The organism is Catellatospora tritici (genome assembly GCF_019083965.1).
GTDB classification, from domain to species: domain Bacteria; phylum Actinomycetota; class Actinomycetes; order Mycobacteriales; family Micromonosporaceae; genus Catellatospora; species Catellatospora tritici.
The window spans coordinates 230,228-342,937 of the sequence record NZ_JAHRCY010000006.1 but is presented as its reverse complement, the minus strand read 5'-3'; the positions used below and the strand labels follow the sequence as shown (position 1 = coordinate 342,937).

The following is a 112,710-nucleotide window of genomic DNA, read 5'->3' as shown; positions in this document are numbered from 1 at the left end:
GAAGTCGCCGACGATCGCGTGCACCTCGATGTCGGAGTAGTCGGCGGCTATCGCCTCGGTCGCGGCGGCCAGCGCGGGCTGCGACACGTCCAGCGGGACGAACCGGCCCAGGGTGCCGTGGGCGTGCAGCGCGTCCAGCAGCAGCCGGGTCTTGTCCGAGGAGCCCGAACCGAGCTCCACCAGCGTCTTCACGCCGGTCTCGCGGGCGATGTCGGCCGCGTGCGCGGTCAGGATCTCCCGCTCGGCCCGGGTCGGGTAGTACTCGGGCAGGGCGGTGATGCGTTCGAACAGGTCGCTGCCGTACGCGTCGTAGAAGTACTTGGGCGGCAGCCACTTCGGTGTCGCGGTGAGCCCGGCTCGGGCGTCGGCGCGCAGCTGCTCGGTCAGGTCTTCCGGGGTCAGGTGTACGTCGATCCTCATAGCTCCTCCACCGTGTACGAGGCCGGGTGCGCGACCACCAGTCGGCGGTCGGGTACCCCTACCCAGCCGGAGTCGTCGTCGAACGGTTCCGAGGCCACGATCACCCGTCCGGGGTCGTGACGCACCGACAGCGCGTGCCCGTACGTCGTCGCGTACGCCCACTCGCCGTCGGTCAGCAGTAGGTTCAGTCGTGACCCGGCGGCGCTGGCACCGACCTCCGCCACGGTCGCCGTCACCGCCTCCGCCGGGGTGTAGCCCGCGCGCAGCCGCTGCCGCAGCAGCACCCACAGGAACGCGGCGTCGGTCGGGGCGTCCATCGTCATCAGGTCGGTCACGGGCAGGCGCTCGGCCAGCTTGGCCACGCTGTCGGGCCAGCCCGCGACGAAGCCGTTGAGGCTGAACCACCAGCCTTCGCCACCGAACGGCGCGCACGCCTGGTCGTTGACGACCATGCCGGGGGTGGCCGAGCGCACCGCCGCCAGCGCCGCGCTGACCATGGTCTGCCGCGCGATCGCGCCGAAGTTCTGGTCGCCCCAGATCGGCACCCCGCGCCGGTAGCGGACCGGGCCGGACGGGGTGAACCAGCCCACCCCGAAGCCGTCCACGTTGATCGTCCCGCCGCCGCGCATGTCGCGTGGCGCCCAGGACTGGTGCACCAGGCCGTACGGAGGTTCGACCAGCAGCGCCGCGAGCGGCGTCGGCGGGCCGAGATAGACCAGGTGGCGGCACATCAGGCGAGCTCCTCCTCGGGTCGGGCGTCCCGGGCGGTCCGGAAGCCGCTGAAGATCTGCCGCCGGATCGGGTAGTCCCAGTTGCGGAACGTGCCCCGGCACGCGGCCGGGTCCGTGCCGAACGACCCACCGCGCAGCACCCGGTAGTTGTCTCCGAAGAAGACCTCCGAGTACTCCCGGTACGGGAACGCGGTGAAGCCCGGGTAGCCCCGGAACGTGGACGACGTCCACTCCCACACGTCGCCGATGAGCTGGTGCACCCCCAACGGCGAGGCCCCCGCCGGGTACGCCCCCACCGGCGCCGGGGCCAGGTGCCGCTGCCCCAGGTTGGCGTGCTGTTCATCGGGGTCGTCGTCGCCCCACGGGAAGCGGCGCGAGCGCCCGGTGGCCGGGTCGAACCGGGCCGCCTTCTCCCACTCCGCCTCGGTCGGCAGCCGCCGCCCGACCCAGGCCGCGTAGGCCTGCGCCTCGTACCAGCACACGTGCACCACCGGCTCGTCGGCCACGATCGGCTCCCGGCGCCCGAACCGCGTGTACGTGCCGTCCACGTGCCAGTGCATCGGCCGGGCCAGCCCCGCCGCGCGCCGGTGCTCCCAGCCCGCCGGGCTCCACCAGCGCGGGTTGTCATACCCACCCGCGTCGATGAACGCCTGGTACTGCCCGTTGGTAACCGGCGCCCGGTCGATCCAGAACGCGGGCACGTCGACGGTGTGCGCGGGGCGCTCGTTGTCCAGCGCCCACGCCTCCAGCGAGGTGCCCATGGTGAACGGACCGCCCGGGACCGCCACCTCGCCCGCGACCGGCCGCGCCGCCGCCGGCGGCGGCGCCGCCACCAGCACCGGATCGCCCTCACGCAGCTGGTGCGTGGCGAGCATGGTCTCGTCGTGCTGCTGCTCGTGCTGGATGATCATGCCGAAGGCGAAGCCCTGCTCCACCAGCGGACGCCCTTCCAGGTCGACCGTGTCCAGCAGGTCCAGCACCTGGCCGCGGACCGAGCGCACGTAGGCGCGGGCCTCGGCCGGGCCGAGCAGCGGCAGCGCGGGGCGGTCGCCGCGGGGGTGCTTGAACGCGTCGTACAGGTTGTCGATGTCGGCGCGGATCGGCTCGCGGCCGCCAACGTCGCGCACCAGCCACAGCTCCTCCTGGTTGCCCACGTGGGCCAGGTCCCAGACCAGCGGTGACATCAGTGGCGAGTGCTGGCGCACCAGGTCGTCGTCGTCGACGGCGTCGGTGAGCGCGATGCTGCGGTCCCGCGCCCGGTCCAGTCCGGCCGCGGCGTGCTCGCGCAGTCGGTCGGGGCGTACCCCTGCCTGCGTCATCGGATGCCTCCCTGCTGGAGCCGGCGGTGCACCGCGGCGCGCACCGCCCGTACGGTGTCCGGCGGCAGATCGGTGTCGTCGAGAGCGGCGCAGGCCAGGTCCAGCAACCTCGGCGCCACCGCCGCGATCGTCGGGTCGGTCAGCCCGTGCCGGGCCGCCTGCACCCAGCGGCCCGCCGCCGGCGCGGCCAGCGCGGCCGCGGTGTCGACGGTCTCCTCCCGGGCGAACAGCGCCGCCACCACCGCCACCGGCACCGTCCACGCGGTGTCGGCCCCGCTGCCGTCGCCGTCGGACTGCATGTCCAGGTAACGCACCTCGTAGTAGCCCCGCGCCCGCACCGGCGGGAACAGGGTGCTGAGGTGATAGTCCAGGTCGTCGAGGGTCGGGGCCGGCGTCAGCCCGCCCGCGATCCAGTCGGCGAAGGTGAGCCCCGGCGGGACGGCCCACGAACCGCCGCGACGCCGTACACACAGCACGGGCGTGTCCAGCACCCGCCTGGCCCAGGCGGCGATCAGATCGGGCTCGTCGCCGACGTGTCCGTCCAGATCGGATGGGGGTCCGTTGCGCACCGGATCGGCGGCCAGACACGCCCGCAGCCGGGCGGAGGCCCAGCCGGTGTCCACGCCCGCCTGCCGGGACGAGTTCGCGAACGACGCCACCAGCGCCGGTCCGATCGCGTGCAGCGCGTGCCAGCGCGGACCCACTCGGCCGGGAAGCCCGGCGTCCAGACACACCTGCACACTCGCGGTGCCGCACATCCACATCCGCCCGTACGGGCCGAAACGGTCGAAGACCGCTTCCATCGCCGCATACCTGGGCGTGTCAAGAATCCGCTGCCCGGCCCGGTGCTCGTCGCATCCGCGCCCGGCCAGCACCAGTCCGGCCCGGCCCAGCAGGGCCGCCAGTTGCCGCTGGTCGGTCGCCGTGTCGTCCAGTACCGCGGCCAGCGAGTCCGACGGCGGCGACGAGATCTCCACCTGGCCGCCCGGCTCCAGCGTCACCGCCCCGCCGCGCCCCAGCGGCGTCTGCGGGCTGTCGGCCACCAGCGTCCTCGGCGCGTGCTCCCCCAGCGCCAGCGCCAGGGTCTGTGCGTCCACCGCCCGCGCCGGTTCCTCGCGGTGGTGCACCGTCCATTCGAGTTCGACTCCGGTCCCCCGTGGCGGACCGGTTTTGAAGCACACCTTGGCGACATACCCTTCGGCCTGCGCCCGATCGGTGACCACGGGCGCCCCAGCCCCCGTCGCCAGCATCTCCTGCCGCACTTGCATCCACCCCCCTCAACACATCGAGGTTCCCCGTGGACCCGCAAAACTACCCCTCCCCATACCCCCACACCCCGTTTTCACCCCTTCTCCTCCCTCACTCACCCCACCCCCGTACCCTCCCGCACGCCGATCATGAACTTGTGGCACGGTTCGACGGCGTGTCGGCGGCACAACCTCATGATCACCGGACCCGCCGCAGAGGCGGGCAGAACAGGACGGATGAGTCACGTGAGGTGAAATGGCGAATGGGGGCGATCAGGTGACGCCGCGCCGAAGCGCCCGGCGGCGGCGCGGACGCACGGACAATGGCCGTATGCAGCCGCAACCACGACCAGAGGCCTTCGGGGCGGGGACCGACGACGAGCCCGACTTCGCCAGTGAACACGAGCGGACCAGCACCTCGGACGTGGTCTGCGCGGGCGCCGACGCCCACTCCGATCCCGACATCCCACTCGGCCTGGGCGGCATGGACCTCAAACGCACCCGCCTACTCGACTGACTCGACCGACTCGGCTGGCGCCTCCCGCGCCGCCACACCACCGACCCGCGCACCGCGCACCGCGCACCGCGCCGCCGTGCCGCCGTGCACCGCCGCGCGGCGCGCAGGAGGTGGCTGCAGTTTCGGGGAAACTGCACGAAAGCAAGCCAAGATTCCCGCACTTTCCCCGAAAATGCAGCCAAATCCCGGCCCACACGGCCGGGATGCGGACGAGCGCGCGGGGCACAGGCGGACGGGTGCGGGCGTGGTGATCAGGAAGCTGTGCCGTCGACACACCGTCGAGCCGTGCCATAAGTTCATGATCAACGGGAGGAGACGGGGTGGCCGCGCCGCCCGGGGGTGGGCGGCGCGGCCGGTGGGGTGGGACGGGATCAGGGGAGGGCGTTGAGGAAGGGCTCGTGGTTGTTCTGGAACTCCCAGCCGTAGTACTTGTCCCAGTTGATGGACCAGGTCATCAGGCCGCGGAAGTCCGGCATGGTGCCGCCGCGCAGGGTGTAGCCGCCGCAGTTCTGGTTCTTCACCAGGCAGTTGACGGCCTGCTGGACGACGGCGGGGCCGACGTACCCGTTGCCCGCGCTGACGGCGGCCGGGGTGCCGAAGGCGATCTGGTCGTCACGCAGCGCCGGGAACATGTTGGCGGTGTTGCCCGCCACCGGGAATCCGGCTGACAGCATGTCGGTCATCGCGATGTGGAAGTCCGCCGCGCCCATGTTGTGGTACTGGTTGTCCAGGCCCATGATCGGACCCGAGTTGTAGTCCTGTACGTGCAGCACGGTGATGTCGTTGCGCATCGCGTAGATCACCGGCAGATAGGACCCGGCCCGGGTGTCACAACCCGCGCAGGTGCCGCCGTAGAACTGGTAGCCCAGCTGCACGAAGAACGTCTCCGGCGCCATGGTCAGCACGAACCCGGACCCGTACCGCGCCTTGAGGCTCTTCAGCGCCGAGATCAGGTTGACGATGACGGGCGTGGTCGGGTTCTTGAAGTCGCTGTCACCGGCGTTGAAGTACAGCGAGTGGCCCTCGAAGTCGATGTCGAGACCGTTCAGGCCGTACTTGTCGATGATGGCGCTGACCGAGTTGACGAACGCGTCCCGCGCGCCGGTGGTGGTGAGCTGCACCTGGCCGTTGGCGCCGCCGATCGAGATCAGCACCTTCTTGCCCTGGGCCTGCTTGGCCCGGATCGCGGCGATGAAGTCCGCTTCGGACTCCACGCCGGGGCACTCGGCCACCGGGCACTGCTTGAACCGCACGTCACCGGAGGTGACCGAGGTCGGCTCGGCGAAGGCCAGGTTGATGATGTCCCAGGCGGCGGGGACGTCGGCCATGCGCAGGTAGCCCGAGCCGTTGGCGAAGCTGGCGTGCAGGTAGCCGACGAGCGCGTGCTTGGGCAGGCCGGGGTTGGTGCAGCCGGTGGTGGTCGCGGTGACCGCGCCGCTCTTTGCCGACTCGCCGTTGGCGTTGTACGCCGCCACCGTGTACGGGTACGACGTGCACGCGGTCAGCCCGCTGATCGTGGCGGTGGTGCCGGTGACCGTCGCCTTGACCGTGGTGCCCTGGTAGACCCGGTAGCCGGTGGCGCCCGAGGCGGCGTTCCAGGACAGTGACGCCGAGGTGTTGGTGGTGCCGGTGACGGTCAGGCCGGACGGGGTCGGCGGGACGGTGGTGCAGCCCGTCGTGGTGGCGCTCGCGGTGCCGCTCTTGGCCGACTCGCCGCTGCTGTTGTACGCCGCGACGCTGTACGTGTGCGCCGAGCAGGTCGCCAGGCTGGAGATGGTCGCCGAGGTGCCGGTGACCGTGGCCACCACGGTGCTGCCCTCGTACACGCGGTAGCCGGTGACGGTGCCGGTGGCGGCGGCCCAGCTCAGCGCGATCGAGCTGTTGGTGACGGTGCCGACGGTCGGGTTGCCGGGGACGCTTGGCGGGCCGGTGCCGCCGGGACCGTCGAGGCTGACGTCGTCGGCGTAGTAGGTGCCCTGGCCGTACCAGCCGTGCAGGAAGACCTGCACGCTGGTCTGCGAGGCGCCGGTGGTGAAGTTGACGGTGAGCTGCGTGTACGCCGTGGCCGACGGGGTCCAGGTGGACGCGCCGCCGGTGACGCCGAGGTAGACGTACGCCCCGCGCACCCAGGCGCTCAGCACGTAGGCGGTGTTCGGCTGCACCGCGACGGTCTGGGTGCACTGCGCGTTGTCCGAGCTGGACGCCGCGCCCTGCAGTGCCTTGGTGCCGCTGTGGACGGGCGTGGAAACGACGCTGCCGAGGCTGCACGACCACGGGGACAGGCTGCCGGACTCGAGTCCGGGGTTGCCGAGCAGATTGGCCGCGGACGCCGGGCTGGCGACCGCGAGCACGCCGGTCGCGACGAGCAGCGCGGCCGCGACGGCGAGCAGACGGGATTTGATGTGCACGGACCCTCCTCCCGGCCCGGTGACCGCGGTCACGGGCGTCGATGGTGGGCCTAATTATTAATAGACTTAACTGTTAATGTCCATACCAGTTTCATGCCGACCGTGCAGAGAGGATTCGCGCAGCTCAGAGGGCCAGTGCCCGGGTCGCGACACCGAGTCCGATCACGACGACCGTCGCGGAGGTGAACAGGGGCACCAGCCGCCAGGCCCGGTGGCGCAGCCAGCTTCGCCCCCGGCCGTACGCGGAAACCCGCTCCAACCAGGCCCGCATCCGGGTCAGCAGCAGCCCCAACCCGACCAGCGTCACCGCCATGCCCACTCCGTACCCCGCCACCAGCAGCACGCCGAACCAGGCCCGCCCCAGTCCCACCGCGCCGAGCAGCACCACCACCGCCGACGGACTCGGGGCCAGACCACCGGCCAGTCCCATCGCGACCACGCCGCGCCCGCGCATCAGCCCGTGCTCGTGCTCGTGCTCGTGGTCCGCGCGCGGGCCGTGCCGCAGGGTTCGGTACGCCCGCCGCAGCAGCGACACGCCGACTCCGGCGACCAGCAGTCCACTCACGGCGGTGAGCAGTGCGTACACCCCGTGTGAGGCGAAGTGCAGGCCGCCCGCGAGCACGATCCCGAGCAGCAGCGTGCCCGCGGTGTGCGTCAACGCCACCGTCGCGGCCAGCGTCGCCGCCTGCCGCACCGCCCCCCGCCCGGCCACCAGGTACGTCGCCATCATGACCTTGCCGTGACCCGGCGCCAGCGCGTGCGCCGCACCCAGCACGACCGCCACCAGCAGCGCGAGCAGCGCGAACCCCGGGGTGAGCCGGTGCGCGCCGACCATCGCGGTGAACGCCGTGGTGAGCCGGTCGAGCAGTGCGCCGTGGTCGTGTCCCTGCGTACCCATCGCGCCCCCCGACCTCGTACTCCGCGATGTCAACGCGGGTACGTCGGCCGGGACACGCGACGCGCAAGAACCGGGACAATTGTCAAATAACCGTCACTCAACGTGCATCGGCGCGTTGGCCAGGTGAGTCGGGGAGTTATGTCCTGTTCATACCGTTATACCCGCCATGGTCCCGTATCCCGGCCAGCGCCGTCGCGTTGACGAAAGTGGTGTCACCACCTGGCCACGACTCGAGACGAAGGACCACTTGATGGGTATCACGGGAACGCCGGTCCGCCGCGCCACTCTCGCCGCAGTGGCCACCCCGGCCGCCGTGCTGCTCGCGACGGGCGTGCTCGGACTGCTCGCCCCCGGTGACGGCCACGCCGCCGAGCGCGGCAAGCACCACGGCTACGGCACCCACTCGCCCTCGCCCCGACCGCACTCCCCGTCGCCCTCGCCCCGACCGCATTCCTCATCGCCCTCGCCAGACCACGGCTCGCCGAGCCCGTCGCGGTCGCATCGGCACTCGCCGTCCCCGTCGTCCTCGCTGTCCACGCACAGCGAGTCGCCCTGGCCGTCGGAGACGCCCCGGGATCACGACGACGACCACCACGACGAGGACGGTCAGCGCCACGACGACGGTGACGACGAACTCCCGCGCACCGGCGGGTCAGGCCCGTCGACCGGGACGCTGACCGCGATCGGCTCGACGATCGTGCTCGGCGGTGCGGGCGCGCTCTGGCTGGCCGCTCTGCTCTCCCGCCGCAACGAGCGCCCGCTCACCGCTGGTCCCGCCAAGCGCCGCCGCCGCGCCTAGCCGCCGGCAGGCAGGCGTCAAGACCATCGAAGTTGCCGGGCAATCGGGGTTCTCGGCGCTCACATACCCCCGATTGCCCGGCAACATGAACGATCAACCGACCGGCGACCCGCCTGCGTGGGCGTGCGTGGGAGTGCGTGGGCGGTCGGGTCTGGTCACCAGCGTTGGTGCACCTGCGGCCGGATCAGCTCGTCGTAGACCTCGGTCACCGTACGCAGCGCCGACTCCGGCAGCGGCGCCAGCGCGGCGGCGGCCGCGTTCGCTTCGGCCTGGGCGGCGTTGCGCGCCCCCGGGATCACCACGCTCACGCCCGGCTGGTCCACGATCCAGCGCAGTGCGAACTGCGCCATCGTCGCGCCGTCGGGCACCAGCGGGGCCAGTCGGCGCACTGCGGCCAGGCCGGTGGCGAAGTCGACGCCCGAGAACGTCTCGCCGACGTCGAACGCCTCCCCGTGCCGGTTGTAGTTGCGGTGGTCGTCGGCCCCGAACACGGTGTTCTCGTCGTAGCGCCCCGACAGCAGACCGCTGGCCAGCGGCACCCGGGCGATGATGCCGACCCCGGCGGCCGCGGCGGCGGGCAGCACCCGCTCCAGCGGCTTGAGCCGCAGCGCGTTGAGGATGATCTGCACCGAGGCCATGTGCGGCCGGGCGATGGCGGCCAACGCCTCGTCGCAGGTCTCGACGCTGACGCCGTACGCGGCGATCCGCTTCTCCTCGACCATCGTGTCCAACGCGTCGAACACCGCGTCGACGCCGTAGACGGCGGTCGGCGGGCAGTGCAGCTGCACCAGGTCGAGCGTGTCCACGCCCAGGTTCTCCCGGGACCGGTCGTTCCAGGCCCGGAACGCGTCCAGGTGGTACGCCTGCGGCGTCTGCGGCACCCGGCGCCCCATCTTGGTCGCCACGGTCAGCTCGCGCCCCGCGCCGCCCGCACCCGGGCCGAACTGCTTCAGGAACGTCCCGATCAGCCGCTCGCTGCGGCCGTCGCCGTACACGTCGGCGGTGTCGATGAAGGTGACGCCCGCGTCCACGGCGGCGCCGAGCACCGCCAGGGCGTCGTCCTCGGCGACGTCACCCCAGTCGGCGCCGAGCTGCCACGCACCGAGTCCGATCACACCCACGCTGCGGCCGGTACGGCCGAGAATCCGCTGCTCCACATCGGCAGCCTAGTCCCGGCCTCCGCTGCCCCGGCAGCGGAGCGGGCGGCGTCGGTGGAAGTTACAGCGGCCGGTGCATCACGATGCAGGGGCGACCGAACTGCAGGTCGGGGCGCCGGTCGACCTCGGTGTAGCCGAGCGAGGTCCAGAACCCGAAGGCCGCCGGGTTGTTCTCCAGCACCGCCAGCCGCACCGCGGCGCAGCCGCGGCCGCGCAGCAGCTCGTGCACCTCGCGCGCGGCCGCGGTGCCCAGCCCGGTGCCCTGCCGACCGGCGTCGACCATGACCAGCCCGATCCAGGGCAGGCCGTCCTTCGGGTGCGCGGCCAGCACGTTCACGATGCCGACGAACGCGCCCCGGTCGTCGCGGACCGCGAACACCTGGGCACCGGCGACGGCCAGGTCCTCGGTGACCGAGGCCAGCACCTGCGCCTCGGTGAGGTCGGGGCCGAACTCGCCGCTGAGGCGGTGGTACGCGGCGTTGCCCGCGTACAGCGCGTGCAGGTCGGCGGCCAGCGGCGTGCCGGGCACGAGGTCGGTCGGGTTCAGGGCGGTCAGCACGATGGGGAAGATACGCGGTCGGCGCGGCGGGACTGGCTGGGCTCCCTGCCGCAGCGGCCAGGAACCGCCGCGGCTCACCGGGGCTCGCGCCGGTTGCGCCGCGACGAGGCGCCGGCGTTCTCGATCGCGCGGACCAGCTCCGCCTTGGTCATCTGCCAGCGCCCGCTGATGTTGAGGCGCTTGGCGACGCCCAGCAGCTGGTCCTTGGTCTCCATCGAGGTGTACCGCAGTTTGCTGCGCATCTCCCGCTGGATGGGCATGGCTCCCGCTCCCTGCTCAAGGCTGGTCAAGGTCACATCATGTCGAGGGTGCCGTCGCGCGGACGCTGCGGGCCGTCGACCTCGGCGTCGAAGTCGTGCCGCCGCTCGCGCCGGGCGGTGTCGTCCCACTCCGAGGTCAGCTCGTTGACGACGTCGACCACGCCGGGCACCGTACGCACCAGGTGCTCGGCGATCTGCGCGGTGCTGCGACGGCCGGTGGCGCCGGTCAGCCGGACCACGCCGTCGACCACCTCCGCGTCGATCTGCGGCGGCTGGACGAACAGCATTCCCTCGATCACGTCATGCACCACGTCGTGCCGGATCGCCTCGTCGGAGCGCCGGTACGTGCGCAGCAGGTCGCGCCGCGACACCATCCCGACGAGCCGGTTCCCCGAGACCACCGGCAACCGTTTGAGCTGCTCGTTCTCCATGATCCGGGCGGCCTCGACCACCGAGGCGCCCGGTCGGACCACGACCGCGGGGCTCGTCATCAGATCCTCGGCGGTGTCCCCGGCGGCCTTGGCCCGCGCCACCGCGCGACGGCGCCGCTCGAACAGCCGCCGCTGCGGCTCCTCGCCGGTCAGCGCGAGCTTGTGCAGCAGATCGGCCTCGGAGACCACGCCGAGCACGGCCCCGTCCGGGCCGACCACCGGCATCGCGCTGATGCCGTGCTCGGCCAACAGATCGACGATCTCCCGGTACGACGTCTGCGGCGTCACGCTGACCACGGGCGCCGTCATCACGTCCGCCACGGTGCGCGTCGCCATCCGGCGCACCCCCTCCCCGTCGGGGCCCCCGTCACACACCGGCAGGCATGTTCGGCCGCGCCGGTGGGTACATGACACTTGTGATCGTACCGAGTCCGGCATAACCAGCTATGACGGATCAAAATACCCGGGGTATGACATGACGACGATGCGTACGGCCGACCACAACGGCATCCCCGCGGGCGAGTTGAGCGACCACGAACTCGCCCGTGAACTGGCCTCGCTGCACCGCACCCGACATGAGACCTTCGTGCACGGATCGGACAGCGCCCTGGCCAACCATGACGAGCGCAGCCGGGAGCTGGAGCTCGAATACCTGCGCCGCTTCCCGGGTCGCGACCCCGACCCGCGGCGGCTCCGTCCGGGAGGCGCTATTTCAGCTCGTTCATGAGGATCGAGGCCATGTCGATCCAGCCGTAGAAGGTGGCGATCGCGCACAGCGCGCCGCGGTTGGGGGCGCCCACCCGGTCCATCAGGGCCCGCAGGTGGCGCTGCATGGTGCGTACGGCGACGTTGAGCTGGGAGGCGATCTGTTCGTCCCCGTGATCGGTGATGATCATCTCGACCATCAGCCGCTCCTCCGCCGAGATTGCCGCTGCGTCCACCACACCCCTCCCCGTCCACACCAGGGTCGTCGCCGTCCCGCCAGGCGACACGAGTCGGCTTGAATCTTCCGACCGTCTACTTCCGACGTCAAGTGGGGCCGTCGTCGGACCGGTATTTCCCAGCCGATTGCCAGGTTGACCGCCTCCAGGCCGACCTGCGCGGATGTGACTGGAAGCGGTCGACGGCGATGGGCGCGAGTCGGCTTCTGACGGCCTCACGACAGGCTGCGGCGGATCGATTCTCGACCCTCTCGCGCGCTTTCGACGGCGGGCGGCGTCAGCCGAGGCGCCCGACGTCCGCTGCTTGCCAATCATCGGTTCAGGCACCCTGGCTGGGCCATCCGGCCAACTCGGACCAACCATGTGGGCAAGGATAGTGGTCCAGCCCCGGTCAGGTGAACCTCGTCGATGCGACCTTGACAGTGTTGTGACCAATCGGTAGGCCGCCCGTCCGCACCAGCGCGGCGATGGGCGGATCACCCAGCTGTGTTGGCGTTTTGGCGTCAACTTCCGTTCCGCCACTTCCAGAGGCGCGGCGCACGGTCCTAGCCTTTGCTCGTCTGACCCCGCGACGATTCGGGCGGCCCAGGTCAGGGCCATACCGTCATCGTTTTATGCGGATTTTTCGATGCCGATTTGTGATACTTCGTGGAGATAAGAGCCATGGGCGCGCCAACATCCATAACCTTCGATGGAACGCCGACCGTGCCGCTCGGCCCGCTCTTCTCCGCGCGCGTGCGCAGCGACCCGTTCGCGTACTACCGGTCCCTGCACGAACTCGGCGCACCGGTGCTGGCCATCGAACAGCCCGCGCGATACCGGTTCATCCTCTGCGGCTTCGAGGCGGCCAGCCAGGCGCTGCGCGACCCGGCGTTCCAGGTGCTCGACGGCACCATGATGGCGCTGCCGCCGTCCTGGGAGGAACGCCGCACGCACGCGGTCTTCTGCCATTCGATGATGTTCACCAACCCGCCGCGGCAGACCCTGATGCGCCGCCTGTTCGCGCACACCTTCACCCCGCGCCGGATCATGGATCTCGAACCGCAGATCGACGAGATCTGCGCGGACCTGCTCGACGCGATGGCCCGCCGCGCCGCCGCGGGCGAGCCGGTGGACTTCATGCGCGACTTCGCGTTCCCGATGCCCGCCGCGGTGCTGGGCAGGCTGCTGGGCGTGCCCGACTCGGATCTGCCCTGGTACCGGCCGCGCGCGGCGGAGTTGGCCAAGGTGATCGAGCTCGGCGGCAGCACCGAGGAGAACATGCGCCGGGCCGACCGGGCGTCGGAGGAGCTGACCGACTACTTCGCCGAGGTGGTGGCGCAGCGACGCGCCCGCCCGGCCGACGATCTGATCACGGCGCTGGTCCAGGCGCAGGCGGCGGAGGAGGACCAGCTCACCGACCGGGAGCTGCTGTCGAACCTGGTCGTGGTCTTCAACGCGGGGTTCGTCACCACCGTGCACCTGCTGGGCAACGGGCTCACCCTGCTGCTGGAGCAGCCCGAGCTGTGGGAGCGGGCGCTGACCGACCGGTCCGTGCTGCCCGGGTACGTGGACGAGATCCTGCGCTGCCAGGGCCCGACCCACTTCGTGGTGCGCAAGGCCGTCACCGACGTCGAGGTCTGCGGCACGCCGATCCCGGCGGGCAGCGAGGTGCTGGTGCTGCTGGCCGCGGCCAACCGCGACCCGTCCCGGTACGCCGACCCGGACCGGTTCGACCCGCACCGGCCGCAGCGGCCGCACCTGGCCTTCAGCAGTGGCGCGCACTACTGCCTGGGCGCCGCGCTGGCCAAGATGGAGGGTGAGCGCGGCTTGAGCGCGCTGCTCGACCGGTTCCCCGGCATCGGCCTGGCCGTCGAGCCGCCGGTGCCGCACCAGCTCATGCTGCGCGGCCACGAGGAGCTGTGGGTACGGCTGAGCGCAGGCTTCCCCGCCGCGCAGCCGGCGGGGTCGCTCGCGCAGTGAACCGACCGGGACTCAGTGCCCAGTGAAGAGGACTTTGACCCGCTTGCGCCCGTTTTGGACTGACGCGTCGCTCCGCAGCTGACCCGCCACGTCGTCTGCGGCCGAACGGGAGTCCAGGTTGTGCACGGCGTCTCGCTGCTCCGGCCAACGCAGCTCGTCCCGACCGCCGCCATTGGGATCCAACGGACGAATCCGGCTGACGACCACAACCCACTGGCCTGCCGGCTTTCGCCTCCTCCAGAACATGTCTCCTCCGTCTCCCGCGTTCGCCAGTTGCCCACCGTACCTTGGCGCCGTTACACCGGCAGCCCTCGGTCGCCGGGGGTACGGTTGAGGCCGGCCGGCCTCACCGGGGAGGGCATGGTGACGACTCGATTCCCGTCGATCGGCGTCGACGTGCGGAGCCCGGACCAGCTGCGCGATCTCATAGCGACGATCCTCGCCGCCGCCGAGCCCGTGCAGGTCGACCGGGAACGCTGCGATCACGTGTGGACCGACCCCTCCGCCGCCCGGGTCGTGGTGCAGGCCAGGGGCGGACTCATCGAGGGCGTACGCACCGGACTCGCCGGCAGCGCACCCGCCGTGGCCTGCACCGACGTACGGCTGATGGACGACCGGGTGGCCACCCTGAACCTGCTCGACGAGACCGAGGGCAACCTGCTCTGCTCCGTCGCCGTCGAGCTGGAGGACCACTCGCTGCTGCGGTTGGCGGGCGGACGGCTGGCGCGCGGACAACTGGTGCTGTCCGTACTGGCCGACCGGATCACCGTCTACCCCGATCTCGGGTCGTATCAGGAGAAAACCGGCGCGGAGGGTGACCACGGCCACCTGCTCAGCCAGGAACTACGACCCCCACCCGCCGCCCCCGGCGACTGGGCGCCCACTGCCGAGGTCGACTTCACCGCCACCGTCCAGCGCGCCGAGGCCCGCGTCAACTCGCTGACCGGCACCGAATTCCACTGGCTGCGCCTCAGCGCCCGACCCGCGCTCGACCTCGACCTCGCCGCGGGCACCGCCCAGCTCGCCGAACCACCCGCACCCGGCAGTGTCGTCACCGGCCGTGGCCTGCTCACCGGCCGCCTCAACCTGCACCCGGGCGACCTGCCCCGGCAGCCCGGACCAGCCCGGACCCTGATCCGGCGGATGCGCCACCGGATCACGCTGCGGCTGCCGCGACGCCCCACCGGCTGAACCCACAGCGAAGGACCTGCCTCACCATGCAGAAGCAGGTCCCACCTGTCACCCACAAGGTCGTGCCCCGAACGGGTGCGTCGCCGCCAGGACTTCGTGAGCCTCCGGCGCGGAAACAGCCTCTCGGACAACGCCAGTGACGTCCGATGGCGACATCATCACAGCCGGTCGGCCACCGCGCCTCACCCGACCGTGCAAGCCTGACTGTGCGGCAGTCGCGCCTTCACCGGCGACCGGTGTGCAACCGCATCGTCGGGTGGCCGCTGACCTCGAAGCCGAACTCCTGATACAACGGCGCGCCGTCCTCGCTCGCCTGCAGTTTGATGCTGGCCACCCCGCGCTCGACGAACCACGCCAGCAAGGCTCGCAGGCAGGCCCGAGCCAGCCCCCGGCGTCGGTGGTCAGGGTCGGTGACCACGTTGAAGACGTACCCCGTGCGGCCGCTCGGGTTCAGGGGGCCGCCCAGCCGCACATCGATCGCACCGACCGCGCACGCGACCAGGCCCACGCCGTCCGGTCCCGGCACCACGTACGCGGCGAAGTCTCCGTCCGGGTCGGCCAGCAGTCGACGAACATCGGTGCCCACCTGCTCCTGCCATTCGCCGTCCGGCACCCGCTCGCCCGCCATCGCGCTGAGCATCACCGTACGCAGCCGCACGATCTCGGCCGCATCGGCGGCCACCGCTCGCCTCACCTCGATCACGCGCCGACGCTACCCGAGTCACCCGGCCGTCACCGCCCCTCGGAATCCGGGTGCGGGGCGGCGTGGCACCGCGCGGTATCGTCACCGCGTGCGCGCACCCCGGCATCGACGTACATTGGCCCCGCGTGGGCTCGACGAGCCGCATCCGACCAGGTTGCACGCCGACCACCCGCAGCGCGAGGAGATCCTGCGGCGGCACGACGAGGCGCTGACCGGCGGGCAGCCCGGCTACCTCGACCCGAGCAACGGCCTGTTCGTGCTGAGCGCCGCGTTCCTGGCCAAGCGCGGCTTCTGCTGCGACCGCGGCTGCCGCCACTGCCCATACGTGGACTGACCCGCGAGTGAGCGGGCGGGGACCTGGCGCACGTCCGCCTGGTCGCCTTCGACCGCGCGACCTACGACCTGCTCGCGGCCGAGCTCGGCTGATCCGCCGAAAACGTCGGTATCCGCCCCTACGCTGGCGGCATGTCGCGCGGCGGGACACGGGGCGGGGCGCGCAACAGCCGGAAGGTGCCGGTCGAGCTGCTGGCGCACCTGCGGCGCTCGCGTGACCACATCGACCGGCACTACGCCGAGCCGCTGGTGCTGGACGCGCTGGCCCGCGTGGCTCGGGTGTCGAAGTTCCACTTCGTGCGCAGCTTCGAGGCCGTGTACGGCGAGACGCCGATCCGCTACCTGACCCGCCGTCGGATCGAGCGCGCCCAGGACCTGCTGCGCGGCGCGAACCTGACCGTGACCGAGATCTGCATGGCGGTCGGCTTCGCCAGCCTCGGCTCGTTCTCGTCCCGGTTCGCGCAGCTCACCGGCGAGACACCGACGGCGTACCGAGACCGCTGGGCGGTGCGGGGCGGGCCGCACGTGCCCGGCTGCTACCTGTTCATGCGGGGCGTGGTGGATCTGGCGGGCACCACCGGTCACCCGGGCGCGCCCGGCGCAATCTCGGAGAAGCAAGGGCCCTGAGCTGCGGTTTAGGGTCGTACACATGATCACAAACATTTCGCTGGTCACGGTGTACTGCCTCGACCAGGACCAGGCCCGTGACTTCTACGTGGACGTGCTCGGGTTCGCCCCGCGCACCGACATCACCATGGGCGAGGGGTTCCGCTGGGTGACCATCTGCCACCCGAGCCAGCCGGAGCTGGAGGTCACGCTGATGACGCCGGGGCCGCCGCTGGACGCCGACGCCGCCGACTTCGTCCGCCGCCAGTTGGAGCAGGGCAAGATGGGCGGGCTGGGGCTGCGCGTCGACGACTGCCGCCGCACGTACACCGAGCTGGTCGCCAAGGGTGTGACATTCCTGCAGGAGCCCGCCGACCGGCCGTACGGCGTCGAGGCGGTCATGCGCGACAACTCCGGCAACTGGCTCGTCCTGGTCGAACCCCGCGACTTCAAGCCCGACGATTTCGCCTGAGCGACTCCCTCACCCGCCCACCCCCCGGCCCGCGCGGGCGGGCGGGCGGGCGTCGGATAGCTGCAGTTTCGGGGAAACTGCAGCTATCCGGGCTCGGATTCCAACACTTTCCCCGAAACTGCACCCTGCCCGGCCCCACCCTGCCCGGCCCGGCCCTGCCCTGCCCTGCCCGGCCCTGCCGCGCGCGGGCGCGTCCGACCCCGCGCGGGTCCGGCCTGCCCCGGGCGGGTGCGGCCCGTCAGGGGGCGGGGGTGGGTGGGACGTGGCGTAGGGCGCGGACGATGACCACGGCCACGATGGCCAGCACGGTCGCGCTGACCAGGGCCGCGGCGTGCATGCCGGTGGTGAAGGCGGTCCGGGCCGCGCCGAGCACCTGGTCCGCCACCGGTTCGGGCAGCCGCGCCGCTTGGGCGACCGCACCGGCGAGGCTGTCGCGCACCCCGGCCGCCGCCTCGGCGGGCAGTCCCGTGGGCAGGTCGGCGCCGAGCAGACCCCGGTAGATCGCCGTACCGAGGCTGCCGAGCAGGGCGACGCCGAGCGCGAACCCGAACTCGCCGCTGGTCTCGTTCAGCGCCGCCGCCGCTCCGGCCCGCTCCGGCGGTGCCGCCCCGATCACCAGCCCGGTCCCGAGCGTGATGAACGGTCCGGCGCCGAGGTTGGTCAGCGCGAACCCGGTCGCGATCAGCCACGGCGCCGAGCCGGTGCCGACCCGGGTGAGCAGTAGCAGCCCGCAGACCGAGACCGCGATGCCGCCGCCGATCAGGTACGCCGGGCGCAGCCGCCGGGCCAGCAGCGGCGCGACCAGCACGCTGACCAGGCCGCCGAGCACGGCGGGCAGCAGCCAAAGACCGGCCCGCCCGGCGGGCAGCCCCTGCACGAGCTGCAGGTGGGTCGTGATGAACATCATCAGTGCGCCCATCAGCATGGTGCCGAAGAACATGCTGCTCAGCGCGGTGCTGAAGGCGCGGCCCCGGAACAGGGCCAGGTGGAGCAGCGGGTGCTCCAGACGCTGCTGGCGGCGGACGAACAGGACCCCGAACGCGAGCCCGGCCGCGACGGCGAGGGCGGGGCCGGGGCGGGCGCCGCCCCGGGCGAGTTCCTTCAGGCCGTACACGATGGGCAGGATCGCGGCCAGGGACAGGGCGACACTGGCCGGGTCGAGTCGGCCCGCCCCCGGGTCGCGGTACTCCGGCAGCAGGAACGGGCCGACGGCCAACAGCACCAGCATGATCGGCACGCCGAGCAGGAACACCGAGCCCCACCAGAAGTGCTCCAGCATGAGGCCGCCGACGACGGGGCCGATCGCGGTGCCGCCCATGAAGCAGGCGAACCAGATCCCGATGGCCAGGCCGCGCTGGCGGGCGTCGCGGAACATGTTGCTGATCAGGGCGAGCATCGACGGGGCGAGGGTGGCTCCGGCGATGCCGAGCAGCATCCGGGCGGCGATGAGGCTGATCGTGTTCGGCGCGTACGCCGCGAGCACACTGGCGACGCCGAACCCGGCCGCGCCCAGCAGCAGCAACCGGCGCCGCCCGATCCGGTCCCCGAGCGTGCCCATGGTGATCAGGAAGCCGCTGAGCAGGAAACCGTACCCATCCATGATCCACAACTGCTGGCTGCTGCTCGCCCCCAGCGCCCGGCTCAGGTGCGGCAGGGCCAGCAACATCACGAACACGTCGATCGAGACCAGCAGGTTGGGCAGGGCCAGCACGGCCAGCCCGATCCACTCCCGCCGCCCGGCCCGTGGCGCTTCCAGCACCGTCTCCATCGCACTTCCTCCACCTCGTCGCGCACCCGGAGCGGTTCCGGGCGGTTACGCGGGTGGGTCGGCGCCGCGTCCCGGGTCTCGACATCCGGCGCGGGTAGATTCCGGAGAAAATCTTGTCGGGGGTATGTCGAGACGCCGTGCCCCGCTCCGACCCACCCATGACAGCGGCCGCCCGGCCGCGACCACGAAGGAGTGCGGAGATGAAGTACCTGCTGATCATCCACATGAACCCGGCCAACTGGGAGGCGCTGCCCGCCGACGTGCGTGAGGCCGTCATGGCGGGTCACGACGAGTTCCAGCAGGAGCTGAACGGCACCGGCGAGCTGCTCGGGTTCGCGGCGCTGGCCGACCCGTCGCAGACGCGGGTGGCCCGGGTGCGCGACGGCGAGCTGACCGTCACCGACGGGCCCTACCTGGAGGCCAAGGAGTGGCTGGCGGGTTACTACGCGATCGAGACCGACACCCCGGAGCGGGCGTACGAGATCGCCGGGAAGATCCCCGACGCGAAGTACTTCGCGATCGAGGTACGCCCGATCATGGCCTCCTCCGGGCTGGAGATGTGACCCGTACCCCGGTCGAGGACCTGCTGCGCGAACTCGCGCCGCAGGTCCTCGGCATACTCGTGCGCCGCCACGGCGGCTTCGCCGAGTGCGAGGACGCGGTGCAGGAGGCGCTGCTGGCCGCCGCCACCCAGTGGCCCGCGCGGGGTCTGCCCGACCATCCGAAGTCGTGGCTGGTCACCGTCGCCGGTCGGCGCCTGACCGACCAGATCCGCAGCGACGTCGCCCGGCGCCGCCGCGAGGAGTCGGCGTTCGCGGCCACCCCCGCCGACGAGCTGGTCGCGGCCGCGCCCGGCGAGCAGGCCGTGCCCGACTCCGACGACACGCTGACCCTGCTGCTGCTGTGCTGCCACCCGGCGCTGACCGCCGCGTCGCAGGTGGCGCTCACCCTGCGCGCGGTCGGCGGCCTGTCCACCGCCGAGATCGCGCACGCGTTCCTGGTGCCGGAGGCGACGATGGCCCAGCGCATCAGCCGGGCCAAGCAGCGGGTCAAGGCCGCCGGCGCGGTGTTCGCCCCGCCGCCGCCGGACGAGCTGCCCGAACGCATGCGCTCGGTACTGCACGTGCTGTACCTGATCTTCAACGAGGGCTACACCGCCACCTCCGGTGCCAGCCTGCAGCGCACCGAGCTGACCACCGAGGCGATCCGGCTCGCCCGCGTGCTGCGACGGCTGCTGCCCGACGACGGTGAGGTGGCCGGGCTGCTGGCGTTGATGCTGCTCACCGACGCGCGACGGGGCGCCCGCACCGGGCCCGACGGCGAGCTGATCCCGCTGGCCGAGCAGGACCGCAGCCGCTGGCAGACGATGGCCATCGCCGAGGGCGTCGAGCTGACCACCGAGACGCTGCGGTCGGCCCGGCTCGGGCCGTACCAGCTGCAGGCCGCGATCGCGGCCGTGCACGCCGAGGCGCCGACAGCCGCCGACACCGACTGGCGCCAGATCCTGTCGCTGTACCAGCTGCTGTCGCGGCTGTTCCCCAACCCGATGGTGACGCTGAACCAGGCGGTGGCCGAGGCGATGGTGCACGGGCCGCGGGCGGGGCTGGCGCTGCTGTCGACCCTGGACGGCGACGACCGGGTCGCCCGCCACCACCGGCTGTACGCCGTACGCGCGCACCTGCTGGAACTGGCCGGGGAGCCGGCCGCGGCCCGCGCGGAGTACCGCCGCGCCGCCCGCGCCACCACCAGCCTGCCCGAGCAGCGCTACCTGGAGTCCCGCGCCGCCCGCCGCTGACCTGGCACGCGGGACGGCGCCCGCCCCGACGCGACGCGTCGACACCAACGCCCTTCCCACCAGCCCCCACGGCCGTCTTCTGCCAGCCGACGGGGCGTGCAACCTTCCGAGCCGGGCAGCGTCGGACCCGGCGCCTAGGGTCGGGGCATGGTGATCGAAGCGGACCTGAACCTGCCCGGCGGCACGCTGCACATCTACGACACCGGCACCGGCGGCCTGCCCGTCATCTGGCACCACGGCACCCCGAACATCGGCACCCCGCCCGCCCCGCTGTACCCGCGGGCCCGAGACCTCGGCATCCGCTGGATCGGCTACGACCGCCCCGGCTATGGCGGCTCCACCCCGGTCCCCGACCGTGACATCGCCTCGGCCGCGACATACTCGGCCGCCGTCGCCGACGCGCTCGGCCTCGACCGGTTCGCGGTGATGGGCCACTCCGGCGGCGCCCCGCACGCCCTGGCCTGCGCCGCCGTGCTGCCCGACCGGGTGCTCGCCGTCGTGGGCGCGGCGGGCCTGGCCCCCTACGCCGCACCCGGCCTCGACTGGTACGCCGACATGGCCGCCGCCGGCGTCGCCTCGCTGACCGCCGCCGCCCGGGGCCGCGCCGCCAAGGAGGCCCACGAAGCCTCCGGCGCCGAGTACGACCCCGAGTTCACCGAGGCCGACCTGGCCATGTTGGAGGGCGAGTGGCGCTGGCTGCTCGACGTCGTCAACCCGGCCGTGGCAGCCGGTCCGGGCGGCCTGATCAGCGACGATCTGGCGTACACGCATCCGTGGGGCGCCGACCCCGCCCGGATCACCGCCCCGGTGCTGCTGCTGCACGGCGGCCAGGACCGGGTCGTGCCCAGCGCGCACAGCCGCTGGCTCGCCGACCACTGCCCGCACGCCGAGCTGCGCCTGAACCCGGGCGCCGGGCACATCTCGATCCTGTCCGACGCCCCGGCCGCCCTGGACTGGCTGGCCACCCGCGCCGCGGGGTGACCCACACCGGTGCTACGGCAGGTCGAATCGGCCCGCCTTCACCTGCGCCACGAAGGCGGCCCAGGCTTCGGCCCCGAACACCAGCACCGGCCCGGTCGCGTCCTTGGAATCGCGCACGCCCACCGCCGCCGGGGTCAGCGCGACCTCCACGCAGTTGTTCTGATGATCGCTGCGGCTGCTCTTACGCCACCGAGCATGGGACGGATCCAGCATGTCCCGACCTCCAACCCATTCACATTTCCTTGACCATGTCGGCGATGAATACCCGGGAACCGACGTCGCTCAACGCGGCCGAGCGCAGATGGTTGAAGGCGGTGCGGCAGCGGTCGACCTCGGACTGCTCCTCCCAGAAGACCGCGCCGACGAGGTTCTCCGTATGCGCGACCGGCGCGTCCAGCGGATCGGGGAACGCGAACACCACGAACCCGGAGCCCATGCCGAAGTGCACCCCGGCCGCGAACGGAACCACCTGGACCGTGACGTTGGGCAGCTGGCCGATCTCCAGCAGGTGCTCCAGCTGCGCCCGCATGACGCCCGGACCGCCGACCCGGTGCCGCAGCACCGCCTCGTCGAGGATGAACCACGCGTCGGGCGGGTCGGCCCGCCGCAGCACCTGCTGGCGCGCCATCCTCAGCTCGAGCCTGCGCTGCACCGTCTCGGCGTCCAGGGTCGGTCGTACGCCCGCGAACAGTTCCCGGGCGTACGCCTCGGCCTGCAGCAGTCCGGGCACGAAGTGCGCCTCGTAGTTCTGGATCGAGCTCGCCTCGGCCTCCAGCCCGACGAAGATCTTCATCGTCTCCGAGACCACGTCGTTGTAGGCGTACCACCAGCCGCGCTGTCGGGCTTCGCGGGCCAACTGCACCAGCCGGTCGGCCTCCGGGCCGGTCACCCGGTACACCTCGAGCAGCTCGCGCACGTCGCCGGGGCGGATGCCGAGCCGACCGCTCTCGATCCGGCTGATCCGGCTGCCGGTGCAGCCCAGTGCCCGGCCCACCTCGTCGCAGGTCATCCGCGCCGCCTCACGCAGGCGGCGCAGCTCGCCGCACAGTCGCCGACGACGAACGGTGGGACTCTTGGCGCTGACCACAGGTACTCCTCCCGCACTCCAGTCTCGTACCGCGACCGTCCAAACCCAAGTCAATCGATCGGCCAACTTCGAATTGGAATATTGCCAAACCGCACGACGCCAATCAACAATGTGGATGTTCCAGCCGTTCCGCGGTTCGGGGCGGCCAGGACGAACCCCTGCGGCGACTGCTGGCGGCGCAGCCGCAGGCGACGCGGGGTTGCGTCGGGATACGGCTCCCGTCGCGCGGCCGGTCGGCGCGGTGCGGGCAAGGGGCACGCATCAGCCCGACCGGCCTTCCAGCGCGCGAGCTGTCAGCCCCCACGCCTACGCTGCCGCGCATGCCAACCGGATCGCCCCTGCCCGAAGACCTCCACCAGCTGCTGCGCGACGATCCGGAGCGGGACCGCCGCACCCTGTCCGTGCCGCTGCCGCCCGGCCGCCTGGTGACCTCGCAGCAGGGCGGCGACCCGGCCTACTGGCTGAGCGACGAGCCGCCCACGCCCGGCCTCTGGGCCCGGCGGCGGGCCGAGCACCCACGCTCCGGGCTCTGGCCGCTGCTGTTGGAAGGCATGCGGCACCATCCGGAACGCCCCTGGACCACCGGCGAGATACAGGTACTCCCTCGCCAGGCCACCGACCACGACCCGGCCGAACTGCTGCGGGGCTGGTGGCGCGGCGAGACCGGCGACCCCGCCGGTCTGGACTGGATGCATCCGTTCGGCGAGGACTGGCCCGGCCTCGCCCCGTCCCCGGCGCCACGGGCCGACCCCGACGAGCTGGCCGACACGATGGCCGACAGCCTGCCGGCCGACCGGCTCCGCCTGGGCCTGGTCGCCGCGCCCAGCGGCGCGCAGGCCCTGGTGACGGCCGGGTGGCTCGGCCCGTGCAACTACTACGGCACGGCGGAGATCGCCGCAGTGGTACGCGACTGGGAGCAGCGGTTCGGCGCCCGGGTGGTCACCGTCGGGTTCTCCACCCTCGGCCTGAGCGTCGCCGCCCCGCCCATGACCGGACCGGAGGCGCTGGCCGTGGCCGCCGAGCACTTCGCGTGCTGCGCCGACCTGGTCCACCAGGGCGCGGGCACGATCGAGGCGTACGCCGAGGAGCTACTCGGCAGCACGTCGTGGTCGTTCTGGTGGGACTGACCGGCCTCAGCCGAGCAGGTCCGCCAGCGGCACCTCCGGGTCGGTCAGCCGGTCCGGGTCGACGGACCTGCCCGCCCAGCCCGCACGGACCAGGGCTTTCAGGTCGTCCTGCACGTCCCACACGTTGATGTTCATCGCGGCCACCACACACTCGCCGCGCAGCCAGAACGCGATCACCTCGGGCGCCTTGCCGTCCACCACGGCCGGGTCACCGCGGAACACGACCCGGTCGTAGTCGCCCGGCCCGGCCCAGCCGCAGTACTCCATGCCCAGGTCGTACTGGTCGGTGAAGAAGTAGGGCACCGGGTCGTAGCTGACCTCCTGCCCCAGCATCGCCTTGGCCGCGGCCTGGCCGCCGTCGATGGCGTTGGACCAGTGCTCCACCCGCAACCGCCGGTCCAGCATCGGATGAAACGAGTTGGCCACGTCGCCGCAGGCGAACACGTCCGGGTCGCTGGTGCGCAGCGAGGCGTCGACGAGCACACCGTCGTCGACCTCGAGCCCCCCGTGCTCGGCCAGTTCGGTGCGCGGACGGATGCCCACTCCCACCGCGACCAGGTCGACGCCGAGTTCGGTGCCGTCGTCCAGGACGGCGCTGCGGACCCGGCCGTCAAGGGTGCCGAACTCGCGTACGCCGGTGCCGAAGTGGAACTCGACGCCGTTGGCGGCGTGCAGATCGCGGAAGAGGGCGGCCAGCTCGTCGCCGAGCACCCGGTGCAGGGGCGCCTTGCCGGTCTCGACCACGGTCACCGGGCAGCCGTGGCTGCGCGCGGCGGCGGCGACCTCCAACCCGATCCAGCCCGCGCCGACGACCAGCACCTGCGGGGACGGGTCGGCCGTCAGGGCAGCCCGCAGGGTGTCGGAATCGCCGAAGCTGCGCAGGTAGAGCACGCCCTCCTCGTCCGCGCCGGGGGTGTCCAGGATGCGCACGGCCGAGCCGGTGGCCAGCAGGAGGCGGTCGTAGCGGTACTGGTCACCGCCGTCGAGGGTGACCGTGTGCGCCTGCGGGTGCAGGGCCGCCACGCGACGGCCGGTCATCAACTCGACGCGCTGCTGCTCGTACCACGCCGGCTCGTGGACGTACGCCTGCTCACGCGGGTCGTTGCCGAGCAGGTAACCCTTGGACAGCGGCGGCCGTTCGTACGGCACCTCATGCTCCTGTCCGATCAGCAGCACGCGACCGGTGAAACCCTCGGCCCGCAGCGCCTCCGCCGCCTTCGCCCCGGCCAGCGAGGCGCCGACGATGATGAATACCCGCTCGTCCGCACTCATGCCTTCCAGCCTGACGCACGCGGGGCCGCCGGGCCACCCGAAACCGTGCTCTCCACGCTAACCTGCTGGCCCGCCGCCCGGGGAACACGGGGAACGGCTGCGGGCAAGAAGGAGCATGAGTGTGCTGACCGAGTCCGGGCCACCCGAGGTGGCCGAGCCCCCGCCCGACCCAGCCGACGTCGGGGCGGTCTTCGACCGGTACGCCCGCGAGCTGCTGCGCTACGCCACCCAGCGAGTGGGTGAGCAGGCGGCCGAGGATGTGGTCGCGCAGACGTTCCTGGTGGCGTACGAGCAGCGGCAGCGCTTCGACCCCGCCCGGGGCGACCTGCTGCCCTGGCTGTACGGCATCTGCACCAACCTGCTGCGTCGCCAGCGCCGCACCGAGGTGCGCAACCTGCGCCTGCTGGCCGCCGCGAGCTCGCGCGCCGAGCACGTGGAGGCACCCGACACCCGCGGCTCCGAGCGGGTCGACGCGCAGCGGTCGGTGGCCCGGGTGGCGCGGGCGCTGGCCGGGCTGCCCCGGCGCCAGCGCGACGTGCTGCTGCTGTTCGCCGTCGCCGAACTGGAGTACGCCGAGATCGCCACCGCGCTCGGCATCCCGCTCGGCTCGGTGCAGTCCGCGCTGCACCGCGCCCGTACGAAGATCAAATCTGCGCTCACCGACGGAGGCCCCCGATGACCCGCACCGACCCCGACCTGCACGCCGTCCGCGACCTACCGCCGGGCCTGGCCGAGCCCACCGACGCCTCGGTCTCGCGCACCTGGTACCTGCTGTCGGCCCGGCAGACCGCGGCCCAGCGCGGCAGCCGCCACCCGCTGCTGCGGCTGTTCATCCCGGTAGCCGCGGCCGCGCTCGTCGGCGTGGTGACCCTCACCGCGATCAACCTCACCAGCGGCGGCGGGATGGACTTCGCCGCGCCCCAGATCAGCACCATCCACGCCTCCCACCAGCCACTGCCCACCGAGCACGCCGACCACGACCCGAGCCTGACCCGGACCACCCCGGAGGCGGTCGCGGCCCTGGAGGCGCTGGCCCACACCGCCGAGCAGGGCACCGCCACCGTCACGCTCGCCCCGGGCCAGCTCATCCACGTCCAGACCACGGGTTGGGCCGCACACCTCAACGCGGCCGGACCCGGCACGGGTCAGGTCGAGTACCAGCCGCGCAGCATCTGGCTCGACCCCGAGGGCATGGTCGCGCTCAAACTGCTGGCGGGCGACCGGGACATGTTCGCCGGGCCGCGCAGCGACCCGGAGGGCGAGCAGGCCCACGCCCGGCAGTTCCTGGCCGAGCACGGCCCGAGCCTGCTCATGCCGACCCCGCAGTGGCTGGCCTCACTGCCGACCGACCCCGCCCAGCTGCTCGCCGAGTTGCGCGGCGAGATGACCGGCAATGACAAGTGGGCCGTCGACCACCAGGTGTGGGACCAGATGGCACAGGTCTACGCGGACTGCGACATCCTGCTCAGCCCGCAGGTACGGGCGGCGCTGCTGCGGGCGTACACGGGGATGGACGGGCTGACCGTCGGCGAGGTCATGATCGACGACACCCGGTTGATCGCCATCCGGCACACCGACCAGGGTTACGCCGTGGAGATCCTGTTCGACCCGGTCACCGCGTGGGCCGTCGGCCGCCGCTCCGTCGACGCCACCGGCAACCTGCACCTGACCTCCACCGGCTCCAGCCCGGTCTTCGACCCGCTGGTCGCCTACCACGCCACCTGGACCCAGACCATCGTCTCCTCCACCGACGAAAGCTGACCCACCCCGCACCTCCGCCGTCGAGGTGGCACTCCGCCGAGAGCTGGTTCTCGGGGGAGACTCGAAGGCGGAGGTGCGAGATGACGGGGTTCGAGGGATACCTGCGCGACGAGGTCGTGACGGACTACGCCGATGGGCTGATCGATCGGCGCGAGGCGCTGCGACGGCTGGGCCTGCTCGGCATCGGCGCGGCAGTGGCCGCGCCGATGCTGGCGGCCTGCGACGCCCAGCGCGGCGCGGCGGGCGACCCCACCCTCACCCCCACGGCCGACGCGGGCGCGACCCCGGTGGCCGCGCCGAGCAACCAGCCCGCCGGACCCACCCCGCTGCCCACGCAGGAGATCACCTTCGCCGGGCCGGACGGGCGGCAGCTCAAGGGCGCCTGGGCGGCCGCCGGGCAGCCGCACGGCACGGTGCTGGTGATCCACGAGAACAAGGGGCTGACCCCGCACCTCGCCTCGGTCGCCGGACGGCTGGCGGCCAGTGGTTTCTCCGCGCTCGCCATCGACCTGCTGTCGGAGGAGGGCGGCACCGCGTCGTTCACCGACCCGGCACAGGCGACCGCCGCCCTGAACGCGGCCCCGATGGAGCGCAAGCTCGGCGACCTGAAGGCGGGCGTGGACGAGCTGCTGCGCCGCGAGCCGCAGCGCAAGCCGGGCGCGGTCGGGTTCTGCTTCGGCGGCGGTATGACCTGGTCGCTACTGGCCTCCGGTGAACCTCGGCTGTACGCGGCCGCGCCGTTCTATGGCCCGTTCCCGGAGGGGGCGGACCTGGCCGGGTCACCGCACGCGGCGGTGCTGGCGGTCTACGGCGAGCGCGACGCGCGCGTCAACGCCACCCGCGACCAGGCCGAGCAGGCGCTGCGCGCGGCGGGGCTGACCCACCGGGTGGTCACCTATCCCGGCGCCGACCACGCGTTCTTCAACGACACCGGCCCGCGTTACGACCCGGCGGCCGCGGCGCAGGCGTACACGCAGCTCACCGGCTGGTTCGGTGCGCACCTGGGGTGAGTCAGCCGGTGGGGCGGATCTCGAAGCCGGTCAACCCCTCGACGGGTTCGTCATAGACGTCGACGCGGTCGACGATGGCGAGTTCGGGGCCGACGCGGGCCCAGCCGACCAGGTCGGCGACGGCGGCGGGCTCGCCCTCGAACACCGCCTCGACGGTACGGTCGGGACGGTTGCGCACCCAGCCCGCGAGCCCGGACGCCTGGGCGGTGCGGCGGCAGGTGTCGCGGTAGTAGACGCCCTGGACCTCGCCCGAGATCACAACCCGTTTGCGGATCATGTACAGACCGTAGACTGGGCGGCATGGCCCGGTCCAACGAGGTGGTCGCGTCGCTGCTGCAGGAGTACGCGGACCTGATCTCGATCACCGGCGGGGACGCCTTCCGGGCACGTACGTACGAGAAGGCCGCGCGCGGCGTGGCCGGGCACGGCACCGACCTGTCCACCCTCGACGCCAAGGGCCTGGCCCAGATCCCCGGCGTCGGCAAGTCCATCGCCGACAAAATCATCGAATACCGCGCCGACGGCCGCATCGCCGCGCTGGAGGAGCTGCGCGCGAAGGTCCCGACCGGCGTACGCGAGCTGATGGACATCCCCGGTCTCGGCCCTGCCAAGGCCATGGCGCTGCACCGCGAGCTGGGCGTGGCCTCCGTCGACGAGCTGCTGCACGCCATCGACGCCGGGCGCCTGTCCGGCCTGCGCGGTTTCGGCGCCAAGACCGCCGAGAACATCCGCCACGGCATCGATGTGCTGCGCCGGGGTGCGGGCCGGGTGCTGATCTCGACCGCGCTGGAGACCGCCGAGGCGGTGGTCTCGGCCCTGAAGCAGGTCCCCGGCTGCGTGGACTGCACGTACGCGGGGTCGCTGCGGCGGCACCGGGACAGCATCGGCGATGTCGACATCCTGGCTGCGGCGGCCGACAGCGCTCCACTGATGGCGGCCTTCGGCAAGTTGCCGCTGGTCGGCGAGGTGATCGCGAGTGGGCCGACGAAGACCTCGATCCGCACCACCAGCGGCCTGCAGGTGGACCTGCGGGTGGTCCCGGCCGACTCGTGGGGCGCGGCGCTGCAGTACTTCACCGGGTCGAAGGCGCACAACATCCGGGTACGCGAGCTGGCCGTCCGCAAGGGCCTCAAGCTCTCCGAGTACGGCCTGTTCCGCGCCGAGGACGACGAGCTGATCGTGTCGCGTACCGAGGAGGAGGTCTACCAGCGCCTGGGTCTGCCCTGGATCCCGCCGACGCTGCGCGAGGACCGCGGCGAGGTGGCCGCCGCCCGCGACGGCGCCCTGCCGGAGCTCGTCACCGAGGCCGACATCAAGGGCGACCTGCACACCCACACCGACCTCACCGACGGGGTGTCGACGCTGGCCGAGATGCTGGCCGCGGCGCGCGAGCGCGGCTACCGCTACTACGCGGTGACCGACCACGCCAAGAACATGCCCATGCAGCGGATGACCGACGCCAAGATGCTCGCCCAGCGCCGCAAGCTGCGCGAACTCGGCGAGCAGGGGAAGCTGGCGCTGCTGCACGGCACCGAACTCAACATCGACCCGACCGGGGCGGTGGACTGGGACGCGGACTTCCTGGCCGGGTTCGACATCTGCGTCGCCTCGGTGCACTCGCACTTCACCCAGTCCCCGGCGGAGCTGACGGCGCGCTTCGTGGCGGCGTGCGAGAACCCGTACGTCAACATCATCGGCCACCCGACCACGCGCCAGATCGGGCGCCGCCCCGCGATCGAGCCCGACTGGGATGCCGTCTTCGACGCCGCGGCCGCCACCGGCACCGCGATGGAGGTCAACTCTTTCCCGGACCGGCTCGACCTGGACGACGAGCTGATCTGGCGGGCCCGTGGCCGGGGCGTGAAGTTCGCGATCGACTCCGACGCCCACTCCACGGTGCACCTGGCCAACCTGCGGTTCGGCATCGGCATCGCCCAGCGCGGCTGGCTCACCCCGGCCGACGTGATCAACACCTGGCCGCTGACCCGGCTGCGCAAGTTCGTCGCGGACAAACGCCGCAGGCTCGGTTGATCGGCGTCCTCCGCGTCATGATCGTCGTTCACAGGGCGGGATCCGCTCCCCATACCGGTGAAAGACCCAGGTCGGCCGTCCCCGTCGGAAGATCGCCGGTAGCGGGCGGAACAGGCCGAGGTTGCCGTCGGGCGCGCCCTGGATAGGATCGGCCGCGTCGATGTGAGCCGAGTTCAGGGTGGGCCGATCATGGTGGAGAACGCGCCGCGCAAGTCGTCGGTGCCGGTGTGGGCCTACGTGGTCGGCGCACTGGTGCTGCTGCTGTGCCTGTGCGGGGTGGCCGGGACCGTCGGCTTCTTCGTGCTGAGGGACAAGGTCCAGGACGCCGCCGCCACCGAACCGGGCGCCGACCAGAGCATCGACCCGACGCTACCGTGGCAGCAGCAGCTCACCAAGATCAGCGGCGTCAGGGTCTACACCCCGGACTCGCTGGGGCGAAACCACGTGGCCGAGGACGAGGCCGTCTATCCGCAGTCGCCGCCGGTCGGCGGCGACCACGCCCAGGTGTGGCAGAACTGCCAGGGCGCCGTCTACCCGGTGCCGGTCCCGAACGCGCGGGCCGTGCACAGCCTGGAGCACGGCGCGGTGTGGATCACCTACCGGCCCGACCTCGACGCGGCCCAGGTCAAGACGCTGACCGACAAGGTCGCCGGACGCGACTACCTGCTGCTGAGCCCCTACCAGGACCTCGACGCGGCGGTGTCCGTCCAGGCGTGGGGCTACCAGCTCAAGGTCGACTCCGCCGACGACCCGCGCCTCGACGCCTTCATCACCGCGGCGCGCATCAACGCCGCGCCCGAGCCGGGTGCCCCGTGCGCGGGAGGCACGACCGAGACCGGGCCGATCCAGTGACCGGCACCGCCCGCGACATCACCCTGTACGGCATTCCCGTCCTGCACCGGCCCACCACGCCGGTGACCGAGTTCGGCCCCGAGCTGCACTCGCTGGTCGCCGACATGTTCGCCAGCATGTACGCCGCCAACGGCGTGGGCCTGGCCGCCAACCAGATCGGCGTCGACGCCCGCGTCTTCGTCATGGACTGCCCCGACACCGAGGGCGGGCCGAACGTGGTCGCGCACGTGGTCAATCCGGTGCTGGAGCTGCCGCAACCGCCGCGCGACCTGCTGGTCCGGGCCGAGGGGTGCCTGTCCGTGCCCGGCCAGCGGGCGGAGCTGCCGCGCCCCGCCAGGGCGGTGGTGACCGGCGTCGACATGCACGGTGAGCCGGTCCGCATCGAGGGGGTCGGTTTGATCGCGCGATGCCTGCAGCACGAATGCGACCATCTCGACGGAACGGTCTATGTGGATCGTTTGACCGCGAAGGAGCGCAAGAAGATGCTGGCCGAGGCAGGCCTGCCCCGGCCCTGAACCAGAAGATCGTCAATTCTTGACAGTTTTCCGCCAACCTGAATAGATGTATTTATTGTTAACGCGGGTTCAGGGACCCGCGTCGGACGATTCATCTCTTCAGAACTGAGCGGAGCCTGCCTTGCTGCGAGCGTACTTCGCCCGCCACAAGTCCGCGTCCACGTGGGCGCGGACCATCCTGCACGAGGTGGCGTTCGCGCTGGACCTCGACATCGTCACGATCCACGTGCCGGAGCAGTGGGCGCCGTACCCCAGCCTCGGCGACTACGTGCGCGCCACCAAGCCCGGCATCCTGATCCTGACCAACTCCATGCCGGAGTGGATCGACAGTCTGCCCGAGATGCGGGCGTTCCACATGATCCGCGACCCGCGCGACATCGTCGTGTCCGGCTACTTCAGCCACCTCAACAGCCATCCGGAGGTGGTCGGCGGCATCCCCTGGCCCGAACTGGTCGAGCACCGGCGCAACCTGCGCAAGCTGGACCAGAACGGCGGCATGCACGCCGAGATCGAGTTCAGCCGGATGTTCCTGGAGCCCATGGCGGGCTGGACCTACGACCGCCCCGGGGTCCTGGAGACGAAGATGGAGGATCTCACCAGCGACCCGGTGAAGGTGTGGACCACCATCCTCAGCCACCTCGAGCTGCTCACGCCGGACGGCTCCGGCGAGGAGAAGGCGCGGATGACGGCCGTGAAGTGGAATCTCGCCGCCCGGCGCCGTACGCCGAAGTTGATGCGATACCCCCGCATGGTCCTGCCCCGCATCCCGATCCAGCGGCTGCCCGGGGCGTACGTGGCCAACACCAACGAGCGCTTCTCCTTCGCCAAACTGGCCAAGGGCCGGGAACGGGGCCAGGAGGACGTGCACAGCCACTACCGCCGCGGGGTGTCCGGCGACTGGCGCAACCACCTCGACGAAGGCCACCTGGCCGCGTTCCGCGACCGCTACGGCGACCTGGTCGAACGCCTCGGCTACGAGTGGTGACCCGGTAAGGAAGGGCACCTTCGTCGGCTCGCGTCAGCGAGACGAGCGGGAATGCTGTTCGCTTCACGTGGTGGAAGGGGCCCTTCTCAACACACCGTCAGCGGTTGACCCTGAGCGCGGCCGCCGCGGCGTCGAGAGCGTCGCGGCACTCACGCGCCGTCTGCGCGACCGCGGTGGCGTAGGCGATCCGGCCGTTGACCGTGCCCGCCGGCGGCGCCGAACGCACGTCGCCGGGCTCGGCCAGCAGCGCGGTCAGGTCGATCGCGGCGGGCAGCCCGGCGGTGTCGAACCGGATCGACTCGATGCGGGTGTCGTTGTGCTCGGGGTAGAAGAAACGCACCGCCGCGACCAGCTTGCGGTCGGGCACCACGTCGGGCGCCCGGCCCGTCGCGGCCGCCGCCGCGGCCAACCCGACGTCGACCCCGGTGGCGCGCAGCCCCAGGTACGGGATCATCCCGCCGCCCAACCGCCCGTTGACCTCGATGATCCGCGCCCCGCGCGACGACAGCTTGACCTCGGTATGGGTCACCCCGTCGGTGAAGCCCAGCGCCGTGTGCGCCCCACGCAGCAGGTCCAGGATCTCCGGATCGTGCATGAGCGGGTCGTCCCCGTGCACGAAATGCCCCACCTCGATGCAGTACGGCGGATGCCCGGTCTCCTTGCGCCCCACGCACAGCGGCGTCAGCTCGCCCCGGTACGACACCGCATCGACGCTGATCTCCTCACCGTCGGCGTACTCCTCCAGCAGCACCACCGGCCGCCACTCGGGTCGCCCGAGGTAGCGCTGCCCGCTGGTGAACTCCCACGCCGCGGGCAGCTCGTCGGCCGTCTCCACCTTGATCACACCGGCGCCGAGGGCCAGATCGCTGGGCTTGAGGATCACGGGGTACCCGAACCGCCGCGCGACCTCCGCCGCCTGCTCCAGGCTGTCCACCCGCTGCGACCTCGGCTGCGCCACCCCCGCGGCGTCCAGCGCCAGCCGGGTCTGGTGCTTGTCCCGGCAGCGGCCGATGGCGACCGGGTCGCCGACGAGACCGAGTTCGCGGGCCAGCTCGGCGGTCTGCGGGGTGCGGGCCTCATCCCAGGTCATGACGCCCGCGACCGGTTCGCGCGCGGCGAGCGCACGGGCCGCCTCGACCATCGGCGGCAGGTCGAACATGGACGCGAACCCGGTCACCCCGGTGACGTACTCGTGCTCCCAGGAGGCGCCGCCGCTGGCGAACAGGTGGACGCGGTAGTGCCGCGCCAGGGAGCGCAGCAGGTATTCGCGGAACTCCCGCTTGCCGCTGCCCAACACGAGCAGCACCGGGCGATCGTCGGGCGACATCGACACACTCCTGTTGTTCGATCGATACGCGGATAGCGGTGAGCCCCGTCGTGGAGATCCACGACGGGGCTCACCAAACGGGCCCTAGGGCCGCACTCCCAGCTCAGAGAGCAGCAACCTCGCGAGCAACCTCGCGGGCGACCTCACGGGCGACCTCGCGCTGCGCAACCTCCATGACGAACTCCTTCCATCAGGTGGGACCGTAGGCATAGCCTCACGTGCCGCCACCACAGGTGTCAAGAGCTTGCATGTTTCGATATTAATCCTTGCTCAGGAAAGCATCCACAGCGGTACGAAGTCGGCCATTGCCTGGTAACCGGTGTCGTTGGGGTGGATGTGGTCACCGCTGTCCCAGTCCGCCCGCAGCTTCGTCGGGGCCGCCGGGTCGCGCAGCAGCGCATCGAAGTCGATCAGACCGGCGAAGTCGCCCTCGTGCGCGCGAAGCCACGCGTTGACGGTCTGCCGGTTCGCCTCCTTCTCCGCCGTCCACGACGAGAAGCCCTCGAACGGGGTGATCGTGCAGACCACCACGTCGATGCCCGCTTCGTCGATCTGGGTCGTGAGCTGGCGCAGCCCGTCCAGGATGCGGTCCGGCGTCTCGTTGTGGATCTGCAGGTCGTTGATGCCCAGCATGACCACCGCGGTCTGCACGCCGGTCTGGCTCAGCACGTCGCGCTGCAGTCGGGCCAGGCCGTTGAGGCCCAGCTCCGGGAAGCCGATCTCGCTGCCGTCGTGGATCACCGTGTTACCGGCCAGACCCGCGTTGAGCACGCCCCACTCGCTGTGCGAGGAGTGCTGCGCGAGCGTACGGGCCGCCAGGCGGTCGGTCCAGCGCGCGTTGCCGTTGAGCGTCGAGTTGGTGCCGTCGGTGATCGAGTCGCCGATGACCACCACCGAACCCTGCGCCTTGTGGCTGAGCACGTCCACACCACTGAGGTAGAACCACGAGTTGCGGGTCAGCGTCAGGGTCGCCCCGGTCGCCTCGGCGGCGGTGTCGCCGCTGCCGAACCAGGTGGCCTGGCGCGCGGTCAGGTGGAACGTGGCCGGACCCGTCGCGGTCGGCAGGTAGATGCTGACCACCAGGTCGGACAGCTCCGCCACCGGCAGCGTCAGCGGGTCGCTGAGCACCTGGCCACCCTTGGGGATGGTCACCGCGGCGTCGCCGTTGAAGGTCAGCTCCTGGAGCGAGGTCGGCAGGATGTCGGTCAGCGTGGCGGTGCCCGCGTCGGGGCGGGCCAGTGTGGCGTGGCCGACGGTCAGCGGCGCGGTGCCGAAGTTGTTCGACAGGCGGATGCGGATCGCGTCGCCACCGACCGAGGTGTGCACGATCATGCGGATGGTCTGGTTGGCGAAGCCGGCGCCGGACTGGCCGCCACCGGCCGCGGTCGGCGCCGCGGACCACGTTCCGACCCATTCGCCCTTCGGCTTGGCGGTCGCTTCGCCACCGGGGCCGACCAGCAGGAACAGGGTGGCGGCCAGCGTGGCGGCGGCGGCCAGCGCTCGCCGCGGGGAGGGGTGTCTCACTTCTCTACCTCCTTGGGCGCACCGTCGCACCGGCGCGCCCGTCGTGATTGGCCCGAGAGCATGGCGCATCAAGTTACGTAGAGGTGTTTCCATCAGTCAACATCTGATCAGTCAGCTTATTGGACCGTCCTATGTGCTCGGACATACACGAAAGAAATGGCTGCCAGGGGTGTGCGGGAACGCGTCACGGGAATAAGGTGCGATACATGGACCTTCGTGACCTGGATCGGCGCGCTCTGGACGCCGCCGGTGCCGCCATCGCCCGGGTGAGGCGCGCCGACCTCACCCGGCCCACCCCGTGCGGCGACTGGACCCTGGGACAGCTGCTCGGCCATATGATCGGCCACAACCGCGGCTTCGCCGCGGCCGCCGCGGGCCGGCCGGTCGGCGCCGAGGTCTGGGACGACCTGACTCCGCCCACCGACCCGCGCCGCGCCTTCACCGAGTCGGCGTCCCTGGTCACCAAGGCGTTCGGGGCCCGCACCCTGCTCGACCGCAAAATCGAGGTTCTCGGGTACGGCACCTTCACCGCCGCAACCGTGCTGGGCATGCACTTCGTCGACTTCCTGGTGCACGGCTGGGACGTGGCCCGCGCCATCGGCGCCGCCGGGACCATCGACACCGAGCTGGCGAACTCCGCGATGACCGTTGCCCGGCGGTGGCCCACCGACCGGCCCAGTAAGGCGTTCGGACTCATGGTCGAGCCCGCCGCCGACGCGCCGGTCGGCGACCGGCTCGTGGCCTACCTGGGCCGCCGCCCCGACTGGCCCGGCGGCAGCTGAGCCGGGGCGGTCGGCTGCCGCGTCGCGTCGGCCAGATCCGCGGCGGTGTGCTCGAGCGCGGCGAGGTTGGCCCGTACCGTGGCCGCGCGTCGCGCCACAGCGTCGCGCTCGGCCCGGTGGACCTCCTCGACCGCCTCGCTCACCGCGGGCACCTCCAGCGCCGACACGTGCTTCAGCGCCTCCGCCGGCGTGATCGGATAGGGCGGCGCGAGCTTGCGCCTGCCCCGCCGCGCCGTCACCGTCCAGCCGCCTCCGGCGTAGGCCAGCGTCACCGACACCGGCACCGCCGGTCCGGTGTCGGCCAGCCCGATCCGGCGGCCGACCTCCACCATGTACTCCTGCCACAGCGGGACCGGTGGCAGCTCGGTGCCGGGGCGAGTCGCGGGCAGGTCGTTCAGTTGGCGCCACAGCCGCCAGCCGAAGATCGGGGTCAGCGTCGCGGTGAAGTACACCGCCGTGCCCAGCAGCAGGCCACCGCGCAGCCCGAACGTCTCCACCGCCCAGGCCCCCACCGCACCCCCGAGCGGGATGCCGCCGAAGGTGATCGCGCCGGTCAGCCCGAACACCCGCGCCTGCATCCCGCGCGGCACCCGCTCGAACATCAGCAGGCCGTACGTCGGGTTGATCGAGCTCATGGCCACCCCGGCCACGAACGTCACCACCAGGGCCACGCGCAGGTCGTCGCTGAGCGCCAGCACCAGAAACCGCGGCGAGCCGCCGATGAAATAGCCGAGCACCAGCGTCGCGTACCGCGGCAGCCTGGTCACCAGCGCCGCGAAGGCCGCCCCGCCCACGATCGCGCCCAGCGCGAACGCCCCGCCGATCCAGCCCAGCGCCACCGGCGAGGCCAGGTGCTCGCGCACCCACATCGGCACGAACACCACCGCACTGGCCTGGTTGAACAGGTTGGTCACGAACATCATCCCGACCAGGCTGCGCACCAGCCGCTCGCCGCGGACGAACTCCCACCCGCCACGCAGGCCGGCCAGGTACGACTCCTTCGGCGCGGCGGGCTTGTCCTGTTCGGCGCTCAGCGGGACCAGCACCGCGACGATCACCGCGCAGGCGGCGAAGGTCGCCGCGTCGGCCCAGATCGCCCCGATCGGTCCCAACCAGGCGATGAGCACACCCGCCACGGCCGCCCCGATCAGCGTCGCCACCCGGCTCAACGCGGCGAAGACCGCGGTCACCCGTGCCATCGGCGTGCCCGACGCCTCCACCACCGGCGGCAGCAGCACCCGCTTGGACTTGTCGCCGACGCCGCGCAGCGCCCCGGTGGTCGCGATCAGGGCCACCAGCACCCAGAAGTCGCCACCGCCGAACGCCGCGATGCCACCGACGGTCAGCGCGCTGCCCAGATCCACCAGAATCGACACCCGGCGCACGCCGTACCGATCCGCCAGCGGCGTGCCGAAGATCCCGGCCAGGATGTACGGCACCGCCTCGGCGAAACCGACGACGCCGACCCGGGCCGGATCGTTCGTGGTGACCAGCACCAACCAGGGAATGGCCAGAAAGGACATCCGCGAACCCACCGACGACACCAGCTCGGCGCCCAGCAGGCCGAAGAGTGCGGCTTTACGCCCCATGGCCACCTCCGCCTCGTCGCCCGGTCGCAGCCGTCACCCTACCCGCGCGCTTCGATCACGATCCATCATGCGTTCCGGCCGTTCGTGGACGCTTTTGCGACAACGTCCGTCGACTTAGCATCACCGGGTGAGGTTGGAGCTGCGGCACCTGCGGGTCGTCTGCGCGATAGCCGACGCGGGCAGCGTCACCAAGGCCGCCGCGTCGCTGGGCCTCGCCGCGCCCGCGCTGACCACGCAGCTGCAGCGCATCGAGCGGACGCTCGGCGGCCAGTTGTTCGTCCGTGACCGGCGCGGCGCCCACCCGACCCCGCTGGGCGAGCTCGTGTTGGCCCGCGCCCGGGTGCTGCTGCCCGCGATGCAGGGGCTGCAGGACGAGGCGGCCCAGTTCGCCGGAGCCACGGGTGCCCTGCCCGCCGACGGGCTCGGCAGCTACCGCATCGGCGCCGTCAACGGACCGCTGATCGGTGGCATGGTTCGGCGCCTGGCCGCGGCCCAGCCGCACGCGCAGCTCCACACCCACCCGTCCTGGTCCGCGGCGGAGCTGGCGGGCATGCTCGGCGACGGGCGCCTGGACTTCGCGCTGATCGGCACCTGCGGCGAGGCACAACCACCCGACAGCCGCCTGGCCTGGCACACCGTCGCCGTCGCGCCGGTGTTCGTGCTACTGCCGGACGAGCATCCGTACGCCGAGGCGGCCGAGGTCGAGCTGGCCACGCTGGCCGGAGCCCGCTGGGCGGCCACCCCCGGCGACGGCTGCCTGGCCGACTGCTTCGCCGCCGCCTGCACCCGGGCCGGATTCACGCCGAGCCCGATCCACGAGAACGACGTCGGCGGCGTCACCGACCTGGTGCGCGGCGGCGACGTGGTGGCCCTGTGCCAGCCCACGTTCCGCGAGGTCGTCGGGGTGCGCGCGGTGCCGCTGGCGGGCACGCCGCTGCGCTGGCGGCACCTGATCGGCTGGCACCCCGAAGCCCCGGCGGCCGAGGTCGCCCCCAAACTCATCCAGTACGCCACCGAGTCCTACGACGACGCGATCCACCTGAGCCCGCGCTACCAAGCCTGGCTTACCCGCCACCCCTGACCCGCCCCGTGGTCAGAAGGTGCGGTCAGCGGACCACTTCGGGCAGGGCGCGCAGGTAGGCCTCGTCGGCGGGGCGGACCAGGGCGCGCGGGCCACCGGAGCGGAGCACGGCCGCCAGCGCGCGGTCGGGGTCGGCGGCGTAGTGGCCGCTCGCCCAGGCCGCGTTCGCCTCGATCACCGCCCACTCCGGACGCCCCGTCTCCGGGTCTGCCATCAAGCCCACATCGACCACCACCGCGCTGGGCAGCGCGGGCATCTCCGGTGCGAACAGGGCCGCCGCGAAGTCGATCGCCTCGGCGCAGCGCGGATCGTCACCCGCCGGGTCCAGGTCGCCCGCGACCGCGTACCGGGTGGCTGCCACGACGGTGCCGTCCAGCACGAACAGGCGGAACTCGGCCAGGAACAGCACCACGCCGCTGACCAGCACCGGGCTGTCGCCGTCGGCGACGTCCGGGCCGGGCAGGGCGGCACCGTTCGGATACACCCGCGCCGGGAAGCTCTTGTCGTCCGGCGGCTTCACGAACGCGGCACGCCGCAGCCCACGGGCCCGCGCCAGGGTGGTGAAGACGACGTCGCGACGGGTCACCGCGCGGGGCAGCCGGGCCAGCCAGTCCTGGTCGGGTTCGAGCAGCCCCAGGCCGAGTTCGGCACCGACGGTGTCGGCGAACAGCGGCCCCGCGTAGAGATGTACCCCGGCGGCCTCGGCCAGCTCCCCCGGCACCCGCCACTCGCGCAGCGTCTCGACTCTCATCCCCCGCCGTCGCGCGGCATCCGCGTAGGCCAGTCCGCTCTCGGTCACCCGAGGCGCCAGCACCAGTACCCCCGTCACGCCCGCATGCTGCCACACCCACCCCACCCCGCACCGTCCCGTTTCCACCCACCGGGCGGCGCCGGAGCCCGCACCGTCAGACCACGCCCGGCAGCTCGAAGATCAGGCAGGTCGAGGTCGCGTGCGCGATCAGGCGCCCCCGCTCGTCGGTGAGCTGCGCCTGGGCCAGCGCGGTACGCCGCCCCCGCGAGATCACCGTGCCCTCGCAGCGCAGCATCCCGGAGTCGACCGTCGCCGGGCGCAGGAACTTGGTGTTCAGATCCAACGAGGTGTATCCGGTGCCCGCGGGCAGGGTCGTGTGCACCGCGCACGCGGCCGCCGTGTCCAGCAGCGTGGCCAGGATGCCGCCGTGCAGGCTGCCCAGCGGGTTGTAGTGGAACTCCTGCGCCCGCATGGTCACCACGATCCGACCCTCCTCGGCCTCGATCCCGTCCATGCCGAGCAGGTGCATCACCGGCGGCGCCGGCAGCTCGCCGCGGCTCATCGCGCGCAGCAGCTCCAGGCCGCTGCGGCCGGCCAGCGCGGGCAGGCCGATGGCCGGATCCGCCCAGGTGAAGGTGCGGCTGCGGGTGCTCTCGGCGGACGGCGCCAGGTACTGAGTCTCCGTCTGGGTCTGCGTCATGGACTCAGCCTCACCCGGGGTGGCTGAGTCTGTCAACAAGACTTAGCCTGGTGGGGTGAGACCTTCCGCACTCGACTGGTCGACCGAGAACTGCACCGTCGGCCGGGCCCTGGCCGTGCTCGGCGAACGCTGGACCCTGGTGGTGCTCCGGGAGGTCTTCAACGGGGTACGCCGCTTCGACGACATGCGCGCCCACACCGACATCCCCCGCCAGGTGCTGGCCAACCGGCTGGCCCGGCTCGTCGACGAGGCCATCCTGCACCGGGTGCCCTACCGCGAACCCGGCGAACGCGAACGCCACGAATACCGGCTCACCGAGAAGGGGTTCGACCTTTACCCGGTACTCGTCGCCGTACGCGAGTGGGGCGATCGCTACCTCGCCGACCCCGAGGGCCCACCGGTGGAGATGACCCACCGCGACTGCGGCGCGCTCGTCCATACCTCCCTGACCTGCGCCGACGGCCACCCCGTCGCCTCGCCCCGCCAGATCGCCACCCGCCCGGGCCCCGGCGCCATCCCCCGCCCCTGACCCACTCCGCCGCACCCCGCCGCACCCTGCCGCGCGGCTACACGCGGCTGCAGTTTCGGGGAAGGTGCTGGAATCTTGGCCCGCTTTCCTGCAGTTTCCCCGAAACTGCACGGCCGCACGCGCCCCGTCGCCCGACGAAAGCGGTACAGAGAGCGCTCTCGCGAGATTGCCTCCATCGCTTGTGTACGATGTTAACTGCCGATTATCGTCGTGTTATCCGGCTGTGCCGGGCGTTTTTGGACTGAAAGCGCTCTCACTGCCGCCGCCGGTCGACGTGGGCCGCCCGGTATGGTCGACGGCGGCGGGCACCCGACAGGCGAAGGAAGCGGCATGCAACCCACACGCGAGCGCCCCACCCTCGAAGCCGTGGCCCGGGTGGCCGGCGTGTCGCGGGCGACGGTGTCGCGCGTGGTCAACGGCTCCCCGAAGGTCGCCGAGCCGATCCGCGCCGCCGTCCAGCGCGCCGTCGACGAGCTGGGCTACATCCCGAACCCGGCCGCGCGCAGCCTGGTCACCCAGCGCACCGACTCGGTCGCGCTGGTGCTGCCGGAGGCCGCGGGCCGGGTCTTCTCTGACGACCCGTTCTTCCCGAGCATCATCCACGGGGTCAGCCAGGAGCTCGACACCGCCGACAAGCAGCTCGTGCTGATGATGACCAATACCGTCGCCGGGTACGAGCGCGTCGAGCGCTACACCACCGCGCGCCACGTGGACGGGGTGCTGTTCGCCTCCACCCACGGCGCCGATCCGCTGCCGGGACAGCTGGCCCGCCTCGGCATCCCGGTCGTGGTCACCGGCCGCCCACTGGGCCGTTCGAACGTGCCCTATGTGGACGTCGACCACGTCGGCGGCGTACGCGCCGCGGTGCGGCACCTGCTCGACGCCGGACGCACCCGCATCGCCACCATCGCCGGGCCGCAGGACATGATCGCCGGAATCGACCGGCTCGCCGGGTACCGGGCCGAGCTGGCCGGGTCGGACCGGCGCTCGATCGTGGCCGTCGGCGACTTCACCCGCGAGTCCGGGCAGCAGGCCATGCGCCAGCTGCTGGAGGACGATCCGCTGCTGGACGCGGTGTTCGTCGCCTCGGACCTGATGGCGCACGGCGCCCTGGCCACGCTGCGCGCGATGGGCCGCCGAGTGCCCGAGGACGTCGCCGTGGTCGGCTTCGACGACTTCGAGATCTCGCGCTACAGCGACCCGCCGCTGACCACCGTACGCCAGCCGATCCTGGATCTCGGCCGTGAGCTGGCCCGCCAGCTGCTGCGCGCGATCGCCGGGCAGGATGCCGCCCCGAGCACCATCCTGCCCACCGAACTCGTGGTACGCGCATCAGCCTGACCGAAGTCGGGTATACGTGGACCATGGCTGAGGACTTCGACATCATCGTGCTCGGGCTGGGCGTCGGCGGCGAGGAGGTCGGCGGGAAGCTCGCCGACGCCGGGCTGCGCGTGCTGGGCATCGAGAACCGGCTGGTCGGCGGGGAGTGCCCGTACTGGGGGTGCATCCCGAGCAAGATGATGATCCGCGCCTCGGGGCTGCTCACCGAGGGGCGGCGGATCGACGGCATGGCCGGGCACGCCGAGGTGTTCCCCGACTGGGCTCCGGTCGCGCTGCGCATCCGGGACGAGGCCACCGACTCGTGGAACGACCAGGTGGCCGTCGACCGGTTCACCAAGCGCGGCGGCACGTTCCTGCGCGGCACCGGGCGGCTGACCGGCCCGCGGCAGGTCGAGGTCGACGGGAAGACGTACCGGGCGAGCCGGGGCGTGGTCGTGGCGACCGGCACCGCGCCGGTGATCCCGCCGATCCCGGGGCTGGCCGACACCTCGTTCTGGACCAACCGGGAGGCGATCGAGGCCGACACGCTGCCCACGTCGCTGACCGTCATCGGCGGTGGTGCCATCGGGCTGGAGCTGGCGCAGATGTTCGCCCGGTTCGGGGTGCGGGTCTGCGTGATCGAGTCGGGTGAGCGGCTGCTGGGGATGGAGGAGCCGGAGGCGTCCGAGCTGGCCGAGAAGGTGCTGCGGCGCGACGGCGGCGAGGTGCACAAGGGCGCCCGGGTCGAACGGGTCGACGGCATGACCGTGCACCTGTCCGACGGCACCGCGATCACCTCGGAGAAGCTGCTGGTCGCCACCGGGCGCACCGCCCAGCTGGGGCAGCTCGGCCTGGAGACGGTCGGGCTGGACCCGACCGCGCGGGCGATCACGGCCGACGGGCACATGCGCGCCGGGGACGGGCTCTGGGCGGTCGGCGACGTCACCGGGCACGGTGCGTTCACCCACATGTCGATGTACCAGGCCGGGATCGCCATCCGCGACATCCTGGGCCAGCCTGGACCGCCCGCCGACTACCGCGCCCAGCCCCGGGTCACCTTCCTGGACCCGGAGATCGGCGCGGTCGGCCTGACCGAGGCGCAGGCCCGCCACCAGGGCATCCATGTGAAGACCTCGGTCAGTCCGCTGCCGCAGTCGAGCCGCGGCTTCATCCACAAGGCGGGCAACGACGGGTTCATCAAGCTGGTCGCCGACGTCGACCGCGACGTGCTGGTCGGGGCGACCTCGGCCGGTCCCAGCGGCGGCGAGGTGCTCGGCGCGCTGACGGTGGCGGTGCACGCCCAGGTGCCGCTGGAGATGCTGCGGCACATGATCTACGCGTACCCGACGTTCCACCGGGCCATCGAGGACGCGGTGCACCGGCTCGACTGAGGTCGGGCAGACTGCGGGCATGCGGATACCGGTGGGCTGGGCCAGGGCGGGACTCGCGGCGGGGGCGGCGGTGCAGGCGTGGTGGGGGCTGTGGGCGTACGCGTCACCCGCGCACTTCTTCGGCACCTTCCCCGGCTTCGGGCAGCACTGGACGGCGGCGTACCCGCCGTTCAACGAGCACCTGACCGCCGACCTCGGGGCCACCTTCCTGACCCTGGCGGTGCTGCTGGCGGTGCCCGCGCTGCGCTACCGGCGGGCCACCGCCCGGTTGGCGCTGCTCGGCGTGCTCACCTTCGACACCCTGCACCTGGCCTACCACGCCACCCGGCACGGCACCCTCGGCGACGGACCGCTGCCGGCCAGCCTGGCCGTGCTCGCGGGCGGGGTGTTGCTGCCGCTGGCGGCGCTACCGCTGCTGCCGCCCGATCCGGCCGGCACCACCGGGGCGTAAACCGCTTGCCCCGGCTGCTAGACAGGTCACATGACGGGGCAGACGCTGGTGCGCGCGTGCACTTTGGACGACGCCGACATGGAATTCCTGGCGCGGTTGCGCGGGGAGGTGTTCCCGTACCGCGTGCAGTCGGTCGCCTCGCAGCGCAACGTGTTCCGCACCGTGCCGGAACGGGCCGGCTTCCTGGTGCTGCTGGCCGAGCGCGACGGGGTCCGGCTGGGCATGGCGCGGGCCATGCTGGACTACGGCACCTCCGAGCCCGGGGCCGCGCAGATCACGGTGAGCGTGCTGCCCGAGCAGCGGGGGCGTGGCGTCGGCACCGCGCTGCTGGCGGCCGCCGAGGCCCACCTGCGCGCGGTCGGCGGCACGCGGGCGCGCGGCTGGTGCCCGGACACGCCGAGGTCGCTGACCTGGGCACAGCGTCATGGGTACGAGCCCGGCCGGGTCATGCGCTACAGCATGGTCGACCCGCGTACGGTGCCGCCGACCCCGCCCGTGCCCGCCGGGGTGCGCCTGGTCGCCGCCGCCGAGGCGGGCCCGCGCGTGGTGTACGAGATCGACGCGGCCACCACGCTGGACGAGCCCGGCGACACGGTCATCGACATGATGCCGTACGACGAATGGCTGGCCATGCACTGGCACAACCCGGATCACCACCCCGAACTGGGCACCGTGGCGTACGTCGCCGACGTCCCGGCGGCGGTCGTGCTCGTCGACGCCGACCCCGCCTCCGGCCGCTACCACAGCGCCTATACGGGGGTGCTGCGTGAGTTCCGGGGACGCGGCCTGGCCAAACTCGCCAAAACGGACTCGCTGCACCGGGCGGCGGCGGCCGGGTACACGGCCGCGTACACCTCCAACGACGGCGTGAACGCGCCCATGCTGGCCGTCAACGCCTGGCTGGGCTACCAGCCCACCGCCGTCGAGCGGTCCTGCCGCAAAACCCTCTGACCTGCATCGCGGACACGCGGGCCAGGTGCGACCGCCGCCCGGTCGGTGATCTTAGGCTGTAGGCGCCGCCCCCTCGGTACAGCTGAGGAGCGCGCCCATGCGGGTCCACCGCCGTCTCGTCACGGTCGTCACCGGCCTGCTCACGTTCGGGCTGGCGCTGGCGCCACCCGCGTCCGCGCAGCCGCAGGCCCCGGCCGCGCTGGCGGCGCAGAGCGGGTTCGTCGACCAGGTCGCCCTCAGCGGCCTGTCCCAGCCGACGAACCTCGAGTTCGCCAAGGACGGCCGCCTGTTCGTGGCCGAGAAGCGCGGCGTCATCAAGGTGTACGACAACCTCGCCGACACCACCCCGACCGTCTTCGCCGACCTGACCGCCAACGTGCACCACCAGTGGGACCGCGGCCTGCTCGGCATGGCCCTGTCCCCCGACTTCCCCGCCGACCCGTGGGTGTACGTGCTGTACACCTACGACGCCCCGCCCGGCAAGACCGCGCCCTACTGGCACGACGTGTGCGCCGAGCCCACCGACGGCAGCTGCCTGGCGACCTCCCGGCTGTCGCGGCTGAAGGCGTCCGGCAACGTGATGACCGGCAAGGAGGAGGTGCTGCTCACCGGCTGGTGCCAGCAGTTCCCCAGCCACTCCGTGGGCGACCTGAAGTTCGGCCGCGACGGCATGCTCTACGTCTCCGCCGGTGAGGGCGCCAACTTCACCAAGGTCGACTACGGGCAGCTCGGCACACCGGTCAACCCGTGCGGAGACCCGGCTCGCGAGGGCGGCGCCCTGCGCGCCCAGGACCTGCGCGGCGGCACCGACCCGGCGGCGTACAACGGCACGCTGCTGCGGCTGGACCCGACGACCGGCAAGGCAGCCGAGGGCAACCCCGGCAGCGGTGCCACCGACGAGGCGGCGCGGCGCATCGTCGCGTACGGGCTGCGCAACCCGTTCCGGTTCAACATCCGGCCCGGCACCGACGAGGTGTGGCTCGGCGACGTGGGCTGGAACGGCTACGAGGAGATCGACCGGCTCAAGTCGCCGAAGGACGACCTGGCGAACTTCGGCTGGCCCTGCTACGAGGGGCCGGACCGGATGCGCAGCTACGACAACGCCGACCTGCCCCTGTGCGAGTCGCTGTACACTGCGGGCGACGCGGCCATGCCGTACTTCTCGTACGCGCACACCAAGGCGGTCGCCTCGGGCGACGGCTGCGGCACCGCCGCGGGCAGCGCGGTCGGGGCGTCGCTGTTCTACCCGGGCGAGGGCGGCAGCTACCCCGACGAGTACGCCGGGGCGTTCCTGTTCTCCGACTACCCGCGCAACTGCGTGTGGGCGATGCTCGCCGACGACGACGGCGTGCCCGACCCCGAGCAGGTGGCGGTGCTGGCCCGCGACACCATCGCGCTGACCGACCTGGCGCTGGGTCCCGAGGGCGACGTCTTCTACACCTCGCGCGGCGGCACCATCCACCGCATCGGGCACACGGGCGGCAACGGGGCGCCGACCGCGTACTTCACCGCCAAGCCGACCTCCGGACCGGTGCCGCTGACGGTCGAGTTCGACGCCGCCGCCTCCACCGACCCCGACATTCTGGATCTGGCCGAACTGACCTACCAGTGGGACTTCACCAGCGACGGCACCTGGGACGACACCGGTCGCTCGGTTCAGCACACCTACCCCGAGGCGGGCCGGTTCACGGCGAAGCTGCGGGTGACCGACGCGCTCGGGGCGTACGACGAGCACACCCTCGCCATCCGGGCCGGTGGCTCCGCACCCGCTCCGGTGCTCGAATGGCCGAAGACCAGCCGCGTGTGGCACGTCGGCGAGAAGGTCACCTTCCAGGGCCACGCCACCGACCCCGAGCAGGGCAAGCTGCCCGCCTCGGCGCTGGCCTGGCAGCTACGGCTGCAGCACTGCTCCGACGGCGGCGGCTGCCACACCCACGTCGTCAGCGACTTCGCCGCTGTCGCCAAGGGCTCGTTCACCGGGCCGGAGCACGAATTCCCGTCGTACCTGGAGCTGGCGCTCACCGCCACGGACGCCGACGGGCTGAGCGCGACCGTGGTCAACCGGCTGGACCCGAAGACGGTCAAGCTGACGTTCCAGACCGAGCCGTCGGGGCTGGAGCTGACGGTCGGGTCGTACACCGGGAAGACGCCGTTCACGCGGGAGCTGATCCAGGGGGCGAGCACCACGGTGACCGCGGGCAGCCCCCAGGACGACGACGGCGACACGTACGTGTGGAAGTCCTGGTCGGACAAGGGCCGGGCCACTCACGTGGTGAAGGCGCCCCCGAAGGGACGCACCCTCACCGCCGTCTTCGCCGAGCAGGACGGGCGCTAGGCGAGCTGGCCCGCCTGCAGATGCGCGTACGCCCCGCGCCGGTCCAGCAGCTCGTCGTGTGAGCCGACCTCCTGGATCCGCCCGGCGTGCATGACCACGATCCGGTCGGCGTTGCGGATGGTCGACAGCCGGTGCGCGACCGTGAACACGGTCCGCCCGGCGACCAGCCGGGCCAGCGCCTGCTGGATCAGCGCCTCCGAGCGGGTGTCCAGCGCCGAGGTGGCCTCGTCGAGGATCAGCACGCGCGGATCGCGGATCAGTGCCCGCGCGATCGCCAGCCGCTGCCGCTGCCCGCCCGACAGCCGGGCGCCGCGCTCGCCGACGACGGTGTCGAGCCCGTGGGACAGCTGGTCGACGAACTCCAGCGCGTTCGCGTCGGCCAGCGCCTGGCGCACCCGCTCCAGCGGCACGTCGCCCATGCCGTAGGTGACGTTCTCGTGGATGCTGCCCTCGAACAGGATCGGCTCCTGCGGCACCACCGACACGAACTTCCGGTACGTGCGCAGGTCCAGGTCCTGCATGTCGCGCCCGTCGAGCAGGATGCGCCCGTGCGTGGGGCGCAGGAAGCCGATGACCAGGTTGAGCACCGTGGACTTGCCCGCGCCGGAGGCGCCGACCAGCGCGATCCGCTCGCCGGAGGCCACCCGCAGGTTGAAGTCGGACACGGCGTCGTCGCCGTCGTCGTACCGGAAGGTCACGTCCTGGAACTCGACCTCGCCACGCACCTGCTCGACCCGCGCCTTGCCCGCGTTGGTCTCCAGGTCGGGAGCCTGTAGCACCTCGCCGACCGAGCGCACCGACTCCAGCCCCTTGATGATGATCGGGCCGAGGGTCAGCAGCGTGGTCACCGACGCGGTCAGCGAGGTGAAGAAGGCGCTGAGCATGACCACGTCACCGGCCGTGATCGGCACCCAGCCGTAGTACGCGGCCAGCGCCGAGCCGGCCAGGCAGCCCACGCCCAGCACCTGCAGCGAGGTCCAGGCCAGGGCGCCGAAGCGGCCGTTGAGCAGGTCCAGCCGCAGCCCGGCGCGCAGCACCCGGTCGAGCGAGCCATCGACGCGGCGCACCGCGACTCGCTCCAGTCCGTGCGCCCGGGTGATCGGGATCAGCGCGGTCATCTCGGCCACCCGCGACGACAGCTTCTCCACCTCGTGCCGGAAGGACTCGTTGTCGGTACGCATCCGGGCGCGCAGCCGCATCACCAGCAGCGCCGCGCACGGCACCAGCACCGCGAAGACCGGCAGGAACGCGGGCGCCCGCACCGCGATCACGATCAGGCCGCCCAGCAGCATCATCGTCGCGCCGGTGCCGACGTCGCCCGCCTGCTGCACCATCTGCTCGATGGCCTCGACGTCGCGGATCACCTTGGACTGCAGCACCGCGGCACTGGCCCGGGTGTGGTAGCCGATGGACAGCTCCTGCATCCGGCGCACCAGCGCCGACCGCAGCCGGGTGCCCATCCGGCGCACCGCGCCGCTGTGGCAGCGTACGAACAGGATGTGGAACGGGTAGTTGAGGCTCAGCATGGCCAGCAGCAGCAGCGCGTTGAGCCACAGCCGCATGACCGGGCCGTGCTGCACCACCACGTCGATGACGTTGGCGGTGACCAGCGGCAGCAGCCAGGTCGGGCTGTGCTTGACCATGAACGCGAAGACGCCCAGGGCCAGCTTCCAGCGGTCCTCGTGCAGCAGGTAGGCCACGGTCCGGACGGGATGCTCGCCGCGGTACCGGTGGTCGAGGGGGTGCTGCGCCAGCGCCATGTCGCGCTCCTTGCCGTGTGCTCGAGCCGGGCCGAGCACACGCGGGGGGCACAGCCCTTCGCCATCGAAGTCGCGACGAGCCTATCGATCCGCCCGGCGGCGCCGTAACCGCCGGGCGGGTGAGCCGGGGTCGGTCAGGCGGGGTTGAGCTGCTTGACCACTTCGAGCGCGCCGTTGACGTGTTTGCCGATGCTGCCCATCGCGGTGAAGACGTGGCGCACGACACCCTCGCGGTCGATGACGTACGTCGACCGGCCGGGCAGCAGCCCGAACAGCGACGGCGGGATGCCGTACGACTTGCGCACGTCGCCACCGGCGTCCGACAGCAGCACGAACGGCAGCTTGTAGCGCTGGGCGAAGCCCTCGTGCGAGTCGACCGAGTCGGAGCTGACCCCGATGACCTGGGCACCGGCTTCGCTGAAGACCTCGTAGCTGTCACGGAACGAGCACGCCTCGGCGGTGCAGCCGGGCGTGTTGTCCTTGGGGTAGAAGTAGAGCACCACGGCCTGCTTGCCACGGAAGTCGCTGAGCGTCACCTTCTCGCCGGTGTTCGACACGAGAGTGAAGTCCGGCGCCACGTCGCCGACCTGCGGTCCACTGTTCTTGGCCATAATCGATCATCCTCCCAGCCCGGAGCCTACCAAGCCGATTGTTGAACGCTCATCTTCGCTCGTGCGCCCACTCACCCGCTCGCCCGCTCGCCCGCTCGCCCGCTCGCCCGCCAAGTAGCCAAGCCGCCCGTTAAGAAGGGGCCCTTCCCCTACGGGAAGCGATAAGAAGGGGCCCTTCCTTACCCCTGGGTGAGGGCGAGGATGGCGGTCAGCGTGGCCATCGACAGCAGGCTCGACACCAGGATCGCGTCACGGCTGAAGTCGGCCCCCGCGCGGTACTCGGTGGCGTAGACGAAGGTGTTCTGCGCGGTGGGCAGGCCCGCGACGACGGTGACCGCGACCAGTTCGGCCGGGCCGAGGTGGAACAGGAACCGGCCCGCCAGGTACGCCGCGAGCGGCTGCGCCAGCACCTTCAGGGCCACCGCGACGCCCACCCCGGCACCCCGCCTGGGCGCGGCCACGTCCCGGAGTTCGGCGGTCGGCTCGACCGCGTCGCGGTGCAGGGACATGCCCAGCGCGAACAGCGCCGCGGGCACCGCCGCGCCGCCGAGCAGCTCCAGTGAGTGCAGCGCCCAGTCCGGCGGGCGCCAGCCGCTCGCGCTGGCCAGCACCCCGAACAGCGAGCCGAGGATCACCGGCGTACGCAGCGGCAGCAGCGCGATCCGACGCCACCGCCCCGGGCCGCCGTTGGCGTCGGCGTCGAGCAGGCCGACGATCAGCGGGGTGACCAGCATGGTCTGGAACACCAGCACGGCGGTGATCAGGGAGACGTCGCGCAGCACGTAGACGGCGACGGGGATGCCCAGGTTGCCGGAGTTGACGTACGCCGCCGACATCGCCGTGATCACCCGGTCGCCGTTGCGGCCGGGCAGGAACCGACGCGCGAACCCGTACCCGAGCAGCCCGACCGCCAGTGTGCTGAGCGCGAACGCGGCCAGCGGCCGCAGCGGCAGCCCGCCCAGCGGCGTCTTGGCCAGCGTGGTGAACAGCACCGCCGGGATCGCCACCAGGAACGTGAACGCGGCCAGAGCCTGCTGGGTGGCGCGGGTGAGCACGCCGAAGCGAATGGTTCCCCAACCCAGCGCGGTGATCATCCAGATTGGAGCAAAGGCGGCCAGCACCAGGTCACGCTAGTCCCTGACCAGGTATTGCCGGGCAATCGGGGTGACCGGATGCCCGGAAACGCCCGATTGCCCGGCAACTCGCGCGCGGAGGAGGGACGCGCACGATCGGGTAAGGCTCTACAGCAGCGCGCGGAGGTCCTTGCGCAGGATCTTCCCGGAGGCGCTCTTGGGGATCACCGGCACGAACGTCACCGCCCGCACCCGCTTGTACGGCGCGACCCGCTCGGCGACGAAGTCCTGCACGTCCTGCGCCGACAACTCCGTGCCCGGAGCCAGCGCCACGAACGCGTGCGGGATCTCCTCACCGTCGGCGTCGTGCCCGGCCACCACGGCCGCGTCGGCGATGCCCGGGTGCCCGAGCAGCACCGCCTCCAGCTCGGCGGGCGGCACCTGGTACCCCTTGTACTTGATCAGTTCCTTGACCCGGTCGACGATGAACCAGTCGCCCTCGGCGTCGACCAGCCCCACGTCACCGGTGTGCAGCCAGCCGTCGGCGTCGACGGTGGCGTCGGTGTCCGACTGGCGGCCCAGGTAGCCGCGCATCACCTGCGGACCCTTGATCCAGATCTCGCCCGCCTGGCCGACCGCGAGGTCGTCGCCGGTGGCCACGTCCACGACCCGGGCCAGCGTGTTCGGGATCAGCGGGCCGACCGTGCCGGGCTTGACCCTCGGGTCGCCGTGCACCTGCGCGTGCGACACCGGCGACAGCTCGGTCATGCCGTAGCCCTGCTTCACCACGCAGCCCAGCCGGGCCGCGCACGCCTGCGCCAGGTCGCCGTCCAGCGGGGCCGCGCCGGAGAAGACGACCTCCAGCACGGACAGGTCGTACTCGGCGACCATCGGGTGCTTGGCCAGCGCCAGCACGATCGGCGGAGCGACGAACGCCCGGGTCACCTTCTGGTCCTGCAGCGCGCCCAGGAACTCGGGCAGATCGAAGCGGGGCAGCACCACCAGCGTCGCCCCGGCCGACAGCGCCATGTTCATCAGCACGGTCAGGCCGTAGATGTGGAAGAACGGCAGCACCGCCATGACCCGGTCGGCGGGGTCGTACTTGACCACCTGCTGCGACTGGACCACGTTGGACACCAGGTTGGCGTGGGTGAGCATGACGCCCTTGGCCACCCCGGTGGTGCCACTGGAGTACGGCAGCACCGCCAGCGTCGTCGCCGGGTCCACGGTCACGTCCGGCGCGGGTTCGGCGGTCGCCATCAGCTCGGTGACCGACCGGTACCCCGCCGCGCTGTCGCACACCAGGATCTCCTGCACCTGCCCGGCGACCGCCGCCGCCCGGTCCAGGAACGCCGAGATGGTGACCAGGATCGTGGCACCGGAGTCGGCGATCTGGTTCTGCAGGTCCTTGACCGTCGACAGCGCGTTGACGGTGGTCACGGTGGCACCGGCGGCGATCGCCGCGTGGAAGACCACCGGGTAGAGCAGCGAGTTGGGGCTGAAGAGGGCGACCACATGCCCCGGGCGCACGCCTGCCCCGGCCAGCCCGGCCGCGAGCCGGTCGACGCCGTGCGCGAGCTGCGCGTACGTCATCGTCTGCCCGGTGCGGCCATCCACCAGCGCCGGATGCTCCCCGCGCGCGGCGGCGCCGCCCAGGACCAGCTCGGTGACGGAGACCTCGCGGATCTCGACGTCGGCCATCGGACTGCGGAAGGGCATCGTCGCCTCACTCTCGTACACGTACAGAGTCAGGTCAGCATGCAAGCTGTCGCCCCGCTGGGCAATACCCGGCAACGGGTCGACGTCCCTCCAAACTGCTCAGGGCCCCTCCGACCGTGCTCGTCGCAGCCGGACCACCGCCACCGCCAGACCCGTCACGACCAGCGCCACGACGATGTGCACCACGACCGACAGGGCTCGGGAGAACCCGCTGTCGAGGCCCTCCACCGCCACCCCGTCGTGCCACCAGGCGGTCAGGCCGACCCCCGCCGCCACCGCGAGCAGCACCAGCGCCAGCCGCCCGACCGGCAGCAGCCCTGCGCGTACGCAGACCACCAGCGCCCATCCCGCCACCGCCAGCACGGCCAGGTTCACCGCGAGCAGCACCGGACCGGCGACATCGCCGAGGCCCTCCGGGCCGGGAGTGGAGGCGTACAGCGTGTCGACGAACAGCGTCGCGCCGCCGAGCACCGGCGCGCCGAACAGCAGCAGGCGACGAGCGAGTCCGTCCGGTCCGGACGCCCGCGCCGCGACCGCCGCGGCCAGCAGTGCCAGCAGCGCGATCGCGCCCGCGGTGAGCAGCGCCAGCGCCACCCGGCCACCGGTCGACGGCTCCCACACGTCGACCAGCGCCGGTGGCGGCGTGATCCGGTCGTAGTTCCACGTGCCGAGGCGGGTCCAGGTGCCGTCGACGTCGCGGAGCAGGATGCCGTCCCGCCCGTTCGCGACGATCACCACGTACCCGGTTCCGGCGGGGAACACCCGCAGCCCCCGCGAGGTGAGATTGCCCGGCGGGGTGTCGGCCACCCCCAGGCCCAGGATGCCCCGGTCGTGGTACGCCTCGGTCAGCGCGGCGAGCTGACGGCCGCGCACCTGCCAGGCCGTGGCCCAGGTGCGTCCGCCATCCTGACTGGACTGGACGTGCAGTTCGCCCGGCACGACGCGGTAACAGTCCTGGCCCAGGCAGTCCTGGAGCTGGGCCGCCTGCGGTCGCCAGGGCTCGGTCTGGCGCACCGGCTCGAACGTGATGCCGTGGTCGGTGCTGCGGATCAGCGCCTGGTGTTCGTCGCTGTAACCGTCGATCGTCTCGACCAGGATGGCGCCGGAGCTGTCCGCGCCCACCCAGTTCGTCTCCGGCCACTCGGGCGCGCTGGTGGCCACCGTCGCTACCAGCGCCGTCGGCACCAGCACCAGCGCGCGCACCGCGCGCAGGGTCCGGTGGCCGGGCCGCGTGCCGCGCGCGCTGCGCTGCCAGGCCCACCAGGCCAGCGCCAGCGCCGGCAGCGCGATCAGGTCGGTGGCGTCGGCGCGGATGGCCGACGGGCCGTGCAGTGCCGACCACGCCTGCGACGCCGCTCGGGCCCCTTCCGACGTGGCCTTCACCAGCGTGAATCCAGCTCCGGTCAGCGCCAGCGCGGCCGGGCCGAGCACTCGCACGGAAAGCCGGGGCACCAGTGCCAGCAGGCAGGCCAGCAGCGGCGGGAACATCAGCATCCCGGCCAGGTCGCTGAGCTTGCCGGTGACCGGGCCCGGATACCAGGCTTTGAGCAGGTGGTCGTTGAGCGGCAGCAGGGCCAGGCCGGTCAGACTGACCGGGTGGGCCAGCCAGGCCAGCGCCCGGCCCAGTGCGTCGCGGTGGACTCCGTCGGTGTGCGCCCCGTTCGCCATGCGCCCGAGGGTCGCAGCCGAACGTCACATTCAGGCATCGACCAGGCTGCGTTAAGAAGGGGCCCTTCCGCTACGCATTGCGAGCGCAGTCTCTGCTCGTCCCGCTGACGCGAGCCGACGAAGGGCCCCTTCCTTGCGTCAGTCTTTGGGGTTTTCGTTGTTATGGTGCTCGGCGAGGAAGCGCTCGAGCTCGGCGCCCAGTTCGTCGGCGGTGGGCAGCGGGGTGGGCTCGGTGAGCAGGTTGCCGGCGCGGCCACGGGTGAAGGCGTCGTACTGCTCCTCCAGCGCGCGCACCACCGCGGCGGCCTGCTGGTTGTCGACGAGTTGGCGCTCGATCTCGGCGCGCACCCGCTCGCCCGCGTCCCGCAGGTCCTCGGTCGGCAGCAGCAGCCCGGTAGCGCGCGACACCGAGGTCAGCAGCAGTTCGGCGGCGGGCGGGTACTCGCTGTCGGCCAGGTAGTGCGGCACGTGCGCGGCGAAGCCCATGGCGTCGTGCCCGGCCTGGCCGAGGCGGAACTCCAGCAGGTTCGTCATGCTCGCGGGCACCTGCACGTTGGCGATCCACGGCTCGTGGCCGACGATCAGCTCCGGGCGGGTGCCGTGGGCGGTGACCCCGGTGGGCCGGGTGTGCGGCACCGACATCGGGATCGCGTGGATGCCGATGGTCACCCGCACCTGCAGCGCCTCGATCAGGATCTTCGAAGCGGCCACGAACCGCTCCCACTGCAGGTCCGGCTCCGGGCCGGTGAGCAGCAGGAACGGGGTGTCGTCGTGGTCGCGCAGGGCGTGCAGCTCCAGCGCGGGCTCGTCATAGGACTCCCAGTGGTCGGCCGCGAAGTGCATCAGCGGCCGCCGGGAGCGGTAGTCGAGCAGCTGGTCCAGGTCGAAGGTGGCGACGACCTGCGAGTCGAGGGTGTCGAGCAGGTGTTCGCGGGCCAGCCGACCGGCGGACCCGGCGTCGACGAACCCCGACAGCGCGTGCAGCAGGACCGGCCGGCCCAGCTCGGGCAGGTCGTCGGTCAGCTGGTACAGCTCCTGTGGGTCGAGCACGTCGTTCGCCTCCTGCAGATGGACTTCCACCGAGGCCAACACCGGCTTCGCCGTGCGCATTCCTGCGCGCTGACGCCGGATTGCCGGATGCGCGGGCGGGCGCGTCCGGCGATCCGGTCGTCGGCCTCAGCCTGCCACGGTAGCGCCGAGCCGCCGGGCTGCCTCGTGCGGCTCCACGTCGGCGCTGTGCTTCGGGGCGTCCTCCTTGCGGCCCAGCCAGCCGAGCCCGACCAGGGCCAGGCCAACTACGGCCCAGGAGACCAGCACCCACAGCGCCGCCGTGCCGCCCGCGCCGCCGAACCAGGCGACCGAGCGCAGCAGGGTCGCCCCGGCACCGATGGGCAGCCACTGCCCGACCTCGCCCCAGGGCTGGGGCAGCAGCTCCGGTGCGGCGCCGACGGCGCCGAGCGCGTTGCCGACCAGCAGCACCAGTACGGCGCCCAGGGCGATGCCGCGCGGACCGGCGACCCCGGCCAGGCCGTTTACGGTGGCGCTGATCGCCAGCGTGATCAGGGCGAGCACGCCCGCCACCGGCAGCCAGTCACCGCCGACCACGCCGAGCCAGCCCTGCAGCACGGTGGCGCCCACGGCACCGGACAGCGCCGCGAAGGCGAGCAGCCCGAGCGCGCGGGCGCCGAAGCGGGGCACCGCGAAGAACAGCGCGACGGCGGCCAGGATCGAGGTGATGACCAGCGGGAAGAAGCCGGAGGCGAAGCCGCCGCCGTGCGGGTCGGCGGCGGGCAGCGGGGCCAGGTCGGTGACGGTGACGGTCATCCCGCCCGCGCCGAGCCGCTGGGCGGCTCCGGCGAGCAGGTTCGCCACGGCGGGGGACGCGGCCGAGGCGGTGCGCAGCCGGACGCCGTCGGCGCCGAGGATGAAGGCCGCGTACGCGTCCCGTTCGCGCACCGCGGCGTCGGCCGCCGCGGCGTCGCCGACCTGGGTGATCTCGAACGCGCCCGGGTTCGTCGCCTCGATCTTGGCCGTGAACGCCGTCACCGCCGGGGCGGGACCGGTAACCACCACGGGCAGGTCGCGAGGTTCCAGGTTGGCGGCGGGCGCGGCGAACAGCGGCAGCAGCAGGGACTGCAGGACCATCACCGCCGCGGCGATGATCACGGCGAGGGCCGCCGGGGGTGGGGTGCGGCGCATCGGGGCTCCTTAAAACGAACGTTCATTCTCTTTACGGGAAAAGATGCGCCTCAACCAGGCCCCCTGTCAAGAACGATCGTTCGTTTTATGATCTGAACCATGCCCCGCGTCTCGGAAGCCCACCTCGCCGCCCGTCGCCAGCAGATCATCGAGGCCGCCCGGGTCTGTTTCTCCCGAAACGGCTTCCACGCGACCTCGATGCAGGACGTGATCAGCGAGGCGGGGCTGTCCGTCGGCGCCTTCTACCGGTACTTCCGCAGCAAGGAAGACCTGATCCAGGCGATCGCCGAGGACGTCATCGGCATGATCAGCACCATCCTCGACCAGGTGCGCCGGGATGATCCCGTGCCGCCGCCGGCCGAGGCGATGAGCCGCCTGCTGCGTACGGTCGAACCGCAGCTCGGCGCCGAAGGGGTGTTCCCGATGGCGCTGCAGGTCTGGGCCGAGTCGCTGCGCAACCCGCAGCTGGCCGATTTCGTGCAACGGGTCTACGGCACCATCCGGCACCACTTCGACGACCTGGCCCGCCGCCAGATCGCCGCCGGGCACCTGCCCGCCGGAGCGGACCCGCACGCGGTCGGGACGGTGCTGTTCAGCCTGGTCCCCGGCTACGCCCTGCAACGCCTACTGCTGGGCGAACCGGACGTCGACACCTACGTCGCCGGTTTGCGCGCTCTGCTGCCGAGCGCGTAACCGGTTGCTTCCGCCCTGGTCGAAGCCCCGCCGAGCGCCCTTAATTGACTGACGACTCAGTCAGCGGATAGCCTTGCCGGGAAGCCGGGAGGGATGTCTGATGGCCACGCGGGCCACGGGAACGAGCAAGCGGGTCCGGATCGCCATGGATGACGGCGTCCACCTCGCGGCCACCCTCCACCTCCCCGCCACCGAGACGCCCCAGCCCTGCCTGCTGGAGGCGCTGCCCTACCGCAAGGACGATCTCACCGCCGGCTACGCCGCCGAATACGAGCGGCTGCGCGACGAGTTCGGCTACGCCGTGTGCCGCCTCGATCTGCGTGGCACCGGGTCCAGCGAGGGCACCGCCGTCGACGAGTACCCGGTGCGCGAGCAGGACGACCTGGTCGCCGTCATCGCGTGGCTGGCCGGGCAGCCGTGGTGTGACGGCAACGTGGGCATGTACGGCACGTCGTACTCCGGATTCAACTCGATCCAGGTCGCGCTGCGCCGCCCCGCCGCGCTCAAGGCGATCGTGCCGATCTACGCCACCGACGACCGCTACACCGACGACGTGCACTTCATGGGCGGCTCGCTGCGGCTGCTCGACGTGGTGGACTACCCGACGTACATGATCGCCATGAACGCGCTGCCGCCGGTGCCGGAGCGAGACGATTGGCGCGAGCGGTGGGTGGAGCGGATCGAGCGCACCGAGCCGTGGCTGATCCGCTGGCTGGACAAGCAGACCGACGGTCCCTACTGGCGGCACGGCTCGCTGCGCGACCCGTACGCCGACGACCTCGGCTACGGCCGGATCACCGTGCCGACGATGATCGTCGCGGGCTGGGCCGACGGCTACCGGAACAACAGCTTCCGCACGGTGCGGCGGCTGCTGGCGGCGGGCACCCCGGCGCGGCTGCTGGCCGGGCCGTGGAGCCACATGTCGGCCGACACCGCGCTGCCCGGCCCGCACCTGGACCTGGCGGCCGAGCTGGCCCGCTGGTTCGACCGGTGGCTGCGCGGTGCCGCCAACAGCGTGGCCGCCGAACCGCCGTACACCTTCTTCGTCCGCTGCTCCGGCCCCGCGCCCGCGCCCGACGCCGCGCTGGCGACCGGGCAGTGGCGCAGCCTCGCCGAGTGGCAGGCGCGCGGACCGCGCGCCCGGCCGCTGGGCGGCGGCACGCGGGTGCACCCCGTGCGGCCGGACACCGGCGTCGCGGCCTGGAACAGCTGCGCCGGACGGCTGCCCTGGGGCCAGCCCACCGACCAGCGCTTCGACGACGCCGCCTCGCTGACCTGGGACTGGCCGGTGGCCCAGGAGCCGCTGGAGCTGGTCGGGCACGCGTACGCGCGGCTGACCGTCGCGGCCGATCAGCCGGTCGCCAGCGTCTCGGTGAAGCTCTGCGACGTCGCCGCCGACGGCACGTCGACCCTGATCACGCGCGGATTCCTCAACCTCACCCGCCGCGACGGACTACGCGAGCCGTGCCCACTGGTCCCCGGCGAGCCGGTCGAGACCACGGTCGAGTTCGAGGCGTGCGCCTACACCCTGCTGCCCGGTCGGCGGCTGCGGCTGTCGGTCACCGGCACCGACTGGCCCAACACCGTCGCGCCGCCGCGCCCGACGACCCTCACCGTGTACGGCGACCGCAGCGAACTGCTACTCCCGCCGCCGCAGGACACCGTGCCCGCACCCGCGCACGAAAGCGCACCGGCCCCGCTCGACGCCCCGGACCCCGTGGTCTGGCGCGTGATCGACGACGTCGTCGGCCGGACCACCACCGCGCAGGTCGAGCACGGATCGAGCTACCAAATTCCCGGCGGTACGGCCGCCGAACGCTACACCGGGTCGGTCAGCGTGGACCGGCGCACCTGGCGGCAGACCGCCCGGTCCACCGCCGAGTACACCGTGGCCTGGCCGCAGGCGCGGGTGCGCACCGAGTGCGTCGTCGCGCTGGACGTCACGGCCGACCATTTCGACCTCACCGTAACCCTGCAGGCCTATGCAGGAGCCGTCGAGCAGGAGCAGGTAGTGGCCAAGCGCTGCTGGAGCCATCAGGCGGCGCGGCAGTTCGGTTGAGTGCGCCACCGCACTCCGACACCGAACCTCCCTTCTTCCCTCGCTTGGAGCATTTCCCATGTCCGGCCTCGCGGTCGTCACCGCTGCCCGCCGTTACCGTGCCCTCATCGCCAGCCCGGGTGTCGCCCGGGTGGCGGTGCCGTCCCTGATCGGCCGCCTGCCCTACGGCATGGCGACCCTGGTGTTCGTGCTCGCCGTGCAGCACGGCACCGGCTCGTACGCCATCGCCGGTATCGCCACCGGCGTGCACTCGGCCGTCACCGCGTTCACCGCCCCGTGGCTGGGGCGCCTGTGCGACCGCGGCCACGCCGCCGCGGTCCTGCGGGTCACCGGTGTGCTCTACGCCGCGCTGCTCACCGCGATGGTGGTGGTGCTGTGGCGGCAGGACCCGGTCTGGTTGATCATCGCGCTGGCGGCCGTCGCCGGGGCGGCCAACCCACCCGTCGGCGCGGTCACCCGGGTGGTGCTGCCGGGGCTCGCCCCCGCCCACGCCAAGACCGCGTACGCCTTCGACGCGATCACGGTCGAGCTGACGTACGTGCTCGGGCCGATGCTGATCGCGCTGGTCATCGCCGTGGCCAACCCGTACGTGGCGGTGGTGCTGACCGCGCTGCTGGCCACCGTCGGCTCACTGGGCCTGGCCGCCGCACCCGGCCTGACCGCCCGCTACCACGAGATCCGCACCGGTGCCGGGACCGCCGCCCCACTGCGCCGCGACCGGCCCCGGCTGCTGCTGCTCAGCATGGTGGTCGTGCTGGTCGTCGGCGCCCTGGAGGCCGCCGCGTACGGCGTGATGGAAGTCGCCATCCCCGCCTACGCCGCCGACCTGGGCACCCCGCAGTTCGCCGGAGCCGTGGTCGCCGCCTGGAGCGCCGGATCCATCACCGGCGGCATCTGGTTCTCCGGCCTGAATCCGCGCCTGAGCCAGGCCAAGCTGTTCGCGCTGCTGCTCTGCCTGAACACGCTCGGCTTCGCCGCGATGCTGCTGGCCCACGGGCTGCCGAGCCTCGCGCTGATCCTGTTCCTCGGTGGAATGGTCATATCCCCGACAACAGCGGTCGAGTGCGCGCTGGTGACCGACATCGCCCCGACCGGACGGAGCACCGAGGCGTTCACCCTGGTAGGGACTGGTATCTATGTCGGGTTCGCCGCCGGTTCGTCGCTGTCGGGCGTGCTCATCTCCCGTGGCACCGCGCTGAGCAGCGTCATCCTCGTCGCGACCGCGATGGTCGGGTTCGGCGCGCTGCTCGCGTTGAGTGGTCGGCGACGCATCGCCGCCGACGCCGCGCGGGGGGTCGCGACCGCAGTGGAGACTCCGGCAAGGGCCTGATCAGCGGCTCAGCCGATGCTCGCCTTGGTCGATTGTGCGTTAGGGTTTGGCGCGTGGCCCGACGAACTGCCGAAGTACGCCTCGATGCGCTGCTGCGCACCGCCGTGGACGTGATCGTCGAACGCGGCTTCGCCAACACGCGCACGGCCGACGTCGCCAAGGCCGCCGGAGTCAGCCAGGCGCTGGTGTTCTACCACTTCACCAGCAAGGACGCCCTGCTGGCGCAGGCTTTCGCGTACGCGGCCGAGCAGGACGTGGCCAGACTCCACGCGGTCATCGAATCCAACGCCACATCCACCGAGAAGCTGAAGAAGCTGGTGAAGCTGCTCGCCCCGGCGGGGCGGTCCAAGTCGTGGCTGATGTGGATCGACGGCTGGTCGGAGGCGCTGCGCGCGCCCGAACTGGAGAAGGTCTCCCGGAAGATGGATCTGCGCTGGAAGGAGGGGCTGACCGAGGTCATCGCGGCCGGGGTCGCCGACGGCTCCTTCACCTGCGACGACCCGGCCGGAGCCGCCTGGCGCATCAACGCCATCATCGACGGCCTCGCCGTCCAGCTCACCGTCCACGAAAAGGCCATCTCCCGCAAACAGGCCTTCGAATGGATGCGCATGGTCACCGCCCGCGAGGTCGGACTCGACCCCGCCGATCTGGTGTAGGCGCAGTTTCGGGGAAAGTGCTGGAATCTCGGCCGCTATTCGTGCAGTTTCCCCGAAACTGCACGAACGGCCTCAGTGGGTGAGGCCGGTCAGGGTGGCGACCGTGAGGGAGCCGAGGGTCGGTAGGTGGTAGCCGCCCTCGTGGACGGCGACCGCCGGTAGGCCCAGTTCGGCGAGGATGGCGCCGGTGTCGTGGTAGCCCTGCTCGGTGACCTGGAGCGGGCTTTCCGGGTCGTCGGCGGCGGCGTCCACGCCGAGGGAGAGCACGATGGCGTCGGCTCGGCCCGCGACGAACTCGGCCATTCGGCGTACCCCGGCCAGCCAGGGCTGGTCGCCGCTGCCCGGCGCGATCGGGAGGTTGAGGTTGGCGCCCTCGCCCGCGCCGGTGCCGGTCTCGTCGGCGAACCCGGCGTAGTGCGGGAACCAGCCCGCGCCCGGGTCGACGTGCACCGAGGTGTAGAGCACGTCGGCGCGGTCATAGAAGATCGACTGGGTGCCGTTGCCGTGGTGGGCGTCGACATCGATCACGGCGACCCGGCCGACTCCGGCGCGCTGGAGCGCCAGCACCGCCACGGCGGCGTTGTTGAGGTAGCAGGAGCCGCCGAAGCCAGTGCGGGTGGCATGGTGGCCGGGCGGGCGGCAGAGGGCGTACGCGGCCCGCTCCCCCGCGGCGACCAGGTCGGCCGCGGTCGCGGCGGCGTGCGCGGCGGCCTGCGCGGCGGGCCAGGTGCCCGGCCCGACCAGCGTCATCGTGTCATAGCAGAACTGCCCGGCGCGGGCGTGCACGGCCGTCGGGCGGCGCAGTGGCAGCCCCTCCAGCATCGCCTCGGTCGGGAAGACGTACGGCACGACGCGGTTCTGGTATTCGAGGTAGCCGCCGTCGACCCACTCGCGGTAGATGTCGCGCAGGTGCGCCACCAGCGCCGGGTCGTGGGCCTGTCCCAGCAGTTCGTCGGCGAGCGGGCGGGCCTGCACCAGGCGCGCGCCCGCGCCCACCAGCGCCGCGCGCAGCACCGTGGCGCGTTCGGGCAGCTCGGTGCCGGGCGTGCGGACGCCGATCCAGATCTCGGCGTCGGGCAGGTGTCGCAGCACCTCGTCGCTCCACACCACGGGCAGGTCCAGCTTCGCCATCCCGGCATGATGCCAGCTCGACCGAGCCACATCGAGGGATCGTTACTGAGTCGAGACTCAGCTAGGCTCCCGCCCATGCCTCGCGCGACTGACCTCGGTATCACCATCGGTTCCCTGCCCAGCGGCCCGAGCCGCTCCATCGTCGACGTGCCCGGCGTCGGCGTCGGCCACACCACCGTGTGGCGCGACGAGCAGCCCCCGCCGCTGGGGCGCGGCATCGCGCGCACCGGCGTGACCGTGATCGACCCGGGCGGCGACGGCTTCCACTCGCCCATCCCGGCGGGCGGCTCGGTGCTCAACGGCGCGGGCGAGTGCACCGGCTTCATGTCCGCCCAGGAGTGGGGCCTGGTCGAGACCCCGATCTTCCTCACCTCCACCATGCAGCTCGGCCGGGTGTACGACGCCGCCTGCGAACTGCTGATGGCCGAGGAGCCCGCCATCGGCGACGACGACGTGATCATCCCGGTGGTCGCCGAGTGCGATGACAGCTTCCTCAGCGAGTCCCGCCGGATGCAGGTGACCCGGGACGACGTCGCCGCCGCGCTGGCCGCCGCCCGCGCCAGCGCCGCCGCGGCCGACGCCGACCGGGCCGCCGGGCGCGCCCCGCAGCCGCCCGCCGAGGGTGCGGTCGGCTCCGGCACCGGCATGAGCTGCCTGGGCTTCAAGGGCGGCATCGGCACCGCGTCCCGGGTGGTCCCCAGCGGGCACACCGTCGGCGTGCTGGCGATGACCAACTTCGGCGAGCGCGGACGGCTGACCGTGGCGGGCGTACCGGTCGGGCAGGCGCTGCCGGAGGCGGCCGCGCCGACCGCTCCCCCGGCCGGTTCCTGCGTCGTCCTGATCATCACCGACGCGCCGATCGACCCCGCCGGGTGTCGGCGGCTGGCCACCCGGGCCGGGCTCGGCCTGGCCCGCACCGGCTCGACGGCCCACCACGCCAGCGGCGAGATCTTCCTGGCCCTGGCCACCGGACTGCGGGCGCCGCGCGGCACCACCTCGGAGCGCGTCGCGCTGCAGGGTCGCGCGTTGGACCCGTTCTTCGCCGCGGTGGTCGAGGCGACCGAGGAGAGCGTCCTGAACAGCCTGCTCAACGCATCGACGGTGATCGGCCGCGGCGGCAACGCCGCGGAGGGCCTCCCGGTGGACCGGGTCACCGAACTCCTGCGCGAGCACGGGCGCACGTCCCGCCGTTGACAGGCGTTGGCCTGTCACCATGGAGGATGGCCTTCCGCCAGCCAACGCCTCAGGCCATCGTCTACATTGGAGGCGCGATGATCGGCGCTTTCGGTCGTGCCGGGCCTCCCTGGTGCACCTTCGACCGGTGGCACCGATCATCGCGGCGACACCTGGTGGGGTAAGCGCTTTCCGAACCATTGACCCAGTCCAGACCGGCCTAGTAGGGTTCGAATCCGCTACAGAAAGCGTTTTCCACGTTGTTTCCGTTCGCCGATCTCCGGAGACCCCATGAGCAGGCACTCCCGACCCTGGTGGCGCGACGCCGTCATCTACCAGGTCTACCCGCGCAGCTTCGCCGACGGGAACGGCGACGGCATCGGTGACGTCAACGGACTGCGCGACCGCCTCCCCCACCTGCGCAGCCTCGGTGTGGACGCGATCTGGCTCAGCCCCTGGTACGTCTCCCCCATGGCCGACGCCGGCTACGACGTCGCCGACTACCGCGACATCGACCCGGTGTTCGGCACCCTCGCCCAGGCCGAGGCGTTCCTCGCCGAGGCGCACGCGCTGGACCTGCGCGTCATCGTCGACATCGTGCCCAACCACTGCTCCGACCGGCACCCCGCGTTCGCGGCGGCGCTGGCGGCCCCGCCCGGCTCGCCGCAGCGGGACCTGTTCTGGTTCCGCCCCGGCCGGGGCGCGCACGGCGAACTGCCGCCCAACGACTGGCGTTCGCACTTCGGCGGCCCGGCGTGGACGCGGGTGGCCGACGGCGAGTGGTACCTGCACATGTTCGCCCCCGAGCAGCCCGACTGGAACTGGGGCCACCCGGCGGTGCGCGCCGACTTCGAGACCACGCTGCGGTTCTGGCTGGACCGGGGCGTGGACGGCTTCCGCATCGACGTCGCCGACCACCTGGTCAAGGACCCGGCCCTGCCCGACGTGTCCACGCTCGTCCCCGGCACGATCTCGCCGTGGCGCGACCAGGAGGGCGTGCACGAGATCTTCCGGAGCTGGCGCGCCATCGCCGACTCGTACCCGCAGCAGGCGGTCTTCGTCGGTGAGCTGTGGGATCCCAACGCCGAGCGGTTCACCCGCTACCTGCGCCCGGACGAGTTGCACACCGGGTTCAACTTCGCGTTCCTGTCCTGCCCGTGGGACGCGCTGTCGTTCCGGACGGTGATCGACGAGACGCTGAGCACGCACGCGCTGGTCGGCGCGCCGGCGACGTGGGTGCTGTCCAACCACGACGTGGTGCGGCACGTGACCCGCTACGGTCGCGCCGACACCTCGCACAGCTTCGCCCCCGATGCGATGACACAGGCCGCCGACCTGGCTTTGGGCACCCGCCGGGCCCGCGCGGCGGCCCTGCTCAGCCTCGCCCTGCCGGGCAGCGCGTACGTGTACCAGGGCGAGGAGCTGGGCCTGCCCGAGGTGCAGGACATCCCGGCCGAACTGCTGCAGGACCCACGCTGGATCCGATCCGGGTACACCGACCGGGGGCGGGACGGGTGCCGGGTGCCGCTGCCCTGGTCGGGCACCACCAAGCCGTACGGTTTCAGCCCCGACTGGGCCACCGCCGACCCGTGGCTGCCGCAGCCGGACTCGTGGGCGGCGCTGAGCGCGGAAGCCCAGGCGGGCAGCCGCCCGTCCATGCTGGAGCTGTACCGGCGCGCCCTGCACCTGCGCCGCACCGAACCCGACCTCGGCGACGGCACGCTGACCTGGCTCGACGACGCCGGTTCGGCCGCCGACGGGGTGCTCTACTTCCGGCGCGGCGACGGCTTCGCCTGCCTGGTGAACCTCTCCGACCACCCGGTGCCGCTGCCGCCGCACGGCTACCTGCTGCTGTCCAGCGACCCGCTGCAGGACCTCAAGGTCGCCCCCGACAGCGCGGTCTGGCTGCGCCTGGCATGAGCGAGCGAATCATGAGACACAGTGCGAGAGGGCGGCATGAGCGAGAGGCCTGAGATGAAGACCAGTGACCGGTACGTCGTCGTGTTCGGCGTGGACGGCGTCCGGCTGGACACGTTGCGGGCGGCGCGCACCCCGCACCTGGACGCGATCGAGGCGGCCGGGTTCCTGGCCGAGTTCGAGGTGAGCACCGACGCCCCGACGCTGTCCGGCCCGTGCTGGGCGTCGGTGGCCACCGGCATGCCGCCCCGGGTGCACGGGATCTTCGGCAACGTGTTCGCCAACCACCGGCTGGGCGTGTTCGGCGACGTGTTCGCCACCGTACGCCGTCGGGGCCTGCCCACCTTCGTCGGCGCCGCCTGGGCGCCGCTGGTGACCACCGCCCACGGCGGCCCGGTCTTCGCCCCGCCGACCCGGCTCAGCTACGCCGACGGCGAGGTGCTGGGGCACGACGCCGCCGACGGTCTGGTCGCCGACGACGCGGCCCGCGCCCTGGGCCAGGGCGACTTCAACGCGTCCTTCGTGTACCTCGGCGAACCGGACGAGGTCGCCCACGCCGTGGGCTGCGGCAGCGACTACGTGGCCGCGATCGAGCGGGCCGACGCGCGGGTGGGCCGGGTGCGCGCCGCGATCGAGGCCCGGCCGACGTACCCGGCCGAGCACTGGACGTTTCTCGTCGTCACCGACCACGGGCACGTGGACGCGGGCGGCCACGGCGGACGCAGCCGCTGGGAGCGTACGGCCTGGCTGGCCGCCTGCGGCGCCGGCGTCGGCGGTGCCGCCCCGGACGGCGTGAACCACCTGTCGGTGGCCCCGACCGTGCTCGCGGCGCTGGGCCACGACCTGCGTCACGAGAGCCACCTGCCCGGCGTCAGCCTGGTCGGCGACCCGGTTCCGGCGACCTGATGCCGCCGCTCGCGTTCGCGCTGGTCGCCGCCTCGGTGGTGTGCCACGCCACCTGGAATCTGCTGTCGAAGAAGGCCGCCGTCGGCGGCACCGCGTTCGTGGCGGTGTGGTCGGTGGTCGCCTCGCTGATCTGGGCGCCGTTCGGCGTCTGGGCGCTGGTCATCGGCTGGGACTCGCTCGGGCCGGGCGCACTGGTGCTGGTCGGCGGCGCGGCGCTGCTGCACACCGGCTACTACCTGCTGCTGCAGCGCGGGTACGCCGTCGGCGACCTGTCGGTGGTGTACCCGATCGCGCGCGGGCTGGGTCCGGTGCTGGTGTGCGCGGTCGCGGTGCCGTTCTTCGGTGAGGACCCGGGGCTGCTGGGCTGGGCGGGGACGCTGGCGCTGTCGGTCAGCGTGGCGTTCATCGGCCGCCCCGACGCCGACGCCCTGCGCCGCCGCGGCCCGGTGCTGTACGCGCTGGCGGTGGGCGTGTTCATCGCCGCGTACACGCTGTGGGACCGCAACGCGGTGACCACCGCGGCGCTGTCGCCGATCCTGGTCAACTGGGGCGGCGACGTGGGCCGCACGCTGCTGCTGACGCCGTGGCTGCTGCGGCACCGGACGCGGGCCCGGCAGGTGTGGCGCGAGCACCGGCGCGAGGTGTTCGGCACGGCGCTGTGCTCGCCAGGGGCGTACATGCTGGCGCTGACCGCGATGACGATGGCCCCGGTGACCGTGGTCGCGCCGCTGCGCGAGGTAAGCGTGCTGCTGGTGGTGTTCCTCGGCGCCCGGGTGCTGGGCGAGCAGGACATGTGGAAGCGGCTGGCCGCCGCCCTCGGCGTGGTCGCGGGCGCGGTCGGCGTGACGATGGGGCGGGGATGACAGTGTTGCCGACGGCCGACCAACTGGCCTGGCAGGAGGCTGGTTTCGGGCTGTTCCTGCACTTCGGGGTCAACACATTCCACGGTCGGGAGTGGAGCGACGGGACGCTGCCCGCGTCGTCGTTCCGGCCGGACGCGCTGGACGTACGGCAGTGGGTCGACACGGCGCTGGCGGCGGGAGCCCGGTACGTCGTGCTGACCGCCAAGCACCACGACGGGTTCTGCCTGTGGCCCACCGAGACCACCGACTACAGCGTGCGCGGCTCGGCGTGGCGCGACGGCACCGGCGACGTGGTCGGTGAGCTGGCCCGAGCCTGCCGCGCGGCGGGACTCGGCCTGGGGCTCTACCTGTCGCCGTGGGACCGCAACGCCGCCTGCTACCCCGACCCGGCCGCCTACGACGAGTTCTACCTGCGCCAGCTCACCGAACTGTGCACCGGGTACGGGCCGCTGACCGAGCTGTGGTTCGACGGGGCGGGTTCGGAGGGGCGCGGGTACGACTGGGACGCGATCATGAAGGTGGTCGACGCGTACCAGCCGCAGGCGATGGTCTTCAACATGGGCCGCCCCACCATCCGCTGGGTCGGCAACGAGGACGGGCTGGCCGCCGACCCGGTCACCTACGCGGTGGCCAGCACCGGCGTCAGCGTCTACGACGACCGGCAGGCCGCGCTCGACAGCGTCCGCTACGCGCCGCCCGAGTGCGACGTCCCGATCCGTCGGCACTGGTTCTGGCAGCCTGACGACCTGGACACGCTCAAGAGCACCGAGCACCTGCTGGCCATCTGGTACCGGTCGGTGGGTCTGGGCGCGGGACTACTGCTCAACGTACCCCCGGATCGCTCGGGGCGGCTCGACCCGCACGACCGCGCCCGGCTGCTGGAGTTCACCGGCGAACTCACCCGGCGGTTCGCCGACCCGCTACCCGCGCGCCTCACCCCGGTCCCCGGCGGATACCTGGCCCGGTTCGCCCAGCCGGTCGTCCTCGACCACGTCGAACTGCGCGAGGAGTTGGCCGGTGGCCAGCGTGTCTCGCGTCACCAGGTGGTCGCCGGCGGCACGGTGCTCGCGTCCGGCCAGACCGTGGGGGTACGCCGTATCCACGCGTTCGCGCAGGTGGAGGTCACCGAGCTGACCGTGCTCGTCGACGGCGACAGTCCGGCGCTGCGCGCGGTCACCGGCTTTCGCACCGGGCACGAGACAACGCCTGAGCTGGAACGCCAGCCCGAATTCCGGGATGAGAAGTTCGCCTGAGCAGCACGATCGCTACCCTGGGCGCATGAGAATCGGCATCGTCGGAGCAACTGGTCAGGTCGGCGGCGTGATGCGCCGCGTGCTGGCGGAGCGCAAGTTCCCGGTGGACGAGCTGCGGCTGTTCGCCTCGGCCCGCTCGGCCGGCAAGACGCTGCCGTGGGCCGACACCGAGATCACCGTCGAGGACGCCGCCACCGCCGACTACCGCGGGCTCGACATCGTGCTGTTCTCGGCGGGCAAGACCACCTCGCTGGCGCTGGCGCCGAAGGTGGCCGAGGCGGGCGCTGTCGTGGTCGACAACTCCTCGGGCTGGCGGCTGGACCCGGACGTGCCGCTGGTGGTCTCCGAGGTCAACCCGCAGGCGATCAAGCTCCGCCCCAAGGGCATCATCGCCAACCCGAACTGCACCACCATGGCGGCGATGCCGGTGCTGCGGCCGCTGCACGAGGAGGCGCGGCTGACCGGGCTGGTCGCCACCACGTACCAGGCGGTGTCCGGCACCGGTCTGACCGGCGTGGACGAGCTGCACGAGCAGGCTAGCGCCGTGATCGGCCAGGCCCGTGGCCTCACCCACGACGGCAACGCCGTCGACTACCCGGCCCCGAAGGTGTACGCCCACCCGATCGCGTTCAACGTGCTGCCGCTGGCGGGCGCGCTGGTCGCCGACGGCTCCGGCGAGACCGACGAGGAGCAGAAGCTGCGCAACGAGAGCCGCAAGATCCTCGGCATCCCGGACCTGCCGGTGTCGGGCACCTGCGTGCGCGTCCCGGTCTTCACTGGCCACTCGCTGCAGGTCAACGCCCGCTTCGCACAGCCGATCAGCCCCGACCGCGCCCGCGAGCTGCTCGCCGTCGCGCCGGGCGTGCACCTGGTCGACGTGCCCACCCCGCTGCAGGCCGCGGGCCAGGACCCGACGTACGTGGGGCGCATCCGAGTCGACGAGACGGTGGAGCACGGCCTGGCGCTGTTCTGCTCCAGCGACAACCTGCGCAAGGGCGCCGCGCTGAACGCGGTCCAGATCGCCGAGCTGCTGCTGGCCGAGCTGGGCTGACCCGCCTGTGCGGATCGTGTGAAGGGCCGGTGCACGCACCGGCCCTTTCGCGTACCCGCGTGATCCGATAGCCGGGTGCGCGACATCCTTCGCCTGACGCGGCGGCTGAGCCTGCGAACGCTCGCCGCCTGGACGGCACTGCTGGTCTTCACCGGCGGCTGCGCCTGCTGCTGCGGGTCGATCGGGCCGATCGGCTTCGCCCCGGACCTGAAAGCGGGCGACATCGTCGACATCTGGAACGGCGAGCGCGGGGCGCGGCTGATCCTGCACTCCGACGGCACCTTCGAGGCCGATCACCTGGACGGCTGCGCCGACAACGAGTCCAGCCGCTTCCACGAGCACACCATGGACACTCCCGACAGCGGCACCGGACGGTGGACGCTGGGGCCGCCGGAGCGGCTGAACCCGTACCAGGTGCTGCGGTTGGAGTTCGACAGCGGCACCGAGACGGAATGGGGGGCCGGTGACGACGAGATCGTGGTCGTCCTGGGCGACCCCGACATCGCGGATGTCTGCTTCTTCGAGCGCGCCGACTAGCTTCCAATCGACGCTGGCCTATCCAGGAGACGAATCGTCGAGAATCGTCCACCTGATAGGCCAGCGTCGATGCTAGGTGGAGTGCTGAGGCGCGCGACGTCCCGGCGGTCGGCCGGAGCGGATGTGGTCAGTGCGGGGTGCCGGTGGCGGTCCCGCTCGCGGCGGCGGCGATGCCGTCGCCGACGTGGCTGAGCAGGCAGGCCGCCTGGTGGCCGCCGTGCAGCGGCAGCACCGGCAGCGACTCGCCCGCACAGCGCGCGGCGATCCCGGCCCGCTGCGCGGTCCCGTCGGCCACGGCCGGGCAGCGCGGATGGAAGCGGCACCCGGCCGGGATCCGCGACGGATCCGGCGACTCCCCGACCAGCACCACCGGCGCCCGCCCCGCCTCCGGCAGCACCGAGATCAGCGCCGACGTGTACGGGTGCTTCGGCGCCGCCAGCACCTGCTCGGTCCGCCCCACCTCGACGATCCGCCCGAGATACATCACCGCGAGCCGGTCGGCGATGTTCCACGCCAACCCGAGGTCGTGCGTCACCACCAGCACCGACAGCCCGAGCTCGTCGCGCAGGGACAGCAGCAGCGCGAGGATCTCGCCGCGCACCGAGGCGTCCAGCGACGCGACCGGTTCGTCCGCGATGATCAGCTCGGGTTCGAGCACCAGCGCGCCCGCGATCACCACCCGCTGGCGCTGCCCACCGGACAGCTCGTGCGGGTAGCGCCCGAAGAACCGCTCCGCCGGACGCAGCCCGGCCTGCGACAGCGCCTTGGCGACCAGCGCCCGCTCGTCGCCGGGCACCCGGTGGATGCGCAGGCCCTCGGCGACGGCCTCGTACACGGTGCGGCGCGGGTTGAGCGCGCCGGTCGGGTCCTGCAGCACCAGCTGCACCTTGCGGCGCAGCGCTTTCAGCCCCGCTGAGCGGTAACTCAGCGGCCTGCCGTGGTGCAGCACCTGTCCCGCGTACGGCTGCTGCAGCCCCAGCAGTGCTCGGGCCAGCGTGGTCTTGCCGCTGCCGGACTCCCCGGCCAGCGCCAGGATCTCGCCCCGGTCGACCGACAGCTCCACCCCGTCGACCGCCCGGATCGGCGGCACGCCCTTGACCGGCGCCCCAAACCCGACCTTGAGCCCGCGGGCCTCGATCACCGGGTGCACCGAGGCCGCCCGCTGGCCGGGGAGGCCACCCTGTTCGCTCATGCTGGCACTCCCACGTGGACGCAGGCGGCGCTGCGGGCGTCGTCGACGCGGCGCAGCGTGATGTCGTACTCGACGCAGTCGCCGATCGCGACCGGGCAACGCGGCGCGAAGGCGCAGCCACCGCCCAGGTCGCGCGGGTCCGGCGGGTCGCCGGGCAGCCCGCGCGGGGCGCGGCGGGAGGCGGCGTCGCCGATGACCGGGAACGCCGCCGCCAGCGCCTGCGCGTACGGGTGCGCGGCGGCGGCGAACAGCTCGTGGCCGGGTCCCTGCTCGACCACGCGCCCGGCGTACATGACGGCGACGCGGTGGCAGGTGGAGGCGAGCACCGACAGGTCGTGGCTGATCAGGATCAGGCCCAGCCCCCGCTCGCGGACCAGGTCCTTGAGCAGGGTGAGCACCTGCGCCTGCACCATCACGTCCAGCGCGGTGGTCGGCTCGTCGGCGATGATCAGCTGCGGCGAGCAGGCCAGCGCCATCGCGATCATGACGCGCTGCTTCTGCCCGCCCGACAGCTCGTGCGGGTACGAGTCGGCCCGCCAGGCGGGCACACCCACCTGCTCCAGCAGGTCCGCCACCCGGGCCTCGGCGGTGCGGGCCGAGGTCTTGGGCGTGTGCAGCAGGATCGGTTCGGCCAGCTGGCGGCCGACGGTGCGCACCGGGTTGAGGGCGTGCATCGCCCCCTGGAACACGATCGAGGCGTCGCGCCAGCGCACCGTACGCAGCTGGCCCCAGCTCATGGTGAGCACGTCGACGCCGTTGAGCGCGATCCGCCCCGACACCTCGGCGGTGCTCGGCAGCAGCCGCAGGATGGCACTGGCCAGCGTCGACTTGCCGCAGCCGGACTCCCCGGCCAGGCCCAGCGTCTCGCCCGCGGCCAGGGTCAGGTCGACGCCGCGTACGGCGGGGACGGGGATGCCACGGTCGCGGTAGGACACCCGCAGGCCCGATATCTCCAGCAGGGGCGCCATCACATCTCCAGCCGTGGGTCGAGGATCCGCTCCAGCGCCCGGCCGCACATGTTGAACGCGCGGACCACCAGCACCACCGCGATGCCCGGCGCCAGCACCCACCACCAGGCGTTCAGGTCGATCGCGCCGAGGTCGTGCGCCTGCTCCAGGATGCGGCCCCAGGAGACCCGCAGCGGGTCGCCGAGGCCCAGGAACGACAGCGTGGTCTCCGCGATGATCGCGATGGAGACCGTCAGCGTGGTGTTGGCCAGCACCAGCGGCATCACGTTGGGCAGCACGTGCCGGGTCATCTGGTGCCAGTGCCCGCCGCCCAGCGCCCGCGCCCGCTCCAGGTAGGGCCTGGCCTCGATGGCCATGGTCTGGGCGCGGACCAGTCGGGCGGTGCCGGACCAGGAGGTCACGCCGATCACGATGATCACCGCGATGAGCTTTGGCACCGCGGGCGGGAACACCGTGGCCAGCACGATCGCCAGCGGCAGGTACGGGATGACCAGGAACCACTCGGTGAGCCGGTTGAGCGTGCCGCCGACCATCCCGCTGAAGTGGCCCGAGGTGATGCCGATCAGCGTGCCCAGCACCATCGAGATGACCGTGGCGGCCAGGCCGACCAGCAGCGTGATCTGGCTGCCGTGGATGACCATGGTGAGCACCGAGCGGCCCGCGTGGTCGGTGCCGAGCGGGAACGCCCACGACGGCGCGTCCAGCGCCTTGCCCGCCGCCTTGGTGACGTCGAGGCCGACCGGGTCGGCGAGCAGGTCGGCGAAGATCGCCATCAGCGCGAACAGGGTCAGCACGATCAGGCCGGACAGGCCCTCGCGATCGCGCCGGAACCGGCGCCAGGCGGAGGTTCGGGCAGTGCTCATGCGGTACGCACCCGGGGGTCGAGCACCGGCATCAGCAGGTCGGCGACGAGGTTCATGATGATCACTCCGGCCGAGAAGAACAGGAACAAGCCCTGCAGCAGCGGGATGTCCGGCCCGCGCAGCGCGTCATAGGTCAGCAGACCCAGCCCCGGCCAGGAGAACACTGTCTCCACCGTGATCGCCCCGGCCACCACGAAGCCCATGCTCATGAAGAACAGGGTCATCGACGGCAGCAGCGCGTTGGGCAGCGCGTGCCGCCGCATGACCAGGTCGTCGCGCAGGCCCTTGGCCCGTGCCGTGGTGAGGTAGTCGGCGCGCCGCTCGTCCAGCATGGACGACCGCATGATCAGCGAGTACTCGGCGACGTAGACGATGGTGAGCACGGTGACCGGCAGCACCATGTGCCACAGCGTGTCCACCGCGCCGGGCAGGGTGGAGCGCGGATCGTTCATGCCGCGGGCCGGGAAGATGCCGTACTTGTTGAGCAGCACCAGCAGCACCAGGCCCAGCAGCCACTCCGGCATGGAGTAGAAGGTGACCGCGAGGCTGGAGGAGACCCGGTCGAACCGGCTGCCCTGGCGCCAGCCACTGCGGGCGCCCAGCCACACCCCGAGGCCCGCGGCCAGCACCAGCGCGGTGCCCGACAGCAGGATCGTCGGCAGGATGCGCTCGCCGATCACTTCGATCACCTTGGCGTGCTGGCTGAACGAGACACCGAAGTCGCCCTGGGCCAGCGCGCGCAGGTACTTGCCGAACGCCGTGTACCAGTTGTCGTTGAGGCCGAGGCGATCGCGCAGCTCGCGCAGCGCCTCCGGGTCGGCGTTGCGCCCGCGCGGGGCGAACGCCTTGGCCGGGTCGCCGGGCAGCACCCGGAACAGGAAGAAGTTGATGACGGTGACGAACAGCAGCATGACCAGGGCCGAGAGCAGCTTGCGCAGCACGTACCCGGCCGACAGGGCCCGGCGGGGCCGGCGCGTCACCGCACCGGCCCCGCCGCTGTCACTGCTCATTCCCGGTCGTCCGCGTTCTTCCGGCGGCTGATCAGCACGATCACCATGATGATCACCGCCAGCAGCACCAACGCGCCCATCACGATCAGCACGATGAGCACCGCGGACAGGCCACTGGACTCGGCGGCGGGGGCCGCGGTGACCGGCTCGATGTTGCGGTAGCTGTGCGTGCCGTACTGGAAGGCGAGGATGCCGCCCTGGCTCGGCTGCGGCACGAACCCGGTGAACCGGTCCGACCGGTACACCTCGGACTGGTTGTAGTAGTAGGTCAGCGAGTAGGCGACTTCGTCGTAGAGCAGCTTCTGCGCGTCCTTGACCACCTGGGCGCGCGCCTTCGGGTCGATCATGGTCTGCTGCTGCTGGTAGAGCTCGTCGAACTTCGGGTTGCAGTAGAAGCTGTCCGACCAGCCCGCGGCGATCTCGCCGTCCTCCTCGTACGAGCGCTGGTCACAGGTCATCACCGACAGCTGGAAGTCGGGGTCGGGTTCGACGACCCAGCCCCACTCGAACAGGTCGAAGTCGCCCTTGCCCAGCACGGTGGTGAGGTTGTCCTCGCTCATGATCGACACGGTCACCTTGATGCCGATGTCCTTGAGCCAGGAGCGCACGTACTCGGTGGTCTGCTTGGAGTACTCCGAGGAGTCGCGGCCGAACAGGCGGAACTCCAGCTTCCGGCCGTCCTTGGCGCGTACGCCGTCGGCACCCTTGGCGTAACCCGCCGCGTCGAGGATCGAGTTCGCCTTGGCCAGGTCGAAGGCGCGGGTGTCGGCACCCGGGTTCCAGTGCAGGTCGGCGTAGATCGGCGGGATGACGCCGGTGGCCGGGCTGCCGTGGCCGTTGAGCACCTTGTCGACCAGGGTCTTGCGGTCGATGGCGGTGTCGATGGCCAGCCGGACCTGCTTGTCCTTGAGCGCCGGGTGTCCGTCGCCGATGGCCTTGCCGTCGACGGTGGCGGCACCGAGGTTGTAGCCGATCTCGTTGAAGCCGTAGTACTTGGCATCGTTGACGATGATGCCCGGCTTGCCCTGCAGCGTCTCGGCGATCGCCGCGGGCAGGTCCTGCGCCATGTCGATCTCACCCTGGCGCAGCGCCTGGGCCAGCGCGGAGTCGTCGGCGAAGACGGTGAACACCAACTCGTCGATCTTCGGCGCCCCGCCGAAGTACGACTTGTTCGCGGCGAACCGGTAGAACTGGCCCTTCTTGGCCTCGGCCAGCTGGAACGGGCCGGAGCCGACCACGTCCTTGTCGTTGGCGAAGGTGCCCGCGTCCTTGGCGCTGATCTTCGACCAGACGTGCTCGGGCAGGATCGGCACGGCCAGGCGCAGCATGATCGGGCTGGGCTTCTCCGTGGTCATGACCACGGTCGCGGCGTCGGGCGCGGTGATGTCGGTGATGTTGTCGACGTAGCTGCTGTACTGCCCGTTGGCCGTCTCGTCCTCCTTGGCCCGCTTGAACGTGTAGACCACGTCCTTGGCGGTCAGCTCGACGCCGTCGGACCACTTCACGCCGGGGTGCAGGTGGAAGGTCCAGGTCTTGCCGTCGGCCGAGGTCTCCCAGCTCTGCGCGAGCGACGGCTCGGGCGAGAAGTCCTTGGCGGCGGAGACGGTCAGGTAGTCGTACATCAGCTGGTACGTGTCGAACGCGGTCGACACCACGCCGACGTACGGGTTGAGCGAGTCGATGTCCTGCTTGATGCCGATGACGAAGCTCGTCTTGCTGCGCGGCGCGGTGGCACCGGGCTGAGCCGAGGGTGATTCGTCCGCGGCGGCCGGCGCGGCGACGGCGCCGAGTGCGGCCAGCGCGACGGCGGCCACCATCGCCACCCGGGCGCGTACACCGCGAACTGACTGATTGGTCAGCCAGGACTTTGGAGCAGGAGGGGTGCTGCTCATCAGGTTCTCTCCCTTGGTGCCCGGGGGCGTGGCGGGTAAGGTCCCCGGTCATGCCGCACGATCCCGAAGATCACGAAGCCGCCGTCCCCCCGGTCGCCCCGACCGAACCGCGCGAGCATGAGCTGCACGGACGCCGGTGGACCGACGAGTACGGGTGGATGCGCGACCACGACGACCCACGGTTTCTCGCCTACCTGCGCGCCGAGCGCGAGTACCACGATGCCGCCGCCAGCCGGTATGAACGCACCCGGACCGAGGTGTTTCACGAGGTGGAGCAACGCCTCCTTCCGACTGATGACTCAGTCAGTTGGAGACATGGTTCACGTTTCTACTACACCCGGACCGTCACCGGTAGTGAGTACGAGCAGTTCTTACAAGCCGGTCACGACGGCGACTCCGACCGAGTGCTACTGGATGGCGCCCTTCTCGCCGGTAGCGATGGATTCGCCGAGATCGGGCTGCGGGAACTGAGCCCCGACAACACGCTCCTGGCGTACTCCGTGGATACCACCGGAGACGAGGTGTACCGACTGAGGTTCCGCCAGTTGGCGACGTTGACGGACCTTTCGGAGGAGCTGCCGCGTACGTACTACACCGGGGCGTGGAGCGCCGACTCGGACACCTTCTTCTACACCGTGCACGACGAGCTGTACCGCCCGCACCAGGTCTGGCGGCACACCATCGGCACACCCGCCGCCGACGACATGCTGGTGCTCCAGGAGGACGACGCCCGCTACAGCCTGACCGTCCAGGCCAGCCGGGACCTGCACTGGATCATGATCGAGTCGCGCAGCCGCGACACCAGCGAATGGCACCTGGTCCCCGCGCACCATCCGCACGCGGGCCCGACCGTGGTCGTGCCCCGGCGGCGCGGCGTCGACTACCGGGTCGACCACACCGACGGGCACCTGATCATCACCACCGACGACGGCGCACCCGAGTTCCGGGTCGTCGCCGCGCCGGTCCAGGCCCCCGACGCCGGACACTGGACCGAGTTGCTGGCCGCCCGGCCGGGCGAGCGCCTGGTCGCCTGCCACGCCCTGCGTACCCACTGGCTGTGCGAACTGCGCCGCGACGGCTTCCCGCTGCTACGCGCCGTCGACCGCGGCACCGGCGCCGAGCTCGAGATCGGATCGGGCCTGGCGGCGGGCGGCGTCACCATCGCCACCCCCATCGAGTACGACGACACCAGCGTCACCATCCGCGTCGAGTCCCTCATCGACCCGCCCGCGTGGTACAGCGTCGACCTGCGCACCGGCGCCCGCGAACTGCGCAAGCGCCACGGGGTGCCCGGCTACGACCCTTCCGCGTACCGCACCGAGCGCCGCCACGCCACCGCCCCCGACGGCACCGCCGTCCCGGTCACCCTGGCCTGGCGCGCCGACACCCCACTGGACGGCACCGCCCCCGCCCTGCTCTACGGGTACGGCGCCTACGAGGCCTGCCTGGACCCCGAGTTCGACCCGGTGCTGCCAAGCCTGCTCGACCGGGGCGTGATCTACGCGCTCACCCATCCGCGCGGCGGCGGTGAGAACGGCCGCGCCTGGTGGCAGAACGGGCACCTGGCTGCCAAGACCAACACCTTCACCGACCACCTCGCCGTCGCCGACTGGCTCGCCGACGGCATCGCCGACGGGACCCGGCTGGGCACGCGCGGACTGTCGGCGGGCGGGCTGCTGCAGGGCGCCGTCTACTCGATGCGGCCGGGACGCTGGGCGGCGGTCGTGGCCGAGGTGGCGTTCGTGGACGTGGTCACCACGATGCTCGACCCGGACATCCCGCTGACGGTCAACGAGTGGGACGAGTGGGGGGACCCGCGGCGGGCCGAGGAGTTCGAGTGGCTGCGGACGTACTCGCCGTACGAGAACCCGCCGGTCGGGCCGCGTCCGCCACTGCTGGCCACGGCGGCGCTGCACGACCCCCGGGTGATGGTGCACGAACCAGCCAAGTGGATCGCCCGCCTGCGCGCCACCGCCTCCCCCGGCGACGGCCCGCTGTACCTGCGCACCGAACTCGGCGCGGGCGCCCACACCGGCCCCGCCGGTCGCTACGCCCACGCCCGCTACGAAGCCGAGATCGCCGCCTTCCTCCTCACCCACCTCCACACCCCCTGACCGCAGCCCGCGCTCGCGCCGCCCCGCCGCCCTGCGCCGCGCCGCCCTGCGCCGCCTTGCGCCGCGCCAAGATCACTGCAGTTTCAGGGAAACTGCACGAATCCGGGCCTTGATTCCCGCAGTTTCCCCGAAACTGCAGCCACCTGAGCCCGCGTCGACGGGGCGCAGCCCGGCGCGGCACCGGGTGTGGATCAGGCCAGGGTCGGGAGTTGGTCGGCGTGGACCGCGCCGAGCAGGGGGACACCGGCGAGGAAGCGGTCCAGCTCGGCGAGGGCGTACTCGCCCAGGCGGCGTACCTCGGTGCCCTGCACCCCGGCCAGGTGCGGGGTGATCCAGACGTTCGGCAGCGCGAACAGCGGATGACCGGCGGGCAGCGGCTCCGGTTCGGTGACGTCCAGCAGCGCGTCGATGCGCCCGGCGGCGCAGGCCGCGGTCAGCGCCTCGTGGTCCACCAGTGACCCGCGCGCCGTATTGATCAGGATGGCCCCGTCCGGCAGCAGCGCCAGCCGCCGCGCGTCGATCAGGTGGCGCGTCTCGGGCAGCGCCGGGGCGTGCAGGGTCACCACGTCGCAGCGGCGGCACAGTTCGTCGAGGTCGACGAGTTCCGCGCCGAGGGCGTACGCCTCGGCCGCGTCGACGCACGGATCGCTGACCAGCACCCGGATCCCGGCCGCGCGCAACCGGGTGATGACGCGGCGCCCGATGCGGGAGGCGCCGACGACGCCGACGGTCCGGCCGTCGTTGCCCGGTCGCCGCTCGACGCCGAAGTCGGTCCGGCCGTGCTCGGCGTACCGGCGGGCGAGGGCGAAGGCGCGTTTACCGGCCAGCAGCAGTACGGCCAGGGTGAAGTCGACGACCGGTTCGGCGTTGGCGTCGGCGGCCGACGAGACGGCGATGCCCCGGGCGAACACCTCCGGGCCGATGTGCGCCTTGACCGACCCGGCCGCGTGGATGACGGCGCGCAGCTTGGGCATGGCGTCCAGCAGCCCGTCACTCAGGTACGGGCAGGCCCAGCCGGTCATCAGCACCTCGACCTCGGCCAGTCGCGGGTCGGTCGTGAGCGCCGCGAGGTCGGTGACCGGCGTGGACCGGATCAGGCGCAGGGTGCCGGAGAGCCGGTCGCGCAGATCGTGCGGGTACACGGCCGGCGCCGCCGAGGGCGTCATGGCCAGCAGCCCGGCCGGGCGGTCCGTCACGGCTCTCTCCAAGCGATCACTAGTAAACGTTTGCTGTACGGATTCAGGACCGTAGCGTCACATTCAAGCGAGGTCAACACGCACTCGTACGCCCAAGTGCAACGAGATGGAAACGGTGACTTGACGTCGTCATAGAAACCGGTTTAGTTTCGGTCTCCGCCAGGAGCGGTGATCTGAACCACTCCCCCGGCAACCGACTCGGGCCCCAGGGCCGGGGCTCTGAACTGCGAAAACTTCCGCTACGATCCCATTCCCCCCGCAAAGGAGCGGTCATGAAACGCCGATCGATGAAGGCAGCCGTCGCGCTCGCCGGCGCCATGGTCTCCATGGCGCTGGTCGCCTCCGGTTGCAGCAAGGGCTCCGACGACAGCGGGGACAAGCCCGCGGTCACCGAGATCACCTTCTGGTCCTGGCTGCGCGCCTCGCAGGAGGTCACCGACGCGTTCAACAAGACCCACACCGACGTGCAGGTCAAGTTCGAGCAGATCCCGGGCGGCGCCGACGGGTACGGCAAGCTGACCAACGCGGTCAAGGCGGACAACGCCCCCGACGTGGCGACCGTCGAGTACGCGATGCTCCCCGACATGCTGGCCCAGGGCAATCTGCAGGACGTCTCTGGCGACATCAGCGAGCTGGTCAAGTCGAAGTACCCGGCCCCGATCCAGGAGCTGGTGACCCTCGGCGGCAAGACCTGGACCGTGCCACTGGACGCGGGCGCGATGGTCATGTTCTACCGCAAGGACCTGTTCGAGCAGGCGAAGATCGCCGTGCCGAAGACCTGGGACGAGTTCAAGGCCGCCGCCGAGAAGGTGAAGAAGGCCAACCCCAAGGCGCGCATCACCGACTGGAACCAGACCGACTCCGCCAACTTCGTCTCGCTGAACTGGCAGGCCGGGGCGAAGTGGTTCGACATCCAGGGCGACTCCTGGAAGGTCTCGATCGACTCCCCCGAGTCGCAGCAGGTCGCCGCGTACTGGCAGGACCTGATCGCCAAGGACCTGGTCACCAACATCCCGGCCGAAGAGGTGCAGAAGCGTAAGGCCGCCGGTGAGGTGTGGGTGCAGCTCGGCGGGGCGTGGGCCGCGGGCGGCCTCAAGGCGGGCCTGCCCGACCAGGCCGGCAAGTGGGCCTCGACCGCGCTGCCGTCGTGGGACGCGGCCGCCCCGGCCTCGGCGATGGTCGGCGGCTCCTCGTTCGGCGTGAGCAAGACCAGCAAGAAGAAGGACGCGGCGATCAAGTTCATCACCTGGATGACCACCACCCCCGAGGGCATCCAGGCCCGCCTGGCCAGCGGCGCCAGCTCCACGCTGCCCGCGATCCCGGAGCTCGCCGACGTGGCGGCCAAGAACTTCGACACCAAGTTCTTCGGCGGCCAAGACATCTACGCCGTGGCCAAGGCCTCGGAGGCGATCATCCGTACCGGCTGGCGCTGGGGTCCGGGCATGCGCAACGTCTTCGACGGCCTGGGCGAGCAGTTCAAGCAGGTCAACACCGGCAAGGCGCAACTGCCCGCGGTGTACGGCCCGGTGCAGGCCAAGACCATCGAGGACCTGAAGGGCCGCGGCATCAACGCGTCCTGACCTCCGCCGGGGCGGGTGGTGCTGTCACGACGGCGCCACCCGCCCCGCCGTCGTACCGCTTGAAAGGAGGTGCGCACCATGGCCGCATCCCGCTCCGGGCTCGCCCGCCGCCAGTACGGCGTGGCCACCCTGTTCGTCGCCCCGTTCTTCGTCCTCTTCTTCGTCTTCACGCTGGCCCCGATCGTGTACGGCGGCTGGCTCAGCCTGCACCGCGAGCAGACGTCGGGCCTGGGCTTCGGCGGTGAGCCGGAGCAGGTCTTCGTCGGGTTGGACAACTTCACCAAGGCGCTGACCAACAGCACCTTCCTGCACGGCTTCGCCACGGTCGGCCTCTACTGCGCGGTCTACATCCCGGTGATGATCGCCATCGCGATGGTGCTGGCGCTGCTGCTCGACTCGGCGTACGCCCGCGCGAAGCGCTTCTTCCAGCTCGCGCTCTACCTGCCCAACATCGTGCCCGGCCTGATCGCCGCGATGATCTGGGGTTACCTGTACACCCCGGGGCTCAGCCCCGTGATGCAGGCGCTGGAGCAGATCGGGCTGCCGTTCACGGTCACCTCCGACAGCGGTGCCGTCGGCGCGGTCGCCAACCTCGCGATCTGGGAGCACACCGGATACAACGTGATCATCTTCTTCGCGGCGCTGCAGGCGATCCCGCGCGAGGTGATCGAGGCGGCCACCGTCGACGGCGCGGGCCAGGTCCGCACCGCGATCTCGGTCAAGGCGCCGATGATCCGCGGCGCGGTGGTGCTGGCCGTGCTGTTCACCGTGATCGGCGCGATGCAGCTGTTCACCGAGCCGTTCATCGTCCGCGACACCGCGACCAGCATCGACATCGGCTGGACGCCCAGCATGTACATCTTCGACCTGACCCGGCACTACGACCTGGGCGGCGCCGCCGCGGCCTCGCTGATCCTCACCTTCGTGCTGGCCGTGGCCTCGTTCGCGGTCACCCGCTTCTCCCGGAAGGGCGCGACGCTGTGAGCACCTCGACGCTGACCCGTCCCGCGGCCGCCCCGCCGCTGGCCGCCCGCCCCGCCGGCCGCGCCCGCCGCGGCATGCCGCCGCTGCTGTCCAAGGGCATCGTCAACGGGGTGCTGATCGCCGCCACGCTGTGGACGATGCTGCCGCTGACCTGGCTGCTCGTGTCGGCCACCAAGAACTACGCCGACCTGTACCGGACCGGCGGATTCGAACTGGCCCGCGTCCGACTGTGGGAGAACCTGGTCACCCTGTTCACCTTCAGCGACGGGCTCTACCTGCGCTGGCTGGGCAACAGCTTCCTCTACGCCGGGGTGGGCGCGCTGGTCAGCGCGCTGATCTCGGTGCTGGCCGGGTACGCGTTCGACAAGTTCCGGTTCCCCGGCAAGGAGCGCTGGTTCGGGCTGGTGCTGCTGGGTGTGCTGGTGCCCAACGCGGTCACCGCCGTCCCGCTGTACCTGATGTCCTCGGACCTGGGACTGACCAACTCGTTCTGGGGCGTATTCCTGCCCGGCCTGGCCAGCCCGTTCGGGGTCTACCTGGGCCGGGTGTTCAGCCGGTCGTACGTGCCCGACGAGCTGCTGGAGGCGACCCGGGTCGACGGGGCGGGCGAGCTGCGTACGTTCTGGCAGGTGGCGTTCCCGCTGCTGCGGCCCGCGTTCGCGACGCTGTTCCTGTTCGGGTTCACCGCCGGGTGGAACAGCTTCTTCATGCCGCTGCTGATGCTGTCCGACCACCACCTGTACCCGGTCGGGCTGGGCCTCTACAACTGGCGGCAGACGCTGGGCACCGATCAGGACCTGTACTACCCGCTGCTGATGGTGGGTTCGCTGGTGGCCCTGGTGCCGCTGGTGGTGGCGTTCTTCGCGCTCCAGCGCCACTGGAAGTCGGGCCTCACGGCGGGTGCGGTCAAGTAGCCGCCACGGTCACACCGTCAAGAAGGGCACCTTCTTCTACGCAGAAGAAGGTGCCCTTCCTTCGTCTTTCAGATGAGGGGGCGGACCGAGTCGCGCATGGTGATGTGGGTGCCGAGCATGACGTGCTGGCGGGCCGAGCCGGTGCGCTGCAGCGCCAGTTTGACCGCCGTGCGCCCCAGCTCGTCGTGCGGCAGGTGCACGCTGGTCAGCGGCGTGGACAGGTCCTGCGCGAACGGGGTGTCGTCGTATCCGATGATCGAGACGTCGTCGGGGACCCGCTTGCCCGCCGCGCGCAGCGCCCGCATCGCCCCGGCCGCCACGTGGTCGTTGACGGCGAAGATCGCGGTGAAGTCGGTCCCGGCGGCCAGCAGCTCGTTGACGCGGTCGAAGCCGTACTCGGGGCCGAGGCTGGAGTGGTGGCTGACCAGCGCGGGATCGATCGTCGCCCCGAACGCGGTCATCGCCTTGCGGTAGCCGGTGTCGCGGGCGTCGAAGGTGGTGTTGCCGACGGTACCGCCGAGGAACACGATGCGACGGTGGCCCGCCGACAGCAGATGGCTGGTGGCGGCGTAGGCGCCGCCGACGTTGTCGTACTCGACGGTGATGGCGGGGAAGTCCGGCGACGGGGCGGGGCGGCCGCACAGCACCAGGCGGCTGTCGGCGTCCTCCAGCGCCTTGGCATAGCGGTGCATCCGCTCGCGGTAGTCGTCGTTCATGGTGACGCCGCCGACCAGGATGACGGCGTCGGCGTGCTGCTCGCGCATCAGCTTGACGATCTCGAGCTCGCGGTCGGGGTCGCCGCCGGTGGTGCAGACCAGGCAGAGCCGATCGGCCTCGGTGGCCTGCGCCTCGACGCCCGCGGCGATGTGCGCGTAGAACGGCGTGGTCACGTTGAACATGACGATGGCGACGACCTTCGACGTCGCGCCGGAGAGCGCGCGGGCGTGCGCGTTGACGACGTAGTCGAGGTCGCGGACGGCGCGCTGCACCCGGGTGCGCGTGGGCCCGGCGACCGGGTAGTCGCCGGAGAGCACGCGCGAGACCGTGGCCACCGACACCCCGGCGAGCGCCGCGACGTCGCGGATGGTGGGTCGCTTGGTGGTCATCAAAAACCCCAGTTGGTACGAGGACGAGCAGCGGAAACGGCTTGAGAAAGCGTTTACACTACTCGTCCTCCATCCCGGTGTCCACGCCCGGTCGGCCGGTCCCGTCAGCCGGTGACGACCTGCAGGAACGCCGGACGCGTGGTGTTGGTGCGACTGTTGACGATGGTCGCCCGCCCCGCGACCGCCTGCCACAGCCCGACCGTCGCCGTCTTGTCCCCCGCGTACTCCGCCCGCGCGAACGAGGTCACGTCCAGCGGGATCCAGTCGGCGACCTGGCACAGCGGGGCGGTGGACAGTTGCGCGCCCAGCGCCGGAGCGGTGTTCCAGGTGACGGTCGACTCCGACCAGCTGTCGGCGGCCACCGCGTACGCGCTGATGGTGGTGTGGGTGCCGATCGAGTCGGCGGTGTTGCCGCTGACCCAGAGCACCGCCCGCTTGGGCGCGGACGCGAGCCCGGACAGGTCGAACTTCAGGTAGGCCCGGCGGGCGTACCCGGTGCCGTCGTTCTTGATCTCCAGGGTGTTGCCGTTGAAGTTGGTGGTGGCGTAACTGCCGTCGCGCACGTGCGCGTCGGCGGTCGGGGCCAGGGTGACCAGCGCCCCGCCGGTGACGGCCGCGCCTGTGCCCAGCGTGATGGTGCGGCTGGCACCGAGGCTGCCGCCGGTCTCGACCACCAGCGTGACCGGGTTCAGGCCGATGACGCTGACCTGCGGGTCACCGGAGGCGGTGGCGTACCCGCCGCGGTTGATCGTCACCGTGATGGTGGTGGCGGTCCGGGTCGGGTCGGCCACCGACACCTTGAGCTGGCCGCCGGACTCGCGCAGCAGCACCGAGCAGGGTGCGCTGACCGTGATCGGTCCGGCGGTGCCCGCGGCGAAGAAGTTGGCCGCGGTGACGCCGGTCGCCGTGTCGCTGATCGCCTGCACCGAGCCGGAGTTGGCCAGGATGGACACGGTCGGGTTGGCGGCCCGGTTCGCGGTCGTGGCGGTGGTCGCGCCGGGCAGCAGGAGGTAGCTGTACGACGCGCCGGACGGGGTGGTGCCGTGGTCGAACCACATGGTCAGGTACTTGCGGCTGATCACGTCGGTGGTGCCGCCGGTGTTGATCTGCGACCAACTGCCGCTGCGCGTCTCGCGCAGCCCCTTGAACGTCGCCCCGCCGGGAAACACGAAGCCCGCGAAGGTGTTGTGCGCCCAGCTCGCGTTGGTGAAGGTGGCCGCGGAGCCGACCGTGGTCAGCTGCGGCGACCCGTCGACCGTGCAGGTCTGGGTGCCGGTGCCGCCGCCGAGGTTCCGGTTGTCGATGGTCGTCTCGATCGCGACGCCGTCGCCGGCGGTGATCCCCGCCCCCAGGCAGACGATGCTGTCGTCGAGGCAGAACCAGGACTTCTTCGCCTGCAGGGTCGACTGCAGGCTGCGGGTGTCCTGGCCGATCGCCGCGAACGTGCCGTCGGTGGCGCCGCCCACCCAGCTGGTGCCGGGGTCGGGCGAACCCCAGTCGCCGCCCGCACCGTCGGCCAGCGCCTTCTTCGACACGGTGGTGCCGGGCAGTCGGTACGGGTCGACGGTCGGCCAGAACGCGTCGGAGTACTGCCCGTTGCCCCAGCTGTCGCCCCAGCAGTAGAGCATTCCGTTGCTGGTGTGCCAGCCGCGCAGGTTCTCCCCGTTGCCGGTCTCGTAGTAGGTGGTGCGCGCCGAGCACAGGTTGAGCGAGGCGGCCCAGGTCGCACGGCGGTGCACGGCCCGGTCCATCGCGGCGAACAGTCTGTGGTTGACCGGCTCGGCGCCGGCGGTGATCGCGGCGTTGTCCCGTACCGCCAGGCAGGCGGCCAGGCCGGGGATGCTCATGGTCACGTCGTCGGCCAGGTTGCCCCAGTACTCGCGCTGGATCCAGCCTTTGACCGCCGACCGCCAGGCGGCGCCCTGGGCCGCGGGCGCGGCGTCGGCCATGCGCACGATGCTGGCGGTGACCGAGTGGCCGCGCACGTGGTCGTCTCCCTGGATGCCCAGCAGATCCTGGACGGACAGGCCGCGGCTGATCGCCCGGCCGCTGACGCCGTCCATCATCAGGCCGTTGAAGATGAACGGGAGCCAGGCCTTGTCGATGGCGTCGAACATGATCTGCTGGTTCGGGTCGCTCACCGCCCAGGTCGACCCGGCCAGCAGCGCCAGCATGCCGCCGAGACCGCCGACCAGTACCGAACCGTAGCTGCCCGCGTAGGGGACCACGCCGTGCTGGATGAAGGAGCCGTCGGTGTAGATGCCGTCGCCGGTGCGCACGTACTCGAACAGCGGAGACAGCCCGTCGCGGCCGGCCTGGACCTTGGTCGAGTTCTTGCCGAGGATGCCGCGGCGGACGAGCACGATGCAGACGTCGATGCGATTGGCGCCGGTGCTGGCGCCGCCGTTGAGCAGCGGCGAGGCGGCCGGAGTGAAGTGGTCGACCGCGGCGAGCCAGTTGCTGATCTGGGTGGCGGTCAGTGCGCTGTAGATCAGCGCCATGATGTCCAGCAGGGTCTGCGGCGACCCGATGTTCCAGTCCCACCAGTTGCCGTAGTAGGTGGTCGACGGGTTGAAGACCTTGCCGTGGAGGAAGTCCAGGCCGGTGACGACCTCGCCGAGCAGGGTGGCGTTGCCGGTCAGGCCGGTGCCGGGCTGCACGTAGGCCAGGGCCATGGTCTTGAGACGGGAATAGCTGTTGGAGACCGACGACGAGGTGCCCAGCGGCAGGTCGGGCCAGAGGTCGGCGGCGGTCGGGGTCATGCTGGCGCGCCGGGTCGACGCGCTGGCGCCGATGTTGGCCAGAACTGTGGCGTACGGCTGGGCGGTGGCGGAGAAGCCGGTGCCGGTGATCGAGTCGCGGTACCGCTGGCGCAGCGCGTCGAACTCGTCGGCGAACGCGGGGGCGGCGGGCAGGAGGGGCAGTGCGAGCACGCCGAGCGCACCGGCGCCGCCGGTCCGCAGGACGTCGCGACGGGACAGAACCATGGGGCCATCCTTTTTACGTCAGAGCTACGCCGATCTTTCGTAAACGTTTCCCCCCGATGAGTAGGCAGACAGTAGAGCATGTGCTCGCGCTCACACAAGCCTGTGGTGGTAACCGTTCTCTTCCGCCGCTCCTGGTTGGAGCCTCGCCTGCCCGAGACGCTCGTGCCCGCCGATCCGGATGTTCTTGACTACTGTTAACAAGGCGTACTACGGTGCGCACCCGGCAACAGAAACCGTTTTCTGAACGTTGACCTGCCGCAGCGCGGGTCCGAGGAGGAGCCGTCGTGCTGATCCCCCAGCCCACGTCGTACGCGTCCCGCCCCGGCGGATGGACGCTGACCGCCGACACCGCCGTCGACGCGCCCGCCGAGATCGCCGCGCTGCTGCGCGAACTGCTCACCCCCGCCACCGGCCTGCCGCTGCCGGACGGCCCCGGCGAACTGCGGTTCACCCTTGGCGGCGCCGCCCACCTGGGCGACGAGGGCTACACCCTGATCGTGGACGAGACCGGCGTCCACGCCACCGCCGCGTCGCTCGCCGGGCTGCGCTGGGCGGTGCAGGCACTGCGGCAGCTGCTGCCCGTCGCGGCGTACGCGACCGAGCCCGTGCCCGGCACCGCCTGGACCCTGCCCTACGTCGAGATCACCGACCGGCCCCGCTACCCGTGGCGCGGGATCATGATCGATGTCGGCCGCTGGTACAAGCCGATGTCGTGGCTGTACACGGTGGTGGACCTCATCGCCATGCACCGCATGAACACGCTGCACCTGCACCTCACCGAGGACCAGGGCTGGCGCTTCGAGGTACGCCGCCACCCCAGGCTGACCTCGGTGGGCGCCTGGCGCGCCGACTCCCCGGTCGGGCACGAGCACGACGGGCTGCGCGACGACGTGCCGCACGGCGGCTTCTACACCCAGGACGAGCTGCGCGACCTCGTCGCGTACGCGGCCCGGCGCGGGGTCACGGTCGTGCCGGAGATCGACCTGCCCGGCCACACCGTGGCCGCCGTGGCCGCCTACCCGGAGCTGGGCAACTTCCCCGAGGTCCAGCACGAGGTGGCCACCCGGTGGGGCATCCACGACCGGGTGCTCAACTGCGACGACGCGACCGTCCAGGTCATGCGCGAGGTGCTCGACGAGCTGGTCGACGTGTTCCCCGGCGAGCTGATCCACCTCGGCGGCGACGAGGTGCCGCCGCGCGAGTGGCTGGAGGGTGCGAGCGGCCGCGCCCGCATGGCCGAACTCGGCCTCACCGACCCCGAGGACCTGCTCGGCTGGTGGATCAACCAGCTCGCCGACCACCTGCGGGGCCACGGCCGCCGGGTCGTGGTCTGGGACGAGCTGGTCGGCCGGGGCGTACCCAAGGACGCGCTGATCATGGCCTGGCGCGCCCAGGACCGCGTGGTCGCCGCGCTGCGCGACGGCCACGACGTGGTCGCCACCCCGCAGAGCCACGTCTACCTGGACTACAACGAGTCGATGGCCGAGGGCGAGCCGCTGTCCATCGGCTTCGGCCCCACCCCGCTGTCCACCGTGTACGGCTACGACCCCGAGCCCACCGACGCCCCCGACAACGGCCACCGGGTGGTCGGCGTCCAGGGCAACCTGTGGGCCGAGTACCTGCCGACCCCGGCCCGCGCCGAGTACAACCTGCTGCCCCGCCTGTGCGCGGTGGCCGAGGCGGGCTGGGGCACCCGGGGCGACGAGGCGGAGTTCCGGCGCCGACTCGCCGCCCAGCTGCCTCGCTTCGACGCCATGGGCGTGACCTACCGCCCGCTCGACTGATCGACATATCCTGCTGACCACCGCGTCCCGGAGCCCCGGCGCGGTCGACTTCGCGCCCGCCCGGTGCGCCGACAGCACCGCGGGCGCGGCGGTCGGCCTCCAGGCCGACCGCACCCGGCGGGAGGATGGCTGTATGCGTGCGGTGGTCTACGACCGGTTCGGTGCGATGCCGCAGGTGCGCGAGGTGCCCGACCCGGTCGCCCCGCCCGCCGGGGCGGTGATCCGGGTCGAGGCGACCGGGCTGTGCCGCAGCGACTGGCACGGCTGGGTGGGCCACGACCCCGACATCGCGACCTTCCCGCACGTGCCCGGCCACGAACTGGCCGGGGTGGTGCACGCCGTCGGTGACGGAGTGCGGCGCTGGCAGCCCGGTGACCGGGTGACCGTGCCGTTCGTGTGCGGCTGCGGGTCGTGCCCGTCCTGCCGGGCCGGGGACCACCAGGTGTGCGAGCGGCAGACCCAGCCCGGGTTCACCCACTGGGGCTCGTTCGCGCAGTACACCGTGATCCATCACGCCGACGTGAACCTGGTGGCGCTGCCACCGGAGCTGTCGTACGCGGCCGCGGCGGCGCTGGGCTGCCGGTTCGCCACCGCGTACCGGGCGGTGACGGCGCAGGGCCGGGTCGCCCCGGGGGAATGGGTCGCCGTGTACGGCTGCGGCGGCGTCGGCCAGTCCGCCATCATGATCGCCACCGCGTACGGCGCCCGCGTCATCGCCGTCGACGTCTCCCCCGGCGCGCTCGCGCTGGCCCGCTCGCACGGCGCGGTCGCCGTGGTGAACAGCGCCGAGTCCGACCCGGTCGAGGCGATCCGCGAGCTCACCGGCGGCGGTGCGCACCTGACCGTGGACGCGCTGGGCAGTTCGGTGACCGCCACCGCCGCGATCCTCAGCCTGCGCCGCCGCGGCCGCCACGTGCAGGTCGGGCTGCTGCCCTCGGCGGTCGGCGACCCCGCCCTGCCGATGAGCCGCGTCATCGGCCACGAGCTGGAGATCCTCGGCAGCCACGGCCTGTCCCCCGACGACTACCCGGAACTGCTGCGGCTGGTGCTCGACCGGATCCGCCCCGACTCGCTGGTCACCGCGCGCATCCCGCTGTCGGGCGTCCCGGCGGCGCTGGCCGCGATGGGCGAACGCCCGCCCACCGGCATCACCGTCATCGAGCCCCAGCGCCCGGAGTGAGCCGAGCGCCGTCCCCCGGCCCGGGGAACGGCGCTCGAAGTGCGTGGATCAGCTGGGGATCCGGCGGCACACGGCGTTGTAGACCGGCGACTCGACCACGCTGCCGGTGGTCACCGTCGCCTTGAACGTGTAGCGCTGCCCGATCGTGCAGGCGGTCGAGACACTGGTCTTGTTGTCCCAGCTCGGGATGTAGACCCCGTTCAGGCTCCAGCGCACGCTGTCGGCGGGCGGGCCGTACAGCTCGCAGGCGATGTTGCCGTAGCCCGATTCGCAGCCGACGACGTGAGTCGCCGCCTGGGCGGGTGCGGCGCCGACCAGTGCCGCGCCGAAGGCCGCCAGGGCCACGCCCGCCCTGAGGACGGCAGAAGAGGTGCGCATCTATCCTCCACAGTGGATTCGATCATGCCGGAAGGCTCCGGCCCGCCCAGTATCGAGCAGCTCCGAGCGCCATTTCCATGTCTCTATGTAAATGTTTGCACAGGCATCGGTTCGGGGGGTGTCAACTCGCGGCCGGGCGACGCGACCCCGCTCCGATCCGTCCGGCGGCGACGACGGGGCGTCAGCGCCAGGCGCCCCGCCAGCACAGGATGCTGTACGCCGGCGTCTCGACCACGCCGCCGACCGTCACCGTGGCCTGGAACGTGTACCACTGGCCGCTGGTGCACGCGGTGGTGACGCTCAGCTTGCCGTCCCAGCTCGGGATGTAGGTCCCGTTCCGGCTCCACTGCACGCTGTCGAACGGGCCACCGCCCACCCCGCATTCGATGGTGCTGTAGCCGGACTCGCAGCCCACGGCGCTGGTCGCGTGGGCCGCGGTGGGAACGGCCAGCGCCGCGACGATGGCGGCCAGGGTCAGGCCGGCGCTGACGACGGCGGAAGAAGTGCGCATCGGTCCTCCACGGTGAGACTCGCGCCGGACGTCTTCCGGCACAGAGATATCGAATATCATGAGTCTCATCCCACATAGCGCAATGTAAATGTTTCGACAGCATCGGGTTCGGGTGTGGGCAGCCGCACCCGGCGCGACCTCCCCCAAGGTCGGCGCGGTGCCGCCTTGTACCGTGATCGGGTGCTGTTCCGGACCTGGGACCAGCCTCTACACGGGGCGGGTGACGCCACCGTCGAGGTGAAGGACCACGTCGGCGTACGCCACGTGGTGGTGACCCGGCCCGAAGTGATCAAATGGGTGCTGGCCGACCCCGACACGTTCCGCCCCGACAACGCGCTCGACGCGATCACGCCGATGCCGGTGAGCGCGATGCGCGTGCTGACGTCGTACGGCTTCCGGCTGCCGCCGACCCTGGCCAACAACGGCGGCGCCACCCACCCGGCCATCCGCGAGATCACCACCAGGGCGCTGCACCCCGCCCGCGTCGCCGAGCAGCAGCCGTGGCTCACCGGCCTGGTCCGCCGCCGCGTCGCCGCCCTGGCCGCGCGGCTGCGCACCGGCGAACCGGTCGACCTGTACGCCGACCTCGCCGCCGACCTGCCGCTACTGGTGCTGGCCCGCCTGGTCGACCTGCCCGCCGCCGACGCGGCCGTGGTCAAGCAGTTCTCCCGGGCCGCCCTCGAACTCTTCTGGGCCCCGCTCGACGCCGCCCGCCAGCTCGCCCTCGCCGACACGGTCGGCCGCTTCCACGCGATGCTGCGCGACTTCGCCGCCACCGCCGGAGGCATGGTCGGCGAGCTGCGCGAATACACCGCCGCCAACGGCCTGCACCGCGACACCCCGGTCGGGGCGCTGTTCTTCCTGCTGGTCGCCGGGCAGGAGACCACCTCGCAGTTCCTCACCCTGCTGCTGCACCGGCTGACCGGCGAACACGCGGTGCTGGACGGGCTGACCCGGGGCACGATCGCGATCGACGACGTGGTCGAGGAGGGCCTGCGGCTGGAACCGCCCATCCCGACCTGGCGCCGCGTCACCGCCCACGACACCGAACTCGACGGCCTGCCCGTCCCCCGCGGCCGCAGCATCGTCCTCTGGCTGGCCCACGCGGGCCGTCACGTGGCCGAACACCCCCACGACTTCGTCCCCGGCCAGCGCGGCTCCCGCCGCCACCTGGCCTTCGGCGCGGGCGCCCACCGCTGCGTCGGCGCCCAACTGTCCCGCATGGAAGCCGCCGTAGTGGTCGCCGAGACAGCCCCGCTGCTCCGCCGAGCCGAAGTCCTGCGCGCCCCCTGGTGCCCCGACAACCTCAGCTTCCGCATGCCCGACACCTTCACCATCCACCACCCCGCGTTGAGGTGAGGAAGGGCCCCTTCTTATCGCTTCACGTATAGGGAGGGCCCCTTCTTAACCCCGTCCGCATCGCGGCGTCGGGGCTGCGGTCGGCGACGCCGACAGCCCTGCTGCGGCCTCGCCCTGGTGGGCCGTCGGCGAAGCTGCAGTTTCGGCGAAAGTGCAGGAATCATGGTCGGAATTCGTGCAGTTTCCCCGAAACTGCACGACCCGACCAGCACCCGCTGACCGGCCGCGCCGTCGCGGCCGCCCAGCGGAGCACGACCACCCAGAAGCGGGGCGCGACCACCCACGAGCAGGGTGCGACCACCCGGGAGTGGGCTCCCACGATCGCGAGTTCCGTGGGATCACAGGTTCCGTGGGGTTAAGAAGGGGCCCTTCTACCTCGGAAAGCGATAAGAAGGGGCCCTTCCTTACCCCAGCGTCAGTCTTCGTCGGGTTCGGCGAGGAGGCGGGGGTCGTCGCAGGTGCCGTGGAGGGTGGGGTGGAGCCACTCGGGGGCGCTGCGGCGGAAGACGCCGGGGTCGATGGCGCCCGCGCCGTCGGGGAGCAGGCCGTACAGGTCGTCGGGCAGATCGGCCAGGTTGGTGTAGTGGACCAGTTCGGGGCGGCCGGGCCAGGCGCCGAGCACCGGGTACGCCCGAATGCTGCGGCGGGCCATCGCCTCCAGGGTCAGCGCGGTGTGGTTGAGCGTGCCCAGCCCGGCCCGAGCCACCAGGATCGCGGGCGCCGACAGCGCCACGGCCAGATCGGCCAGCGTCCACTGGGAGCCGCCGGGGTGCGCGCCCATCGGCACCAGCAGCCCGCCCGCGCCCTCGACCAGGGTCAGGTCGTGTTCGGCGGCGACGGTCTTGACCCGGTCGATGACTTCGAACATGTCCGGCGGATCGAGCTGTGCGACGCGGGCGGCGGCCGTCGGCGCGAGCGGGTCGGGGAACTCGTGCAGCGTGACGACCGTCGCCGGGGCGGCGAGGCGACTCACGATCTCCATGTCGGAGACCTCGCCGTAGGCCGGGTCCACACCGGTCTGCGCCGGTTTGACCACGCCGACGCGCAGCCCGGCCGCGCTCGCGGCGGCGGCCACCGCCGCGGTGACGATGGTCTTGCCGACCCCGGTGTCGGTGCCGGTGACCAGCACGATTCCCCGTAGCGCCGTGCTCACGGCCGTACCTCCACGATGATCTCCAAAGCCCGCGCGAACTGCTCGGCCGGGACGCCGGCGTTGACGGTCAGGCGAAGCCGTGACCCCTGGTCCGGGGTGGACGGCGGGCGGAAGCAGCCGACCGCCACGCCCTTGTCCCGGCAGGCCAGAGCCCAGGCCCAGGCCTGCTCGGCTGAGTCGGCACGCACCGACACGACGCCGCCGGCCGGGTCGGTGACCGCCAGGCCGGACGCGCGCAGCGTGTCGCGGATCTGCCGCGCGCGCTCGTGCAGCGTAGCCCGCAGGTCGTCGCGGGTGGCGGATAGCGCCAGCGCGGCGGCGACACCGGCGGTCACGGCGGGGGGCAGGGCGGTGTCGAAGATGAAGGTACGGCCGGTGTCGATCAGGTGCCGGATCAGCGCCTGCGGACCCGCGACCACGCCGCCCGCGCCGCCCAGCGCCTTGGACAGGGTGGCGGTGACGACGACGTCGGGCTCGCCCGCGATCCCGGCGGCGACCACGCCACCGGCGCCGGACGGTCCGATCACGCCGAGGCCGTGCGCGTCGTCGACCAGCAGGAGTGCGTTGTGGGCGCGGGCGACGGCGTGCAGTTCGGGTAACGGGGCCAGGTCGCCGTCGACGGAGAAGACGGATTCGGTGAGGACCACGGCGGGGCGGCCCGGGTGGGCGGCGAGCACCGCGGCGGCGGCGGCGGGGGCGGCGTGGTCGAAGACGACCGTCTCGACACCGGCCAGGCGGCAGCCGTCGATCAGGGACGCGTGGCAGTGGGCGTCGCAGACCAGCAGCGTACGCGGCTGGGACAGGGCCCGGACCACACCGAGGTTGGCCAGGTAGCCGCTGGAGTAGACCAAAGCGTGGTCGGTGCCGAGCCGGTGGGCGAGCGCGTCTTCCAGCGCCGTGTGCGCGTCGGTGCTGCCGCGGACCAGGCGGGAACCGGTGGCGCCGAGGCCGTACTCGGTCAGGGCCTGGGCGGCCGCGGCCAGCACCTCGGGATGCCGGGACAGGCCCAGGTAGTCGTTGCCCGCGAGGTCGGTCATCGTGTCGCCGCCGTCACGCGGGCGCAACTCACGCCGCAGTCCGGCGCGTTCGCGCAGCTCCGCCTTACGACGCAGAGTGCTCAGCCAGTCGCCCATCAACCCAACTCATCCACGTATCGCTCGGCCTTCGGCAGACCCGCCCTGGCCGCGTTGGTAGGGTACGCCCATGTCCACCAGCTCTTCATCCGTGCTCGACCGTGCTCGCACCCGTGTCCTCGAACAGGGGCTCGGATTGGAGGAGGCGGACATCCTCGCCGTCCTCCAGCTGCCCGACGCGGACATCCCGGCCGCCCTGCAGCTCGCCCACGAAGTGCGCATGCGCTGGTGCGGCCCCGAGGTCGAGGTCGAGGGGATCGTGTCGCTGAAGACCGGCGGCTGCCCCGAGGACTGCCACTTCTGCTCCCAGTCGGGCCTGTTCTCCTCACCGGTGCGCTCGGTGTGGCTGGACATCCCGTCGCTGGTCGAGGCGGCCCGGCAGACCGCGGCCACCGGGGCCAGCGAGTTCTGCATCGTCGCCGCCGTGCGCGGTCCGGACGCGAAGCTGATGAAGCAGATGCGCGACGGGGTCGCCGCGATCAAGGCGGCCGTGGACATCAACGTGGCCGCGAGCCTGGGCATGCTGTCCCAGGAGCAGGTCGACGAGCTGGTCGACATGGGCGTGCACCGGTACAACCACAACCTGGAGACCTGCCGGTCGTACTTCCCGAACGTGGTCACCACGCACTCCTGGGAGGAGCGCTGGGGCACCCTGAAGATGGTGCGCGACTCCGGCATGGAGGTCTGCTGCGGCGGCATCATCGGCCTGGGCGAGACGCTGGAGCAGCGCGCCGAGTTCGCCGCGCAGCTGGCCGAGCTGGAGCCGGACGAGGTGCCGCTGAACTTCCTGAACCCGCGGCCGGGCACCCCGCTGGGCGACCAGCCGGTGATGGACCCCAAGGACGCGCTGCGGGCGATCGCGGCGTTCCGGCTCGCGCTGCCGCGCACCATCCTGCGGTACGCGGGCGGCCGCGAGATCACCCTCGGTGACCTGGGCACGCGTGACGGCCTGCTCGGCGGCATCAACGCGGTGATCGTGGGCAACTACCTGACCACGCTGGGCCGACCGGCGACCGCCGACCTGGACCTGCTGACCGAGCTGAAGATGCCGGTCAAGGCCCTGTCGGCGACGCTGTAGCCGCATCGGAGTGGCCATGACCGAGACGACGGTGACGTACTGCGACCGCTGCGGTGAGGACACGGCGGCGGTCGACCATGCGGCGTGCCGGGCGGCGCGGGAGCTGGAGCCGCCGCGCTACTGCACGCACTGCCGCCGCCGGATGAAGGTGCAGGTGGTCCCCACCGGGTGGACGGCTACCTGCTCCGTGCACGGATCCCCCGCCGCCTGAGCCCACACGGGCGTGAAGAAGGGCCCCTTCCACATCGCATTGCGACAAGAAGGGGCCCTTCCTCACGTCAGGGCAGGGGGGTTTCGACGGGGAGGCCGATCAGTTCGAAGCGGGCCTTCAGCCAGGGCAGCAGCGTGCGGTACGCCGTGATCGTGTCCGGCTTGCCGTTGTCGTGGGACAGGATGATCGAGCCCGGCCGCACGCTGCCCTCGACGGACGAGATGACGTGGCGCACCATCGCCGAGCCTCTGCCGTACGACGAGGAGTCCCAGTCGCGCGGGTCCACGTGCCAGTAGATCGACGTCATGCCCAGGTCCTTGGCGACCTGCACCATCTCGGTGGTGAAGTTGCCGCCGGGGGCCCGGAAGTAGGCGATCTTGGCGTCCGGCACCGTCTTGTGGATGGCGTCGTTGGTGGCCTTCAGGTCCTTGAGCATGTAGTCGTGGCCGCGCTTGCCCAGGTCGGTCAGGTGCTGCCAGGAGTGGTTGCAGAGGGTGTGGCCCTCCTCGTAGATCCGGCGCACCAGGTCCGGCCGGTCCCGGGCCCGGAAGCCGACCAGGCAGAACGTCGCCTTGACGCCGCACTGCTTGAGCAGGTCGAGCATCTTCGGGGTGTTGATCGGGTCGGGTCCGTCGTCGAAGGTCAGCGCGACCGCGTCGGTGCCGGTCTTGAGGATGGACCCGGCGGGGCCGTTGCCGGTGGCACGGGGCTTGCTCTGCGTGGCCGTACCGGTGCAGGAGATGGGTCCGGTCGGCGCGGTCGTCTTCGGCGGCTTCGGGCTCGGCGCGCGGGTGGGCGACGGTGACGGCTTCGGGCTCGGCGAGGCACTCGGCGACGGGGAGGGCGAAGGCGACGGGGAGTCGGAGGGGGAGGGGGCCACGGAGGCTGAGGGTGCCGTGGCGCTCGGCGAGGCGACCGGGTCCTTGGTCGAGGTGCACCCGGCCAGGCCGAGCAGCAGGACGACCGCGGACACCGCGATGCGACGGCGCATGGCGGGACTCCAATGAGCAGGGGTGCAAAGCAGGGGTGCAAAGCAGGGGTGCAAAACGGGTGAAGCGGGGTGACGCGGGGGTGCGGTGCCCCGACGATAGACCATCTGGTCGCGCTGCGCAGTGGCCCGATTGCCCCGAAGTGATCCGCCCGACTCACCCCGAAAAGTCCAGACCAAAGGCTCAACCAGGGGGTACGGCCACAAGCCGCCGCTCGGGGCCACATGTTACCCGGCGGTAGGAATCCGAGAGGTTTGTCACGCGGGCCGCACATCGGTGCAGGTCAACGCCATCGGTTGGATCGCGGGAGAGGAATTTCTCATTGCCCGTGCCGCGCGGGCGGCGGCAGAGTACCGACCAACTCGCGGCCCGGCCGGCGCCGCGGGCTCAATGAGGAGGACCGGATGGCACTGCAGCTCGCCCACGGCACCGACTGGAGCACGACTCTCGCCCGCGCCGTCGCCGCCACACCCGAGGCGTTCGACTCCGCAGCGGGCTCGGCCACCCTGCGCAACCTGATCCAGGGCGACTGGCGGCCGATCGGTCGCCCCAGCCCGCTCACCACCGGCGTCGACGGCAGCACCCTGGCGAACCTGTCCCGTTTGGACGCCGAGACCGCACTGACCGCCGTACGCCACGCGGCCGCCGCCCACCGCGACTGGGCCGCCACCCCGCTGCCGGAACGCAAGGCTCGCGTCGTGGCGGCGCTGGACGCCCTCACCGAGCATCGCGACCTGCTGGCCATGCTCCTGGTCTGGGAGATCGGCAAGCCCTGGCGGCTGGCCCGCGCCGACGTCGACCGGGCCCTGGACGGCGTGCGCTGGTACGTCGACCAGATCGAGCGCCAGACCGCCGGACGCGAACCGCTGCCCGGCCCGGTCAGCAACATCGCCTCCTGGAACTACCCGATGTCGGTGCTGGTCCACGCCGAGCTGGTGCAGCTGCTGGCGGGCAACGCGGTCATCGCCAAGACCCCGTCGCAGGGCGGCGCGGTCTGCCTCACCGTCGCGCACGCGCTCATGCACCGGGCCGGGCTGCCGGTCGCCCTGCTGTCTGGCGGTGGCGAGGAGCTGTCCGAGGTGCTGGTACGCGCGAGCGAGATCGGCGCGGTCGCCTTCGTCGGCGGCCGCTCCAACGGCGGCAAGGTCGCGGCGGCCCTGCTCGACACGGACAAGCGCCACATGATCGAGCAGGAGGGGCTCAACGCCTGGGGCGTCTGGGAGTTCTCCCAGTGGGACTCGCTCGCCGGGCACCTGCGCAAGGGCTTCGAGTACGGCAAGCAGCGCTGCACCGCATACCCGCGGTTCGTGGTGCAGCGGGATCTGGTCGACGACTTCCTCGACGTGTACCTGCCGGTGGTCAAGTCGATCCGGTTCGGCCACCCGCTGGCCGTGGACTCCCCCGGCGACGCCCTGCCGGAGCTGGACTTCGGGCCGCTGATCAGTGCGGCCAAGGCCGAGGAGCTGCACCGTAAGGTCGACGAGGCGATCAGGGCGGGCGCCGTGCCGCTGCACCGGGGCAAGCTGTCCCGCGGCCGCTTCCTCGACGGCCAGACTGTCGGATCAAAAGCGCTCTCGGCGTACGTCGCTCCGACCGCGCTGCTCGCGCCGCCCGGCCGGTCGCGGCTCATGCACGCCGAGCCGTTCGGACCGGTCGACACGATCGTCGTCGTCGACACCGAGGAGGAGCTGCTGGCGGCGATGAACGCCTCCAACGGCGCCCTGGTCGCGAGCCTGGCCTGCGACGACGAGGAGCTGGCGGGCAAGCTGGCGAGCGACCTGCAGGCGTTCAAGGTCGGGATCAACAAGCCGCGCTCGCGCGGCGACCGCGAGGAGCCGTTCGGCGGTCGCGGTGCCTCCTGGAAGGGCGCCTTCGTCGGCGGCGACCTGCTGGTGCAGGCCGTCACCACGGGCGGCGCCGACGAGCGCCTCTACGGCAACTTCCCGCAGTGGTCGGCCCTGCCCCCCAACGTCTGAGTCGGATCCGCGCCCCCGCCCGCCCGGCGGGGGCGCGACTCTCCGACCAGATCGGACAGTGACGGCAGCCTGCCACCGGGCAGGGCCGTGCGAACGCGGCCGATCCACTAACGTGAGCGCATCGATCGGTGCACTCGGCGGGGAGGAGATGCGCATGCCCGACCACGGGCGTGATCTCGGGGCGGATCTGTTCCGGTTGTACACAATGGCCAAGACCAACCTGCCGGACGTGGCGGTCGAGTATGCCGATGCCGCCGCTTTCGTGAGCGACACCGACGTCGGACTGTCGGCCGCGTTCACCCGGCCCGCACAGTTCGGCGGTCCGCAGGGTCCGGCCTATCGGTCGTGGACCGAGTTGCGCGACACGGTGCACCGGTTTCTCTCCGACACCGACGAGAACCTCGACGAGACCGCGCAAGCGCTGCTGCTGGCGGCCGATACGTATGCCGGGACCGACTACGCCGCCAAGGTGGAGTTCGAGCGGCTGAAGCGAGAGAGCAGGGTGCCGTGACGGCCACCGGTCGGGCGCACCACCACGCGCGAGGGGGACGACGGTGAGCTTCGAGCAGCTCATGCAGCACGCGACCGACATCGGCAACAAGGCCTTCAAGGAGGGCCTCGGGGAGCTGATGGCGACGCAGTCGCCCTCGCTCGTCGCCCAGGAGCAGCCGAAACTCATCGAGCGCTGCTACGGCGAAGTGCCGCGGCTGTTCCAGCCGTTCAGCCAGATCCCGGATCCGGCGTCGTACACCCCGGCGATCGAGACGCTCAAGCGCGCGCTGGCCAAGCTCAGTACCGGCCAGGACACCCGCGACCCGATCTCCACCAACGGCGCCAACTACTACGCCAACCCGGTGCTCGACAAGATCAGCGGCTCGGAGTCGTACATCGAGTCGTGGACCGGCAAGGCCGCGATGGAGTTCAAGACCAACTTCATCGACCCGTTCCCGTCGGTGGCCCGCAACCAGTTCATCCTGGTCTCGGCGCTGAAGGCCGCGCTCGAGGCCGAGCAGGCCATGTGGGCGGCGGCACGCAAGGACATCGACCAGATCGCCGAGAACACGCTCAAGGCGCTCGACGCCATGGACGACTGCACGTCCAAGGAGTGGGCGGTCACGTTCACGGCGGCGGCAGCCATCACCGGCATCCTGCTCACGATCCCCACCTTCGGCGGATCGGCGGCCCTGGCGATCACGATCTCGACGGTCGGCGCGGCCGCGTGGGTGGCCGCGGCGCTGCCGCCCAGCCCGCCGGAGCTGACCATCTCCGGCGACGAGACCAACGCCGTGCTCGACTCGATGCACACCGCCGTCAACAAGGCGAGCGAGGTCATCAGCGAGACCGAGCAGCGGATCGCCAAGGCGCTGGAGAACATCCTCGACGCCGTGCACGGCCACCGCGACTACTTCGTCGCGCCGCGACCGGCCCTGGTCGGCGCGACCCGGCAGAACATCATGAACCCCGAGTACATGGGCTACTCCGACTGAAGGCGGTGCGCACGTGGGCGAGTTGGCCGACCGGCTCGACGGGCTGCGGATGAGCGTCCGCGCCCCGAACGGCGAGATCACGGTCGAACTGACCGGCCGTCACGAGCTGCGGCTGGCGTTCGCACCCGGGTACTACGACCGTGCGTCCGAACACGACCTGGAGCCGCAGCTCACGGCGGTGTGCCGGTTGCTGTGGGTGGCCCGTATCCGGGAGGTCGAGGCTGCCGTCAGCGAGTCGGGCGGGTGGACCGTGCGCGCGTCGAGCGCCCAGAGTCCCGCCGCGCAGGCCTACTACCAGGGCCTGGAGGCGATCGAGGCCCGGGGCGCCAGCGCCGACGGCAGTGTCGAGGTCGTCGCGACGCGCGGCATGCGCGAATGGGGCGTACGGATCACCGCCGGCACGCTGCGTCGCCTCAAGGAGGCCGAGTTCGCGGTGTGCGCCGCCGAGGCCGCCGACAGCCTGATCCGCGACCAGCTCGACAAGGTGCGCAGGCTCCGGCTCGAGGTGTACCGCCCGGAGCTGGTCGCGTGACGGCCCGTCCGCCGGTGGATGCGCTGTCGCCGTCGGCGGCCCCGCTCGTGCCCTGCGCCCGAGGCGAATACGGTGCGGAGCTCACACGGGTGGGGTTGTACGCACAACCCCACCCGTGTGAGCTCACGTGACAACCTGCCGCTGAAGCGAGCGCGCGGCCAGGCAGCCAGCGCTGGGGGCGCTCGCGGATGCGGTCAGCCCAGGAGGCGGCGCAAGCCGCGCTTGCGGGGTGGCGCCGCGACCACGACCGCACCCGGCGCCGCCGCTTCGCTCGGGCCCGAGGCCAGGACCGATGGGCCAGGTGCCGCCGACCGGACCCCGACCAGAGCCGACACGCCGGTCGCGGCGGCCACCGGTGACGCGGTTGGTGACGCGGTTGGTGACGTCGCCGGCGCCGTGGCGGGTGCCGTGGCGGAGCGCTCCTCGGCGGCGAGGGTGGACTGGCCGGTGACCGGGCAGCGGGCGGAGCCGGACGCGGTGCGCTGCGCGGGAATCGTCGGCGCCGACTGCGGCTGCGGCTGCCACGGGCAGCGGGCGGCGCGGTCGAGGTAGAAGTTCGGCCGCTGGTCCACCTCGGGGTAGTACTGGTGGAAGATCGGACTGAGGCCGCCCGACAGCGGCGGGACCAGCCAGCTCCAGTCGCCCGGGGTCTGGCGGCCCGCCTTGCGCTCCCGCTCGACGTGGGTCAGGAACAGCTTCGACTCGCTGTGGTGGTCGGTCATTCGCACCCCGGATCGCTCGAACGACCACAGCACCGCCCGGTTGAGTTCGAGCAGCGCCCGGTCCCGCCACAGCGTCGTCTCGCTGCTGGTGTCCAGGCCCAGCCGGGCCGCGATGACGGGGATCTGGTCGTACCGGTCGGCGTCGGCGAGGTTGCGTGCCCCGATCTCGGTGCCCATGTACCACCCTGAGAACGGCGCCAGCGGGTAGTCCACCCCGCCGATGGACAGCCGCATGTTCGAGATCGCCGGTACGGCGTGCCAACGTAGGCCCAGCTCGGCGAACCAGCCGTACTCCGGGTGGGCCAGCGGCACCTCCAGCACCGCCGACTCGGGCAGCTCGTAGAGGCGCGGCTCGCCGTCGCCGGTCTGCAGCACGACCGGCAGCAGGTCGAAGGCGCTGCCCTTGCCGGTCCAGCCCAGCTTCGTCACCGCGGCGGTGAACTGCTCGTACTGCGGGTCGCCGATCAGGGCGCCGTCCTTGCGGTGTCCGGCGTACCGGATGAGCTGGTCGTTCCAGACCCGGGTGATCGGGCGCCCGGGGACCGACTGTCCGAAGATCGAGATGGTGGCGCGCAGTCTGCCCCGGGTGTGCCCGTCGCCGGTGGCCAGGTGCAGGTGGGTGACGAGGTCGTCGAAGATCTGGTCCGCGCCGCGGTGGGTGCGTCGGTCCAGCACGCTCAGGCTGCGCCAGTAGACCCGGCCGATGCAGCGGCTGGCGTTGCGCCAGGCCATCCGGGCCCCGTGCACCAGCTCGGTATGGGTGTGCGTGTACGTGCCGAGGGCGTCGATCTGTTCGCGCACCGCCGCCAGCCGGGGCTCGACCGGCCCCAGTTTCGGCAGCTCGGCATAGCAGGCGCGCAGGAAATCCTCGGCTTCGGCGAAGTCGACGGGCCGGTCCGGATCCCACTCGGTCGGTGGCGCGTCACGGTATCCGGTCGGCGGCGTGTGAGGGGCGCTCATGAGTGAATGCTTGACCGGGAGCAAGCAGGGCGATCGCACAATGTGTGCGACCGCCTACGTAAGTGCAGGGTACCGACCCCCAAGATCGCGCATGTTGCCGGGCAATGGGGCGAGCCGACCGCCAAGATACGCCCGATTGCCCGGCAACATGGATGACCTTGTGATTGGGGGGGTCAGGGTCGTGGGGACGATAGGGCCGAGAACTCGGCCACCGCGATGGTGGCGCTGAGCAGGGTGCCGTCGCGGTCCAGGCGGGACGGTCGGGGCAGCCGCCGCATGGTGCGCAGCATGGCGTCGTTCTCGGCGTGCGTGTGCAGGGTGACCGAGCGGAACCCGGACGGCCCCGCCAACCCGACCAGCCGCCGCAACAGCGCGGTGCCGATACCGCGGCGCTGCCAGCCGTCCTCCACCAGGAGTGCGATCTCGGCGGTCTCGCCCTCGCCGACCAGGTTGGCCACGGCCACCACGTGCGGGTCGCCGTCGGCGCCGATGGTCTCGGCGACCATGGTGCAGCCCCGCGCCGGGGTGAGCAGTCGCGCCAGCCGACTACGGCCCGGACCCCGGGTGCCGCAGAGATAGCGCAGGTAGAGGCTGCGGTCGCCGCAGCGGCCGTGCATCTCGTCGACCGCGGACAGGTCGTGCGCGCCCGCGGGGCGCAGCGAGACCTCGGTGCCGTCGGGCAGCAGCATCGTGGCGGCGGCCAGGCGCCGGGTCAACGCGGCCCGGCACACCTCGACCAGGGCCTGCGCCCGCGCGAACTCGGCCGGGGTGAACGCGGGGGCCAGCCGGGTGGCGACCAGCGAGCCACCGTCGGTGCACGGGTCGGGCAGCCGCATGGTGGTGTCGGAATGCCCACTGACGGTGGCGCCGCCCTGTTCCCGGCGGACCAGGCTGCCGCCGAGCAGCGCGGTCAGCGCCGTGGGCAGCGACTCGGGGTCGGCGGCCAGGCGGGCGGCCAGGGTCAGGGCCTGGGTGGGCGGGTCGATCAGGCCGTACGCGTCGGTGCGGCTCACCCAGGCGTCGCGCCCCCGGCCGCGCTCGATGGCGGCCAGCAGTTCGGCCTCGGTCATCGCGTCGGGCGCGTCCACGACCAGGTCGTCCACGGCACCGGACTCGGTCGTGAGCACCTGCACGGCGAGGATGTTGACCGAACGCAGCGCCAGGCTCGCCGTCAGCACCGCCAGAAACCCGGGACGATCGTCGACGGTCGCCCGCACCCGCCACAGCGCCATGACCCGCTCCTTCTCCCGCCGGGCAGGGCGCCCGGTCTGGGCGACCTCCGGCGTCAGGAACTCAGCGTGCGCTCGCCGTGTTTCCAGGCGGTTACACGCCTTTATCAAGATCTAACTATGCCCGAGGTCACAGGTTACGGCGGGGAAAGCCTGGTGGGGAGGCTGTGGCGGCCCGCCGTTGCGGCGGGCGAGGGGCCCAGACGAGTCGACCGGCGAAGGTCAGACGGCTGACGCGGGCTCCTCCAGCGGCCGGTCGCCGACCGCGGCGCGCGGCGCGGGGGCCTTGGCGCTGTCGAGGCGGTCGCCCACGATCACCGCGGCGGCGCGCACCAGCTGCGCCACCCGGTCGACCTCGGTGGCGTGGAACGCGGCCACCGGCAGGTCGTCGTCGGCCGAACGCGCCACCACCAGCACCAGCCCGGCCCGGCCGAACGGCGCGAGCGCGTAGCGGGTGCCGTCGGAGCCGGTCATCGACCGCGCCCGCAGCGGCGTCACCTCGGGCAACCGCAGCTGCTGCGGGGCGCGCCAGCTCGCGTACAGCACCGGCGGCGTGGCGGGCTTGGGTCGCAGGGTGCCGAACACGAGCGCGTCGTCCACGCCCTGGCGCACCTCGACCCCGACCGAGGAGCCGCTGCGCACGGCCCAGTCGGCGGGCACCCGGATCGCCATGGCCCAGTCGGCGGCCAGCAGCGCCGGAACGGTGTCGACCAGCGTGGCCAGGCCCTCGTTCGGGTTCGCGGCGACCTGGGTGAGCAGTTCGGCGTCGAAGGCGCCCGCCACCGGCGCGCCGATGGCCCGCCAGATGCCGTCCACCCGGACTCCGGGCATCGCGCTCAGCCCGGCACGAAGGCGCTCTACCCCGGCACCGCCCGGCCAGACCACCGTGAAGTCGTCGATCGCCCGGCCGCCGAGGCGCTCCAGCACCACGACCTGGACGATGTCCGCACCGGCGACACCGAGCGTGCGGGCTACCTGCCCGAGCGAGCCGGGACGGTCAGGCAGAGCGACGCGGACCCTCAGCAACATGGCGGCTCCCTCCGGACGAGCGGCGCGCAAGCGCCGGAACTCTGCCAGAGCTTGCCCTATTACCGTTTCGTACGCATTGCGGCGCCGTATCCGTGGGAAAGAATCCCGACGGGTGAGAACCCCAGGTCAGCGCCGCCCGAACAGGGGCAGCGCCGCCATTGCCGCCACCCGACCACACACACCTTAACAGCGACAGCCGTAGATGTCTTAACCCACCCGTCACCCGGTGGACCACCATCCTCCACGGCGCCATAGACCCACGTCAACCGGGGGTCAGCCGGAGGGATTAGGCCGAGTTGCGGTGCACCAGGTGGGTGTCGAGCAGGATGTGGTTGGGCTCCTCCTCGCCGCGGATGCGGGAGAGCAGCAGGCGCGCCATGTGCCGACCCATGTCCTCGACCGGCTGGTAGACCGTGGTCAGCGGGGGCTCGGTCTGGCGGGCCACCGGCGAGTCCTCGAAGCCGACGACGGCGACGTCCTCGGGCACCCGGCGTCCGGCGTCGCGCAGGGCGCGGATGGCACCGGCGGCCATCAGGTCGGAGGCGACGAAGACCGCGTCCAGGTCGGGGCGGCGGGCCAGCAGCCGGCGCATCGCCTCGACGCCGCTGTACTCGCTGAAGTCGCCGAACTCGATCAGCGGTTCGGCGGCGGCGCCCTGCACCGCGGCGCGGTAGCCGACCAGGCGGTCCACGCCCACGCCGAGATCCTGCGGCCCGGCGATGGTGGCGACGCGGCGGCGACCGGCGTTGAGCAGGAAGTCGACGGCGATCCGGGCGCCGCTGACGTTGTCCATGTCGACGTAGGAGATCTGCTGGTCGATGCTGACCGGGCGGCCGCCGAGCACGGCGGGCAGGCCGCGCTGACGCAACAACTGCGGCAGCGGGTCGGACTCGTGCAGCGACAGCAGCAGTACGCCGTCGACGTGCTGGCTGGTCAGGTGGTGCTCGATCCGCTGGCGCTCGGCGGGCGACTGGGCCATGGCCAGCCACAGCTGCAGCGAGGTGTCGGCCAGGGCCGAGGAGACGCCGCGCACGATGCCCGCGAAGAACGGCTCGGCGAAGACCCGCTCCTGCGACTCGGAGACGACCAGCGCGACCGAGTCGGTGCGCTGGGTGACCAGGGCACGGGCGGCCCGGTTGGGCACGTACCCGAGTTCCTTGATCGCCTCCTGGACCGCGCTGCGGGCCTCGGGGCTGACCTGCGGCGAGCCGTTGACGACGCGCGAGACCGTGCCGCGGCCCACTCCGGCCAGCGCGGCGACCTCGTCCAGCGTCGGTCTGCCGGCAGACCTCGTGCGCTGCGTCGTCATGGCTGCTCCTTATTCATGTCTAGCCCGTCCGGGGGCCGCTCCACACGGCCCCCGGACCGCTGTCGTCAGGCGGCGAGCCCGCCGCGCCGGATCACGTCCGCGTACCAGTGTGCACTTGTCTTGGGCGTGCGAACCTGAGTGTCATAGTCGACATGGACGATGCCGAACCGCCGCGAGTAGCCCCAGGCCCACTCGTAGTTGTCAAGCAGCGACCACGCGAAGTATCCACGCAGGGGTACCCCCGCCGCCATCGCCTGGTGGCACGCCTTCAGGTGGGCGTCCAGGTAGGCTACGCGATCCGGGTCGGGAACGCTCCCATCGGCCGCCACCCGGTCGTCGTAGGCGGCGCCGTTCTCGGTGATGTACATCGGGATCGGGCCGTAGTCGCGGTGCGTGCTGGTCAGCAGGTCCACCAGGCCGTCCGGGTCGACCTCCCAGCCCATCTCGGTCACCGGCAGGTCCCGAGTCAGGAACCGGACATGTCCGCTGCCGGGCCACGCCGACGCGGCACGCCAGTGCGACTGCGGCAGGCCGTCGTCGGCCGGACCGGCCACGATCTGCCGGGTGTAGTAGTTCACGCCCAGCATGCTCATCGGCTGGCTGATGGTCGCCAGGTCGCCGTCCTGCACGAAGCCCCAGTCGGTCACCTCGGCCGTGTCGGCCAGCAGGTCGGCCGGGTACTCGCCGCGGAAGATCGGGTCCAGGAAGACCCGGTTGCCGACGGCGTCGATACGACGCACCGCGTCCAGGTCCTCCGGGGAGTCCGTGTACGGCGCCAGCGAGTGCAGGTTCAGCGTGATGCCGATCTGGCGGTCGGGCACCGAGGCCCGGATCGCCTGGACGGCCAGGCCGTGACCCAGGTTGAGGTGGTGCGCCGCCGCGAGCGCGGCCGCGCCGTCGGTGCGCCCGGGGGCGTGCACGCCCGAGCCGTACCCCAGGAACGCGCTGCACCACGGCTCGTTGTGCGTGGTCCAGAACTTGACCCGGTCACCGAGGGCGTCGTGCACCAGACCCGCGTACTCGGCGAAGCGGTAGGCGGTGTCGCGGGCGGGCCAGCCGCCGGCGTCCTCGAGCTCCTGCGGCAGGTCCCAGTGGTACAGGGTCAGCCACGGCTCGATGCCCTTGCTGAGCAGGTCGTCCACCAGGCCTCGGTAGAAGTCGAGGCCCTTCTGGTTCGCCGGGCCGCGGCCGCCGGGCTGCACCCGGGGCCACGCCACCGAGAAGCGGTACGACCGCAACCCCAGCTCGGTCATGAGACGGACGTCGTCGGCCCTGCGGTGGTAGTGGTCGCAGGCCACGTCGCCGTTGTCCCCGTTGAGCACCTTGCCCGGCGTACGGGCGTAGGTGTCCCAGATGGACGGAGTCCGCCCGTCCTCGAAGGCGCCACCCTCGATCTGGTAGGAGGCGGTGGCCGCCCCCCAGAGGAAGTCCGGGGGGAAGGCCACCGTCGGGGCGGCGAGCTGGGGGTGTTGCTGAGTGGTCACGCTTTTACTGCACCTTCCATGATGCCGCCGATGATCTGGCGACCGAAAACTACGAAGACGAGCAGCAGCGGCACCGTCGCCACCGCGGTCGCCGCGAACACCTGTGCGTAATCGGTGTAGTACGCCGACGACAGCAGCGCCAGTGACACCTGCACGGTAGGCGTGTCGGAGTCGAGGATGGCGTACGGCCACAGGAACGAGTTCCAGGTGTCCATGAACGTCAGCAGGCCGAGCACACCGGCGGCGGGACGCAGCGCGGGCGCCACGACGCTCCAGAAGATCCGGAAGGTGCCGCACCCGTCGACCCGGGCGGCCTCGATCAGCTCGTCGGAGATCGCCGAGCTCGCGTACTGGCGCATCATGAACACACCGAACGCGGTGACCATGAACGGCACGATGACGGCCTGCAGGGTGGCTCCCCAGCCCCAGTCCTGCATCATGCCGTACAGCGGAATGATGGCCAGCTGCGTGGGCACCATCATGGTTCCGACGATAGCCAGCAGCAGCAGGTTGCGGCCCTTGAACCGCAGCTTGGCGAAGGCGAACCCGGCCAGCGCGGAGAAGAACACCACGCTGAGCGTCACCGCGCAGGAGACGATCACCGAGTTGATCAGGCCGTAGATGAACGCGGCGTGCTCGTTGTCGAGCACCCGGCCGAAGTTGTCACCGAAGTCGGCGCCGGGGGTGAACGGCGGCGGCACCGCGTTGATGACCTCCAGCTTGCGGGTGGCCACGATGAACATGAAGTAGAACGGGAACAGCGAGAGCAGGGACGCCAGGATCAGGGCGCCGTAGGTCAGCGGACTGGCCTGCCACAGCCGTTTCGAAGCAGAGGTCATGTCAGGCTCCTCACTTGACCGAGCGGCGGATGAGCAGGTAGTTCACGCCGGACATAATGATGATCATGATGAACAGGGCCCAGGCGATCGCCGATCCGTACCCGAACTGAAGGTCGTTGAAGCCCTTCTCGTACATGTACATGGCGATCGTCTGGAATTCGCGCTGCGCGCCGCCCAGGATCCGGCCGTCACCGAAGATCACCGGCTCGGTGAACAGCTGCAGGCCGCCGATGGTGGACACGGTGACCACGAAGATCAGCGTGGGACGCAGCTGCGGCATGGTGATCGACCAGAACTGTCGCCACTTGCCGGCGCCGTCCAGCGACGCGGACTCGTAGATGTCCTTCGGGATCGCCTGCATCGCGGCCAGCAGGATCAGCGTGTTGTACCCGGTCCAGCGCCAGTCGACCATGGTGGCGATCGCGGTCCAGGAGCTCCAGGTCTCGCCCTTCCAGTCGATCGCGTCGACGCCGAAGAAGCCGAGCACCCAGTTGACCAGGCCGAAGTCGCGGCGGAACAGCACCGCGAAGACGATCGCGACCGCCGCCACCGAGGTGACGTTCGGCGCCACGATCATCAGCCGGAAGAACATCCGCCCACGCATCTGCTGGTTGAGCAGGTTGGCCAGGAACAGCGCGCCGAGCAGCTGCGGAATGGTGGCCAGCAGGAAGATGCCGAACGTGTTCTTGACGGCGTTCCAGAAGTATTCGTCGCCCATCAGGGCGGTGAAGTTGTCCAACCCGGTGAAGGTGTGGTCGCCGATCAGATTCCAGTCGTACAGCGCCATCCGGGCGGTCTGCAGCACCGGGTAGATGCCGAAGACGGCGAAGAGGATGAAGAACGGCGCGACGTAGATGTACGGCGAGTACTTGATGTCCCAGCGCGAAAGCCTGAAGCGGCGGCTGTTGGGGGCGCGGTGGTGCTCAGGCGTGACCAGCTGGGGCGGCGCGGGAGGTGCCGACAGGCTCATGGTGATTCCCTTGCTCGTGACTGCACAGGAGGCGGTGAACAGACCCGGTGGCGCTCGCGATGAGCGCCACCGGGGCCGCTGTGCGGTTCAACTCAGATCAGAACGCGCCCTGGACCTTCGCGTCCTTGACCGCCTGGTCCCAGGCCGCCTGGGCGGACAGACGTCCGGCCTCGTAGGCCTGCAGCGCGGGCTCGAACGCCCGCTCCTTCACCGAGGAGTGCTTCGGGCCGATGGTCACCGGCTTGAGGGTCTTGGCGCCCTCACCGAAGATCTTGCCGACCGGCGCGTTGTTGAAGTACGGGTTCTGGTACGCCTGGAAGTCGGCGTTGTCCAGCGCCTTCAGGTTCGACGGCAGCGGGCCCTTGGCCTTGAACGCCGCGACCTGGCTGTCGGCGTTGGTCAGGAACGCGGCCAGCTCGGCAGCCTCCTTCGGGTGCTTGCTCTGGGTCGGCACGGACAGCCAGGAGCCGCCCCAGTTGCCACCGCCGCCGGGAACCGCGGCGACGTCCCACTTGCCCTTGTTCGCGGCGCCCGAGTTCTGCTCGATGATGCCGAGCATCCACGACGGGCACAGGGTCGCGGCGAAGGTGCCCTGCTGGAAACCGGCCTGCCACTCGGCGGACCAGGTGTTGGTCTTGGCGGTCACCTTGGCGTCGGCCAGCTTGACGGCCAGGTCCCACGACTGCTTCACGGCCGGGCTGGTGTCAGCCACGACGTTGAAGTCCTTGTCGTAGAACAGGTCGCCGCCGACCTGCGACAGGCTCGCGCTGAACGCGGTCGTCACGGTGTCGAGCAGACCCTTGCCGGTCTTGGTGCGGTACTGCTGGCCGACCTCGATGAACTTGTCCCACGTCGGCCACAGGGCCGAGACCGCGTCGCGGTCCGACGCGAAGCCGGCCGCCTCGAGCAGGTCCTTGCGGTAGCACATGGCCAGGCCGCCCACGTCGGTCGGCAGACCGAGCAGCTTGCCGTCGGCGGTCTTGCCGATCTCGTACTTCCACGGCAGGTAGTCGGCCGACTTGTCCCCGACATACTGCGAGAGGTCCACCCAGTTGGCCGCGTTGGCCTTGAACTCGGTGATGATGCCCTCTTCGAGGGCGACCACGTCGCCGGCGCCCTTGTTGGTGGCCAGGTAGCGGACCAGCTTCGGCCGGTAGTCGCCCAGCTGAGCGGTCTTGCGCAGCTCGATCTTGATGCCGGGGTGCGAAGCCTCGTACTGCTTCACCAGGTCGTCGTAGCCGAACTCACCGAAGTGGTCGACCACAAGCTTGATCTCACCGGGAGTGCTCGGCTCGTCGTTCTTCTTGGTGCACGCCGAAAGACCGCCAATGGCGGTGATCGCGGCGATTGCGGCCACCGCGAACGTGCGGCGGCGCGGGGTGACGCCCATCCTGACCCCTCTCAGGTCGTCGAATGTGCAGGTGGGGGCTGTTGCGTAAGGATCAACACCGCCCTGCTCTGTGGCCTGGACCACAGAGTCCGGGAGCGCTCCCATGAGATTGCCGTCAGGTTACGCGGGTGTCAAGGGGACTGATGGGAGCGTTCCCATTCTGTTACCTATGTCACTGCATGATCATCCGGGCGCACGCTGCGCCTTTTCGCAACCAGCACCTTGGCGGGCCACTTTTATTCGTACGAGTGGCCATCCGATGGTCGGTCGTTCGTCCGATACGCTCCCACCATGGCCGGATCGCGCAAGGTCACCGTCGACGAGATCGAGGGCGGATTGATCAAACTGCCCGAACGCCGGTACCAACCGGTCCGGCAGATCCGCCGCCGTGTCTGCTACGGCCTCGGCATCCTCGTCGCCGTCATGCTGCTGGTCATGGCCGACCGGGGCGGCTACAAGGACAACGCCGACGGGCACATGAGCTGGCTCGACGCGCTCTACTACGCCACGGTCACGCTGTCGACCACCGGCTACGGCGACATCGTGCCGGTCAGCCCGAGCGCCCGGCTGGTCAACGCCGTCCTCATCACCCCGCTGCGCATCGCGTTCGTCGCCATCCTGGTGGGCACCGCCTTCGAGGTGCTCACCAAGCGCTACCGCGACCAGCGCCGCCGCGACCGCTGGAGGAGCACCTTGCAGGGCCACACCGTCGTCATCGGATACGGCACCAAGGGCGTCAACGCCATCAAGCAGCTGCGCGCCACCGGCCTCACCCCGGACCGCATCGTCGTCGTCGACGCCCGTCAGGAAAACGTCGACGAGGCCAACCGCGACGGGTACGCCGCCGTGCTCGGCGACGCCACCCGCGACGCCGTGCTCCGCCAGGCCAGCGTGCCCACCGCCGACCGCGTCATCATCGCCGCCAACCGCGACGACACGGCCGTGCTGGCCACCCTCAGCGCCCGCCAGCTCAACCCGACCTGCCTGGTCGCCGCCTCGGTCCGCGAGGCCGAGAACGAGCCACTGCTGCTGCGCTCCGGCGCCGACGCGGTGATCACCTCGTCTGCGGCGGCCGGGCGCCTGCTCGGGGTGGCCGCACAGTCGCCGCTGGTCGGGGAGGTCTTCGCGGACCTGCTCGTACACGGCGACGGGCTGGAGCTGACCGAGCGGCCGGTCCGGGCCGAGGAGATCGGCAAACCGCCGCGCGACTGCCCCGAGCCGGTGGTCGCCGTGCTCCGAGACGGCAAGGCGCTGCCATATCCGCAGGTCAGTGCGCTGGCCGAGGGTGATCGGGTGGTCGTCGTGGGCAGCCGCCCCCGCTCCGCCACGGCGCCGGAGACTCCCCTCATCGCCGCCGCGTCGGACCAGCCATGATCCACCCTGCCTCGTCATCGGGGGAGCAGCGATGATCTGCAAGGAATGCCGCGAGCAGCGGCACGACCGCTGCCGCGGCGGCACCTGGTGCGACTGCCAACACCGCCCCGCCGAACCCACACCCCCGGTCACCGGCCCACCGGGCGAATAGCCCCCGCCCCACCTGACCCTGCGGCGCCCAGCGTCCTGCATCCTGCGTCCCGCCGCACCGCGCTACCGCGCCCTGCCGCACCGCGTCCCGCCGCGCCCTGCCGCGCCCCGCCGCGCCCCGCCGCGCATGATCGCTGCAGTTTCGGGGAAAATGCACGAATCTTGGGCTGGATTCCAGCAGTTTCCCCGAAACTGCAGCCGATCATGACGCCCTCAGCGGGCGAGGGAAGGACGGAGGGCGGGTGCGGTCTGCGGTGGAGGTGGAGGACGGCGAGCTGGCCGCGTGGTACGGCCGTGCCGAGCGACCGTGGCTGCGGGCGAACTTCGTGAGCAGCGTGGACGGGGCGGTGGCGGTCGGCGGACTGTCGACGGGGCTGTCCGGCGCGCAGGACCGGCGCCTGTTGAAGCTGCTGCGGATGCTCTGCGACGGGTTGCTCGTGGGGGCGAACACCTTGCGGGCGGAGCAGTACCGGCCGCTGACGCTGGACGCCGACCGCAGGGGCTGGCGACAGGCGCGCGGGCTGGTGCCGTACCCCCGGCTGGTCGTCGTCTCCGGCTCGCTCGACCTCGACCCGGGCCTGCCCGCGCTGGCCGGTGCCCCGGTCCGGCCGATCGTGCTGACCGGCCCGGACGCACCGGCGGCCAGGCGGGAAGCGCTCGCCGAGGTCGCCGACGTGCTCACGGCGCCCGATCTGCGCACCGGCCTGGCACTGCTGCACGAGCGGGGACTGGACCAGTTGCTGTGCGAGGGCGGCCCGACCCTGCTCGGCTCGCTGACCGCCGCCGACCTGGTCGACGAGCTGTGCCTGACCGTCTCCCCGCTGCTCGCGGGCACCGGGGCAAGCCGGATCACCGCCGGGTCGCCGCATCCGCCGCGCACCCTGGCACAGGTCCACGCCCATACCGATCCGGAGGGCTTCCTCTACCTCCGCCACACCCGACCCGAGCACCGGTAGCCTGCGCGCGGCCGGTGACGGCGGTCGTCAGCGGGTGCGATCGAAGCCGGCCAGGTGGCGTTCGCGGGCCAGGGTGAGGTGGTCGCGCATGGCGGCCTCGGCGGCGTCGGGGTCTCCGGCGGCGATCGTCGCGGCGATGCGCCGGTGCTCGTCGGCAGTCGTGCCCGCCTGGGCGTACGGGAAGAACAGGCGGTGGATGTGCAGGTGGGCGTGCAGCCGCACGATCCCGTCGCGCAGCAGCGTGTTCCCGGCC

The 112,710-nt window shown here is 71.7% G+C and carries 105 protein-coding genes (2 of these 105 only partly in view); 53 read left to right on the top strand and 52 right to left on the bottom strand.

What is annotated here, in order from left to right; all coding sequences use genetic code 11:
* The 4 genes in view from egtD to KUA19_RS16290 are tightly spaced (each overlapping or abutting the next) and all read right to left on the bottom strand, a layout consistent with a single transcriptional unit that may run on beyond the window.
* Positions 1-420, bottom strand: partial view of an L-histidine N(alpha)-methyltransferase gene (gene egtD, locus KUA19_RS16305; RefSeq protein ID WP_217396843.1) — the 5' end (the start) only. Its footprint begins 561 nt before the window's first position; 420 of the gene's 981 nt are visible here — the first part of the coding sequence; the start codon lies at positions 418-420; its stop codon lies beyond the left edge, outside the window.
* Entirely contained in the window at positions 417-1,151 is a 735-nt protein-coding gene (gene egtC, locus KUA19_RS16300; RefSeq protein WP_217396842.1) for an ergothioneine biosynthesis protein EgtC, read from the bottom strand. Before egtC ends, egtD begins: the two co-directional genes overlap by 4 nt.
* Positions 1,151-2,470, bottom strand: coding sequence for an ergothioneine biosynthesis protein EgtB (gene egtB, locus KUA19_RS16295; RefSeq protein ID WP_217396841.1), 1,320 nt, complete (start codon positions 2,468-2,470; stop codon positions 1,151-1,153). The genes egtC and egtB overlap by 1 nt, the downstream gene beginning before the upstream one ends.
* The gene (locus KUA19_RS16290) at positions 2,467-3,738 is read right to left on the bottom strand and encodes a glutamate-cysteine ligase family protein (protein WP_254549453.1); all 1,272 of its coding nucleotides are present in this window, start codon (positions 3,736-3,738) and stop codon (positions 2,467-2,469) included. Before KUA19_RS16290 ends, egtB begins: the two co-directional genes overlap by 4 nt.
* 310 nt (positions 3,739-4,048) lie before the next feature.
* On the opposite strand from KUA19_RS16290, the gene KUA19_RS16285 reads away from it, so the two are divergent.
* A complete protein-coding gene (locus KUA19_RS16285) occupies positions 4,049-4,234 on the top strand; it encodes a hypothetical protein (RefSeq protein ID WP_217396840.1) in 186 nt (61 codons plus the stop codon).
* Positions 4,235-4,605: 371 nt separating this feature from the next.
* On the opposite strand, the gene KUA19_RS45230 is transcribed toward KUA19_RS16285, so the two are convergent.
* Together KUA19_RS45230 and KUA19_RS42835 are read right to left on the bottom strand one after the other, a co-directional pair.
* Entirely contained in the window at positions 4,606-6,642 is a 2,037-nt protein-coding gene (locus KUA19_RS45230) for a fibronectin type III domain-containing protein (RefSeq protein WP_217396839.1), read from the bottom strand.
* 124 nt (positions 6,643-6,766) lie between these two features.
* On the bottom strand, positions 6,767-7,540 hold the full coding sequence (locus KUA19_RS42835) for a HoxN/HupN/NixA family nickel/cobalt transporter (RefSeq protein ID WP_254549585.1): 774 nt from the start codon (positions 7,538-7,540) through the stop codon (positions 6,767-6,769).
* Positions 7,541-7,790: 250 nt separating this feature from the next.
* On the opposite strand from KUA19_RS42835, the gene KUA19_RS16270 reads away from it, so the two are divergent.
* The gene (locus tag KUA19_RS16270) at positions 7,791-8,339 is read left to right on the top strand and encodes a hypothetical protein (protein ID WP_217396838.1); all 549 of its coding nucleotides are present in this window, start codon (positions 7,791-7,793) and stop codon (positions 8,337-8,339) included.
* Positions 8,340-8,494: 155 nt separating this feature from the next.
* Here KUA19_RS16270 and KUA19_RS16265 read toward each other — a convergent pair whose 3' ends face one another.
* The 4 genes from KUA19_RS16265 to KUA19_RS16250 form a co-directional block, all read right to left on the bottom strand.
* Positions 8,495-9,496, bottom strand: coding sequence for an aldo/keto reductase (locus KUA19_RS16265; protein WP_217396837.1), 1,002 nt, complete (start codon positions 9,494-9,496; stop codon positions 8,495-8,497).
* 61 nt (positions 9,497-9,557) lie between these two features.
* Positions 9,558-10,055 (bottom strand): GNAT family N-acetyltransferase, encoded by a 498-nt coding sequence (locus KUA19_RS16260; protein ID WP_217396836.1) that lies wholly within the window; start codon positions 10,053-10,055, stop codon positions 9,558-9,560.
* A 74-nt stretch (positions 10,056-10,129) separates the two neighbouring features.
* Complete coding sequence (locus KUA19_RS16255; RefSeq protein WP_217396835.1) at positions 10,130-10,315, bottom strand: hypothetical protein; 186 nt, start codon at positions 10,313-10,315, stop codon at positions 10,130-10,132.
* A 32-nt stretch (positions 10,316-10,347) separates the two neighbouring features.
* On the bottom strand, positions 10,348-11,082 hold the full coding sequence (locus KUA19_RS16250; protein WP_217396834.1) for a CBS domain-containing protein: 735 nt from the start codon (positions 11,080-11,082) through the stop codon (positions 10,348-10,350).
* Positions 11,083-11,221: 139 nt separating this feature from the next.
* Between KUA19_RS16250 and KUA19_RS16245 the strand changes: the two genes are divergently transcribed.
* Positions 11,222-11,473 (top strand): DUF6158 family protein, encoded by a 252-nt coding sequence (locus KUA19_RS16245; RefSeq protein ID WP_217396833.1) that lies wholly within the window; start codon positions 11,222-11,224, stop codon positions 11,471-11,473.
* On the opposite strand, the gene KUA19_RS44565 is transcribed toward KUA19_RS16245, so the two are convergent.
* Positions 11,454-11,687, bottom strand: coding sequence for a helix-turn-helix transcriptional regulator (locus KUA19_RS44565; RefSeq protein ID WP_217396832.1), 234 nt, complete (start codon positions 11,685-11,687; stop codon positions 11,454-11,456). The two genes, KUA19_RS16245 and KUA19_RS44565, sit on opposite strands and share 20 nt — an antisense overlap.
* A gap of 663 nt (positions 11,688-12,350) precedes the next feature.
* Here KUA19_RS44565 and KUA19_RS16235 point away from each other — a divergent pair.
* Positions 12,351-13,649, top strand: coding sequence for a cytochrome P450 (locus KUA19_RS16235; protein ID WP_254549452.1), 1,299 nt, complete (start codon positions 12,351-12,353; stop codon positions 13,647-13,649).
* 363 nt (positions 13,650-14,012) lie between these two features.
* A complete protein-coding gene (locus KUA19_RS16230) occupies positions 14,013-14,840 on the top strand; it encodes a hypothetical protein (RefSeq protein ID WP_217396830.1) in 828 nt (275 codons plus the stop codon).
* 223 nt (positions 14,841-15,063) lie between these two features.
* Here the strand turns inward: KUA19_RS16230 and KUA19_RS16225 are convergent, their stop codons facing one another.
* Entirely contained in the window at positions 15,064-15,543 is a 480-nt protein-coding gene (locus tag KUA19_RS16225; RefSeq protein WP_217396829.1) for a GNAT family N-acetyltransferase, read from the bottom strand.
* Between the two features lie 88 nt (positions 15,544-15,631).
* Between KUA19_RS16225 and KUA19_RS16220 the strand changes: the two genes are divergently transcribed.
* The 3 genes from KUA19_RS16220 (at position 15,632) to KUA19_RS16210 (ending at position 16,954) form a co-directional block, all read left to right on the top strand.
* Complete coding sequence (locus tag KUA19_RS16220; protein ID WP_308167466.1) at positions 15,632-15,877, top strand: DUF5522 domain-containing protein; 246 nt, start codon at positions 15,632-15,634, stop codon at positions 15,875-15,877.
* Between the two features lie 131 nt (positions 15,878-16,008).
* Positions 16,009-16,503: a helix-turn-helix transcriptional regulator gene (locus KUA19_RS16215; protein WP_217396828.1), complete on the top strand. Its 495-nt coding sequence runs from the start codon at positions 16,009-16,011 to the stop codon at positions 16,501-16,503.
* Positions 16,504-16,525: 22 nt separating this feature from the next.
* Positions 16,526-16,954 carry a VOC family protein gene (locus KUA19_RS16210; RefSeq protein ID WP_217396827.1) on the top strand — a complete coding sequence of 143 codons (429 nt, stop codon included), beginning with the start codon at positions 16,526-16,528 and terminating at the stop codon, positions 16,952-16,954.
* 238 nt (positions 16,955-17,192) lie between these two features.
* On the opposite strand, the gene KUA19_RS16205 is transcribed toward KUA19_RS16210, so the two are convergent.
* On the bottom strand, positions 17,193-18,722 hold the full coding sequence (locus tag KUA19_RS16205) for an MFS transporter (RefSeq protein ID WP_217396826.1): 1,530 nt from the start codon (positions 18,720-18,722) through the stop codon (positions 17,193-17,195).
* A 200-nt stretch (positions 18,723-18,922) separates the two neighbouring features.
* Here KUA19_RS16205 and KUA19_RS16200 point away from each other — a divergent pair, with 200 nt between their 5' ends.
* From KUA19_RS16200 to KUA19_RS16190, 3 genes are all read left to right on the top strand, one after another.
* A complete protein-coding gene (locus KUA19_RS16200) occupies positions 18,923-19,285 on the top strand; it encodes a YciI family protein (RefSeq protein ID WP_217396825.1) in 363 nt (120 codons plus the stop codon).
* Complete coding sequence (locus KUA19_RS16195) at positions 19,282-20,517, top strand: RNA polymerase sigma factor (protein ID WP_217396824.1); 1,236 nt, start codon at positions 19,282-19,284, stop codon at positions 20,515-20,517. The genes KUA19_RS16200 and KUA19_RS16195 overlap by 4 nt, the downstream gene beginning before the upstream one ends.
* Positions 20,518-20,664: 147 nt before the next feature.
* The gene (locus KUA19_RS16190) at positions 20,665-21,498 is read left to right on the top strand and encodes an alpha/beta fold hydrolase (protein WP_254549450.1); all 834 of its coding nucleotides are present in this window, start codon (positions 20,665-20,667) and stop codon (positions 21,496-21,498) included.
* 12 nt (positions 21,499-21,510) lie between these two features.
* Here KUA19_RS16190 and KUA19_RS16185 read toward each other — a convergent pair whose 3' ends face one another.
* Together KUA19_RS16185 and KUA19_RS16180 are read right to left on the bottom strand one after the other, a co-directional pair.
* Positions 21,511-21,711, bottom strand: a complete 201-nt coding sequence (locus KUA19_RS16185; protein ID WP_217396823.1) for a DUF397 domain-containing protein — start codon at positions 21,709-21,711, stop codon at positions 21,511-21,513.
* 19 nt (positions 21,712-21,730) lie between these two features.
* Positions 21,731-22,585 (bottom strand): helix-turn-helix domain-containing protein, encoded by an 855-nt coding sequence (locus KUA19_RS16180; protein ID WP_217396822.1) that lies wholly within the window; start codon positions 22,583-22,585, stop codon positions 21,731-21,733.
* 320 nt (positions 22,586-22,905) lie between these two features.
* Between KUA19_RS16180 and KUA19_RS16175 the strand changes: the two genes are divergently transcribed.
* On the top strand, positions 22,906-23,712 hold the full coding sequence (locus tag KUA19_RS16175) for a DUF4253 domain-containing protein (protein WP_217396821.1): 807 nt from the start codon (positions 22,906-22,908) through the stop codon (positions 23,710-23,712).
* Between the two features lie 6 nt (positions 23,713-23,718).
* Here KUA19_RS16175 and KUA19_RS16170 read toward each other — a convergent pair whose 3' ends face one another.
* On the bottom strand, positions 23,719-24,984 hold the full coding sequence (locus KUA19_RS16170) for an NAD(P)/FAD-dependent oxidoreductase (protein WP_217396820.1): 1,266 nt from the start codon (positions 24,982-24,984) through the stop codon (positions 23,719-23,721).
* A gap of 115 nt (positions 24,985-25,099) precedes the next feature.
* On the opposite strand from KUA19_RS16170, the gene KUA19_RS16165 reads away from it, so the two are divergent.
* The 3 genes from KUA19_RS16165 (at position 25,100) to KUA19_RS16155 (ending at position 27,755) form a co-directional block, all read left to right on the top strand.
* Positions 25,100-25,663 carry an RNA polymerase sigma factor gene (locus KUA19_RS16165; protein ID WP_217396819.1) on the top strand — a complete coding sequence of 188 codons (564 nt, stop codon included), beginning with the start codon at positions 25,100-25,102 and terminating at the stop codon, positions 25,661-25,663.
* A complete protein-coding gene (locus KUA19_RS16160) occupies positions 25,660-26,745 on the top strand; it encodes a hypothetical protein (RefSeq protein WP_217396818.1) in 1,086 nt (361 codons plus the stop codon). Before KUA19_RS16165 ends, KUA19_RS16160 begins: the two co-directional genes overlap by 4 nt.
* 80 nt (positions 26,746-26,825) lie before the next feature.
* Positions 26,826-27,755, top strand: a complete 930-nt coding sequence (locus tag KUA19_RS16155) for a dienelactone hydrolase family protein (RefSeq protein WP_217396817.1) — start codon at positions 26,826-26,828, stop codon at positions 27,753-27,755.
* Between the two features lies 1 nt (position 27,756).
* Here KUA19_RS16155 and KUA19_RS16150 read toward each other — a convergent pair whose 3' ends face one another.
* Entirely contained in the window at positions 27,757-28,032 is a 276-nt protein-coding gene (locus KUA19_RS16150; RefSeq protein WP_217396816.1) for an acylphosphatase, read from the bottom strand.
* Between the two features lie 23 nt (positions 28,033-28,055).
* On the opposite strand from KUA19_RS16150, the gene polX reads away from it, so the two are divergent.
* The 4 genes from polX (at position 28,056) to KUA19_RS16130 (ending at position 32,138) form a co-directional block, all read left to right on the top strand.
* Positions 28,056-29,786, top strand: coding sequence for a DNA polymerase/3'-5' exonuclease PolX (gene polX / locus KUA19_RS16145; protein ID WP_217396815.1), 1,731 nt, complete (start codon positions 28,056-28,058; stop codon positions 29,784-29,786).
* A 189-nt stretch (positions 29,787-29,975) separates the two neighbouring features.
* Positions 29,976-30,638, top strand: a complete 663-nt coding sequence (locus tag KUA19_RS16140) for a thioredoxin-like domain-containing protein (protein WP_217396814.1) — start codon at positions 29,976-29,978, stop codon at positions 30,636-30,638.
* Positions 30,635-31,153 carry a peptide deformylase gene (def, locus tag KUA19_RS16135; protein WP_217396813.1) on the top strand — a complete coding sequence of 173 codons (519 nt, stop codon included), beginning with the start codon at positions 30,635-30,637 and terminating at the stop codon, positions 31,151-31,153. The genes KUA19_RS16140 and def overlap by 4 nt, the downstream gene beginning before the upstream one ends.
* 121 nt (positions 31,154-31,274) lie before the next feature.
* Positions 31,275-32,138 carry a sulfotransferase family protein gene (locus KUA19_RS16130; RefSeq protein WP_217396812.1) on the top strand — a complete coding sequence of 288 codons (864 nt, stop codon included), beginning with the start codon at positions 31,275-31,277 and terminating at the stop codon, positions 32,136-32,138.
* 97 nt (positions 32,139-32,235) lie between these two features.
* On the opposite strand, the gene KUA19_RS16125 is transcribed toward KUA19_RS16130, so the two are convergent.
* The gene (locus KUA19_RS16125) at positions 32,236-33,465 is read right to left on the bottom strand and encodes an ATP-grasp domain-containing protein (RefSeq protein ID WP_254549448.1); all 1,230 of its coding nucleotides are present in this window, start codon (positions 33,463-33,465) and stop codon (positions 32,236-32,238) included.
* A 270-nt stretch (positions 33,466-33,735) separates the two neighbouring features.
* The gene (locus KUA19_RS16120) at positions 33,736-34,989 is read right to left on the bottom strand and encodes an SGNH/GDSL hydrolase family protein (RefSeq protein WP_308167465.1); all 1,254 of its coding nucleotides are present in this window, start codon (positions 34,987-34,989) and stop codon (positions 33,736-33,738) included.
* 206 nt (positions 34,990-35,195) lie between these two features.
* Between KUA19_RS16120 and KUA19_RS16115 the strand changes: the two genes are divergently transcribed.
* Positions 35,196-35,771 carry a TIGR03086 family metal-binding protein gene (locus KUA19_RS16115; protein ID WP_217396809.1) on the top strand — a complete coding sequence of 192 codons (576 nt, stop codon included), beginning with the start codon at positions 35,196-35,198 and terminating at the stop codon, positions 35,769-35,771.
* On the opposite strand, the gene KUA19_RS16110 is transcribed toward KUA19_RS16115, so the two are convergent.
* Positions 35,732-37,360, bottom strand: coding sequence for an MFS transporter (locus tag KUA19_RS16110; protein ID WP_217396808.1), 1,629 nt, complete (start codon positions 37,358-37,360; stop codon positions 35,732-35,734). The genes KUA19_RS16115 and KUA19_RS16110 overlap by 40 nt on opposite strands.
* A 127-nt stretch (positions 37,361-37,487) precedes the next feature.
* On the opposite strand from KUA19_RS16110, the gene KUA19_RS16105 reads away from it, so the two are divergent.
* Positions 37,488-38,441, top strand: a complete 954-nt coding sequence (locus KUA19_RS16105) for a LysR family transcriptional regulator (protein WP_217396807.1) — start codon at positions 37,488-37,490, stop codon at positions 38,439-38,441.
* Positions 38,442-38,466: 25 nt separating this feature from the next.
* Here KUA19_RS16105 and KUA19_RS16100 read toward each other — a convergent pair whose 3' ends face one another.
* Positions 38,467-39,270 carry an ATP-grasp domain-containing protein gene (locus KUA19_RS16100; RefSeq protein WP_217396806.1) on the bottom strand — a complete coding sequence of 268 codons (804 nt, stop codon included), beginning with the start codon at positions 39,268-39,270 and terminating at the stop codon, positions 38,467-38,469.
* A gap of 76 nt (positions 39,271-39,346) precedes the next feature.
* Positions 39,347-39,892, bottom strand: coding sequence for a PaaI family thioesterase (locus KUA19_RS16095; protein WP_217396805.1), 546 nt, complete (start codon positions 39,890-39,892; stop codon positions 39,347-39,349).
* A 55-nt stretch (positions 39,893-39,947) separates the two neighbouring features.
* Between KUA19_RS16095 and KUA19_RS16090 the strand changes: the two genes are divergently transcribed.
* The 6 genes from KUA19_RS16090 to KUA19_RS16065 all read left to right on the top strand — a co-directional run bounded on the left by KUA19_RS16090 (position 39,948) and on the right by KUA19_RS16065 (position 46,869).
* Positions 39,948-40,421, top strand: a complete 474-nt coding sequence (locus tag KUA19_RS16090) for a winged helix-turn-helix transcriptional regulator (RefSeq protein WP_217396804.1) — start codon at positions 39,948-39,950, stop codon at positions 40,419-40,421.
* Positions 40,422-40,751: 330 nt separating this feature from the next.
* Positions 40,752-41,762, top strand: coding sequence for a LacI family DNA-binding transcriptional regulator (locus KUA19_RS16085; protein WP_217396803.1), 1,011 nt, complete (start codon positions 40,752-40,754; stop codon positions 41,760-41,762).
* Positions 41,763-41,785: 23 nt separating this feature from the next.
* The gene (locus KUA19_RS16080; RefSeq protein ID WP_217396802.1) at positions 41,786-43,132 is read left to right on the top strand and encodes a dihydrolipoyl dehydrogenase family protein; all 1,347 of its coding nucleotides are present in this window, start codon (positions 41,786-41,788) and stop codon (positions 43,130-43,132) included.
* A 19-nt stretch (positions 43,133-43,151) separates the two neighbouring features.
* Positions 43,152-43,583: a hypothetical protein gene (locus KUA19_RS16075; RefSeq protein WP_217396801.1), complete on the top strand. Its 432-nt coding sequence runs from the start codon at positions 43,152-43,154 to the stop codon at positions 43,581-43,583.
* A 30-nt stretch (positions 43,584-43,613) separates the two neighbouring features.
* Positions 43,614-44,534, top strand: coding sequence for a GNAT family N-acetyltransferase (locus KUA19_RS16070; protein WP_217396800.1), 921 nt, complete (start codon positions 43,614-43,616; stop codon positions 44,532-44,534).
* Positions 44,535-44,631: 97 nt separating this feature from the next.
* Positions 44,632-46,869, top strand: a complete 2,238-nt coding sequence (locus KUA19_RS16065; RefSeq protein WP_217396799.1) for a PQQ-dependent sugar dehydrogenase — start codon at positions 44,632-44,634, stop codon at positions 46,867-46,869.
* On the opposite strand, the gene KUA19_RS16060 is transcribed toward KUA19_RS16065, so the two are convergent.
* The 7 genes from KUA19_RS16060 to KUA19_RS16030 form a co-directional block, all read right to left on the bottom strand.
* A complete protein-coding gene (locus KUA19_RS16060; RefSeq protein ID WP_217396798.1) occupies positions 46,866-48,629 on the bottom strand; it encodes an ABC transporter ATP-binding protein in 1,764 nt (587 codons plus the stop codon). The genes KUA19_RS16065 and KUA19_RS16060 overlap by 4 nt on opposite strands.
* A gap of 134 nt (positions 48,630-48,763) precedes the next feature.
* Positions 48,764-49,240, bottom strand: coding sequence for a peroxiredoxin (locus KUA19_RS16055; protein ID WP_217396797.1), 477 nt, complete (start codon positions 49,238-49,240; stop codon positions 48,764-48,766).
* A gap of 179 nt (positions 49,241-49,419) precedes the next feature.
* Entirely contained in the window at positions 49,420-50,361 is a 942-nt protein-coding gene (locus tag KUA19_RS16050) for an AEC family transporter (protein WP_217396796.1), read from the bottom strand.
* A 120-nt stretch (positions 50,362-50,481) separates the two neighbouring features.
* Complete coding sequence (locus tag KUA19_RS16045) at positions 50,482-52,032, bottom strand: AMP-binding protein (RefSeq protein ID WP_217396795.1); 1,551 nt, start codon at positions 52,030-52,032, stop codon at positions 50,482-50,484.
* Positions 52,033-52,131: 99 nt separating this feature from the next.
* The gene (locus tag KUA19_RS16040) at positions 52,132-53,700 is read right to left on the bottom strand and encodes a hypothetical protein (protein ID WP_217396794.1); all 1,569 of its coding nucleotides are present in this window, start codon (positions 53,698-53,700) and stop codon (positions 52,132-52,134) included.
* 138 nt (positions 53,701-53,838) lie between these two features.
* Positions 53,839-54,750, bottom strand: coding sequence for a proteasome assembly chaperone family protein (locus KUA19_RS16035; RefSeq protein WP_217396973.1), 912 nt, complete (start codon positions 54,748-54,750; stop codon positions 53,839-53,841).
* Positions 54,751-54,876: 126 nt separating this feature from the next.
* On the bottom strand, positions 54,877-55,899 hold the full coding sequence (locus KUA19_RS16030; protein ID WP_217396793.1) for a hypothetical protein: 1,023 nt from the start codon (positions 55,897-55,899) through the stop codon (positions 54,877-54,879).
* 99 nt (positions 55,900-55,998) lie between these two features.
* On the opposite strand from KUA19_RS16030, the gene KUA19_RS16025 reads away from it, so the two are divergent.
* The 4 genes from KUA19_RS16025 (at position 55,999) to KUA19_RS16010 (ending at position 60,637) form a co-directional block, all read left to right on the top strand.
* Complete coding sequence (locus KUA19_RS16025; RefSeq protein ID WP_217396792.1) at positions 55,999-56,592, top strand: TetR/AcrR family transcriptional regulator; 594 nt, start codon at positions 55,999-56,001, stop codon at positions 56,590-56,592.
* 100 nt (positions 56,593-56,692) lie between these two features.
* On the top strand, positions 56,693-58,651 hold the full coding sequence (locus KUA19_RS16020; protein WP_217396791.1) for a CocE/NonD family hydrolase: 1,959 nt from the start codon (positions 56,693-56,695) through the stop codon (positions 58,649-58,651).
* Positions 58,652-58,709: 58 nt separating this feature from the next.
* Positions 58,710-59,981 (top strand): MFS transporter, encoded by a 1,272-nt coding sequence (locus KUA19_RS16015; RefSeq protein ID WP_217396790.1) that lies wholly within the window; start codon positions 58,710-58,712, stop codon positions 59,979-59,981.
* A gap of 53 nt (positions 59,982-60,034) precedes the next feature.
* Positions 60,035-60,637, top strand: coding sequence for a TetR/AcrR family transcriptional regulator (locus KUA19_RS16010; protein WP_217396789.1), 603 nt, complete (start codon positions 60,035-60,037; stop codon positions 60,635-60,637).
* 72 nt (positions 60,638-60,709) lie between these two features.
* Here KUA19_RS16010 and KUA19_RS16005 read toward each other — a convergent pair whose 3' ends face one another.
* Positions 60,710-61,768, bottom strand: coding sequence for an arginase family protein (locus KUA19_RS16005; protein WP_217396788.1), 1,059 nt, complete (start codon positions 61,766-61,768; stop codon positions 60,710-60,712).
* Between the two features lie 75 nt (positions 61,769-61,843).
* Here KUA19_RS16005 and KUA19_RS16000 point away from each other — a divergent pair, with 75 nt between their 5' ends.
* The 7 genes from KUA19_RS16000 to KUA19_RS15970 all read left to right on the top strand — a co-directional run bounded on the left by KUA19_RS16000 (position 61,844) and on the right by KUA19_RS15970 (position 69,468).
* A complete protein-coding gene (locus KUA19_RS16000; RefSeq protein WP_217396787.1) occupies positions 61,844-62,962 on the top strand; it encodes a P1 family peptidase in 1,119 nt (372 codons plus the stop codon).
* A gap of 270 nt (positions 62,963-63,232) precedes the next feature.
* Positions 63,233-64,861, top strand: a complete 1,629-nt coding sequence (locus tag KUA19_RS15995) for a glycoside hydrolase family 13 protein (RefSeq protein ID WP_217396786.1) — start codon at positions 63,233-63,235, stop codon at positions 64,859-64,861.
* A 36-nt stretch (positions 64,862-64,897) separates the two neighbouring features.
* Positions 64,898-65,764 carry an alkaline phosphatase family protein gene (locus KUA19_RS15990; RefSeq protein ID WP_217396785.1) on the top strand — a complete coding sequence of 289 codons (867 nt, stop codon included), beginning with the start codon at positions 64,898-64,900 and terminating at the stop codon, positions 65,762-65,764.
* The gene (locus KUA19_RS15985; RefSeq protein WP_217396784.1) at positions 65,764-66,627 is read left to right on the top strand and encodes an EamA family transporter; all 864 of its coding nucleotides are present in this window, start codon (positions 65,764-65,766) and stop codon (positions 66,625-66,627) included. The genes KUA19_RS15990 and KUA19_RS15985 overlap by 1 nt, the downstream gene beginning before the upstream one ends.
* Positions 66,624-67,880 (top strand): alpha-L-fucosidase, encoded by a 1,257-nt coding sequence (locus KUA19_RS15980; RefSeq protein ID WP_217396783.1) that lies wholly within the window; start codon positions 66,624-66,626, stop codon positions 67,878-67,880. The genes KUA19_RS15985 and KUA19_RS15980 overlap by 4 nt, the downstream gene beginning before the upstream one ends.
* Before the next feature lie 25 nt (positions 67,881-67,905).
* Positions 67,906-68,931, top strand: a complete 1,026-nt coding sequence (locus KUA19_RS15975) for an aspartate-semialdehyde dehydrogenase (protein WP_217396782.1) — start codon at positions 67,906-67,908, stop codon at positions 68,929-68,931.
* 75 nt (positions 68,932-69,006) lie between these two features.
* Positions 69,007-69,468, top strand: coding sequence for a hypothetical protein (locus KUA19_RS15970; RefSeq protein WP_217396781.1), 462 nt, complete (start codon positions 69,007-69,009; stop codon positions 69,466-69,468).
* A gap of 127 nt (positions 69,469-69,595) precedes the next feature.
* Here KUA19_RS15970 and KUA19_RS15965 read toward each other — a convergent pair whose 3' ends face one another.
* From KUA19_RS15965 to KUA19_RS15945, 5 genes are read right to left on the bottom strand one after another with little or no spacing between them, the layout of a single operon-like run.
* Positions 69,596-70,660 carry an ABC transporter ATP-binding protein gene (locus KUA19_RS15965; RefSeq protein WP_217396780.1) on the bottom strand — a complete coding sequence of 355 codons (1,065 nt, stop codon included), beginning with the start codon at positions 70,658-70,660 and terminating at the stop codon, positions 69,596-69,598.
* Positions 70,657-71,628 (bottom strand): ABC transporter ATP-binding protein, encoded by a 972-nt coding sequence (locus KUA19_RS15960; RefSeq protein ID WP_217396779.1) that lies wholly within the window; start codon positions 71,626-71,628, stop codon positions 70,657-70,659. The genes KUA19_RS15965 and KUA19_RS15960 overlap by 4 nt, the downstream gene beginning before the upstream one ends.
* Entirely contained in the window at positions 71,628-72,491 is an 864-nt protein-coding gene (locus KUA19_RS15955; RefSeq protein WP_217396778.1) for an ABC transporter permease, read from the bottom strand. Before KUA19_RS15955 ends, KUA19_RS15960 begins: the two co-directional genes overlap by 1 nt.
* The gene (locus KUA19_RS15950; RefSeq protein WP_217396777.1) at positions 72,488-73,501 is read right to left on the bottom strand and encodes an ABC transporter permease; all 1,014 of its coding nucleotides are present in this window, start codon (positions 73,499-73,501) and stop codon (positions 72,488-72,490) included. The genes KUA19_RS15955 and KUA19_RS15950 overlap by 4 nt, the downstream gene beginning before the upstream one ends.
* Positions 73,498-75,393 carry an ABC transporter substrate-binding protein gene (locus KUA19_RS15945; RefSeq protein WP_217396776.1) on the bottom strand — a complete coding sequence of 632 codons (1,896 nt, stop codon included), beginning with the start codon at positions 75,391-75,393 and terminating at the stop codon, positions 73,498-73,500. The genes KUA19_RS15950 and KUA19_RS15945 overlap by 4 nt, the downstream gene beginning before the upstream one ends.
* Before the next feature lie 50 nt (positions 75,394-75,443).
* Between KUA19_RS15945 and KUA19_RS15940 the strand changes: the two genes are divergently transcribed.
* Positions 75,444-77,507 (top strand): prolyl oligopeptidase family serine peptidase, encoded by a 2,064-nt coding sequence (locus tag KUA19_RS15940; RefSeq protein WP_217396775.1) that lies wholly within the window; start codon positions 75,444-75,446, stop codon positions 77,505-77,507.
* 191 nt (positions 77,508-77,698) lie between these two features.
* Here the strand turns inward: KUA19_RS15940 and KUA19_RS15935 are convergent, their stop codons facing one another.
* Complete coding sequence (locus KUA19_RS15935) at positions 77,699-78,703, bottom strand: hydroxyacid dehydrogenase (protein ID WP_308167464.1); 1,005 nt, start codon at positions 78,701-78,703, stop codon at positions 77,699-77,701.
* Between the two features lie 272 nt (positions 78,704-78,975).
* On the opposite strand from KUA19_RS15935, the gene KUA19_RS15930 reads away from it, so the two are divergent.
* The 3 genes from KUA19_RS15930 to KUA19_RS15920 all read left to right on the top strand — a co-directional run bounded on the left by KUA19_RS15930 (position 78,976) and on the right by KUA19_RS15920 (position 82,181).
* Positions 78,976-80,283, top strand: coding sequence for an ABC transporter substrate-binding protein (locus KUA19_RS15930; RefSeq protein ID WP_217396774.1), 1,308 nt, complete (start codon positions 78,976-78,978; stop codon positions 80,281-80,283).
* 78 nt (positions 80,284-80,361) lie between these two features.
* Entirely contained in the window at positions 80,362-81,267 is a 906-nt protein-coding gene (locus KUA19_RS15925; protein ID WP_217396773.1) for a carbohydrate ABC transporter permease, read from the top strand.
* On the top strand, positions 81,264-82,181 hold the full coding sequence (locus tag KUA19_RS15920; protein WP_217396772.1) for a carbohydrate ABC transporter permease: 918 nt from the start codon (positions 81,264-81,266) through the stop codon (positions 82,179-82,181). The genes KUA19_RS15925 and KUA19_RS15920 overlap by 4 nt, the downstream gene beginning before the upstream one ends.
* Before the next feature lie 68 nt (positions 82,182-82,249).
* On the opposite strand, the gene KUA19_RS15915 is transcribed toward KUA19_RS15920, so the two are convergent.
* Together KUA19_RS15915 and KUA19_RS15910 are read right to left on the bottom strand one after the other, a co-directional pair.
* The gene (locus tag KUA19_RS15915) at positions 82,250-83,287 is read right to left on the bottom strand and encodes a LacI family DNA-binding transcriptional regulator (RefSeq protein WP_217396771.1); all 1,038 of its coding nucleotides are present in this window, start codon (positions 83,285-83,287) and stop codon (positions 82,250-82,252) included.
* A 104-nt stretch (positions 83,288-83,391) separates the two neighbouring features.
* Positions 83,392-86,274: a polysaccharide lyase family 8 super-sandwich domain-containing protein gene (locus tag KUA19_RS15910; RefSeq protein WP_217396770.1), complete on the bottom strand. Its 2,883-nt coding sequence runs from the start codon at positions 86,272-86,274 to the stop codon at positions 83,392-83,394.
* A gap of 284 nt (positions 86,275-86,558) precedes the next feature.
* On the opposite strand from KUA19_RS15910, the gene KUA19_RS15905 reads away from it, so the two are divergent.
* Together KUA19_RS15905 and KUA19_RS15900 are read left to right on the top strand one after the other, a co-directional pair.
* Complete coding sequence (locus tag KUA19_RS15905) at positions 86,559-88,058, top strand: beta-N-acetylhexosaminidase (RefSeq protein WP_217396769.1); 1,500 nt, start codon at positions 86,559-86,561, stop codon at positions 88,056-88,058.
* Positions 88,059-88,191: 133 nt separating this feature from the next.
* Complete coding sequence (locus KUA19_RS15900) at positions 88,192-89,238, top strand: zinc-dependent alcohol dehydrogenase family protein (RefSeq protein WP_217396768.1); 1,047 nt, start codon at positions 88,192-88,194, stop codon at positions 89,236-89,238.
* 48 nt (positions 89,239-89,286) lie between these two features.
* On the opposite strand, the gene KUA19_RS15895 is transcribed toward KUA19_RS15900, so the two are convergent.
* A complete protein-coding gene (locus tag KUA19_RS15895; RefSeq protein ID WP_217396767.1) occupies positions 89,287-89,616 on the bottom strand; it encodes a hypothetical protein in 330 nt (109 codons plus the stop codon).
* A 181-nt stretch (positions 89,617-89,797) separates the two neighbouring features.
* Positions 89,798-90,127, bottom strand: a complete 330-nt coding sequence (locus KUA19_RS15890; RefSeq protein ID WP_217396766.1) for a hypothetical protein — start codon at positions 90,125-90,127, stop codon at positions 89,798-89,800.
* A 180-nt stretch (positions 90,128-90,307) separates the two neighbouring features.
* Between KUA19_RS15890 and KUA19_RS15885 the strand changes: the two genes are divergently transcribed.
* Positions 90,308-91,486, top strand: a complete 1,179-nt coding sequence (locus tag KUA19_RS15885; RefSeq protein WP_217396765.1) for a cytochrome P450 — start codon at positions 90,308-90,310, stop codon at positions 91,484-91,486.
* 415 nt (positions 91,487-91,901) lie between these two features.
* On the opposite strand, the gene bioD is transcribed toward KUA19_RS15885, so the two are convergent.
* Together bioD and KUA19_RS15875 are read right to left on the bottom strand one after the other, a co-directional pair.
* A complete protein-coding gene (bioD, locus tag KUA19_RS15880) occupies positions 91,902-92,615 on the bottom strand; it encodes a dethiobiotin synthase (RefSeq protein ID WP_217396971.1) in 714 nt (237 codons plus the stop codon).
* A gap of 20 nt (positions 92,616-92,635) precedes the next feature.
* The gene (locus KUA19_RS15875) at positions 92,636-93,772 is read right to left on the bottom strand and encodes an 8-amino-7-oxononanoate synthase (RefSeq protein ID WP_217396764.1); all 1,137 of its coding nucleotides are present in this window, start codon (positions 93,770-93,772) and stop codon (positions 92,636-92,638) included.
* A 70-nt stretch (positions 93,773-93,842) separates the two neighbouring features.
* On the opposite strand from KUA19_RS15875, the gene bioB reads away from it, so the two are divergent.
* Positions 93,843-94,850, top strand: coding sequence for a biotin synthase BioB (bioB, locus tag KUA19_RS15870; RefSeq protein WP_217396763.1), 1,008 nt, complete (start codon positions 93,843-93,845; stop codon positions 94,848-94,850).
* 16 nt (positions 94,851-94,866) lie between these two features.
* Positions 94,867-95,061 (top strand): biotin synthase auxiliary protein BsaP, encoded by a 195-nt coding sequence (bsaP, locus tag KUA19_RS15865; RefSeq protein WP_217396762.1) that lies wholly within the window; start codon positions 94,867-94,869, stop codon positions 95,059-95,061.
* A 67-nt stretch (positions 95,062-95,128) separates the two neighbouring features.
* On the opposite strand, the gene KUA19_RS15860 is transcribed toward bsaP, so the two are convergent.
* Positions 95,129-96,052 carry a polysaccharide deacetylase family protein gene (locus tag KUA19_RS15860; RefSeq protein WP_254549445.1) on the bottom strand — a complete coding sequence of 308 codons (924 nt, stop codon included), beginning with the start codon at positions 96,050-96,052 and terminating at the stop codon, positions 95,129-95,131.
* 402 nt (positions 96,053-96,454) lie between these two features.
* Here KUA19_RS15860 and KUA19_RS15855 point away from each other — a divergent pair, with 402 nt between their 5' ends.
* The 4 genes from KUA19_RS15855 to KUA19_RS15840 all read left to right on the top strand — a co-directional run bounded on the left by KUA19_RS15855 (position 96,455) and on the right by KUA19_RS15840 (position 100,045).
* The gene (locus KUA19_RS15855; protein WP_217396761.1) at positions 96,455-98,026 is read left to right on the top strand and encodes an aldehyde dehydrogenase family protein; all 1,572 of its coding nucleotides are present in this window, start codon (positions 96,455-96,457) and stop codon (positions 98,024-98,026) included.
* A gap of 154 nt (positions 98,027-98,180) precedes the next feature.
* Positions 98,181-98,537 (top strand): hypothetical protein, encoded by a 357-nt coding sequence (locus KUA19_RS15850; RefSeq protein WP_217396760.1) that lies wholly within the window; start codon positions 98,181-98,183, stop codon positions 98,535-98,537.
* A gap of 43 nt (positions 98,538-98,580) precedes the next feature.
* Positions 98,581-99,513, top strand: coding sequence for a hypothetical protein (locus KUA19_RS15845; RefSeq protein WP_217396759.1), 933 nt, complete (start codon positions 98,581-98,583; stop codon positions 99,511-99,513).
* A 13-nt stretch (positions 99,514-99,526) separates the two neighbouring features.
* Positions 99,527-100,045 carry a hypothetical protein gene (locus tag KUA19_RS15840; protein WP_217396758.1) on the top strand — a complete coding sequence of 173 codons (519 nt, stop codon included), beginning with the start codon at positions 99,527-99,529 and terminating at the stop codon, positions 100,043-100,045.
* Positions 100,046-100,239: 194 nt separating this feature from the next.
* Here KUA19_RS15840 and KUA19_RS15835 read toward each other — a convergent pair whose 3' ends face one another.
* The 8 genes from KUA19_RS15835 to KUA19_RS15800 all read right to left on the bottom strand — a co-directional run bounded on the left by KUA19_RS15835 (position 100,240) and on the right by KUA19_RS15800 (position 109,977).
* Positions 100,240-101,727 (bottom strand): nitric oxide synthase oxygenase, encoded by a 1,488-nt coding sequence (locus tag KUA19_RS15835; RefSeq protein WP_217396757.1) that lies wholly within the window; start codon positions 101,725-101,727, stop codon positions 100,240-100,242.
* Positions 101,728-101,900: 173 nt separating this feature from the next.
* The gene (locus KUA19_RS15830) at positions 101,901-102,959 is read right to left on the bottom strand and encodes a GNAT family N-acetyltransferase (RefSeq protein ID WP_217396756.1); all 1,059 of its coding nucleotides are present in this window, start codon (positions 102,957-102,959) and stop codon (positions 101,901-101,903) included.
* Between the two features lie 219 nt (positions 102,960-103,178).
* Entirely contained in the window at positions 103,179-103,985 is an 807-nt protein-coding gene (locus tag KUA19_RS15825) for an ACT domain-containing protein (RefSeq protein ID WP_254549443.1), read from the bottom strand.
* A 286-nt stretch (positions 103,986-104,271) separates the two neighbouring features.
* Positions 104,272-105,294, bottom strand: a complete 1,023-nt coding sequence (locus tag KUA19_RS15820; protein ID WP_217396755.1) for a LacI family DNA-binding transcriptional regulator — start codon at positions 105,292-105,294, stop codon at positions 104,272-104,274.
* A 65-nt stretch (positions 105,295-105,359) separates the two neighbouring features.
* Positions 105,360-106,778: a GH1 family beta-glucosidase gene (locus tag KUA19_RS15815; RefSeq protein ID WP_308167463.1), complete on the bottom strand. Its 1,419-nt coding sequence runs from the start codon at positions 106,776-106,778 to the stop codon at positions 105,360-105,362.
* A complete protein-coding gene (locus tag KUA19_RS15810) occupies positions 106,775-107,617 on the bottom strand; it encodes a carbohydrate ABC transporter permease (RefSeq protein WP_217396754.1) in 843 nt (280 codons plus the stop codon). Before KUA19_RS15810 ends, KUA19_RS15815 begins: the two co-directional genes overlap by 4 nt.
* Positions 107,618-107,627: 10 nt before the next feature.
* On the bottom strand, positions 107,628-108,587 hold the full coding sequence (locus tag KUA19_RS15805) for a carbohydrate ABC transporter permease (protein ID WP_217396753.1): 960 nt from the start codon (positions 108,585-108,587) through the stop codon (positions 107,628-107,630).
* Between the two features lie 97 nt (positions 108,588-108,684).
* The gene (locus KUA19_RS15800) at positions 108,685-109,977 is read right to left on the bottom strand and encodes an ABC transporter substrate-binding protein (RefSeq protein ID WP_217396752.1); all 1,293 of its coding nucleotides are present in this window, start codon (positions 109,975-109,977) and stop codon (positions 108,685-108,687) included.
* A 291-nt stretch (positions 109,978-110,268) separates the two neighbouring features.
* On the opposite strand from KUA19_RS15800, the gene KUA19_RS15795 reads away from it, so the two are divergent.
* Together KUA19_RS15795 and KUA19_RS15790 are read left to right on the top strand one after the other, a co-directional pair.
* On the top strand, positions 110,269-111,351 hold the full coding sequence (locus tag KUA19_RS15795) for a potassium channel family protein (protein WP_217396751.1): 1,083 nt from the start codon (positions 110,269-110,271) through the stop codon (positions 111,349-111,351).
* A gap of 392 nt (positions 111,352-111,743) precedes the next feature.
* Positions 111,744-112,457 (top strand): pyrimidine reductase family protein, encoded by a 714-nt coding sequence (locus KUA19_RS15790; RefSeq protein WP_217396750.1) that lies wholly within the window; start codon positions 111,744-111,746, stop codon positions 112,455-112,457.
* Between the two features lie 27 nt (positions 112,458-112,484).
* On the opposite strand, the gene KUA19_RS15785 is transcribed toward KUA19_RS15790, so the two are convergent.
* Positions 112,485-112,710 carry the end of a GntR family transcriptional regulator gene (locus tag KUA19_RS15785; protein ID WP_217396749.1) on the bottom strand. Its footprint extends 461 nt past the window's final position, so the window shows 226 of its 687 coding nt (coding positions 462-687); its start codon lies beyond the right edge, outside the window; the stop codon is at positions 112,485-112,487.

What these genes read in the sequence shown, in the direction of transcription:
- egtC (WP_217396842.1), bottom strand. Translation starts at nt 1,151, where the DNA reads ATGTGCCGCCACCTGGTCTATCTCGGCCCGCCGACGCCGCTCGCGGCG.
- egtB (WP_217396841.1), bottom strand. Translation starts at nt 2,470, where the DNA reads ATGACGCAGGCAGGGGTACGCCCCGACCGACTGCGCGAGCACGCCGCG.
- KUA19_RS16290 (WP_254549453.1), bottom strand. Translation starts at nt 3,738, where the DNA reads ATGCAAGTGCGGCAGGAGATGCTGGCGACGGGGGCTGGGGCGCCCGTG.
- KUA19_RS16285 (WP_217396840.1), top strand. Translation starts at nt 4,049, where the DNA reads ATGCAGCCGCAACCACGACCAGAGGCCTTCGGGGCGGGGACCGACGAC.
- KUA19_RS42835 (WP_254549585.1), bottom strand. Translation starts at nt 7,540, where the DNA reads ATGGGTACGCAGGGACACGACCACGGCGCACTGCTCGACCGGCTCACC.
- KUA19_RS16270 (WP_217396838.1), top strand. Translation starts at nt 7,791, where the DNA reads ATGGGTATCACGGGAACGCCGGTCCGCCGCGCCACTCTCGCCGCAGTG.
- KUA19_RS16255 (WP_217396835.1), bottom strand. Translation starts at nt 10,315, where the DNA reads ATGCCCATCCAGCGGGAGATGCGCAGCAAACTGCGGTACACCTCGATG.
- KUA19_RS16250 (WP_217396834.1), bottom strand. Translation starts at nt 11,082, where the DNA reads ATGGCGACGCGCACCGTGGCGGACGTGATGACGGCGCCCGTGGTCAGC.
- KUA19_RS16245 (WP_217396833.1), top strand. Translation starts at nt 11,222, where the DNA reads ATGACGACGATGCGTACGGCCGACCACAACGGCATCCCCGCGGGCGAG.
- KUA19_RS16235 (WP_254549452.1), top strand. Translation starts at nt 12,351, where the DNA reads ATGGGCGCGCCAACATCCATAACCTTCGATGGAACGCCGACCGTGCCG.
- KUA19_RS16215 (WP_217396828.1), top strand. Translation starts at nt 16,009, where the DNA reads ATGTCGCGCGGCGGGACACGGGGCGGGGCGCGCAACAGCCGGAAGGTG.
- KUA19_RS16210 (WP_217396827.1), top strand. Translation starts at nt 16,526, where the DNA reads ATGATCACAAACATTTCGCTGGTCACGGTGTACTGCCTCGACCAGGAC.
- KUA19_RS16205 (WP_217396826.1), bottom strand. Translation starts at nt 18,722, where the DNA reads ATGGAGACGGTGCTGGAAGCGCCACGGGCCGGGCGGCGGGAGTGGATC.
- KUA19_RS16200 (WP_217396825.1), top strand. Translation starts at nt 18,923, where the DNA reads ATGAAGTACCTGCTGATCATCCACATGAACCCGGCCAACTGGGAGGCG.
- KUA19_RS16190 (WP_254549450.1), top strand. Translation starts at nt 20,665, where the DNA reads ATGGTGATCGAAGCGGACCTGAACCTGCCCGGCGGCACGCTGCACATC.
- KUA19_RS16185 (WP_217396823.1), bottom strand. Translation starts at nt 21,711, where the DNA reads ATGCTGGATCCGTCCCATGCTCGGTGGCGTAAGAGCAGCCGCAGCGAT.
- KUA19_RS16175 (WP_217396821.1), top strand. Translation starts at nt 22,906, where the DNA reads ATGCCAACCGGATCGCCCCTGCCCGAAGACCTCCACCAGCTGCTGCGC.
- KUA19_RS16170 (WP_217396820.1), bottom strand. Translation starts at nt 24,984, where the DNA reads ATGAGTGCGGACGAGCGGGTATTCATCATCGTCGGCGCCTCGCTGGCC.
- KUA19_RS16165 (WP_217396819.1), top strand. Translation starts at nt 25,100, where the DNA reads ATGAGTGTGCTGACCGAGTCCGGGCCACCCGAGGTGGCCGAGCCCCCG.
- KUA19_RS16160 (WP_217396818.1), top strand. Translation starts at nt 25,660, where the DNA reads ATGACCCGCACCGACCCCGACCTGCACGCCGTCCGCGACCTACCGCCG.
- KUA19_RS16155 (WP_217396817.1), top strand. Translation starts at nt 26,826, where the DNA reads ATGACGGGGTTCGAGGGATACCTGCGCGACGAGGTCGTGACGGACTAC.
- KUA19_RS16150 (WP_217396816.1), bottom strand. Translation starts at nt 28,032, where the DNA reads ATGATCCGCAAACGGGTTGTGATCTCGGGCGAGGTCCAGGGCGTCTAC.
- polX (WP_217396815.1), top strand. Translation starts at nt 28,056, where the DNA reads ATGGCCCGGTCCAACGAGGTGGTCGCGTCGCTGCTGCAGGAGTACGCG.
- KUA19_RS16140 (WP_217396814.1), top strand. Translation starts at nt 29,976, where the DNA reads ATGGTGGAGAACGCGCCGCGCAAGTCGTCGGTGCCGGTGTGGGCCTAC.
- KUA19_RS16125 (WP_254549448.1), bottom strand. Translation starts at nt 33,465, where the DNA reads ATGTCGCCCGACGATCGCCCGGTGCTGCTCGTGTTGGGCAGCGGCAAG.
- KUA19_RS16115 (WP_217396809.1), top strand. Translation starts at nt 35,196, where the DNA reads ATGGACCTTCGTGACCTGGATCGGCGCGCTCTGGACGCCGCCGGTGCC.
- KUA19_RS16110 (WP_217396808.1), bottom strand. Translation starts at nt 37,360, where the DNA reads ATGGGGCGTAAAGCCGCACTCTTCGGCCTGCTGGGCGCCGAGCTGGTG.
- KUA19_RS16095 (WP_217396805.1), bottom strand. Translation starts at nt 39,892, where the DNA reads ATGACGCAGACCCAGACGGAGACTCAGTACCTGGCGCCGTCCGCCGAG.
- KUA19_RS16085 (WP_217396803.1), top strand. Translation starts at nt 40,752, where the DNA reads ATGCAACCCACACGCGAGCGCCCCACCCTCGAAGCCGTGGCCCGGGTG.
- KUA19_RS16080 (WP_217396802.1), top strand. Translation starts at nt 41,786, where the DNA reads ATGGCTGAGGACTTCGACATCATCGTGCTCGGGCTGGGCGTCGGCGGC.
- KUA19_RS16075 (WP_217396801.1), top strand. Translation starts at nt 43,152, where the DNA reads ATGCGGATACCGGTGGGCTGGGCCAGGGCGGGACTCGCGGCGGGGGCG.
- KUA19_RS16070 (WP_217396800.1), top strand. Translation starts at nt 43,614, where the DNA reads ATGACGGGGCAGACGCTGGTGCGCGCGTGCACTTTGGACGACGCCGAC.
- KUA19_RS16065 (WP_217396799.1), top strand. Translation starts at nt 44,632, where the DNA reads ATGCGGGTCCACCGCCGTCTCGTCACGGTCGTCACCGGCCTGCTCACG.
- KUA19_RS16060 (WP_217396798.1), bottom strand. Translation starts at nt 48,629, where the DNA reads ATGGCGCTGGCGCAGCACCCCCTCGACCACCGGTACCGCGGCGAGCAT.
- KUA19_RS16055 (WP_217396797.1), bottom strand. Translation starts at nt 49,240, where the DNA reads ATGGCCAAGAACAGTGGACCGCAGGTCGGCGACGTGGCGCCGGACTTC.
- KUA19_RS16045 (WP_217396795.1), bottom strand. Translation starts at nt 52,032, where the DNA reads ATGCCCTTCCGCAGTCCGATGGCCGACGTCGAGATCCGCGAGGTCTCC.
- KUA19_RS16040 (WP_217396794.1), bottom strand. Translation starts at nt 53,700, where the DNA reads ATGGCGAACGGGGCGCACACCGACGGAGTCCACCGCGACGCACTGGGC.
- KUA19_RS16030 (WP_217396793.1), bottom strand. Translation starts at nt 55,899, where the DNA reads ATGCGCCGCACCCCACCCCCGGCGGCCCTCGCCGTGATCATCGCCGCG.
- KUA19_RS16025 (WP_217396792.1), top strand. Translation starts at nt 55,999, where the DNA reads ATGCCCCGCGTCTCGGAAGCCCACCTCGCCGCCCGTCGCCAGCAGATC.
- KUA19_RS16020 (WP_217396791.1), top strand. Translation starts at nt 56,693, where the DNA reads ATGGCCACGCGGGCCACGGGAACGAGCAAGCGGGTCCGGATCGCCATG.
- KUA19_RS16015 (WP_217396790.1), top strand. Translation starts at nt 58,710, where the DNA reads ATGTCCGGCCTCGCGGTCGTCACCGCTGCCCGCCGTTACCGTGCCCTC.
- KUA19_RS16005 (WP_217396788.1), bottom strand. Translation starts at nt 61,768, where the DNA reads ATGGCGAAGCTGGACCTGCCCGTGGTGTGGAGCGACGAGGTGCTGCGA.
- KUA19_RS16000 (WP_217396787.1), top strand. Translation starts at nt 61,844, where the DNA reads ATGCCTCGCGCGACTGACCTCGGTATCACCATCGGTTCCCTGCCCAGC.
- KUA19_RS15995 (WP_217396786.1), top strand. Translation starts at nt 63,233, where the DNA reads ATGAGCAGGCACTCCCGACCCTGGTGGCGCGACGCCGTCATCTACCAG.
- KUA19_RS15990 (WP_217396785.1), top strand. Translation starts at nt 64,898, where the DNA reads ATGAGCGAGAGGCCTGAGATGAAGACCAGTGACCGGTACGTCGTCGTG.
- KUA19_RS15985 (WP_217396784.1), top strand. Translation starts at nt 65,764, where the DNA reads ATGCCGCCGCTCGCGTTCGCGCTGGTCGCCGCCTCGGTGGTGTGCCAC.
- KUA19_RS15980 (WP_217396783.1), top strand. Translation starts at nt 66,624, where the DNA reads ATGACAGTGTTGCCGACGGCCGACCAACTGGCCTGGCAGGAGGCTGGT.
- KUA19_RS15975 (WP_217396782.1), top strand. Translation starts at nt 67,906, where the DNA reads ATGAGAATCGGCATCGTCGGAGCAACTGGTCAGGTCGGCGGCGTGATG.
- KUA19_RS15965 (WP_217396780.1), bottom strand. Translation starts at nt 70,660, where the DNA reads ATGAGCGAACAGGGTGGCCTCCCCGGCCAGCGGGCGGCCTCGGTGCAC.
- KUA19_RS15960 (WP_217396779.1), bottom strand. Translation starts at nt 71,628, where the DNA reads ATGGCGCCCCTGCTGGAGATATCGGGCCTGCGGGTGTCCTACCGCGAC.
- KUA19_RS15955 (WP_217396778.1), bottom strand. Translation starts at nt 72,491, where the DNA reads ATGAGCACTGCCCGAACCTCCGCCTGGCGCCGGTTCCGGCGCGATCGC.
- KUA19_RS15950 (WP_217396777.1), bottom strand. Translation starts at nt 73,501, where the DNA reads ATGAGCAGTGACAGCGGCGGGGCCGGTGCGGTGACGCGCCGGCCCCGC.
- KUA19_RS15945 (WP_217396776.1), bottom strand. Translation starts at nt 75,393, where the DNA reads ATGAGCAGCACCCCTCCTGCTCCAAAGTCCTGGCTGACCAATCAGTCA.
- KUA19_RS15940 (WP_217396775.1), top strand. Translation starts at nt 75,444, where the DNA reads ATGCCGCACGATCCCGAAGATCACGAAGCCGCCGTCCCCCCGGTCGCC.
- KUA19_RS15930 (WP_217396774.1), top strand. Translation starts at nt 78,976, where the DNA reads ATGAAACGCCGATCGATGAAGGCAGCCGTCGCGCTCGCCGGCGCCATG.
- KUA19_RS15925 (WP_217396773.1), top strand. Translation starts at nt 80,362, where the DNA reads ATGGCCGCATCCCGCTCCGGGCTCGCCCGCCGCCAGTACGGCGTGGCC.
- KUA19_RS15915 (WP_217396771.1), bottom strand. Translation starts at nt 83,287, where the DNA reads ATGACCACCAAGCGACCCACCATCCGCGACGTCGCGGCGCTCGCCGGG.
- KUA19_RS15910 (WP_217396770.1), bottom strand. Translation starts at nt 86,274, where the DNA reads ATGGTTCTGTCCCGTCGCGACGTCCTGCGGACCGGCGGCGCCGGTGCG.
- KUA19_RS15900 (WP_217396768.1), top strand. Translation starts at nt 88,192, where the DNA reads ATGCGTGCGGTGGTCTACGACCGGTTCGGTGCGATGCCGCAGGTGCGC.
- KUA19_RS15895 (WP_217396767.1), bottom strand. Translation starts at nt 89,616, where the DNA reads ATGCGCACCTCTTCTGCCGTCCTCAGGGCGGGCGTGGCCCTGGCGGCC.
- KUA19_RS15890 (WP_217396766.1), bottom strand. Translation starts at nt 90,127, where the DNA reads ATGCGCACTTCTTCCGCCGTCGTCAGCGCCGGCCTGACCCTGGCCGCC.
- KUA19_RS15875 (WP_217396764.1), bottom strand. Translation starts at nt 93,772, where the DNA reads ATGGGCGACTGGCTGAGCACTCTGCGTCGTAAGGCGGAGCTGCGCGAA.
- bioB (WP_217396763.1), top strand. Translation starts at nt 93,843, where the DNA reads ATGTCCACCAGCTCTTCATCCGTGCTCGACCGTGCTCGCACCCGTGTC.
- bsaP (WP_217396762.1), top strand. Translation starts at nt 94,867, where the DNA reads ATGACCGAGACGACGGTGACGTACTGCGACCGCTGCGGTGAGGACACG.
- KUA19_RS15860 (WP_254549445.1), bottom strand. Translation starts at nt 96,052, where the DNA reads ATGCGCCGTCGCATCGCGGTGTCCGCGGTCGTCCTGCTGCTCGGCCTG.
- KUA19_RS15855 (WP_217396761.1), top strand. Translation starts at nt 96,455, where the DNA reads ATGGCACTGCAGCTCGCCCACGGCACCGACTGGAGCACGACTCTCGCC.
- KUA19_RS15850 (WP_217396760.1), top strand. Translation starts at nt 98,181, where the DNA reads ATGCCCGACCACGGGCGTGATCTCGGGGCGGATCTGTTCCGGTTGTAC.
- KUA19_RS15835 (WP_217396757.1), bottom strand. Translation starts at nt 101,727, where the DNA reads ATGAGCGCCCCTCACACGCCGCCGACCGGATACCGTGACGCGCCACCG.
- KUA19_RS15830 (WP_217396756.1), bottom strand. Translation starts at nt 102,959, where the DNA reads ATGGCGCTGTGGCGGGTGCGGGCGACCGTCGACGATCGTCCCGGGTTT.
- KUA19_RS15825 (WP_254549443.1), bottom strand. Translation starts at nt 103,985, where the DNA reads ATGTTGCTGAGGGTCCGCGTCGCTCTGCCTGACCGTCCCGGCTCGCTC.
- KUA19_RS15820 (WP_217396755.1), bottom strand. Translation starts at nt 105,294, where the DNA reads ATGACGACGCAGCGCACGAGGTCTGCCGGCAGACCGACGCTGGACGAG.
- KUA19_RS15810 (WP_217396754.1), bottom strand. Translation starts at nt 107,617, where the DNA reads ATGACCTCTGCTTCGAAACGGCTGTGGCAGGCCAGTCCGCTGACCTAC.
- KUA19_RS15805 (WP_217396753.1), bottom strand. Translation starts at nt 108,587, where the DNA reads ATGAGCCTGTCGGCACCTCCCGCGCCGCCCCAGCTGGTCACGCCTGAG.
- KUA19_RS15800 (WP_217396752.1), bottom strand. Translation starts at nt 109,977, where the DNA reads ATGGGCGTCACCCCGCGCCGCCGCACGTTCGCGGTGGCCGCAATCGCC.
- KUA19_RS15795 (WP_217396751.1), top strand. Translation starts at nt 110,269, where the DNA reads ATGGCCGGATCGCGCAAGGTCACCGTCGACGAGATCGAGGGCGGATTG.